The sequence below is a fragment of the Pseudomonas sp. NPDC089401 genome (assembly GCF_044749485.1).
Lineage (GTDB): Bacteria > Pseudomonadota > Gammaproteobacteria > Pseudomonadales > Pseudomonadaceae > Aquipseudomonas.
The window spans coordinates 1-111,164 of record NZ_JBIVIA010000016.1 but is presented as its reverse complement, the minus strand read 5'-3'; the positions used below and the strand labels follow the sequence as shown (position 1 = coordinate 111,164).

The 111,164-nt window shown below is 65.3% G+C and carries 106 protein-coding genes; 49 read left to right on the top strand and 57 right to left on the bottom strand.

Going from position 1 to position 111,164, the window contains the following annotated elements:
- Nucleotides 1-46 precede the first annotated feature (46 nt).
- On the top strand, nt 47-454 hold the full coding sequence (locus ACIP21_RS26575; protein ID WP_400694284.1) for a type II toxin-antitoxin system HicB family antitoxin: 408 nt from the start codon (nt 47-49) through the stop codon (nt 452-454).
- An 11-nt stretch (nt 455-465) separates the two neighbouring features.
- Here ACIP21_RS26575 and ACIP21_RS26570 read toward each other — a convergent pair whose 3' ends face one another.
- The 6 genes from ACIP21_RS26570 to ACIP21_RS26545 are packed head-to-tail and all read right to left on the bottom strand — an operon-like array spanning nt 466 to nt 6,162.
- Nucleotides 466-1,398, bottom strand: coding sequence for a phosphatidate cytidylyltransferase (locus ACIP21_RS26570; RefSeq protein WP_400694281.1), 933 nt, complete (start codon nt 1,396-1,398; stop codon nt 466-468).
- Nucleotide 1,399: 1 nt separating this feature from the next.
- Nucleotides 1,400-2,023: a lysophospholipid acyltransferase family protein gene (locus ACIP21_RS26565; protein WP_400694278.1), complete on the bottom strand. Its 624-nt coding sequence runs from the start codon at nt 2,021-2,023 to the stop codon at nt 1,400-1,402.
- A 10-nt stretch (nt 2,024-2,033) separates the two neighbouring features.
- The gene (locus tag ACIP21_RS26560; RefSeq protein WP_400694275.1) at nt 2,034-2,465 is read right to left on the bottom strand and encodes a hypothetical protein; all 432 of its coding nucleotides are present in this window, start codon (nt 2,463-2,465) and stop codon (nt 2,034-2,036) included.
- Nucleotides 2,462-3,775 (bottom strand): phosphatase PAP2/dual specificity phosphatase family protein, encoded by a 1,314-nt coding sequence (locus tag ACIP21_RS26555; RefSeq protein WP_400694273.1) that lies wholly within the window; start codon nt 3,773-3,775, stop codon nt 2,462-2,464. Before ACIP21_RS26555 ends, ACIP21_RS26560 begins: the two co-directional genes overlap by 4 nt.
- The gene (locus tag ACIP21_RS26550) at nt 3,772-5,529 is read right to left on the bottom strand and encodes a bifunctional alpha/beta hydrolase/class I SAM-dependent methyltransferase (protein WP_400694270.1); all 1,758 of its coding nucleotides are present in this window, start codon (nt 5,527-5,529) and stop codon (nt 3,772-3,774) included. The genes ACIP21_RS26555 and ACIP21_RS26550 overlap by 4 nt, the downstream gene beginning before the upstream one ends.
- Before the next feature lie 27 nt (nt 5,530-5,556).
- The gene (locus ACIP21_RS26545) at nt 5,557-6,162 is read right to left on the bottom strand and encodes a CDP-alcohol phosphatidyltransferase family protein (protein ID WP_400694267.1); all 606 of its coding nucleotides are present in this window, start codon (nt 6,160-6,162) and stop codon (nt 5,557-5,559) included.
- A 118-nt stretch (nt 6,163-6,280) separates the two neighbouring features.
- On the opposite strand from ACIP21_RS26545, the gene ACIP21_RS26540 reads away from it, so the two are divergent.
- Nucleotides 6,281-7,045 carry a sulfite exporter TauE/SafE family protein gene (locus ACIP21_RS26540; RefSeq protein WP_400694264.1) on the top strand — a complete coding sequence of 255 codons (765 nt, stop codon included), beginning with the start codon at nt 6,281-6,283 and terminating at the stop codon, nt 7,043-7,045.
- Here the strand turns inward: ACIP21_RS26540 and ACIP21_RS26535 are convergent.
- Complete coding sequence (locus ACIP21_RS26535) at nt 7,035-7,349, bottom strand: putative quinol monooxygenase (RefSeq protein ID WP_400694261.1); 315 nt, start codon at nt 7,347-7,349, stop codon at nt 7,035-7,037. The genes ACIP21_RS26540 and ACIP21_RS26535 overlap by 11 nt on opposite strands.
- A gap of 157 nt (nt 7,350-7,506) precedes the next feature.
- Here ACIP21_RS26535 and ACIP21_RS26530 point away from each other — a divergent pair, with 157 nt between their 5' ends.
- From ACIP21_RS26530 to ggt, 3 genes are all read left to right on the top strand, one after another.
- On the top strand, nt 7,507-8,097 hold the full coding sequence (locus tag ACIP21_RS26530; RefSeq protein WP_400694258.1) for an NAD(P)H-dependent oxidoreductase: 591 nt from the start codon (nt 7,507-7,509) through the stop codon (nt 8,095-8,097).
- A 164-nt stretch (nt 8,098-8,261) separates the two neighbouring features.
- Nucleotides 8,262-9,158 carry a LysR family transcriptional regulator gene (locus tag ACIP21_RS26525; protein WP_400694255.1) on the top strand — a complete coding sequence of 299 codons (897 nt, stop codon included), beginning with the start codon at nt 8,262-8,264 and terminating at the stop codon, nt 9,156-9,158.
- Between the two features lie 117 nt (nt 9,159-9,275).
- Nucleotides 9,276-10,943, top strand: a complete 1,668-nt coding sequence (gene ggt, locus ACIP21_RS26520; protein ID WP_400694252.1) for a gamma-glutamyltransferase — start codon at nt 9,276-9,278, stop codon at nt 10,941-10,943.
- A gap of 119 nt (nt 10,944-11,062) precedes the next feature.
- On the opposite strand, the gene ACIP21_RS26515 is transcribed toward ggt, so the two are convergent.
- Nucleotides 11,063-12,982, bottom strand: coding sequence for a methyl-accepting chemotaxis protein (locus ACIP21_RS26515; RefSeq protein WP_400694250.1), 1,920 nt, complete (start codon nt 12,980-12,982; stop codon nt 11,063-11,065).
- 298 nt (nt 12,983-13,280) lie between these two features.
- Nucleotides 13,281-14,171, bottom strand: a complete 891-nt coding sequence (locus ACIP21_RS26510) for a neutral zinc metallopeptidase (RefSeq protein ID WP_400694247.1) — start codon at nt 14,169-14,171, stop codon at nt 13,281-13,283.
- A 188-nt stretch (nt 14,172-14,359) separates the two neighbouring features.
- On the opposite strand from ACIP21_RS26510, the gene pcaH reads away from it, so the two are divergent.
- Nucleotides 14,360-15,079, top strand: a complete 720-nt coding sequence (gene pcaH / locus ACIP21_RS26505) for a protocatechuate 3,4-dioxygenase subunit beta (protein ID WP_400694244.1) — start codon at nt 14,360-14,362, stop codon at nt 15,077-15,079.
- A gap of 10 nt (nt 15,080-15,089) precedes the next feature.
- Entirely contained in the window at nt 15,090-15,695 is a 606-nt protein-coding gene (gene pcaG, locus ACIP21_RS26500) for a protocatechuate 3,4-dioxygenase subunit alpha (protein WP_400694241.1), read from the top strand.
- A 62-nt stretch (nt 15,696-15,757) separates the two neighbouring features.
- Here the strand turns inward: pcaG and ACIP21_RS26495 are convergent, their stop codons facing one another.
- The 5 genes from ACIP21_RS26495 to ACIP21_RS26475 form a co-directional block, all read right to left on the bottom strand.
- A complete protein-coding gene (locus ACIP21_RS26495; RefSeq protein ID WP_400694238.1) occupies nt 15,758-16,195 on the bottom strand; it encodes a cupin domain-containing protein in 438 nt (145 codons plus the stop codon).
- Between the two features lie 105 nt (nt 16,196-16,300).
- Complete coding sequence (locus ACIP21_RS26490; RefSeq protein WP_400694236.1) at nt 16,301-17,206, bottom strand: LysR family transcriptional regulator; 906 nt, start codon at nt 17,204-17,206, stop codon at nt 16,301-16,303.
- A gap of 55 nt (nt 17,207-17,261) precedes the next feature.
- Nucleotides 17,262-18,347 (bottom strand): tRNA (uridine(54)-C5)-methyltransferase TrmA, encoded by a 1,086-nt coding sequence (gene trmA / locus ACIP21_RS26485; RefSeq protein ID WP_400694233.1) that lies wholly within the window; start codon nt 18,345-18,347, stop codon nt 17,262-17,264.
- Nucleotides 18,344-19,639 carry an NCS2 family permease gene (locus ACIP21_RS26480; protein ID WP_400694230.1) on the bottom strand — a complete coding sequence of 432 codons (1,296 nt, stop codon included), beginning with the start codon at nt 19,637-19,639 and terminating at the stop codon, nt 18,344-18,346. The genes trmA and ACIP21_RS26480 overlap by 4 nt, the downstream gene beginning before the upstream one ends.
- Nucleotides 19,640-19,908: 269 nt before the next feature.
- Nucleotides 19,909-21,129 (bottom strand): MFS transporter, encoded by a 1,221-nt coding sequence (locus tag ACIP21_RS26475; protein WP_400694227.1) that lies wholly within the window; start codon nt 21,127-21,129, stop codon nt 19,909-19,911.
- 358 nt (nt 21,130-21,487) lie between these two features.
- Between ACIP21_RS26475 and ACIP21_RS26470 the strand changes: the two genes are divergently transcribed.
- Genes ACIP21_RS26470 through ACIP21_RS26460 form a run of 3 tightly spaced genes read left to right on the top strand, consistent with a single transcriptional unit; the run spans nt 21,488 to nt 24,097 of the window.
- The gene (locus ACIP21_RS26470; protein WP_400694225.1) at nt 21,488-22,921 is read left to right on the top strand and encodes a cytochrome ubiquinol oxidase subunit I; all 1,434 of its coding nucleotides are present in this window, start codon (nt 21,488-21,490) and stop codon (nt 22,919-22,921) included.
- A gap of 3 nt (nt 22,922-22,924) precedes the next feature.
- Nucleotides 22,925-23,932: a cytochrome d ubiquinol oxidase subunit II gene (gene cydB, locus ACIP21_RS26465; protein ID WP_400694222.1), complete on the top strand. Its 1,008-nt coding sequence runs from the start codon at nt 22,925-22,927 to the stop codon at nt 23,930-23,932.
- A 12-nt stretch (nt 23,933-23,944) separates the two neighbouring features.
- Entirely contained in the window at nt 23,945-24,097 is a 153-nt protein-coding gene (locus tag ACIP21_RS26460) for a DUF2474 domain-containing protein (protein ID WP_400694219.1), read from the top strand.
- 130 nt (nt 24,098-24,227) lie between these two features.
- Here the strand turns inward: ACIP21_RS26460 and ACIP21_RS26455 are convergent, their stop codons facing one another.
- Together ACIP21_RS26455 and ACIP21_RS26450 are read right to left on the bottom strand one after the other, a co-directional pair.
- Complete coding sequence (locus tag ACIP21_RS26455) at nt 24,228-25,355, bottom strand: methyltransferase (protein WP_400694216.1); 1,128 nt, start codon at nt 25,353-25,355, stop codon at nt 24,228-24,230.
- A 94-nt stretch (nt 25,356-25,449) separates the two neighbouring features.
- The gene (locus ACIP21_RS26450; protein WP_400694214.1) at nt 25,450-26,163 is read right to left on the bottom strand and encodes an autoinducer binding domain-containing protein; all 714 of its coding nucleotides are present in this window, start codon (nt 26,161-26,163) and stop codon (nt 25,450-25,452) included.
- A gap of 212 nt (nt 26,164-26,375) precedes the next feature.
- Here ACIP21_RS26450 and ACIP21_RS26445 point away from each other — a divergent pair, with 212 nt between their 5' ends.
- Nucleotides 26,376-27,152, top strand: coding sequence for a ferredoxin--NADP reductase (locus ACIP21_RS26445; protein ID WP_400694212.1), 777 nt, complete (start codon nt 26,376-26,378; stop codon nt 27,150-27,152).
- A gap of 36 nt (nt 27,153-27,188) precedes the next feature.
- Here ACIP21_RS26445 and mscL read toward each other — a convergent pair whose 3' ends face one another.
- Nucleotides 27,189-27,608: a large-conductance mechanosensitive channel protein MscL gene (gene mscL / locus ACIP21_RS26440; protein WP_400694209.1), complete on the bottom strand. Its 420-nt coding sequence runs from the start codon at nt 27,606-27,608 to the stop codon at nt 27,189-27,191.
- Between the two features lie 176 nt (nt 27,609-27,784).
- On the opposite strand from mscL, the gene radA reads away from it, so the two are divergent.
- Nucleotides 27,785-29,152, top strand: a complete 1,368-nt coding sequence (gene radA / locus ACIP21_RS26435) for a DNA repair protein RadA (RefSeq protein ID WP_400694206.1) — start codon at nt 27,785-27,787, stop codon at nt 29,150-29,152.
- A 181-nt stretch (nt 29,153-29,333) separates the two neighbouring features.
- Here radA and ACIP21_RS26430 read toward each other — a convergent pair whose 3' ends face one another.
- Nucleotides 29,334-30,851 (bottom strand): nucleobase:cation symporter-2 family protein, encoded by a 1,518-nt coding sequence (locus ACIP21_RS26430; protein ID WP_400694204.1) that lies wholly within the window; start codon nt 30,849-30,851, stop codon nt 29,334-29,336.
- 260 nt (nt 30,852-31,111) lie between these two features.
- On the bottom strand, nt 31,112-31,477 hold the full coding sequence (locus ACIP21_RS26425) for a PilZ domain-containing protein (protein WP_400694202.1): 366 nt from the start codon (nt 31,475-31,477) through the stop codon (nt 31,112-31,114).
- Between the two features lie 167 nt (nt 31,478-31,644).
- Between ACIP21_RS26425 and ACIP21_RS26420 the strand changes: the two genes are divergently transcribed.
- The 3 genes from ACIP21_RS26420 (at nt 31,645) to yjiA (ending at nt 35,081) form a co-directional block, all read left to right on the top strand.
- Complete coding sequence (locus ACIP21_RS26420; protein WP_400694199.1) at nt 31,645-33,711, top strand: carbon starvation CstA family protein; 2,067 nt, start codon at nt 31,645-31,647, stop codon at nt 33,709-33,711.
- Between the two features lie 13 nt (nt 33,712-33,724).
- Nucleotides 33,725-33,922, top strand: coding sequence for a YbdD/YjiX family protein (locus ACIP21_RS26415; RefSeq protein WP_400694196.1), 198 nt, complete (start codon nt 33,725-33,727; stop codon nt 33,920-33,922).
- Between the two features lie 181 nt (nt 33,923-34,103).
- The gene (yjiA, locus tag ACIP21_RS26410; protein WP_400694193.1) at nt 34,104-35,081 is read left to right on the top strand and encodes a GTPase; all 978 of its coding nucleotides are present in this window, start codon (nt 34,104-34,106) and stop codon (nt 35,079-35,081) included.
- Here yjiA and ACIP21_RS26405 read toward each other — a convergent pair.
- A complete protein-coding gene (locus ACIP21_RS26405) occupies nt 35,041-36,528 on the bottom strand; it encodes a methylenetetrahydrofolate reductase C-terminal domain-containing protein (RefSeq protein WP_400694190.1) in 1,488 nt (495 codons plus the stop codon). The two genes, yjiA and ACIP21_RS26405, sit on opposite strands and share 41 nt — an antisense overlap.
- Before the next feature lie 277 nt (nt 36,529-36,805).
- Here ACIP21_RS26405 and ACIP21_RS26400 point away from each other — a divergent pair, with 277 nt between their 5' ends.
- Nucleotides 36,806-37,957 (top strand): DDE-type integrase/transposase/recombinase, encoded by a 1,152-nt coding sequence (locus tag ACIP21_RS26400; RefSeq protein ID WP_400694187.1) that lies wholly within the window; start codon nt 36,806-36,808, stop codon nt 37,955-37,957.
- 82 nt (nt 37,958-38,039) lie between these two features.
- Here ACIP21_RS26400 and ACIP21_RS26395 read toward each other — a convergent pair whose 3' ends face one another.
- Nucleotides 38,040-39,218 carry an acetyl-CoA C-acetyltransferase gene (locus tag ACIP21_RS26395; RefSeq protein WP_400694184.1) on the bottom strand — a complete coding sequence of 393 codons (1,179 nt, stop codon included), beginning with the start codon at nt 39,216-39,218 and terminating at the stop codon, nt 38,040-38,042.
- A 189-nt stretch (nt 39,219-39,407) separates the two neighbouring features.
- Here ACIP21_RS26395 and ACIP21_RS26390 point away from each other — a divergent pair, with 189 nt between their 5' ends.
- Both ACIP21_RS26390 and ACIP21_RS26385 read left to right on the top strand, forming a co-directional pair.
- Nucleotides 39,408-39,674, top strand: a complete 267-nt coding sequence (locus tag ACIP21_RS26390) for a PepSY domain-containing protein (protein WP_400694181.1) — start codon at nt 39,408-39,410, stop codon at nt 39,672-39,674.
- Nucleotides 39,674-40,213 carry a cytochrome b/b6 domain-containing protein gene (locus tag ACIP21_RS26385; protein WP_400694179.1) on the top strand — a complete coding sequence of 180 codons (540 nt, stop codon included), beginning with the start codon at nt 39,674-39,676 and terminating at the stop codon, nt 40,211-40,213. The genes ACIP21_RS26390 and ACIP21_RS26385 overlap by 1 nt, the downstream gene beginning before the upstream one ends.
- A 129-nt stretch (nt 40,214-40,342) precedes the next feature.
- Here ACIP21_RS26385 and ACIP21_RS26380 read toward each other — a convergent pair whose 3' ends face one another.
- Genes ACIP21_RS26380 through ACIP21_RS26365 form a run of 4 tightly spaced genes read right to left on the bottom strand, consistent with a single transcriptional unit; the run spans nt 40,343 to nt 44,477 of the window.
- The gene (locus ACIP21_RS26380; RefSeq protein WP_400694176.1) at nt 40,343-41,452 is read right to left on the bottom strand and encodes an agmatine/peptidylarginine deiminase; all 1,110 of its coding nucleotides are present in this window, start codon (nt 41,450-41,452) and stop codon (nt 40,343-40,345) included.
- Between the two features lie 3 nt (nt 41,453-41,455).
- Nucleotides 41,456-42,541: an extracellular solute-binding protein gene (locus ACIP21_RS26375; protein WP_400694173.1), complete on the bottom strand. Its 1,086-nt coding sequence runs from the start codon at nt 42,539-42,541 to the stop codon at nt 41,456-41,458.
- A 2-nt stretch (nt 42,542-42,543) separates the two neighbouring features.
- Complete coding sequence (gene aguB, locus ACIP21_RS26370; protein ID WP_400694170.1) at nt 42,544-43,440, bottom strand: N-carbamoylputrescine amidase; 897 nt, start codon at nt 43,438-43,440, stop codon at nt 42,544-42,546.
- A complete protein-coding gene (locus tag ACIP21_RS26365; protein ID WP_400694168.1) occupies nt 43,437-44,477 on the bottom strand; it encodes an agmatine/peptidylarginine deiminase in 1,041 nt (346 codons plus the stop codon). The genes aguB and ACIP21_RS26365 overlap by 4 nt, the downstream gene beginning before the upstream one ends.
- A 135-nt stretch (nt 44,478-44,612) precedes the next feature.
- Between ACIP21_RS26365 and ACIP21_RS26360 the strand changes: the two genes are divergently transcribed.
- The 3 genes from ACIP21_RS26360 to ACIP21_RS26350 all read left to right on the top strand — a co-directional run bounded on the left by ACIP21_RS26360 (nt 44,613) and on the right by ACIP21_RS26350 (nt 47,974).
- The gene (locus ACIP21_RS26360; protein ID WP_400694166.1) at nt 44,613-45,473 is read left to right on the top strand and encodes a LysR substrate-binding domain-containing protein; all 861 of its coding nucleotides are present in this window, start codon (nt 44,613-44,615) and stop codon (nt 45,471-45,473) included.
- Between the two features lie 251 nt (nt 45,474-45,724).
- Nucleotides 45,725-46,924 carry an enoyl-ACP reductase FabV gene (gene fabV / locus ACIP21_RS26355; protein WP_400694163.1) on the top strand — a complete coding sequence of 400 codons (1,200 nt, stop codon included), beginning with the start codon at nt 45,725-45,727 and terminating at the stop codon, nt 46,922-46,924.
- 141 nt (nt 46,925-47,065) lie between these two features.
- Entirely contained in the window at nt 47,066-47,974 is a 909-nt protein-coding gene (locus ACIP21_RS26350; protein ID WP_400694160.1) for an alpha/beta fold hydrolase, read from the top strand.
- Nucleotides 47,975-48,056: 82 nt separating this feature from the next.
- Here ACIP21_RS26350 and ACIP21_RS26345 read toward each other — a convergent pair whose 3' ends face one another.
- Genes ACIP21_RS26345 through folM form a run of 3 tightly spaced genes read right to left on the bottom strand, consistent with a single transcriptional unit; the run spans nt 48,057 to nt 49,389 of the window.
- Complete coding sequence (locus ACIP21_RS26345; RefSeq protein WP_400694157.1) at nt 48,057-48,398, bottom strand: HopJ type III effector protein; 342 nt, start codon at nt 48,396-48,398, stop codon at nt 48,057-48,059.
- Nucleotides 48,391-48,687, bottom strand: a complete 297-nt coding sequence (locus ACIP21_RS26340; protein WP_400694154.1) for a DUF1244 domain-containing protein — start codon at nt 48,685-48,687, stop codon at nt 48,391-48,393. The genes ACIP21_RS26345 and ACIP21_RS26340 overlap by 8 nt, the downstream gene beginning before the upstream one ends.
- Nucleotides 48,688-48,696: 9 nt before the next feature.
- Nucleotides 48,697-49,389: a dihydromonapterin reductase gene (folM, locus tag ACIP21_RS26335; RefSeq protein ID WP_400694152.1), complete on the bottom strand. Its 693-nt coding sequence runs from the start codon at nt 49,387-49,389 to the stop codon at nt 48,697-48,699.
- Between the two features lie 197 nt (nt 49,390-49,586).
- On the opposite strand from folM, the gene ACIP21_RS26330 reads away from it, so the two are divergent.
- Nucleotides 49,587-50,519, top strand: coding sequence for a MerR family transcriptional regulator (locus ACIP21_RS26330; protein WP_400694149.1), 933 nt, complete (start codon nt 49,587-49,589; stop codon nt 50,517-50,519).
- On the opposite strand, the gene ACIP21_RS26325 is transcribed toward ACIP21_RS26330, so the two are convergent.
- A complete protein-coding gene (locus ACIP21_RS26325; RefSeq protein WP_400694147.1) occupies nt 50,504-51,121 on the bottom strand; it encodes a hypothetical protein in 618 nt (205 codons plus the stop codon). The two genes, ACIP21_RS26330 and ACIP21_RS26325, sit on opposite strands and share 16 nt — an antisense overlap.
- A gap of 60 nt (nt 51,122-51,181) precedes the next feature.
- Nucleotides 51,182-51,610: a PAS domain S-box protein gene (locus ACIP21_RS26320; protein WP_400694146.1), complete on the bottom strand. Its 429-nt coding sequence runs from the start codon at nt 51,608-51,610 to the stop codon at nt 51,182-51,184.
- Between the two features lie 102 nt (nt 51,611-51,712).
- On the opposite strand from ACIP21_RS26320, the gene ACIP21_RS26315 reads away from it, so the two are divergent.
- Nucleotides 51,713-52,168 (top strand): flavodoxin, encoded by a 456-nt coding sequence (locus tag ACIP21_RS26315; RefSeq protein WP_400694144.1) that lies wholly within the window; start codon nt 51,713-51,715, stop codon nt 52,166-52,168.
- A gap of 25 nt (nt 52,169-52,193) precedes the next feature.
- Here ACIP21_RS26315 and ACIP21_RS26310 read toward each other — a convergent pair whose 3' ends face one another.
- Nucleotides 52,194-53,072: a LysR family transcriptional regulator gene (locus ACIP21_RS26310; RefSeq protein ID WP_400694141.1), complete on the bottom strand. Its 879-nt coding sequence runs from the start codon at nt 53,070-53,072 to the stop codon at nt 52,194-52,196.
- A gap of 99 nt (nt 53,073-53,171) precedes the next feature.
- On the opposite strand from ACIP21_RS26310, the gene ACIP21_RS26305 reads away from it, so the two are divergent.
- The 4 genes from ACIP21_RS26305 (at nt 53,172) to ACIP21_RS26290 (ending at nt 56,348) form a co-directional block, all read left to right on the top strand.
- Entirely contained in the window at nt 53,172-53,558 is a 387-nt protein-coding gene (locus ACIP21_RS26305) for a CidA/LrgA family protein (RefSeq protein WP_400694138.1), read from the top strand.
- Nucleotides 53,548-54,234 (top strand): LrgB family protein, encoded by a 687-nt coding sequence (locus tag ACIP21_RS26300; RefSeq protein WP_400694136.1) that lies wholly within the window; start codon nt 53,548-53,550, stop codon nt 54,232-54,234. The genes ACIP21_RS26305 and ACIP21_RS26300 overlap by 11 nt, the downstream gene beginning before the upstream one ends.
- A 179-nt stretch (nt 54,235-54,413) precedes the next feature.
- Nucleotides 54,414-55,319 (top strand): alpha/beta fold hydrolase, encoded by a 906-nt coding sequence (locus ACIP21_RS26295; protein ID WP_400694133.1) that lies wholly within the window; start codon nt 54,414-54,416, stop codon nt 55,317-55,319.
- A 114-nt stretch (nt 55,320-55,433) separates the two neighbouring features.
- Nucleotides 55,434-56,348 (top strand): SDR family oxidoreductase, encoded by a 915-nt coding sequence (locus ACIP21_RS26290; protein ID WP_400694130.1) that lies wholly within the window; start codon nt 55,434-55,436, stop codon nt 56,346-56,348.
- A gap of 318 nt (nt 56,349-56,666) precedes the next feature.
- Here ACIP21_RS26290 and ACIP21_RS26285 read toward each other — a convergent pair whose 3' ends face one another.
- Nucleotides 56,667-57,449, bottom strand: coding sequence for an IclR family transcriptional regulator (locus ACIP21_RS26285; protein ID WP_400694127.1), 783 nt, complete (start codon nt 57,447-57,449; stop codon nt 56,667-56,669).
- Nucleotides 57,450-57,563: 114 nt separating this feature from the next.
- On the opposite strand from ACIP21_RS26285, the gene hmgA reads away from it, so the two are divergent.
- From hmgA to maiA, 3 genes are read left to right on the top strand one after another with little or no spacing between them, the layout of a single operon-like run.
- Nucleotides 57,564-58,865 (top strand): homogentisate 1,2-dioxygenase, encoded by a 1,302-nt coding sequence (gene hmgA, locus ACIP21_RS26280; RefSeq protein ID WP_400694125.1) that lies wholly within the window; start codon nt 57,564-57,566, stop codon nt 58,863-58,865.
- Nucleotides 58,866-58,868: 3 nt separating this feature from the next.
- Nucleotides 58,869-60,161 (top strand): fumarylacetoacetase, encoded by a 1,293-nt coding sequence (gene fahA, locus ACIP21_RS26275; protein WP_400694122.1) that lies wholly within the window; start codon nt 58,869-58,871, stop codon nt 60,159-60,161.
- Nucleotides 60,162-60,173: 12 nt separating this feature from the next.
- A complete protein-coding gene (gene maiA, locus ACIP21_RS26270) occupies nt 60,174-60,806 on the top strand; it encodes a maleylacetoacetate isomerase (protein WP_400694119.1) in 633 nt (210 codons plus the stop codon).
- Here the strand turns inward: maiA and ACIP21_RS26265 are convergent.
- Nucleotides 60,800-61,606: a SirB1 family protein gene (locus ACIP21_RS26265; RefSeq protein WP_400694116.1), complete on the bottom strand. Its 807-nt coding sequence runs from the start codon at nt 61,604-61,606 to the stop codon at nt 60,800-60,802. The genes maiA and ACIP21_RS26265 overlap by 7 nt on opposite strands.
- A 124-nt stretch (nt 61,607-61,730) precedes the next feature.
- Here ACIP21_RS26265 and ACIP21_RS26260 point away from each other — a divergent pair, with 124 nt between their 5' ends.
- The gene (locus ACIP21_RS26260; protein WP_400694113.1) at nt 61,731-62,750 is read left to right on the top strand and encodes a Glu/Leu/Phe/Val dehydrogenase dimerization domain-containing protein; all 1,020 of its coding nucleotides are present in this window, start codon (nt 61,731-61,733) and stop codon (nt 62,748-62,750) included.
- Nucleotides 62,751-62,853: 103 nt separating this feature from the next.
- On the opposite strand, the gene ACIP21_RS26255 is transcribed toward ACIP21_RS26260, so the two are convergent.
- Nucleotides 62,854-63,117 (bottom strand): YebG family protein, encoded by a 264-nt coding sequence (locus tag ACIP21_RS26255; RefSeq protein ID WP_400694110.1) that lies wholly within the window; start codon nt 63,115-63,117, stop codon nt 62,854-62,856.
- Nucleotides 63,118-63,340: 223 nt separating this feature from the next.
- On the opposite strand from ACIP21_RS26255, the gene ACIP21_RS26250 reads away from it, so the two are divergent.
- Nucleotides 63,341-63,811, top strand: a complete 471-nt coding sequence (locus ACIP21_RS26250) for a phosphate-starvation-inducible protein PsiE (protein ID WP_400694108.1) — start codon at nt 63,341-63,343, stop codon at nt 63,809-63,811.
- Between the two features lie 47 nt (nt 63,812-63,858).
- Here ACIP21_RS26250 and ACIP21_RS26245 read toward each other — a convergent pair whose 3' ends face one another.
- The 5 genes from ACIP21_RS26245 to ACIP21_RS26225 form a co-directional block, all read right to left on the bottom strand.
- Nucleotides 63,859-64,149, bottom strand: coding sequence for a DUF3509 domain-containing protein (locus ACIP21_RS26245; RefSeq protein ID WP_400694105.1), 291 nt, complete (start codon nt 64,147-64,149; stop codon nt 63,859-63,861).
- Nucleotides 64,150-64,270: 121 nt separating this feature from the next.
- Nucleotides 64,271-64,618, bottom strand: coding sequence for an HPF/RaiA family ribosome-associated protein (locus tag ACIP21_RS26240; RefSeq protein ID WP_400694103.1), 348 nt, complete (start codon nt 64,616-64,618; stop codon nt 64,271-64,273).
- 167 nt (nt 64,619-64,785) lie between these two features.
- Nucleotides 64,786-67,116: a TonB-dependent Fe(3+) dicitrate receptor FecA gene (gene fecA, locus ACIP21_RS26235; protein ID WP_400694100.1), complete on the bottom strand. Its 2,331-nt coding sequence runs from the start codon at nt 67,114-67,116 to the stop codon at nt 64,786-64,788.
- 82 nt (nt 67,117-67,198) lie between these two features.
- Nucleotides 67,199-68,128, bottom strand: coding sequence for a FecR domain-containing protein (locus ACIP21_RS26230; protein WP_400694098.1), 930 nt, complete (start codon nt 68,126-68,128; stop codon nt 67,199-67,201).
- Complete coding sequence (locus ACIP21_RS26225) at nt 68,125-68,670, bottom strand: sigma-70 family RNA polymerase sigma factor (protein ID WP_400694095.1); 546 nt, start codon at nt 68,668-68,670, stop codon at nt 68,125-68,127. Before ACIP21_RS26225 ends, ACIP21_RS26230 begins: the two co-directional genes overlap by 4 nt.
- 108 nt (nt 68,671-68,778) lie before the next feature.
- On the opposite strand from ACIP21_RS26225, the gene ACIP21_RS26220 reads away from it, so the two are divergent.
- The 6 genes from ACIP21_RS26220 to ACIP21_RS26195 all read left to right on the top strand — a co-directional run bounded on the left by ACIP21_RS26220 (nt 68,779) and on the right by ACIP21_RS26195 (nt 75,084).
- Nucleotides 68,779-69,084 carry a DUF3649 domain-containing protein gene (locus ACIP21_RS26220; RefSeq protein ID WP_400694093.1) on the top strand — a complete coding sequence of 102 codons (306 nt, stop codon included), beginning with the start codon at nt 68,779-68,781 and terminating at the stop codon, nt 69,082-69,084.
- The gene (locus tag ACIP21_RS26215; protein ID WP_400694090.1) at nt 69,081-70,655 is read left to right on the top strand and encodes a PepSY-associated TM helix domain-containing protein; all 1,575 of its coding nucleotides are present in this window, start codon (nt 69,081-69,083) and stop codon (nt 70,653-70,655) included. The genes ACIP21_RS26220 and ACIP21_RS26215 overlap by 4 nt, the downstream gene beginning before the upstream one ends.
- On the top strand, nt 70,652-70,975 hold the full coding sequence (locus ACIP21_RS26210; protein WP_400694087.1) for a DUF3325 domain-containing protein: 324 nt from the start codon (nt 70,652-70,654) through the stop codon (nt 70,973-70,975). The genes ACIP21_RS26215 and ACIP21_RS26210 overlap by 4 nt, the downstream gene beginning before the upstream one ends.
- Nucleotides 70,972-71,517 (top strand): RNA polymerase sigma factor, encoded by a 546-nt coding sequence (locus ACIP21_RS26205; RefSeq protein WP_400694084.1) that lies wholly within the window; start codon nt 70,972-70,974, stop codon nt 71,515-71,517. Before ACIP21_RS26210 ends, ACIP21_RS26205 begins: the two co-directional genes overlap by 4 nt.
- Nucleotides 71,514-72,494, top strand: a complete 981-nt coding sequence (locus ACIP21_RS26200; protein ID WP_400694082.1) for a FecR family protein — start codon at nt 71,514-71,516, stop codon at nt 72,492-72,494. Before ACIP21_RS26205 ends, ACIP21_RS26200 begins: the two co-directional genes overlap by 4 nt.
- 199 nt (nt 72,495-72,693) lie before the next feature.
- The gene (locus tag ACIP21_RS26195; protein ID WP_400694079.1) at nt 72,694-75,084 is read left to right on the top strand and encodes a TonB-dependent siderophore receptor; all 2,391 of its coding nucleotides are present in this window, start codon (nt 72,694-72,696) and stop codon (nt 75,082-75,084) included.
- Between the two features lie 78 nt (nt 75,085-75,162).
- Here ACIP21_RS26195 and ACIP21_RS26190 read toward each other — a convergent pair whose 3' ends face one another.
- Nucleotides 75,163-76,038 carry a helix-turn-helix domain-containing protein gene (locus tag ACIP21_RS26190; RefSeq protein WP_400694076.1) on the bottom strand — a complete coding sequence of 292 codons (876 nt, stop codon included), beginning with the start codon at nt 76,036-76,038 and terminating at the stop codon, nt 75,163-75,165.
- Nucleotides 76,039-76,280: 242 nt separating this feature from the next.
- Between ACIP21_RS26190 and ACIP21_RS26185 the strand changes: the two genes are divergently transcribed.
- Entirely contained in the window at nt 76,281-77,177 is an 897-nt protein-coding gene (locus ACIP21_RS26185) for a DMT family transporter (RefSeq protein ID WP_400694073.1), read from the top strand.
- Between the two features lie 81 nt (nt 77,178-77,258).
- Here the strand turns inward: ACIP21_RS26185 and ACIP21_RS26180 are convergent, their stop codons facing one another.
- Both ACIP21_RS26180 and ACIP21_RS26175 read right to left on the bottom strand, forming a co-directional pair.
- The gene (locus tag ACIP21_RS26180; RefSeq protein WP_400694070.1) at nt 77,259-78,233 is read right to left on the bottom strand and encodes a 2-hydroxyacid dehydrogenase; all 975 of its coding nucleotides are present in this window, start codon (nt 78,231-78,233) and stop codon (nt 77,259-77,261) included.
- A gap of 83 nt (nt 78,234-78,316) precedes the next feature.
- A complete protein-coding gene (locus tag ACIP21_RS26175) occupies nt 78,317-79,264 on the bottom strand; it encodes a LysR family transcriptional regulator (RefSeq protein ID WP_400694067.1) in 948 nt (315 codons plus the stop codon).
- A 180-nt stretch (nt 79,265-79,444) separates the two neighbouring features.
- On the opposite strand from ACIP21_RS26175, the gene ACIP21_RS26170 reads away from it, so the two are divergent.
- The 5 genes from ACIP21_RS26170 (at nt 79,445) to ACIP21_RS26150 (ending at nt 85,435) form a co-directional block, all read left to right on the top strand.
- Nucleotides 79,445-80,974, top strand: coding sequence for an efflux transporter outer membrane subunit (locus ACIP21_RS26170; protein ID WP_400694064.1), 1,530 nt, complete (start codon nt 79,445-79,447; stop codon nt 80,972-80,974).
- Entirely contained in the window at nt 80,971-83,148 is a 2,178-nt protein-coding gene (locus ACIP21_RS26165) for an FUSC family protein (RefSeq protein WP_400694061.1), read from the top strand. The genes ACIP21_RS26170 and ACIP21_RS26165 overlap by 4 nt, the downstream gene beginning before the upstream one ends.
- Nucleotides 83,138-83,338 (top strand): DUF1656 domain-containing protein, encoded by a 201-nt coding sequence (locus tag ACIP21_RS26160; RefSeq protein ID WP_008097766.1) that lies wholly within the window; start codon nt 83,138-83,140, stop codon nt 83,336-83,338. The genes ACIP21_RS26165 and ACIP21_RS26160 overlap by 11 nt, the downstream gene beginning before the upstream one ends.
- A gap of 10 nt (nt 83,339-83,348) precedes the next feature.
- Complete coding sequence (locus ACIP21_RS26155; RefSeq protein WP_400694059.1) at nt 83,349-84,209, top strand: efflux RND transporter periplasmic adaptor subunit; 861 nt, start codon at nt 83,349-83,351, stop codon at nt 84,207-84,209.
- A gap of 185 nt (nt 84,210-84,394) precedes the next feature.
- Nucleotides 84,395-85,435 carry a YhcG family protein gene (locus ACIP21_RS26150; RefSeq protein ID WP_400694056.1) on the top strand — a complete coding sequence of 347 codons (1,041 nt, stop codon included), beginning with the start codon at nt 84,395-84,397 and terminating at the stop codon, nt 85,433-85,435.
- A gap of 37 nt (nt 85,436-85,472) precedes the next feature.
- Here the strand turns inward: ACIP21_RS26150 and ACIP21_RS26145 are convergent, their stop codons facing one another.
- Nucleotides 85,473-85,922 (bottom strand): universal stress protein, encoded by a 450-nt coding sequence (locus tag ACIP21_RS26145; RefSeq protein WP_400694053.1) that lies wholly within the window; start codon nt 85,920-85,922, stop codon nt 85,473-85,475.
- Between the two features lie 270 nt (nt 85,923-86,192).
- Here ACIP21_RS26145 and ACIP21_RS26140 point away from each other — a divergent pair, with 270 nt between their 5' ends.
- From ACIP21_RS26140 to ACIP21_RS26120, 5 genes are all read left to right on the top strand, one after another.
- Complete coding sequence (locus tag ACIP21_RS26140; protein WP_400694051.1) at nt 86,193-87,101, top strand: LysR family transcriptional regulator; 909 nt, start codon at nt 86,193-86,195, stop codon at nt 87,099-87,101.
- Nucleotides 87,102-87,327: 226 nt separating this feature from the next.
- Nucleotides 87,328-88,854 carry an MFS transporter gene (locus ACIP21_RS26135; protein WP_400694048.1) on the top strand — a complete coding sequence of 509 codons (1,527 nt, stop codon included), beginning with the start codon at nt 87,328-87,330 and terminating at the stop codon, nt 88,852-88,854.
- Between the two features lie 27 nt (nt 88,855-88,881).
- A complete protein-coding gene (locus ACIP21_RS26130; protein ID WP_400694045.1) occupies nt 88,882-89,943 on the top strand; it encodes an HlyD family secretion protein in 1,062 nt (353 codons plus the stop codon).
- Nucleotides 89,940-91,379 (top strand): efflux transporter outer membrane subunit, encoded by a 1,440-nt coding sequence (locus tag ACIP21_RS26125; protein ID WP_400694042.1) that lies wholly within the window; start codon nt 89,940-89,942, stop codon nt 91,377-91,379. The genes ACIP21_RS26130 and ACIP21_RS26125 overlap by 4 nt, the downstream gene beginning before the upstream one ends.
- A 140-nt stretch (nt 91,380-91,519) precedes the next feature.
- A complete protein-coding gene (locus tag ACIP21_RS26120; RefSeq protein ID WP_400694039.1) occupies nt 91,520-92,314 on the top strand; it encodes an SDR family NAD(P)-dependent oxidoreductase in 795 nt (264 codons plus the stop codon).
- 121 nt (nt 92,315-92,435) lie between these two features.
- Here the strand turns inward: ACIP21_RS26120 and ACIP21_RS26115 are convergent, their stop codons facing one another.
- The 14 genes from ACIP21_RS26115 to ACIP21_RS26050 form a co-directional block, all read right to left on the bottom strand.
- Complete coding sequence (locus ACIP21_RS26115; protein WP_400694036.1) at nt 92,436-93,248, bottom strand: SDR family oxidoreductase; 813 nt, start codon at nt 93,246-93,248, stop codon at nt 92,436-92,438.
- A gap of 133 nt (nt 93,249-93,381) precedes the next feature.
- Entirely contained in the window at nt 93,382-93,846 is a 465-nt protein-coding gene (locus ACIP21_RS26110; RefSeq protein ID WP_400694033.1) for a multidrug transporter, read from the bottom strand.
- Nucleotides 93,847-93,945: 99 nt separating this feature from the next.
- Nucleotides 93,946-95,400 carry a mannose-1-phosphate guanylyltransferase/mannose-6-phosphate isomerase gene (locus ACIP21_RS26105; protein ID WP_400694301.1) on the bottom strand — a complete coding sequence of 485 codons (1,455 nt, stop codon included), beginning with the start codon at nt 95,398-95,400 and terminating at the stop codon, nt 93,946-93,948.
- A 35-nt stretch (nt 95,401-95,435) separates the two neighbouring features.
- Nucleotides 95,436-96,083, bottom strand: a complete 648-nt coding sequence (locus ACIP21_RS26100; protein WP_400694030.1) for an alginate O-acetyltransferase AlgF — start codon at nt 96,081-96,083, stop codon at nt 95,436-95,438.
- 20 nt (nt 96,084-96,103) lie between these two features.
- Nucleotides 96,104-97,261, bottom strand: a complete 1,158-nt coding sequence (locus ACIP21_RS26095; RefSeq protein WP_400694028.1) for an alginate O-acetyltransferase — start codon at nt 97,259-97,261, stop codon at nt 96,104-96,106.
- A 10-nt stretch (nt 97,262-97,271) separates the two neighbouring features.
- Nucleotides 97,272-98,729, bottom strand: coding sequence for an MBOAT family O-acyltransferase (locus ACIP21_RS26090; protein WP_400694025.1), 1,458 nt, complete (start codon nt 98,727-98,729; stop codon nt 97,272-97,274).
- A gap of 181 nt (nt 98,730-98,910) precedes the next feature.
- Nucleotides 98,911-100,014 carry a mannuronate-specific alginate lyase gene (locus ACIP21_RS26085; RefSeq protein ID WP_400694022.1) on the bottom strand — a complete coding sequence of 368 codons (1,104 nt, stop codon included), beginning with the start codon at nt 100,012-100,014 and terminating at the stop codon, nt 98,911-98,913.
- Nucleotides 100,015-100,022: 8 nt separating this feature from the next.
- A complete protein-coding gene (locus ACIP21_RS26080; protein WP_400694019.1) occupies nt 100,023-101,465 on the bottom strand; it encodes an alginate O-acetyltransferase in 1,443 nt (480 codons plus the stop codon).
- Nucleotides 101,466-101,478: 13 nt separating this feature from the next.
- Nucleotides 101,479-103,038, bottom strand: a complete 1,560-nt coding sequence (gene algG, locus ACIP21_RS26075) for a mannuronan 5-epimerase AlgG (RefSeq protein ID WP_400694016.1) — start codon at nt 103,036-103,038, stop codon at nt 101,479-101,481.
- Between the two features lie 16 nt (nt 103,039-103,054).
- Nucleotides 103,055-104,533, bottom strand: a complete 1,479-nt coding sequence (locus ACIP21_RS26070) for an alginate export family protein (protein WP_400694013.1) — start codon at nt 104,531-104,533, stop codon at nt 103,055-103,057.
- The gene (algK, locus tag ACIP21_RS26065; protein WP_400694010.1) at nt 104,530-105,957 is read right to left on the bottom strand and encodes an alginate biosynthesis TPR repeat lipoprotein AlgK; all 1,428 of its coding nucleotides are present in this window, start codon (nt 105,955-105,957) and stop codon (nt 104,530-104,532) included. The genes ACIP21_RS26070 and algK overlap by 4 nt, the downstream gene beginning before the upstream one ends.
- 12 nt (nt 105,958-105,969) lie before the next feature.
- Entirely contained in the window at nt 105,970-107,136 is a 1,167-nt protein-coding gene (locus ACIP21_RS26060; RefSeq protein WP_400694007.1) for an HlyD family efflux transporter periplasmic adaptor subunit, read from the bottom strand.
- A 37-nt stretch (nt 107,137-107,173) separates the two neighbouring features.
- Nucleotides 107,174-108,655, bottom strand: coding sequence for a glycosyltransferase family 2 protein (locus ACIP21_RS26055; RefSeq protein ID WP_400694004.1), 1,482 nt, complete (start codon nt 108,653-108,655; stop codon nt 107,174-107,176).
- A gap of 85 nt (nt 108,656-108,740) precedes the next feature.
- Complete coding sequence (locus ACIP21_RS26050) at nt 108,741-110,057, bottom strand: nucleotide sugar dehydrogenase (RefSeq protein WP_400694001.1); 1,317 nt, start codon at nt 110,055-110,057, stop codon at nt 108,741-108,743.
- Nucleotides 110,058-111,164 lie beyond the last annotated feature (1,107 nt).

Sequence of the window (111,164 nt, the reverse complement as noted above, 5' to 3'; positions counted from 1 at the left end):
ATCGACTGCCGAAGGAAGAGCGAATGCGCAGTCGTGGAGATAGCCAATGAAATTCCCTGTCGTGTTGCACAAGGATGCCGATTCGGATTACGGCGTGACTGTCCCCGATGTGCCCGGCTGCTTCTCTGCCGGCTCGACGGTCGCCCATGCACTGGAGAACGTTCAGGAGGCGCTGGCGCTGCACTTCGAGGGCCTGGTCGCTGATAACGAAGCGCTTCCGCAAGCCCGGGAAGTCGACGTGCATGTGGCGAATCCCGATTATGCCGGTGGCGTCTGGGCTGTCGTCGATTTCGATGTCACGCCGTATCTGGGCAGGGCAGTGAGGTTCAACGCTACGCTGCCGGAAAACCTGCTGCAGCGAATCGACGAGAAAGTGCGGCGTGATCCTCGTTACGCTTCCCGCTCCGGCTTTCTGGCATCTGCGGCATTGCGCGAGTTGGCGCTCGCGCACTGAGTTGCCGCTGGCTATGCCCACCAATACCGGACAAAGTGGAAAAACACCGGAGCCGCAAAGCACACCGAGTCGATCCGGTCGAGCATGCCGCCATGGCCCTCGATCATGTGGCCCCAGTCCTTCACCCCGCGGTCGCGCTTGATCGCCGACATCACCAGCCCGCCGAAGAAGCCCATGGCGTTGACCGCGAGGGCCATCAGCGCGGCCTGCCAGAAGCTGAACGGGGTGATCCAGCACAGCAGGGCGCCGATCAAGGTCGCCAGTGCAACCCCACCCACCAGGCCTTCGAGGGTTTTCGACGGCGACAGGTTGGGGGCTACCTTGCGCTTGCCGAACAGCTTGCCGCACACGTACTGCAGCACGTCGCTCAACTGCACCACCAGGATCAGCCAGGCGATCAGCAGCAGGTTGCGGCCCTCGAAACCGGGGATGTCCAGGGTCATCAGCGCCGGCACCGACGACACGCAGTACACCGCGATCATCAGCCCCCACTGGACCTTCGAGGCACGTTCGAGAAAGCGTGTGGTGTCGCCGCCCAGGCTCGCCAGGATCGGCAGCAGCAGGAACAGGTACACCGGGATGAAGATGCTGAACAGGCCATACCAGTCCATGGCGATCAGCACGTACTGCACCGGCAGCGCCGCGTAGAACGCTGCGACCAGCGCCGGGTAGTCGCTGCGTCGGGTCGGGGTGAGGGTCATGAATTCGCGCAGGGCGTAGAACGACACGCCGTAGAACAGCACGATCACCCCATACTTGCCGAACACGAATGCCAGGCCGATCACCAGCACCATGACCCACCAGGCATTGATGCGCGCGTTGAGGTTGTCGATCACCGCATGCGGGGCGGGGCCTGCGCGCCACTTGAGCAGGCGGCCGATCGCACTGGCCAGCAGCAGCAGGGCGCCGATGCCGGCGAACAGGGAAAGGGTGTTGTCGTCCATGTCAGGCATCCTTCGGGGCCAGGTTCAGCAGGGCCCGGCTGGCCCGCTCGAGAAATGCCTGCTTGCCTTCATCGGCGAGCAGGTGCAGGGGGTCGCCGAAGCTCAGGGTGCACAGCAACGGAAGGGGCAGGGCGCGGCCCTTGGGCATGACCCGGTTGAGGTTGGCGATCCACACGGGCACCAGTTCGATCCCGGGGTGGGCCGCCGCCAGATGGAACAGGCCGCTTCTGAAGGGCATCAACGGTTCTTCACCCAGGTTGCGGGTACCTTCCGGGAAAAAGATCAACGAGTCGCCCTGGGCCAGGGCATCGAGCACCGGTTGCAGAGGGTTGCCCTGGCCTTCGCCGCGCTGGCGGTCGATCAGCACGCCGTTGAACACCTGGCGGATGAGGAAGTCGCGCAGCCCGGGCCTGGCCCAGTAGTCGGCACCGGCCACCGGCCGGGTGCGCTGGCGCAGGGGCGCTGGCAGCGAAGCCCAGAGCAGCACGAAATCGCCGTGGCTGCTGTGGTTGGCGAAGTAGAGGCGCTGCACGGGTTGCGGCGTACAGCCCAGCCACAGGGCGCGGGCACCGGTGATCAGGCGGGCGGCGGAGGTGATGGCGAAAGCGGTCAGGGTGGCGAGCATGGATCGGTTCTTATCCGGTGAAGGGCAATGTCAGCAGGGTAGCCAAGGCCAGCAGCACTTGCAGGCCCAGGCATGACGCCTGGCGACGCAGCAGCGCCAGCGCGGCCTGGCTGCGGGTAGGCCAGTCGCGCGTGTCGCTGGCCTGAGGTTTGAGCTTCAGCCCATGCAGGCTGCGGTCCAGCGCCTGGGTATCGGCCACCAGGTCGGTGCTGCTGGCGAGGCCGGCAAACAGTTCGGCGTCCAGCGCCACACGCATCGCCCAGTACTTGTGCAGCCCGCCGAGCATCAGCAAGGCCACGCACAACAGCGTGCCCAGCGGCCGCACGGGCGTGCCGAGCAGCGGCGCCAGGCCATAGGCCAGGGCCACCAGGGTGATACCGTCCGACCAGCGTTCCAGTTGCGTACCGCGTCGCAGCAGGCAGGCGATCACCAGCAGGTTCATCGGTGGGCTCCGAGGCGTTGCAACACTTGGCGGTGGGCGGGGTGCAGGACGATCCTCGGGCGAACCTGGCGGAGCAGCCGCTCGGCCTGGTCGGCATCGGCGCAGCGGCCGCTGACGATCAACCAGGCCGCCACGGCACTGGCGCTGCGCGAGTAGCCCAGGGCGCAGCAGACCAGCACCGGGCCTTGCTGGCGCAGGTGCTCGATGGACGTGGCCGCCTCCAGTAGCAGGCCATTGTCGGGGGCTATCAGGTCCAGCGCCGGAAATACCCGGTAGGCCTGCTGGCCAGCCACGACACAGGGCAGTTCCGCGCACAGGTCGACGATGGCGGCTTGCCCGAGGCGTTCGCCAACCCCAGGAATCCGCCCCAGGAACACGCCCTCACAGACTTCATCCGGGTGTGGCTGGCGCCAGGTCCACAGCCGCGAGTTGACCCACGCTCCCAGCAGGTAAGGCGCGAACAAAGCCACCGCGGCGCACGACAAGCGGCCATCGCTGCCTTTTTGAAACCCACCGGCACCGAGCACCGCGTAGTTCAGTGCAACCAGCGCCAGCGACAGCGAGGGCCAGGCCAGCCACAACCAGGCGCCACCCAAGGTGAACGCCACCCCTGCACACGCCGCTGCACCCAGCGCATAGGCCAGCGCCAGCCACCAACACTTGTGCGCCCGGGCCAGGCGAATGTTCTGCCAGGGCAGTCGACCCTGTGACGGCCACAGCCACAGGCACAAACAGCCCGCCAGCGCGCCAGTGGGCAGGTCGATGAAGTGATGCTGCCAGGTCGTCAGCACCGACAGGCCGATGAGTGCCATCCAGCCGTGCATCAGCCAGCGCCAAGGTTGGCGGTGCAGGTGGCGGGCGAACATCGTCCACAGGATCACCAGCAAGGTGATGTGCAGCGACGGCGCCTGGTTGAACGGTTTGTCGAAGCCCATCAGCACATCGAACAGCCAGCCGAACAGCCCGTCCAGCGCTGGTCGCTCGAAGGTGAAACGCAATGGCCAGAGCAGGAAGCAGGCCACGCACAGCACTTGTGCAGTCAGCAACGCCAGGGCATGCCGGTCCATTTCCCGGCGCGTGCGCGGCAGCAGGAACGACAAGCCGTACAACAGGTCGATCGACCAGTAGGGAATGATCGTCCATGGCCACAGCGGCATGTGCTGTTCCCAGGCGAACACCAGGCTGCCCACATCGCTGCGCCCGGCCGTGAGCTGGTTCGCCAGGCCGTAGCTGATGAAGAACAGCGGCCCCAGCAGCACGAGCCAGAGTACGCCCCGCAGGACAAGCCCAGGCTCGCGCGCCTGGCTCATTCGTCGACCTTTTGTGCCAGGCTGACGCTGAAGATGCCCCATTCGTCGATGCGTTGGGCGAGCTTGCGAAACCCCGCGGCCTCCACCAGCTGGTCCATTTCCGCCTGGCTGCGCCGGCGCATGATCCAGGCCTCGCCCCCCCGGTGGCTGGTCAGGGCGCGGGCGATCATCTCCAGCTGCGGGTGCCAAGGTTGCCCGGTATAGACCAGGTAACCCCCGGCGGGCACGGCCTCGGCCAGGCCGCCCAGCGAATTGCCCACCAGTTGGTTGCTGGCGAACAGCTCGTACAGGCCCGACACCACGGCCAGGGTCGGGCGCGGTTCCAGGCTGGCCAGGCTGGTGCGATCGAAGGCATCGCCCTGGACGAAGCGGGCGATGTCCGCCAGGCCTTTCTCGGCGATCAACGCGCGGCCTTGCTGCACGTTCAGTTCACTGTAGTCACGCAGCAGGATCGAGTCCGGCCGCTGTTCCAGCCCTTCCAGGGCTTCGAGGATATAGCGGCCATGGCCGGCGGCGATGTCGACGATATCCACAGGCCGCTGCTGCTCGCGCAAGTGGGCAATGGCCAGGCGCAGCAGCGCTTCGACATGCAGCTTGCGCTGGCGAATGCCACGCCAGCCGATGGCGTCCAGGTAGTTCCGGTCGATCAGGCGGCCCAGTTTGCCCTTGCCCGTGGGTTGGTTGCGGTACACGTAGTCGAGCGTACTGCCGGAGTCGAAGCCGGTGTCGAACCCCAGCTTCACCCCGGCCGACAAGCCCTTGCCCAGGCGCAGGCCGGCGCGGGTGGCGCGCCAGTACAGCGCCCGCGGCGAATGGCGCGGCAACGGCGCGGCGAGGCTTTCGGCCTCGGCGCAGGTGGCGCCGAGCTTGTCGGCATCGAGCAGGCAAGGGACCGCCGCCGGGGAGTCGAAGCAGTGCGCGACGAAGCGTTCGATGCGCCGCAGGGCGTGTGCCCGGTCGCGTTCGCCGAGGGTATCGTGGAAGAAACCGGGGAGGATGTGCATCTCCTTGCGCGCGCTGCCCAGGCGTTCGAAGAAGCGCTCCTGCGGTTTGCGCTGGACCACGAAGTCGGCGCCGGACACCAGCAGCTGAGTGGGCAGCTGGATCGCCTGGGCATCGGCAACCACACGGTCGGCAGCCTCATACAGGCCCAGCAGCATGGTCACCGAAATGGGCCGGCTGATCAGCGGGTCGGCGACATACGACATGACCCGTTCGGGGTCATGGGTCAGCAGGCCAGGCCTGACGTAGCTGTTGACGAAGAAGTTGCCGTGCAAGGCCTTGAGCAGTTTCAGCCCGGGCCGGGCGAACGGCACGTACAGCTTGATCTCGAATGCCGGCGAGGCCAGCACCAGGCAGCGCACCTTGGGGGCGTAGTCGTGGGCCCAGGTGGCGATCAGTACCGCCCCCACGCTCTGCGCCAGCACCACCAGGTCCTGCTCGGCGATGCCGTGTTGCGCCTGGATATGCTCGATGAAGGTCTGCACATCGCGCACGCTGGTGGCGAACCCCGGGCTGTCGCCCCGTGCGCCTGGCGACTGGCCATGGCCACGGGCATCCCAGGCGAAGAAGTCGTAGCCCGGCATGTTCAGCTCATCGGCCAGGTGGGCCATGCGCCCGCCGTGCTCGTGGCCGCGGTGGAACATCACCACGGCCCTGCGTGGCTGGTATTCATTGCGGGCGGCGGGCCAGTGACGGTAGTGCAGCTCGACACCGTCATGGGTGGAGAAATGCAGTGCTTGCGCTTGGCGCATGGTCAGCGTCCTTTTCCGGCGGGGGGCTCAGCGGCGTTCGGCCAAGCCCTGGCGAACCCGGTTGTAAAGGGTATAGAGCGAGAGCAGCAGGATGACCAGCAGCAGGCCGTTGGCCCAGCTCGCGTTCAGCAGCCCAAGGCCCACGCCGGCACCCAGCACGCCGAAGGCGAAGGCCCGGTCGCTCTTGCCCATCGGCCCGTCGTAGCGCCGCGAAGCACCGGCCAGCGGGCCCATGACGCCGGCGTATTCGCTGATGAGCGCGGCGATGACCACCAGCACCAGCAACGGCGGCGAGATGCCGGGCAGCAGGGCGAAGGGCAGGTACAGCGCGGCGTCGGCCACCAGGTCGCAGAGCTCGTTGAGGTAGGCGCCGAGCCGGGTCTGCTGGCCGAATTCACGGGCGAGCATGCCGTCGACGGCGTTGAAGGCCATGCGCAGCAGCATCCACAGCGGCACCAGCAGGAACAGCCAGGTGCTCTGGTTGAAGGCGGCGAGCAGCAGGCCCAGCAGCACCGAGACCAAGGCGGCGCCGAGTGTGACCTGGTTGGCGGTGACGCCTTTGCCGTGCAGGCGCTGCACCGATGGGCGCAGCAGGGCCTGGAAGCGGGGCTTGAGCTGGTAGATCGAGGGCACGGGGAACATTCCTTTTCGAGTGCGTCGAGCCGATTGTGGACAATCCGTCGCGCGCGCTGCAAGCGGCCATGCTCGTATGTCTTGTCCTACCCGCCCGGTACACGCCATGATGGCGGCCATGGATACCTTGATCGCCTTCTACCAGAACATCGGCCTGGCACTGACGCTGCTGGTGCTCGTCACTTTCCTGCTGGCGGGCGCCGTCAAGGGTGTGATCGGCCTCGGCCTGCCGACCATCGCCATGGGCCTGCTCGGGTTGGCGATGCCACCGGCGCAGGCGGCGGCGCTGCTGATCGTGCCCTCGACACTCACCAACCTCTGGCAACTGGCGGCCGGTGGCCATTTGCGGGCGCTGTTGCGCCGGCTTGGGCCGATGCTGGCGATGATCTTCCTCGGCACGCTGCTGGGCAGTGCCTGGCTGGGTATCAATAGCGGGCCGTGGGCGGTGCATGCGCTGGGGGCGGCGCTGCTGGTCTACGCGCTGTACGGGCTGGTTGGCCCGGCCTTGCGCGTGGCGCCGCAGCGGGAAGGGTGGCTGGGGCCGGTGTGCGGCCTGGTGACAGGCGTGGTCACCGCCGCCACGGGCGTGTTCGTGATGCCGGCGGTGCCTTACCTGCAGAGCCTGGGCCTGAGCCGCGACGAGATGATCCAGGCCCTGGGCCTGTCGTTCACCGTCTCGACCCTGGCCCTGGCCGTCGGCCTGGCAGGCCAGGATGCCCTGGGCGGCGAGGCGTTGGGCGCCTCGTTGCTGATGCTGGCGCCAGCCCTGCTGGGCATGCTCGCCGGCCAGTGGCTGCGCCAGCGCATCAGCGCAGCGCTGTTCAGGCGCTGCTTCTTCATCGGCCTGGCCGCGCTGGGCGGCCACCTGCTGATCAACGGCTAGCGGACGAGGCGCTGAGCATCACGATTGGCTGGATGTCGAAATCGCGCTCCAGGTAGTCCATGCGCTTGTCGAAGAACTCGACCATGTGTGGCAGTGCCGAGTGCGCGTCCAGCGCCGCCTGGTCGGCCCATACCTCGTAGAACACGAACAGGCTCGGGTCCTGCTGGTCACGCAGCATATGGTATTCGATGCAGCCTGGCTCCTGGCGGCTCGGCTCGACGTAGGCGCGGAACAGGGCTTCGAAGGCTTCGGCCATTTCCGGGCGGGTCTTGGCCTTGAGGATGAATGCTTGCTGCTGAGTCATGGAACATCACTCCAGATAAAGGGTGGAACGATTCTACGGCAATAATTCAGTGCGGATTCGTGACTCCAGGTCAATTGTATTTTGCCCCGTCCCTGCTGTTTCACCTGCCCGCGAGCCATTAATGTGCCGGTCATTCCTTCATGACCCGAGGCACCCCATGAAAAACATCCTTCTGCTCAACGGCGGCAAACAGTTCGCCCATTCCGATGGCCGTCTCAACCAGACCCTGCACGATGCCGCCCTGGCCCACCTGGACCGTGCCGGCTACGACGTGCAGCAGACCTTCATTGACGCGGGCTACGATGCCCAGGCCGAAGTGGAGAAGTTCCTCTGGGCCGACGTGATCATCTATCAGATGCCGGGCTGGTGGATGGGGGCGCCATGGACCGTGAAGAAGTACATCGACGAGGTCTTCACCGCCGGTCACGGCAGCCTCTACGCCAACGACGGCCGCACCCGCTCGGACCACTCGCAGAAGTACGGCAGCGGCGGCCTGGTGCAGGGCAAGCAGTACATGCTGTCGCTGACCTGGAACGCGCCGCAGCAGGCCTTCGACGACCCTAGCGATTTCTTCGAGGGCAAGGGCGTGGATGCGGTGTATTTCCCATTCCACAAGGCCAACCAGTTCCTCGGCATGAGCGGGCTGCCGACCTTCCTGGCGGTGGATGTGATGAAGCGCCCGGACGTGCCAGCGGCGCTGGCGGCCTATGAAGCTCACCTGGACAAGGTGTTCGGCAAGGCCGAGTAATGCATTGGCTGTACCGGCCTCTTCGCGGGCAAGCCCGCTCCCACAGGAGATCACCCATCCTGTGGGAGCGGGCTTGCCCGCGAAGAGGCCGGTACAGCTGAAGCTGGACTTGCAGTCGACAAGCAGCTATCTAATCCTTGCGCAGACCACCCACAGGCCCCGCCGTGAAAACCCGCTCCGAAGAACTCCAGGTATTCGTCGCCGTCATCGACTGCGGTTCGATTTCCGCCGCCGCCGAGCAGATGGGCCAGACCCCGTCGGCGGTCAGCCGCACGTTGTCACGCCTGGAGGCCAAGCTCGGCACCACCCTGGTCAACCGCACCACGCGGCGCATGGACCTCACCGAAGAGGGCCGCTTCTTCCTCGAACGCTCCCGCCGGGTACTGGAGCAGATGGACGAAATGGAAGAGCGCCTGTCGATGAACCGCCAGACCCCGTCCGGGCGGCTGCGCATCAACGCTGCGGCGCCGTTCATGCTGCACGCCATCCTGCCGTGGATCGGCGAGTTCCGCCGCCAGTACCCAGGCATCGAGCTGGAGCTCAACACCGACGACCTGATCATCGACCTGCTGGAGCAGAGCACCGATGTGGCCATCCGCATTGGTGAGCTGGCCGACTCCAGTCTGCATGCCCGCGCGCTCGGCTGCAGCCCGGTACAGGTCCTGGCCAGCCCGGCCTACCTGGAGCAGCATGGCACCCCGGCCACGGTCGAAGCACTCGACCAGCACTGCCTGCTCGGCTTCAGCCAGCCCGAGTCGCTGAACCACTGGCCGCTGCGCCATGCCCACGGCGACCGCTGGGCGATCCGCCCGGCGCTGCTGGCCTCCAGCGGCGAAACCCTGCGCCAGCTGGCCCTGGCCGGGGAGGGGATCGTTTCCCTGTCGCACTTCATGACCCACGAAGACATCCGCAGCGGCCGCCTCAAGGTGTTGCTGGCCGAGGCCAACAACGGCTATCGCCAGCCGATCCACGCGGTCTACTACCGCAACACGCAGCTGGCCCTGCGCATCCAGTGCTTTCTCGATTTCATCCAGCGCAAGCTGGTGATGTACGCCTGCTGAGTTGCCTGTATGCGACAGATACTGTCCGAAGACGGCGAAACTTCCTGGGGTTGATTGCACAGTCGCAGCGCTTCGGCCTTACTGACTGCTCAACAAAAACAACACCAAGGAAGTGTCATGCGTATTGTCCCGTTCCAGTACCTGGCCCTGGCAGCCGCGCTTTTGAGCTGTTCCTCTACCTACGCAGCTACCCTGGAAGGCGGTGCGGTGGCCGCGCCCGATCAATATGGTGCACAGGTGGCCGCCGACATCCTGAAAAAGGGCGGCAACGCGGTGGACGCTGCGGTGGCCACCGCCTTCACCCTGGCGGTGACCTACCCGGAGGCGGGTAACATCGGCGGTGGTGGTTTCATGACCCTGTTCGTCAACGGTAAACCCTACTTCCTCGATTACCGCGAAGTGGCGCCCAAGGCCGCCACGCGCAACATGTACCTGGACGACAAGGGCGAGGTGATCGAGAACCTCAGCCTGGTCGGCGTGCGCGCCGCCGGCGTGCCGGGGACGGTGATGGGCCTGTGGGAAGCCCACCGCAAGTTCGGCAAGCTGCCCTGGAGCGAGCTGCTGACCCCGGCCATCGGCTATGCGAAGAACGGCTTCAAGGTTGCTGAAAAGCAGTACCAGTACCGCAACGATGCCCAGGGCATGTTCAAGACCGCGACCAACTTCAACGACTACTTCGGCAACATGAAGGTCGGCGAGCTGTTCAAGCAGCCGGAGCTGGCCCAGACCCTGGAGCGCATCGCCGACAAGGGCGTCAGCGAGTTCTACCAGGGCAAGACCGCCGACCTGCTGGTGGCGCAGATGCAGGCCGACAAAGGCCTGATCAGCAAGCAGGATCTCAAGGACTACAAGGCTGTGTGGCGCGAGCCGATCGCCATCAGCTGGCGCGGCAACGTGGTCTACACCGCGCCGCCGCCAAGCTCCGGCGGCGTGGCCCTGGCCCAGCTGCTGGGCATCAAGGAAGACCGCGCCGCAGACTTCAAGGGGGTGGCGCACAACTCGGCGCAGTACATCCACCTGTTGGCCGAGATCGAGAAGCGCGTGTTCGCCGACCGTGCCGACTACCTCGGTGACCCGGCCTTCACCAAGGTGCCGGTGGATCAGCTGGTGGCCAAGGAATACCTGGCCAAGCGCGCCGCCCAGGTCAACCCCAAGGCGATCTCCGCCACCGACCAGGTCAAGCCGGGCCTGGAGCCGCACCAGACCACGCACTTCTCGATCGTCGACAAGCAGGGCAACGCGGTCAGCAACACCTACACCCTCAACCTCGACTACGGCAGCGGCGTGGTGGTGAAGGGCGCGGGCTTCCTGCTCAACGACGAGATGGACGACTTCAGCGCCAAGCCGGGTGCGGCCAACGCCTTTGGCGTGGTCGGCGGTGATGCCAACGCCATCGCCCCGGGCAAGCGCATGCTGTCGTCGATGAGCCCGAGCCTGATGACCCGCGATGGCAAGGTCGAGCTGGTGATCGGCACGCCAGGTGGTTCGCGGATCTTCACCTCGATCTTCCAGGTGATGAACAACCTGTACGACTACGGCATGCCGCTGGAAAAGGCGGTGGCGGCGCAGCGCGTGCACCATCAGTTGCTGCCCAAGGACACGATCTACTTCGACAGCTATGCGCCGTTGACCGGGGCGGTGGCCGACGAGCTAAAGAAGATGGGCTATGTGCTGGAGGATCAGGGCTGGGAGATGGGCGATATCCAGGCGATCCGGGTGGACGGGGACAAGGTCGAGACCGCTTCCGATCCGCGTGGGCGTGGGGTAGGGATGATCGTCAAATAGTTATGTATAGGCAGTACTGACGCTTTCGCGGGTAAACCCGCTCCCACAGGTACGGCGCAAGTTTCGAATCTTGCGCTTTACCTGTGGGAGCGGGCTTGCCCGCGAATGCCATCTGAAGGTCAGACGCGGAACTGGCTGACCAGCATCTGCAGGTGACCACCCAGGCGCGCCAGCTCGACGCTGGACGCCGCCGTCTCATCACTGGCCGCGGCGGTCTGTTCCGACACATCGCGCACGTTGAGGATGCTGCGGCTGATCTCTTCGGCCACCGCGCTCTGCTGCTCGGCCGCCGCGGCAATCTGCTGGTTCATCGACTGGATGCTCGACACCGTGCTGGTGATGTTCTCCAGCGAGGCGCCGGCCTTGCGCGCCAGCTCCACACTGCTGTCGGTCAGGGTACGGCTGCCCTGCATGGCATTGGCCACCTGCTGGGTACCGTGCTGCAGGCTGGCCACCAGCTCTTCGATCTCCTCGGTGGACTTCTGCGTGCGCTGGGCCAGGCCACGCACTTCGTCGGCGACCACGGCGAAACCACGGCCGGCCTCACCGGCACGCGCCGCTTCGATCGCCGCATTGAGCGCCAGCAGGTTGGTCTGCTCGGCGACCGACTTGATCACGTCCATCACGCTGCCGATCTTCTGGCTTTCCTGCTGCAGCAGGTTCATCGCCTCGGTGGAACGGTGCACTTCCTCGGCCAGGCGTTCGATCTGGCTGATCGCCTCGCCCACCACACGGTCGCCGGCGCGGGCTTCGTCGTCGGCGCCGGTGGCGGCGTGCGAGGCTTGCTCGGCATTGCGTGCCACTTCCTGCACGGTGGCGGCCATTTCGTGCATGGCGGTGGCCACCTGGTCGGTCTCGACCTTCTGGCTGTTGGCGCCGGCGCTGGTCTGCTCGGTCACCGCCGACAGCTCCTCGGCGGCGCTGGCGATCTGGGTGACGCCGTCACGGATGCCGCTGATCAGCTCGCGCAGGGTGGTGCCCATGCGTGCGATGCCTTGTTGCAACACGCCGATCTCGTCGCGGCGGGTGACACGCAGGTCGTGGCTGAGGTCGCCGCCGGCGATACGCTCCACGGCTTGCAGGGTGTCGCGCAGCGGGCGGGTGATCTGGCGGGTGATGACCACGGCGGCGATCACACCGGCCAGCAGCGCCAGCAGCGTGGCGATGGTCTGCAGGCTGCGGGCGCGGGCGCTTTCGACGTCGCGGCGGTCGATCTGGATCTTGTACAGCGCGTCGCTGCGCTTGACGATGTCGGCGCCCTGCACGGTCATTTCCGCACGGGACACGCTGATGTCGGCGATCGCATCGCGGAACTGGCGCACGGCATCGCGGTAGGCCAGTACCGACTGCTCGAACTGCTGCACGCGGGTGGCTTCGGCCGGCAGCTGGCGCTTGAGCGCGTCGATGTCGGCCAGGGCGCTTTCCAGCTGGCGCAGGGCGGCCTGTTCGTTGGCGGCGGTGTTGTCGGCGATATAGCCGCGCACGTCGACGCGTACCTGCAGCAGCTGCTGGCGGGCCTTGCTGATCAACTGATACTGGGCCAGGCGCACGCTGTCGGCCTCGGGGCGGGACATGACCTCCTGGCTGAGGGTCTCCATGGCCTGGTCGGCCTTGGCGGCGGACAGGTTCATGGCATCACGGGCGGCCTGCGAGCTTTTGTAGCCGGCGCGCATCTTGTTCAGCGAGACCTTGTACTCGCTGATGGTCTGGCCCAGCTCCTTGAGCAGCGCGACGTTCTCCGGGCTCTTGAAGGTGCTGACCAGGAATTCCTGCTGCTTGCCGAACGCGTCCAGCTTGGCCTGGGTGTTGGCGGCGGCGTTGTCGTCGCCGTTGGCGATCATGTACTGCAGGCGCGCCACGCGCAGTTCGGTCAGGTCCTTGTTGAGCTGGCCGATGTCGCCCATCCAGTTGCTGCGGTCGATGAGGCTGCCCAGGCTGGTCCAGCCGGTCAGGGCCAGCAGGCCGGTGAGGACCAGCACCAGGCCGAAGCCCAGGCCGAGTTTGAGGTTGACGCTGATGTTGCCGAACCAGCTGTTCATGCACGCTCTCCAGAAAATTCGTTCGCTCACTTGATCGTCGATCGCAGGGCGTTGTTGTTCTGGGGCCTGCTGATTCGTGCAGGGGTTATCGGCACGCCGAAGGGAAAGCTGAATCGCTTTTGCTGAAGTTTTGTAACTATATGAAAACGTTTGCTTTTCGCGGATCGAAGGGGGCTGCGTTGCAGCCCATTCGCGGGCAAACCCGCTCCCACATGATCACCGCAGCCTTCAAGGCTTGTGCCGTACCTGTGGGAGCGGGTTTACCCGCGAATGGGCCGCAAAGCGGCCCCTTACAACCTCAAAGGCTGCGCACGGCGAAGGTATCGCAGCTGTTCACATTGCCGTTGGCAAACCCGGCCTTGAACCAGCGCACCCGCTGCGCCGAGGTGCCATGGGTGAACGAATCGGGCACCACGCGCCCCTGGCCCTGCTGCTGCAGCCGGTCATCGCCAATCGCATTGGCGGCATTCAGCGCCTCTTCCACATCACCCGGCTCCAGCCAGTTCAGCCGCTTCTGCGCCTGGTAGGCCCACACCCCGGCCAGGCAGTCGGCCTGCAGTTCCTGGCGCACCAGCAGGCCATTGTCGCCTTCCATGCGCTGGCCGCCGCGCCGCGCGGCATCGACCTTGGCCGACACCCCCAGTAGGGTCTGCACGTGGTGGCCGATCTCGTGGGCGATCACGTAGGCCTGGGCGAAGTCGCCGGCCGCGGCGAAGCGGGTTTCCATCTCGCGGAAGAACGACATGTCCAGGTACACCCGTTGGTCAGCCGGGCAATAGAACGGCCCGACCGCCGCCGAGGCAAAGCCGCAGGCGGAGTTGACCTGGCCGCTGAACAGCACCAGCTTGGGGTCGCGGTACTGCTTGCCGGCCTGGGCGAACAGCGCCTTCCAGGTGTCCTCGGTGTCTCCGAGGATCGAGGCGACGAACTGCGCCTGCTCGTCATTGGCCGGCGGCGCCTTGGCGCCGCTGCCGCTGGGGGCGGTCTGGCGCTGTTGCTGCTCCATCTGCCCGGTGAGCTGGCCGAGGATCTGCAGGGGGTCCTGCCCGGTCAGCCAGCCGATACCGACGATCAACAGGATCGCCCCCAACCCCAGCCCTTTGCCGCCGCCGAAGCGCATGCCGCCGCCGCCACCTTCGCCGCGGGCATCGACCACGTTGTCGCTGCGTCGGCCTTTTCGCCATTCCATGAGTGCTCTCCCGAGCGTGAAACATGAGGTTAAAGATTAGATCACAGCCGCCAAAGGCACTAATACATAACCATTTGGTTATGTCTGGAGTGGGTGATTTCAATATTAATCCCGCGCGACCTATCCGAAACTGCAAGTCCGCCTGCATTGCACAGGCCTATTTCATAATTCCAAAAGAGGTAACCGGCATGCCTGCCCAGGACAACAGCCGCTTTGTGATCCGTGATCGCAACTGGCACCCCAAGGCCCTGACGCCCGACTACAAGACCTCGATCGCGCGCTCGCCGCGCCAGGCCCTGGTCAGCATCCCGCAGTCGATCAGCGAAACCACCGGCCCGGACTTTTCCCACCTGGGCTTCGGTGCCCACGACCATGACCTGCTGCTGAACTTCAACAATGGTGGGCTGCCGATCGGCGAGCGCATCATCCTCGCCGGCCGCGTCGTCGACCAGTACGGCAAGCCGGTGCCGAACACCCTGGTGGAAATCTGGCAAGCCAACGCCGGTGGCCGCTATCGCCACAAGAACGACCGCTACCTGGCGCCGCTGGACCCGAACTTCGGCGGTGTCGGCCGCTGCCTGACCGACCGTGACGGCTACTACAGCTTCCGCACCATCAAGCCGGGCCCCTACCCATGGCGCAACGGCCCGAACGACTGGCGCCCGGCGCACATCCACGTCGCCGTCAGCGGCCCGTCGATCGCCACCAAGCTGATCACCCAGCTGTACTTCGAAGGCGACCCGCTGATCCCGCTGTGCCCGATCGTCAAGTCGATCGCCAACCCTGAAGCCGTGCAGCAGTTGATCGCCAAGCTCGACATGGGCAACGCCAACCCGATGGACAGCCTGGCGTACCGCTTCGACATCGTGCTGCGCGGCCAGCGCAAAACCCACTTCGAAAACTGCTGAGGACCCCGCCATGCCAATCGAACTGCTGCCGGAAACCCCCTCGCAGACCGCCGGCCCCTACGTGCACATCGGCCTGGCCCTGGAAGCGGCCGGCAACCCGACCCGCGACCAGGAAATCTGGAACCGCATGGCCAAGCCGGATGCGCCGGGCGAGCAGATCCTGCTGATCGGCCAGGTGTATGACGGCAACGGCCACCTGGTGCGTGATTCGTTCCTGGAGCTGTGGCAAGCCGACGGCAATGGCGATTACCAGGAGGACTACAACCTGGAAAACGCCTTCAACAGCTTCGGCCGCACCGCCACCACCTTCGATGCCGGCGAGTGGACCGTGCACACCGTCAAGCCGGGCGTGGTCAACAACGCCGCGGGCGTGCCGATGGCGCCGCACATCAACATCAGCCTGTTTGCCCGGGGCATCAACATCCACCTGCACACGCGCCTGTACTTCGATGACGAGGCCGAGGCCAATGCCAAGTGCCCGGTGCTCAACCTGATCGAGCAGCCGCAGCGACGCGAGACCTTGATCGCCAAGCGTTGCGAGGTGGACGGGAAGACCGCCTATCGTTTCGATATCCGTATCCAGGGGGAAGGGGAGACGGTGTTCTTCGACTTCTGAGTGCGAGGCAAGAAAAGCGGCCCGCTCCGAAAGGAGCGGGCCGCTTTTGCGTTGAGGCCGGGTCAGCCTTTGACCGGCACCAGGTCGAAGGCGCCGGGCTGGTACTGGAACAGCAGGCAATCTTCGGCGGCGGTGCAGCCACTTTCGTGGACCAGGTTGGCTGGCAACCGGTAGAAGGCGCCCGCCGGGTACTCGGTACGCTTGCCATCGATGACCGCGTAGAAGGTCCCCTCGAGCACCACCGTCGGCAGGCTTTCGCTGTGTTTGTGCAGGCCGTTGTCGGTGCCCTTGTTGAACTTCACGAAGGCCGAGTAAGGGCCTTTGCCGAAAATGTCACCGTCGACGTTGGCGTAGCTGACCGCACCTTTGCTGCCTTGTACTTCATGCCATTTCAGCGCGGCGCTGTCGGGTACCGAGATCAGGCTGTCGCCTGCGGCCTGGGCGGTGAGGGCAAGGCTGCCCAGGGTGATGCCAGCAATCAGGGTGTGCAGTGCTTTCATGGGACGGCTCCTTCGCCAGTCGATTCGAGTGAGCAGAGGTTAAGGCAATCCATTGAGCACAAATACGTCAGCTGCCGGCCATGACTTGTGCACTAAATGCACATATCAGGCCGGCCAGCGCGGCGTCGCATAGTAGCTTTGCACATAGTCGAGGAGGGCTCGCACCTTGGGCGCCAGGTACCGGCTTTGTGGATAAACGGCATACAAGTGGCGCGAAGGCAGCTGCCACTCGGCCAGCAGCCTGACCACCCTGCCGTCGCTGAGGGCGTCGTGGACGATGAACCGATCGAAGCTGGCGATGCCCAGCCCGCCGATGGCAGCCGCGCGCAAGGCCAGCGGCGAGTTGGCGCTGAGGCGCCGGGGCATCCGGATGTCCTGCTGCAGGCCGCCGGGGCCGCTGAGCTGCAGGCGTTGCGGTTGCTGCAAGCGGTCGTAGCCGAGCAGCGGGTGGTCGGCCAGGGTGGCGGGGGAGGTTGGCACGCCATGGCGTTCGAGATAGGCCGGTGCGGCGACCAGGATCACTTCGCTCTGTGCCAGGTGGCGGGCCACCAGGCTGGAGTCGGGCAAGTGGTCGGTGACGCGCAGGCAGACATCGACTTCTTCTTCGAGCAGGTCGACGAAGCGGTCGGTGCAGTTGAGTTCGATCTGCAGGCGTTCGTGGCGTTCGACGAAGCCTGGCAGCCAGCGGCCCAGTTCCAGTTCGCCAAAGGCCGTGCCGACGCTCAGGCGCAGGGTGCCGCTGGGTTGTTGCTGGTGTTCCGACAGTTCCAGGGTCATCGCCTGCATCTGTTCCAGGATCTGCACGCAGTGGCGATAGAACAGGGCGCCGGCCTCGGTCAGGTGCAGGCGGCGGGTGGTGCGGTTGAGCAACTGTGCGCCGAGCTGCCGCTCGAGGTTCTTCACCTGGCGCGACAAGACGGTGTGGGAAACGCCGGCATGCTGGGCGGCGGCGCTGAAACTGCCGAGGTCGACGACCCGGCGGAAGGTTTGCATGGCACTGAGCTGGTCCATCGGTACGGTACCCCCTGCGGCGTGCCATGGGGCCCAGGCCCCATGGCGTCACATGTCAACGCCGGACCAGCAGCACCCCACTTTCCATGTGATGGGTATAGGGGAACTGGTCGAACAATGCACAGCGTTCGATACGGTGGGTATCTTGCAGCTGCGCGATGTTCTGCGCCAGGGTCTCGGGGTTGCACGAGATGTACAGGATCCGCTCGAAGCGCCGGGTCAGCTCGCAGGTGTCCGGGTCCATGCCTGCGCGTGGCGGGTCGACGAACACGGTGCCGAAGTCATAGCTTTTCAGGTCGATGCCTTCGAGCCGGCGGAACGGCCGCACCTCGTTCAGCGCCTGGGTCAGCTCTTCTGCCGACAGGCGCACCAGGCGCACGTTATCCACAGCGTTCTCGTCGAGGTTGCTCAGCGCGGCATTGACCGACGTCTTGCTGATCTCGGTGGCCAGCACCTGGCGCACGCGGGTGGCCAGCGGCAGGGTGAAGTTGCCGTTGCCGCAGTACAGCTCCAGCAGGTCGTCCTCACGCTCGCCGATGGCGTCGAAGGCCCAGCTCAGCATCTTCTGGTTCACCGCGCCGTTGGGCTGGGTGAACGCGCCTTCCGGCTGGCGATAGCTGAACACGCGGCCGGCGACGTCGAGCTTTTCCACCGCGTAGTCGCGGCCGATCACCAGGCGCTTGCCCTTGGAGCGGCCGATCACGCTCACGCCCAGGTCGGCGGCGAGCTGGCCCGCGGCTTCTTCCCAGGCCTCGTCCAGCGGGCGGTGGTAGCACATCGTGACCATCGCATCGCCGGTCAGGGTGGTGAGGAACTCCACCTGGAACAGGCGGTTGCCCAGTGCCTCGCTGGCCTGCCAGGCGGCCTTCAGGCGCGGCATCAGCTCATTGATGCGCTGGCTGGCGATGGGGAAGTCGTCGATCAGGATCGCCTTGTGCTTGTCGCCCGGGGCGAACATCGCGTAGTGGCGCTGGCCGTCCTCGCGCCACAGGCGGAATTCGGCACGCAGGCGGTAGTGCTCGCGCGGCGAGTCGAAAACGGCCGGCTCCGGCGCGCCGAAGGGCGCCAGCAGCTCGCGCAGCCGGGCGACTTTGCCCTCCAGCTGCGTGTCGTAGGTGGAAGGATCGAAGGCAGCACTCATGCGTTGAACCAGCCCAGCTTGATGACGAACAGGATGGAAAGGATCACCAGGGCCGGGTTCAGGTCGCGGTGGCGGCCGGAGATCAGCTTGACGGCGGTCCAGGAAATGAAGCCGAAGGCGATGCCGTTGGCGATCGAATAGGTCAGCGGCATGGCCAGGGTGGTGACCACCACCGGCGCGGCTTCGGTCACGTCGTCCCAGTTGATTTCGGCCAGGCCCGAGGCCATCAGCACGGCCACGAACAGCAGCGCCGGGGCGGTGGCGAAGGCCGGCACGCTGCCGGCCAGCGGGGCGAAGAACAGCGCCAGCAGGAACAGTACGGCGACCACGATGGCGGTCAGGCCGGTGCGGCCCCCGGCGCTCACGCCGGCGGCGGACTCGATGTAGCTGGTGGTGGTCGAGGTGCCCAGCAGGGAACCGGCCATGGCCGCGGTGCTGTCGGCGATCAGGGCACGGCCCATCTTCGGCATGTGGCCGTCCTTGCCCATCAGGCCGGCGCGCTTGGCCACGCCGATCAGGGTGCCGGAGTTGTCGAACAGGTCGACGAACAGGAAGGCGAAGATCACGCTGACCAGGCCGACGTCGAGGGCGCCCTTGATGTCCAGCTGCAGGAAGGTCGGCGCCAGCGAAGGCGGCATCGACACCACGCCGCCGAACGGCGTCACGCCCATCACGATCGAGGCGATGGTCACGGCGAGGATGCCGATCAGCACCGCGCCGCGGACCTTCAGCGACTCCAGGCCGACGATCAGGAAGAAGCCCAGGGTGGCGAGGATCGGCGCCGGCTGCTTGAGGTCGCCCAGGCCCACCAGGGTGGCCGGGTTATCGACGACGATGCCCGCGTTATGCAGGGCGATGAACGCCAGGAACAGGCCGATACCGGCCGCGATCGCCGAGCGCAGCGGCAGCGGGATGCTGTTCACGATCCATTCGCGGATGCGGAAGATCGACAGCAGGAAGAACATCACCGCCGACAGGAACACCGCGCCCAGCGCCACTTGCCAGGTGTGGCCCATGTGCAGGACCACGGTGTAGGTGAAGAAGGCATTCAGGCCCATGCCCGGCGCCAGGGCGATCGGGTAGTTGGCGATCAGGCCCATGGTGGTCGAGCCGATGGCCGCGGCCAGGCAGGTGGCGACGAAGATCGCGCCCTTGTCCATGCCGGTCTCGCCGAGGATGCTCGGGTTGACGAACAGGATGTAGGCCATGGCCAGGAAGGTGGTGACGCCCGCGAGAATCTCGGTGCGCACATTGGTGTCGTGTGCTTTTAGTTGAAACAGCCTTTCCAGCATGCCCGCTCCCCAAGGCGCTTGCGCGCCGTGAATGTATCGACCCCATCAGCAAAGCACAGACCGTATCGGCTGCCGTGGTTTTGTGTGGGGTGGAAAAAAGCCGCGCATCATACCAGCATGCTGGGCGGGGGCCTATGGCCGTTGGGGAATGGGTTTTTCTTGGCCTGTACCGGCCTCTTCGCGGGTAAACCCGCTCCCACAGGATTTGGACCTGAGGCTATCCCTGTGGGAGCGGGCTTGCCCGCGAAGAGGCCCGTACAGGCAACCGTTCAACCGTTGTGCAACCGGTCCCGCCTGGCCAATGTCGGGAACAGTCTTATCCACACCCCGGTCACCACCAGCGTGCCCACCCCACCCAGCACCACCGCCGGCACCGTGCCGAACCAGTGCGCCGTCACCCCGGACTCGAACTCGCCCAGCTGGTTCGAAGCCCCGATGAACAACCCGTTCACCGCACTCACCCGCCCGCGCATCTCGTCCGGTGTCTCCAGCTGCACGAAGGCGCCGCGGATCACCATGCTGATCATGTCCGCCGCCCCCAGCACCACCAGTACCGCCAGGGAGAACCAGAACGAGGTCGACAGGCCGAAGGCGATGGTCGCCACGCCGAACAGCCCGACTGCCGTGAACATGGTGCGCCCGACCTTGCGCTCGACCGGGAAGCGCGCCAGCCAGAACGACATCAGCAGCGCCCCCACCGCCGGCGCCGAGCGCAGCAGGCCGAGGCCCCACGGGCCGGTGAGCAGGATGTCCTTGGCGAACACCGGCAGCAGCGCGGTGGCGCCACCGAGCAGCACGGCGAACAGGTCCAGGGAGATGGCGCCGAGGATGTCCGGCCGGCTGCGGATGAAGTGGATGCCGGCCAGCAGCGAGGCAATGCTCGCGCGCCCGCGCTGGGGCACCTGCTGGCGCGAATCGAGGCTGAGCATCAACAGGCAGGCGATGGCGTACAGCAGCACCGTCGGGCCGTAGACCCAGATGCTGCCGAAGGCATAGAGGAAGCCGCCCACGGCCGGGGCGACGATGGTCGCGGCCTGGGTCGCCGAGGCCGATGCCGCCACCGCCCGCGGGAACAGCCCGGTCGGCACCACGTTGGGCAGCAGTGCCTGGGTTGCCGGCATCTCGAACGAGCGGGTGGCGCCGAGCAGGAAGGCGAGGGCGAAGATCAGTTCGCGGCTGACGTTGTCGGTGGCGCTGCCCATGGCCAGCGCCAGGGCGATCAGCCCCTGCAAGGTCTGACACAGGGCGGCGACCTTGCGCCGGTCGTAGCGGTCGGCGACGTGCCCGGTGTGCAGCATGAACAGCACCCGCGGAGCGAACTCGACCAGGCCGACCAGGCCAAGGTCGAGCACGTTGCCGGTCAGCTGGTAGAGGTGCCAGCCAATGGCCACGGTGAGCATCTGGAAGCCGCTGGCGGTGAATACCCGTGCCAGCCAGAAGGCAACGAACGGGCGGTGGTGGCGCAACAACTGCGGTGCGGAATCGGACATCGGAAACCTGCTGGCCTCGGCGCAGTAGAGGGGCCCGCAGCGTATCATCTGTTTGTAACAAACAGTTACTGTTTGCCGGAATCGGCACTTTTCCACATTCCATGAAAGGGGGTGAGGCAACCAGTCACGCGGCATTCAACCACACAGCCCGGCGGGCTTTTCGGGACTATGCTTCCTAGCAGTCGTTGATCTGGATCAATCGTTGCTTTTGCAACGGCCGGGTGACGACCAGGCCTTCGGGCCGGAATCCCTGCGATCGAACAGAACAATTCCAACGCGCCGCACTCGACTCAAACGTAGGGGCAGTGGGCAACGGGGCCACAAGCCCGGAAGCCGGATTATCTGAAGAGGAAGCACCATGTTCGGAATAGAGGCCCTAGAGCTCGCCCGAATGCAGTTTGCCTTTACCGTGTCGTTCCACATCCTGTTCCCGGCCATCACCATTGGCCTGGCCAGCTACCTGGCCGTTCTCGAAGGCCTGTGGCTGCGCACCCACAATCAGGTCTACCGTGACCTCTACCACTTCTGGTCGAAGATCTTCGCCGTCAACTTCGGCATGGGCGTGGTCTCCGGCCTGGTCATGGCCTACCAGTTCGGCACCAACTGGAGCCGCTTCTCCGATTTCGCCGGCGCCGTCACCGGCCCGCTGCTGACCTATGAAGTGCTCACCGCGTTCTTCCTCGAGGCAGGCTTCCTCGGCGTCATGCTGTTCGGCTGGAACCGCGTAGGCCGTGGCCTGCACTTCTTCTCCACGGTGATGGTGGCGCTCGGCACGCTGGTCTCGACCTTCTGGATCCTCGCCTCCAACAGCTGGATGCAGACTCCCCAGGGCCACGAGATCGTCGATGGCCGGGTGATCCCGGTGGACTGGCTGGCGGTGGTGTTCAACCCGTCGTTCCCCTACCGGCTGATGCACATGGCCACCGCGGCCTTCGTCTCCACTGCGTTCTTCGTCGGCGCCTCGGCGGCCTGGCACCTGTTGCGCGGGCGTGACAACCCGGCGGTGCGCAAGATGCTGTCGATGGCCATGTGGATGGCCCTGATCGTCGCCCCGATCCAGGCGGTGATCGGTGACTTCCATGGGCTCAACACCCTCAAGCACCAGCCGGTGAAGATCGCCGCCATCGAAGGCCACTGGGAAAACAAGCCCGGCGAGCCGACCCCGCTGATCCTGTTCGGCATCCCCGACATGCAGGCCGAGACCACCCGCTTCAAGATCGAGATCCCGGCGCTCGGCAGCCTGATCCTGACCCACAGCCTGGACAAGCAGGTGCCGGCGATGAAGGAGTTCCCGCCCGAGGACCGGCCCAACTCGACCATCGTCTTCTGGTCGTTCCGGGTCATGGTCGGGCTCGGTTTCCTGATGATCTTCGTCGGCCTGTGGAGCCTGTGGCTGCGCAAGCGCGGCACGCTCTACACCTCGCGGCCGTTCCTGCACCTGGCGCTGTGGATGGGCCCGTCCGGCCTGGTGGCGCTGCTGGCCGGCTGGTTCACCACCGAGATCGGCCGCCAGCCGTGGGTGGTGTATGGCCTGCTGCGCACGGCCGACGGCGTGTCCAACCACAGTTATGCACAGCTCGGCTTCACCCTGGTCGCCTTCGTGGTGGTGTACTTCGCCCTGTTCGGCACCGGCCTTGGCTACATGATGCGCCTGGTGCGCAAAGGCCCGCAGACCGGCGAGGGCGAAGAGACCAACCCTGGAGGGCCTGGCACCAAGCGCACGCCGGCGCGGCCGCTGTCTGCCGCCGATGACGGCGAAACCAAGTCCGCCAGCCTGAGCAAGGGGAACTGAGCCATGGGTATCGACCTTCCGCTGATCTGGGCCGTGATCATCATCTTCGGTGTGATGATGTACGTGGTGATGGACGGCTTCGACCTCGGCATCGGCATGCTCTTCCCCTTCGTCAAGGGCGAGCAGGATCGTGATGTGATGATGAACACCGTCGCCCCGGTGTGGGACGGCAACGAAACCTGGCTGGTGCTGGGCGGCGCCGGGCTGTTCGGGGCCTTCCCGATGGCCTACGCAGTAGTGCTCGAGGCGTTGTACCTGCCACTGATCCTGATGCTGATCGGCCTGATCTTCCGCGGCGTGGCCTTCGAGTTCCGCTTCAAGGCCCGGGCCGACAAGCGCCATGTGTGGGACAAGGCATTCATCGGCGGCTCGCTGATGGCCACCTTCTTCCAGGGCGTGGCGCTGGGCGCCTTCCTCGAAGGCTTCAAGGTGGTCGATCGGCATTTTGCCGGCGGCACCCTCGACTGGCTGACCCCGTTCAGCCTGTTCTGCGGCCTCGGGCTTATCGTTGCCTACACCCTGCTGGGCTGCACCTGGCTGATCATGAAGACCGAAGGGGACCTGCAGGTCAGGATGCATGACCTCGCCCGGCCGTTGGCGCTGGTGCTGCTGGCGGTGATCGGCATCGTCAGCCTGTGGACACCGATCGCCTACCCGCAGATCGGCGCCCGCTGGTTCAGCATGCCCAACCTGTTCTGGTTCATGCCGGTGCCGCTGCTGGTGCTGGTGACCTTCTACGGCTTGCTCAAGGCGGTGGCGCGCAACGCCCACTACACGCCGTTCCTGCTGACCCTGGTGCTGATCTTCCTCGGCTACAGCGGGCTGGGCATCAGCCTGTGGCCGAACATCATCCCGCCGTCGATCTCCATCTGGGATGCCGCGTCGCCGCCGCAGAGCCAGGGCTTCATGCTGGTCGGCACGCTGTTCATCCTGCCGTTCATCCTCATGTACACCTTCTGGAGCTACTACGTGTTCCGCGGCAAAGTCACCCACGAAGACGGCTACCACTAGGAGGGCCTGACGATGACCGGCAAGCATGGCCTGGAAGAAAAGAAACCGCTGTGGCAGCGGCTGGGTTGGCTGGTGCTGATCTGGGCGATGAGCGTTGCGGCACTGGGCGTGGCGGCCTGGGTGATGCGCCTGTTCATGGGGGCCGCAGGCCTGACCACCCATTGAGCTGACGACTGACCTTGTGGGAGCGGGTTCACCCGCGAAGCCGGCGACTCGGTGCATGGCACCGGCTTTGCCGGTGTTCGCGGCGGTTCGACGCCTCGATGAACCCGCTCCCACAGGATAGGCGGTGCTCTTATTTGCGCGCCTTGAGGATCACGAACTTCGGCGTCGCCGCCACCTGTTCAACCCCGCGGAACAGCCGCGCCAGCTTGCTGTGATAACCCAGGTGGCGGTTGCCGACGATGTACAGCGCCCCGCCCACCACCAGCGCCTCGCGCGCCTGCTGGAACATGCGCCAGGCGAGGAAGTCGCCGACCACCTGCTGCTGGTGGAACGGCGGGTTGCACAGCACCACGTCCAGCGATTGCTTCTCGACACCCGCCAGGCCATCCCCGGCCAGCACCGTCACCGCCCGCTCGCCCAGGGCGGCCTGCCAGTTTTCCTGCGCCGATTGCACCGCCATGTACGACTCGTCGACCAGCGTGTAGTGCGCGTCCGGGTTGGCCAGGGCGCTGGCGATGGCCAGCACGCCATTGCCGCAACCCAGGTCGGCGACACGGGCGCTGCCCAGGTTGCCTGGCAGGTGCGGGAGGAAGGCGCGGGTGCCGATGTCCAGGCCATCGCGGCAGAACACGTTGGCGTGGTTGACCAGCTCCAGTGCCGGCATGTCGAGCTGATAGCGGGTCGGGTAGGGCGATTGCGCGGTGCGGCGCTCGGCGACGCTGGCGGTCAGCAGGCGCGCCTTCTTCTGCGCCAGCGAAGCCTGCACCGGGCCGATGTACTTTTCCAGCAGGTCGCCTGCCGCACGCGGCAGGTGCTTGATCATCGCCCCGGCAATGACCAGGGCGCCCGGCGCCAGGTGGCCCTGCAGGCGGATCAGTTGCTCTTCGAGCAGCGCCAGGGTCTTGGGTACGCGCACCAGCACACGGTCGAACGTGCCCTGCCAGTGCTCGCTGGCCGGTACGAACGGCACGCTGTCGAAGGCCAGGCCATTGCGTGCGAGGTTCTTTTCCAGGGCCATGCGCGCCAGGTGCGAGTCACCGCTGCTGACCACCTGGCAGTGGCCGCTCGCCAGGCTGACGGCGAGTGCGCCAAAGCTGTCGTTGAGCACCAGCACACGGCTGCCGGCCACCAGCGCCTGCCCGTGCAACTGCTCGAGCAGGTACTCATCGGCGGCGTCGAAGGCCTGCAGCGGGTCGTTGGCCTGGTCCGGCTGGCGGATCAGGTCGAGTTCGGCGTAGGGGGTGGTCAACAGGGGCATGGCGTCTGGCTCGGGTACGGATCTGCCCGCCGCGGTTCGCCACGGGCTTGAAGTACGCGATTCTACAGGGCTTTGCCGAAGGTCGCAGGCCTGGCTACTGTTCGATCAGGCCGCGCATCATGGCAATGGCGATGGCGCCGGCCTTGTTGGCGGCATTGGTCTTGCTGATCACGCTGCGGATGTGGAAGTTCACCGTGCTCTGCGACAGTGACAGGATGCAGGCCACGTCGGCTGCAGTCTTGCCGGCGGCCGACCACTTCAACACCTCGATTTCGCGCTCGCTCATCTTCGGCTGCGGCGGGCAGAGCCGGGCCAGGTGATGTTCACAGATGATCGAATGCAAGGTATGGCATAACCACTGCACTTTGCCGGCCTTTTCATACAATTCGGCGAGACCTACCTCACCGAACGGCCTGCCGATACTGACCTGGCTCTCATTGTGCTTGAGGTCATGCAACGATTGCGTCCAGCCATGGCGCAAGCCGTGCAGGCAGGCTTGCTCGCGAAAATGCGGGACATCGTGGTACAGCTCGTCGCTCCACACCACCGGCATGGTCGAACTGTGGCTTCGGTTGGCAGCCGCATCCTGTTTGTAGAAGTCATCGCGCTGGTAACGCTCGACCCAGGCCACGGGATAGTTGCTGTACAGGTAGAGCTTCGGTGTCTGAGCAGCGAGCTGAATGCGGATCTTCAGCCCTAGGAAAACCATTTCCATGTCCTGCGCAAGATGCACCGCAAGGTCGAAGACCTTTTGCGGTGTGCTCTCGCTGATCAGCCGATGGAGATGCTCATGGTTCCACTGAAGCATCCGTCACACTCCTTTGAAGTTCAGGATCCAATCCGTTTGCATACGGAAGAGATTGTAGGAAAAGACTGAGTGCCATGTTGGGTTTTTTTTGTTATAGCGATCAGGATTTTCTGCTCGATCAGCACCATCGTCCAGGGTGCCCCTACACTCCAGCGGTTTTTATTCAGGCCACTTTGCGCGACACTGGGCGCACGCTATTCACGGAGCCCCCCATGACCGCCAGTGCCGACAAATTCACCCGCCAGACCCTGCTCGACGTTCAGCCGTTGACGCCGAACCTGTTCAGCCTGCGGGTCACGCGCGACCCTGGTTTTCGGTTCCGTGCCGGCCAGTTCGCCCGGCTGGGCGTGAGCAAAGCCGATGGCAGCGTGGTCTGGCGCGCCTATTCCATGGTCAGTGCGCCCCATGACGAGTACCTGGATTTCTTTTCCATCGTGGTGCCGGGCGGTGAGTTCACCAGCGAACTGAGCCGGCTGGGCGAGGGCGACACGTTGCTGATCGACCGCCAGGCATTCGGCTACCTGAGCCTTGACCGCTTCGTCGGTGGCCGTGACTTGTGGCTGCTGGCCACCGGAACCGGCATTGCGCCGTTCATGTCGATCCTGCAGGACTTCGAGGCCTGGGAGCGGTTCGACAGCATCAAGCTGGTGTATTCGGTGCGCGAGGCGAAAGAGCTGGCCTATGTCGAGGAAATCGCCGGCCTGGAGCAGCGCGAATACCTGGCCGAGTTCGCCGGCAAGTTGCAGTTCATCCCGGTGGTGACCCGCGAGCAGCATCCGGGGGCATTGAATGCGCGCATCACCACGCTGATCGAGAGCGGCGAACTGGAACAGGCGGCGGGGCTGCAACTGTCCACCGAGCATTCACGGATCATGCTGTGCGGCAACCCGGACATGATCGACGACACGCGCAAGGTGCTCAAGGCGCGCGACCTGCAGTTGAGCCTGAGCAAGCGGCCGGGGCAGGTGGCGGTGGAAAACTACTGGTGATGAAAAAGGGCCGCAGTTGATGCGGCCCTTTTTCGTTCAAGGCAGGCGGTTCTGGTTCTGCGTCTTGAGCAGGTCGCGAATCTCGGTCAGCAGGGTTTCCTGCGGGGTCGGCACGGGCGGGGCGGACGGTGCCACGGCCTCTTCGCGCTTGAGACGGTTGATGGCCTTCACGCCCATGAAGATGGCGAAGGCGACGATGAGGAAGTCGATGACGGTCTGGATGAACTTGCCATAGGCCAGCACCACGGCAGGCACGTCGCCTTCCGCGGCCTTCAAGGTGATCGCCAGGTCGCTGAAGTCGACACCGCCGATCAGCAGCCCCAGGGGCGGCATGACCACGTCACCGACAAAGGACGAGACGATCTTGCCGAAGGCCGCGCCGATGATGATACCCACCGCCATGTCGACGACATTGCCTTTGACCGCGAAGGCCTTGAATTCACTGATCATGCCCATGTCTGGTTCCTTGTAACAAAAGGTAAGGTGTACCCAGTGTAAGCCACTGGAATGCTTCATGCGTTGGCTTCAGGGGTAGTGACTGCGGTTAGATCGAATAGTTTTGTCGCATCCCGAGGCGATCGGGACACCTTGGTGTCGGCTATCATGGCGGTTTTTTCCAGGAGACCCTGCCCATGGCCAAGGCCAAGCGCTTGTATGGCTGCACCGAGTGTGGCGCGACGTTCCCCAAATGGGCCGGCCAGTGCGCCGACTGCGGGGCCTGGAACACCCTCACCGAAACCATGATCGAAAGCGGCGGCGCGGCGGCCCCCAGCGGGCGCAGCGGCTGGACCGGGCAGCAGGCGCAGATCAAGACCCTGGCCGAGGTCAGCGTCGAGGAAATCCCGCGTTTCACCACCAGCAGCACCGAACTCGACCGGGTGCTCGGCGGCGGCCTGGTCGACGGCTCGGTGGTGCTGATCGGTGGCGACCCGGGCATCGGCAAGTCGACCATCCTCCTGCAGACCCTGTGCAACATCGCCGTAGGCATGCCGGCCTTGTACGTCACCGGCGAGGAGTCGCAGCAGCAGGTGGCCATGCGCTCGCGACGCCTGGGCCTGCCCCAGGACCAGCTCAAGGTGATGACCGAGACCTGCATCGAAACCATCATCGCCACCGCTCGGGTGGAAAAGCCGCGGGTCATGGTCATCGACTCGATCCAGACCATCTTCACCGAGCAACTGCAGTCGGCGCCCGGTGGCGTCGCCCAGGTGCGCGAGAGCACGGCCCTGCTGGTGCGTTACGCCAAGCAGAGCGGCACGGCGATCTTCCTGGTCGGCCACGTCACCAAGGAAGGTTCGCTGGCCGGGCCACGGGTGCTGGAGCACATGGTCGACACCGTGCTGTATTTCGAAGGTGAGTCCGATGGCCGCCTGCGCCTGCTGCGGGCGGTGAAGAACCGCTTTGGCGCGGTCAACGAGCTGGGTGTGTTCGGCATGACCGACCGCGGCCTGAAAGAGGTGTCCAACCCTTCGGCGATCTTCCTCAACCGTACCCAGGAGGAGGTGCCGGGCAGCGTGGTCATGGCCACCTGGGAAGGTACCCGGCCAATGTTGGTGGAGGTGCAGGCGCTGGTTGACGACAGCCACCTGGCCAACCCGCGGCGGGTGACCCTGGGGCTGGACCAGAACCGCCTGGCCATGTTGCTGGCGGTCCTGCACCGCCATGGTGGCATTCCCACCCATGACCAGGACGTGTTCCTCAACGTCGTGGGCGGGGTGAAGGTGCTGGAGACGGCGTCGGACCTGGCGTTGCTGGCGGCGGTGATGTCCAGCCTGCGCAACCGGCCGTTGGCCCATGGGCTGCTGGTGTTTGGCGAGATCGGTTTGTCGGGTGAGGTGAGGCCGGTGCCGAGCGGGCAGGAGCGGCTGAAAGAGGCGGCCAAGCATGGTTTCAAGCGGGCGATCGTGCCCAAGGGCAATGCGCCCAAGGAATCGCCGGCAGGGTTGCAGGTGATTGCCGTGACCCGGCTGGAGCAGGCGCTGGATGCCTTGTTCGAGTAGTTTTCAACCTGTACTGGCCTCTTCGCGGGTAAACCCGCTCCCACAGGGATCTCGCAGCTTCTGAACGCTGTGCAGTACCTGTGGGAGCGGGTTTACCCGCGAAGAGGCCGGAACAGGAGAATGAAAAAGGGGGGCCGACGATGCGCATCGGCCCCCCTTCACCCCACTGCTCAGTCAGCCGTCAATGCTCGGCCACCGCACTGCGCCGTGGCGCCTGGTTGCCGTGCTCGTCCAGTTCCATCACCGGCACTTCGCTGCCCTCGGCATCGAACAGCTTGCCATCCTTGAAATAGTCCCCATCACGCAGGCACGAGATGTCCGAATACTGGATGGTGCGTTCGTAGGCTGCGGCGAACACCGACTGGTTCTCCGAGTTGCCCGTCTTGAAGTGGTTGAACAGCAGGTTCAGCAGGATCGCCATGATCGCCGCCGAGCTGATGCCCGAGTGGAAGATGGTTTCGACCCAGTTCGGGAAGTGGTGGTAGAAAGTCGGCGCGGCGATCGGGATCATGCCGAAGCCCAGCGAGGCGGCGACGATGATCAGGTTGACGTTGTTCTTGTAGTTGACCTTCGACAGGGTGCGGATGCCGCTGGCGGCCACGGTGCCGAACAGCACGATGCCCGCGCCGCCCAGTACCGGAGTGGGCACTGCGGCGATCACCCGGCCCATCACCGGCAGCAGGCCGAGCACCACCAGGATGACGCCACCGGTGGCCACCACGTAGCGGCTGCGGACCCCGGTCACGGCCACCAGGCCGACGTTCTGGGCGAAGGCGCTCTGGGTGAACGAGCCGAAGATCGGTGCCAGGATGCTCGACGCCATGTCGGCCCGCAGGCCGTTGCCCAGGCGCTTGGAGTCGACCTTGGTGTCGATGATCTCACCCACGGCGAGGATGTCGGCCGAGGTTTCCACCAGGGTCACCATGATCACGATGCACATCGACAGGATCGCGGCGATGTGGAACTCCGGCATGCCGAAGTGGAATGGGGTAGGGAAGGCGAACATCGGGCCTTCGCTGACCTTGCCGAAGTCGGTCATGCCCAGCGCCCAGGCGATCAGGGTGCCGACCACCATGGCCAGGAGGATCGACAGGCGCGAGATTGTGGCGCTGCCCAGTTTGCTCAGCAGCAGCACGATGGCGAAGGTCAGCGCCGCCAGGCCGATGTTGGCCACGCTGCCGAATTCCGGCGAGGCGCTGTTGCCGCCCATCACCCAGCGGGCTGCCACAGGCATCAGGGTCAGGCCGATGGTGGTGATGACGATGCCGGTCACCAGCGGCGGGAAGAACTTGGTGATGCGCGAGAACACCGGGGTGATCAGGAAACCGATCACCGAAGCCGCCATGACCGCGCCGAGCACCCCTGGCAGGCCGCCACCCCCTTCGCTGCTGAGGATCGCTCCCATGGTCGCCACGCCGGCGAACGACACGCCCTGCACCAGCGGCAGCTGGCAACCGAAGAACGGGATGCCCAGTGTCTGCAGCAAGGTCGCCAGGCCTCCGGCAAACAGCGAGGCGGCGATCAGCATGCCGATCTCGGCGCCGTTCAGGCCGGCGGCCTGGCCCAGGATCAGGGGCACCGCGACGATCCCGCCATACATGGTCAGCACATGCTGCAGACCATAGGCCAGGTTGGCACCCAGCCCGAGGTTTTCGTCCTCGGGGCGCTGGGCGGGAGACGTGCTAGGGGACGTAGTCATGGAGCAGGCTCTCTGTTTATTGTTGTGCCGCTACTGTAGACATTTCCTACAAATCATTGCTAGATAAATTGTATACAATTTTTTGATCGGAGCGCGAACAGTGGGCCTTGCAGTGTGTGCAAAACTGCAATGCAGAAGCCGTACCAACTTGATTAATGGGGTGCTAGAGGGGTGTGTACAAAGCACTGCTACCCAGGCAGAAAGCTGTCTGGGTAGACAAGAAACACGGGAAGGGGAGGCTGTTAGTCAGCTAACACATTCTATTCTTCGATGAGTTCGCGCAGCTCGCGCATCATTTCGGTGCTGTCGGCCAGGTTTAATTCCACAAGACGGTGCAAATGGGTCATCGAGTCGACGTCGATATACAGGCAGACGAAGCCCAGGCGCGCGGCTTCTTCATGGCGCAGTTCCACCTGCATCTGCACGCGCACCTCGGGGTTGAGGTGGATGACCGCATCGAAGTCCTGGCTCAGGTCGGCGTCCCAGGGTTCGGGGCGCTTTATCAGCATGCCTTTGAGCGATAGATCCAGCAGTTTTACCGGCCAGCGGCAATCGCCCTGGCGCAATTCGGTAGGGGCGTCGAAATCGATGCGCTGGAAGCGGCGGCGTTCGTCGTGATCGCTCATGGGGACGGCTCCTCGGGTGACATCCTGACTATAGTTAGTTTGGTATGTGCATCAGGTACCGCAATCTGGCCGCAGAGGCTCTAGACCAAAGCAAGTGTGGCAATGCGCGATGACACGCCCTAGACTCGATGGGCGGTCTTTTCCAATCCACCAGCTGGAAGTAAACCATGAACAACAATAATAGCCTGCTACGCCACATACCGTGGCTGGCGCTGGCAGTCATAGGGGCCTGCGCGCTGGGTGTGGTAGCCCTGCGCCGCGGCGAAGCCATCAATGCCTTGTGGATCGTGGTCGCGGCGGTGGCCATCTACCTGGTCGCCTACCGTTACTACAGCCTGTTCATCGCCACCAAGGTGATGCAGCTCGATCCCCGCCGAGCCACCCCTGCGGTGCTCAACAACGACGGTCTGGACTACGTCCCGACCAACAAGCACATCCTCTTCGGTCATCACTTCGCCGCCATCGCCGGCGCCGGCCCACTGGTCGGCCCGGTGCTCGCCGCACAGATGGGCTACCTGCCCGGCACGCTCTGGCTGATCGCCGGCGTGGTGCTGGCCGGCGCGGTGCAGGACTTCATGGTGCTGTTCCTGTCCACCCGCCGCAACGGCCGCTCCCTGGGCGACATGGTGCGCGAGGAGATGGGCCGCATCCCGGGGACCATCGCCCTGTTCGGCTGCTTCCTGATCATGATCATCATCCTCGCGGTGCTGGCGCTGATCGTGGTCAAGGCCCTGGCCGAAAGCCCGTGGGGCATGTTCACGGTGATGGCGACCATCCCGATCGCCATGTTCATGGGCATCTACATGCGCTACATCCGCCCGGGCCGCATTGGCGAGATCTCGGTGGTCGGCGTGGTGCTGCTGCTGGCGTCGATCTGGCTGGGGGGCCAGATCGCCGCGGATCCGGTCTGGGGCCCGGCATTCACCTTCACCGGCGTGCAGATCACCTGGATGCTGGTCGGTTACGGTTTCGTCGCCGCCGTGCTGCCGGTGTGGCTGGTGCTGGCGCCGCGTGACTACCTGTCGACCTTCCTCAAGATCGGCACCATCATCGCCCTGGCCATCGGCATCCTGGTGACCATGCCCGAGCTGAAAATGCCGGCATTGACCCAGTTCACCGACGGCACCGGCCCGGTGTGGAAAGGTACGCTGTTCCCGTTCCTGTTCATCACCATCGCCTGCGGCGCGGTGTCGGGCTTCCACGCGCTGATCTCCTCGGGGACCACGCCGAAGCTGCTGGACAACGAAGCCAACGCCCGCTACATCGGCTACGGCGGCATGCTGATGGAATCGTTCGTGGCCATCATGGCCATGGTCGCCGCCTCGGTGATCGAGCCGGGCGTGTACTTCGCCATGAACAGCCCGGCCGCGGTGGTTGGCGCCGACGTGGCGTCGGTGGCGCAGACGGTCAGCAGCTGGGGCTTCCTGATCACCCCTGAGCAGCTCGAGGCCGTGGCCCGCGACATCGGCGAGCACACCGTGCTGGCCCGTGCCGGTGGTGCCCCGACCCTGGCCGTGGGCATCGCGCAGATCCTCCACCAGGTGCTGCCGGGTGAAAACACCATGGCCTTCTGGTACCACTTCGCGATCCTGTTCGAGGCGCTGTTCATCCTCACCGCGGTGGACGCCGGTACCCGTGCCGGGCGCTTCATGCTGCAGGACCTGCTGGGCAGCTTCGTGCCGGCCCTCAAGCGCACCGAGTCGTGGACCGCCAACCTGATCGGCACCGCCGGCTGTGTGGCGCTGTGGGGCTACCTGCTGTACCAGGGCGTGATCGACCCACTGGGTGGCATCAATACCCTGTGGCCGCTGTTCGGCATCTCCAACCAGATGCTGGCCGGTATCGCCTTGATGCTCGGCACCGTGGTGCTGATCAAGATGAAGCGCGAGCGCTACATCTGGGTCACCCTGCTGCCGGCCGCCTGGTTGCTGATCTGCACCACCGCCGCAGGCCTGATCAAGCTGTTCGACCCGAACCCGGCGGTCGGCTTCCTGGCCCTGGCCAAGAAGTACAGCACCGCGCTGGACGCTGGCCAGGTGCTGGCCCCGGCCAAGGACATCGGCCAGATGCAGCACGTGATCTTCAACGCCTACACCAACGCCGGCCTGACCATCCTGTTCCTGCTGGTGGTGTTCAGCGTGCTGTTCTTTGCCCTGAAGGTCGGTTATGCCGCCCTCGGCCGCAAGGAGCGCAGCGACAAGGAAACCCCGTTCCAGGCCCTGCCTGACGCTTGAGAGGACCGCAGTGATGTTCAACGACCTGGGTCGACTGGGTAAGTACCTGGGGCAGGCAGCCCGCCTGATGGTCGGCATGCCCGACTACGACAACTATGTCGAGCACATGCAGGCCAAGCACCCGGACAAGCCGGTGATGACGTACGAGGCGTTCTTCCGCGAACGTCAGGAAGCGCGTTACGGTGGCAAGTCCGGGCCCAAGTGCTGTTGAACCCGGCGCAGGCGCGCTCGTTGTAGGAGCGGCCTTGTGTCGCGAAAGGGGCGCATAGCGCCCCCAGGTTTTCAGCTTCGCAACAGATAATGCCGGGGCCGCTTTGCGCCCCTTTCGCAACGCAAGGCCGCTCCTACAGGGCGCGGCCTTTCTTTTTTCTACCGCACAGGAGATTTTCCGCGTGCAGACGCCCATTCCCGTCACCGTGCTCACCGGCTTCCTCGGCGCCGGCAAGACCACGCTGCTCAAACACATGCTCAAGGCCGAGCACGGCCTGAAGCTTGCCGTGATCGAAAACGAATTCAGCGACGCCGGCATCGACAGCCAGTTGCTCGGCGACGAGCCGGTGCAGGTCATGACCCTGGCCAACGGCTGCGTGTGCTGCAGCATCCACGGTGACCTGACCCGCGCCCTCTACCTGCTGCTGGAGCGCCTGGACGCCGGCGAGATCGCCTTCGACCGCCTGGTGATCGAATGTACCGGCCTCGCCGACCCGGCGCCGGTGGCGCAGACCTTCTTCGTCGACGAGGAACTGCGCGAGCGCTACATCCTCGACGGCATCATCACCCTGGTCGACGTCGCCCATGCCGAGCTGCACCTGGCGCAGACCATCGCCCAGGCCCAGGTCGGCTTTGCCGACCGCCTGCTGCTGAGCAAGACCGACCTGGTCGAGCCGGCCGCGGTGGACGCCCTGCGCGAACGCCTGGCGCGGATCAACGGCCGGGCGGCGATCCGCGTGGTCGAACATGGCCGCATCGACCTGGCCGAGCTGCTCGATGTGCGCGGCTTCAACCTCAACCCGGACCTGGGCGCCAACCTCAAGCCCAGCCTGCGCCCGCTGCTCAAGCCGGCCAAGCCGGACCGCATCGCGACGCTGGTGCTGCGCAGCGAAACCGCGCTGGACATCGACCGTCTCAGCGATTTCATGAATGGCCTGCTGGAGGAGCACGGCAAGCAGTTGCTGCGCTACAAGGGCGTGCTGAACATTGCCGGCGACGACCGCCGCCTGGTGTTCCAGGGCGTGCTCAAGCTCTATGGCTTCGACTGGGATGCCGAGTGGGCTGAAGGCGAAGTACGCGAGAGCGTGATGGTGTTCATCGCCGACGACCTGCCCGAGGCTACGATTCGGGCTGGGTTCGAGGCGCTGGCTGCGGGTTGAGAGGGCGGGTCGAAGGCACTTCGAACCACTGCGGCCAGGAGCTGCGGTGGCGTGTCTCGACCTCGACGCAGGGGATCAATCGCTCGCTCAGCAGAGCCGTTTGCCCCACGGCCTTGGCAATCCGGTACTTCACGCTGTGGATGCATTCGCGGTCGCCGAATTCGCAGCGGTTCAGCGCCGTGCCGCCACAGGGGCCGTTGGCCAGGCCCTTGGGGCAGGTTTCCGGGCAGGTGTAGAGGGTATCCTCCAGGCGGCAGCGGCCGCAGGTGTCACAGCCCAGCAGCGGGCGTTTCACCGCACGCTCCAGGCCATGCAGCAGGCGGGCGCCACGGCGAGTCGCCCAGAGCGGCTGACGCACGGCCCAGCCGAAGGTCTTGCTCAACCAGTTCTGGCGGCTGAACAGCAGCGAGTGAGCCGTGTGCAGCAGGTGGTAGCGGGCTTTCTCCTGGCCCGAGGCGCTGACCGCGGACTGCCCCTTGCGCCAGTCGGCCTGCGGCGGATGGAACGTCACGGCAGGCAGCCCGGGCATCTGCCAGCTGTCGGCCCAGGCGGGCGCCCACTGCTGCAGTGAATGGACCTGCGCCTGCCAGTGTTCCAGGCGCTCCTCCAGGGCGAGGAGTTGCTTGGGTTCGTGAATCCCCGACAAGTGCACGCCGGCATACCCCATCAGCTTCACACCGATGATCTGCAGGGCCAGGCGGTCGACGCTGCGGGCCTGGGCAAAGGCCTTGGACACGTTGCTTTCGGCTTCCAGCATGTCGCGCATCGACGGCGAAACGGTCACGCCTGCCACGTGTTCGAGCATCGCAGCGCGGCCATGGGTCAGGCTCATCAGGCAGGCGAGCATGGGCTTGGGTGCGGCCTGGCGCTGCATCCAGTGCATGGCTTCCTGGTGCTTGGCGGCGTCGAAGCCCAGCTGCAAGGTCAGGAAGTCGGCGCCGGCGGCGAGCTTCTTCTCGGCCTTGAAATACTGCGCGGCGCCTTCCTCCTCGCGGTATTTGAACGGGTTGAGCGCGGCGCCAAGCAGCCAGTGCGGGCATGCCTGGCGGGCGATCTGCAGGGCGGCGACCGATTCCAGGTAACGTACCGGGCGCTCACCGGGCTGGTGGCCGGGCAGGCGATCGCCGGTGAGCAGCAGCAACTGCTCGAGGCCTGCGGCATCCATGCGCTGCAGCTGTGCCAGCAAGTGCTGGCGTTCGCGGTCCTTGCCGGAAAAGTGCGGCAGGGCGGGTAGCGGGTTGGCGAAAGAGGCGAGGGCGTCCAGCGGCGACAGGTCCAACGGGCTGCCGACCCGGTCGCCGATGGCCACGGTCATCGGCCAGCCACACAGTTGCCCACGGGCCATGATCGCCTCCATCGCGGCGAAGCGTTCCGCCGAGGGCTTGGGGACGAATTCCATGACGCAGACGAAGGTGTTTTCGCGCAGCGCGGCTTTCAGCGGGCTCATGGTGAGGGGACCTGGATTGTTCAGGTTGGCATTGTGCAGGAGGCGCAGGGTGGGGTCATGTCCGAGGGCGCAGGGGGCTGCTCTGAATGAGACATGGTTCAGGCAGGTCCGGCCTCTTCGCGGGTAAACCCGCTCCCACAGGTGTCTCACATCTTCAAGTGTTGTGAGGTCCCTGTGGGAGCGGGCTTGCCCGCGGTACAAACCGGAGACATCGTTTACATTCCAAACCGGGGACATGGTTTACAGGCTAATACGCATGATCAGGAGGTATCTGATCATGCCCTGGAACCAAGAGTTCCCCATGGATCAACGAATCAGACTGGTCAGTGAATGGCTTGCCGGTAATTACACCAAGAGCCAACTGGCGTGCCGGTACAACGTCAGCCGCCCCACGATCGACAAGTGGATAGCCCGATATGATGCGGGTGGGTTTGCGGCGCTGTCTGACGCCTCGCGGCGCCCTAACAACAGCCCTAACAAGACCGGCGATGAGCTACTGGCCCGTATTGTTGCGATGAAAGAAGCGCACGACAAATGGGGCCCCAAGAAGCTTATCGAGCTGCTGCGCCTTGAAGATCCCTCCATTGATTGGCCCTCTCCAAGCACCGCAGGCCAATGGCTGGATCGGATGGGCATGGTTCACAAGCGTGGCCCTAGACGGCGATACGGGAAGAGCTCCACAAAGATGCGGGAGGCCAATGAGCCGAACAAAACCTGGTGCATCGACTACAAGGGGCAGTTCAAAATGCTCGATGGCCAATGGTGCTATCCCTTGACGGTCACTGACCACGCCTCGCGCCTTATCCTGGCCTGCAAAGCCCACAAGAACATCATGACGCAGCCGGTCATCCAGACACTTGAGTGGCTCTTCCAGGAGCATGGCATGCCAGAGGTCATCCGCTCCGATAACGGCAGCCCATTTGCCTCGGTTGGTTTGGCAAGGATGTCTACAATCGCGGTTTGGTTGATTCGCCTAGGCATCATTCCTGAGCGGACTGCACCCGCGCGACCTGATCAGAATGGTCGTCATGAACGAATGCATCGAAGCATGAAGCTGGAACTGCCCATAGGGCAAAACCTGATCGACCAGCAACTACTGCTTGAGCATTTCCGGCACGAGTTCAACTATGTTCGGCCCCACGAAGCGCTGGGGATGAAGCGGCCATTCGAGCTGTACGTACCCTCTGATCGCATTTACCCAGGATGCCTGCCTGTCGTGGAGTATCCCGCCGAAATGGAGGTCCGCAGCGTCAGGCAGAATGGGTCGATCAAATGGAAGGGCAAGCTGTTGTTCATCAGCGAAGCCCTCTCTGGTGAGAGGATCGGCCTGAAAGAGGTGGAAGATGATGTTTGGGACGTGTTCCTGTGTGACCATCTCCTGGGGAGGCTTGGACGGGGTGAAAACCGCGTCCAAGCCTCAAATGTGTAAACCATGTCCCCGGTTTACGATGTAAACGATGTCTCCGGTCGTACACCGCGAAGAGGCCGGACTTGGTTTTATCAATTCAGAATCAACGCTCGATCGCCAGGGCAACCCCTTGCCCACCACCGATGCACAAGGTCGCCAGCCCTTTCTTGGCATCGCGCTTGATCATTTCATGCAGCAAGGTCACCAGCACCCGGCACCCGGAGGCCCCGATCGGGTGCCCCAGGGCGATTGCCCCACCATTGACGTTGACCTTCGCCGCATCCCACTCCAGCGCCTTGCCCACCGCCAGGGCCTGTGCGGCAAACGCTTCGTTGGCCTCGATCAGGTCCAGCTCGGCCAACTGCCAGCCGGCCTTGGCCAGGCAGCGTTCGGTCGCCGACACCGGGCCGATGCCCATGATCGCCGGGTCCACCCCCGCGCTGGCGTAAGCGGCGATCTTCGCCAGCACCGGCAAGCCCAGGGCCTCGGCCTTGGCGGCGCTCATCAGCAGCACCGCCGCGGCACCGTCGTTGAGGCTCGAAGCGTTGCCCGCGGTGACGCTGCCGTCCTTCCTGAATGCCGGGCGCAGCTTGGCCAGCGACTCGGCGCTGGTGTCCGGGCGCGGCTGCTCGTCGCGATCGAAGACCTTGGGCTCGCCCTTCTTCTGCGGCATCACGATCGGGGTGATCTCATCCTTGAAGCGGCCCGCCTCGATGGCGGCCACGGCCTTGCGCTGGGACTCGGCGGCGAAGGCGTCCTGCTGTTCGCGGCTGAGGCCGAACTTGTCCACCAGATTCTCGGCGGTGATGCCCATGTGGTAGTCGTTGAAGGCGTCCCACAGGCCATCAGTGATCATGCTGTCGATCAGTTGGCCGTGGCCCATGCGCTGGCCGGTGCGGGCCGACGGCATCACGTACGGGGCCAGGCTCATGTTCTCCTGGCCACCGGCGATCACCACCTCGGCATCGCCGCAGCGAATGGCCTGGGCCGCCAGGTGCAAGGCCTTGAGGCCCGAGCCGCAGACCTTGTTCAGGGTCAGTGCCGGCACGCCATAGGGCAGGCCGGCCTTGATCGCGGCCTGGCGCGCCGGGTTCTGCCCGGCACCGGCGGTGAGCACCTGGCCGAGGATCACCTCGTCGACCTGGCCGGGGTCCAGGCGGGTCTGCTCCAGCAACTGCCGGATCACCGCCGCGCCGAGCTCTACGGCAGGCACGTTGGCCAGGGCACCCTGGAAGCTGCCGATGGCGGTACGGGTTGCGGCGACGATGACCACGTCGTTCATGTTGTTGTTCTCCGGGCAATGGGCGTAGTGCCGCCAGCATCGACGGGTTGGGCTGATTTGTTAAGTTTGTTTTTCTTCTTGATTGATGTGGAAAGCAAATCAATCGGCCTCCTGCCACGCCTCAGCTAAGCTGAACGAGGTTGGGCTTCGCACCGTTTTGTTCCTTTCAACTGACTGGAGCTTATCGTCATGCGTTTTCTCTTCGCCGTCGTTTTAATGGTTGCCAGTGGATCCTCATTCGCTGCCACCCAATGCACCACCGCCGACAAAAACACTTGGCAAGACCCGGACAAGTTCCAGGCCCGGCTCAAGGAGCAGGGCTACAAGATCAACAAGTTCAAGGTCACCAAGGGCAACTGCTACGAGATCTACGGCTTCGACAAGGACGGCAAGAAGGTCGAGATCTACCATGACCCGGTCACCGGCAAGGTAATCAAGAGCGAGATCGAGGACTGATGCCGGCCGCCACGCTGCGGCTCTGGGACCCTCTGTTGCGGCTGTGCCATCTGTCGTTCGCCACGGTGTTCTTCGCCGATTACTTCTTCAACGAGGAGGGGGACGACTGGCACCGCTGGCTGGGCTATTACGCCGTTGGCTGTGTGTTGCTGCGCCTGGTGTGGGGCTTCGTCGGCCCGCAGAGTGCGCGTTGGGCCGACTTCTGGCCGACCCCGGCACGCCTGGCGGCCCATGGGCGGGCGCTGCTGCAAGGCCGACCGTTCCACCGCCTGGGGCATTCGCCCATTGGCGCGCTAGTGATGGTGTTGATGCTCACCTGCCTGGCCGCCCTGGGCCTGACCGGTTTCCTGATGGAAGAAGTGGACGCGCTGTGGGGCGCCGACTGGCCGCTGGAGCTGCACAGCTGGATTGCCGATGGCTTGCTGGCGCTGGTCTGCGTGCACTTGCTGGCGGCGCTGGTCGAGAGCGTTCGCCTGCGCGAGAACCTGCCGCTGTCGATGCTGACCGGGCGCCGGCGGCGCATTCCTGACGAGCGCTGACCACGCGCAAGCTGTACCGGCCTCTTCGCGGGCAAACCCGCTCCCACAGGAAAGGCGCAATCCTTCAACCCTGCGCGGTTCCTGTGGGAGCGGGTTCACCCGCGAAGAGGCCCGGTCAGGCAACATCACTCAAACAGCCGGGCACTGATGGGTGACACAGTGAATTCCCCCTCCGCCAGCCGCAATCGCATCGATGTCCAGCTGCACGATCTCCCGCCCCGGATACAGCACTGCCAGCAGCGCACGGGCCTTTTCATCCGCCAGTGCATCGCCGAACTGCGGCGCAATGATCGCCCCGTTGATCACGAAGTAATTGATGTAGCCCGCCGCAAAGTCCTCGTTGCCCTGGCTGAACCTGTTGTGCCGCCCGCGCGTAGGCGGCGACACCACATGCACCTTCAATGGTCGGCCCTCGGCATCGGTAGCCTTCTTCAGGATTTCCAGGTGGCTGCGGGTCACCGCGTGGTCATACGACTGCGGATCGGTGTCCAGATTGGCAATCACCACCCCCGGCCGCACGAAGCGCGCATAGAAATCCACATGCCCGTCGGTGATGTCTTCCCCGGCGATTCCCGGCAGCCAGATGATCTTGCTCAGCCCCAGGCGTTCCTTGAGCTCGGCCTCCACCTCGGCCTTGCTCCAACCCGGGTTACGGTTGCTGTTGATCCAACTGCTCTCGGTCATGATGCCGGTGCCATGCCCGTCCACTTCGATGGCGCCGCCTTCGCCCACCAGTTCGCTGCGCTGGTAGCTGGCACTGGCCAGGCTGGCGACGCGCCTGGCCAGTTGTGCGTCGTTGCGATGACGCTGCTTGTTGCCCCAGCCGTTGAAGTTGAAGTCCACCGCCGCCAGGGCGCCATCGTCGTCGACGACGAAGTTGGCGCCGATGTCGCGCATCCAGATGTCGTCCAGGTTGCACTCGACAAACTGGGTGTTGCGGCTGCCACAGTGCTTCTCGGCCAGCGCCCGCTCGCTGGCGCGGCAGAACACCGTCAGCGGCTGAAAGCGGGCGATGGCCTGGGCGATGCGGCCGAGGGCGGCCTGCACGTCGGCAGTGAAATCCTCCCAGATCGCGTCCTGGGCGCCGAAGGCAATGAACGCCCGTTGCTGCTCTTCGCCCTCGTCGGGCATGAACCAGCGCCCAGGCTCGGCGGCGCGGGCCAGGCCAAGGGGCAGGCCGAGGCCGGCGCCCAGGCCCGCAGCGAGTGACAGTTGCAGGAAGGTTCTACGGCTGGGCATGGGTCAGTCCTGTGCGGTCTTGAAGCGGGTCCACACGCGCATGCGCGCACGCATGTCGGCCTGCGGGATGTCGCGGCCCGGGATCAGCCGGGCGTAGGTCGCTTCGTCGAGGTAGATGTCGGGGTTGTCGCGCATGCGCGGGTCCACCGCCTGGCGCGCCTTGGCGCTGGCTGTGGGGTAACCGGTGAAGTTGCTGATGGCAGCCATGTTCGCCGGGCGCATGACGAAGTTGATGAAACGATAGGCATATTCGGGGTGTTTGGCGTCGGCGGGGATGGCCATGGTGTCCATCCACACCGTGGTGCCCTGGCGTGGCACACGGTACTGGAAATCGATGTGCTTGCCGGCTGACTCGGCGGTGCGCTGGGCCTGGATCACGTCGCCGCTGTAGCCCAGCGACAGGCACAGGTTCTCGTTCACCAGTTCGGTCACCGGTTGCGACTGGAACTTGCGGATATAGGGGCGTACAGCCTTGAGCAGTTCGCTGGCCGCGGCGAGGTCTTCACGCTTGGCGCTGCGCGGCTCGCGGCCCAGGTAGTTGAGGACCACTGCCAGCACCTCGTCGGGCGAGTCGATCACCGAAATGCCGCAGTCGGCGAACTTGGCCGCCAGCTCCGGTTTGAACAGCAGGTCGAGGTTGTCCAGCGGCGCATCTGGCAGGCGCTGGCGGATCTTTTCGGCATTGGCGGTCAGGCCGATGGTGCCCCAGGTGTAGGGCACCGTCGCCAGGCTGGCCCTGGGGTATTGCGCGTGCAGCTTGCGCAGGCCGGGCTCGATATCGTCCAGCACCTCCAGCTGGCGCTGGTCGAGGGGCTGCAGGCTGCCGGCGCGCATCAGCCGTTCGGCCACGGTGTCGCCAGGGAACACCAGGTCGTAGCCGCTGCGGCCGGACATCAGCTTGGCTTCGAGCACCTCGCTGCCGTCCATCACGTCGTAGATCACCTGAATGCCGGTTTCGGCGGTGAACTGCTTTAGGGTGTCCTCGGCAAAGTAGTCGGCCCAGTTATACAGGCGCAGCACCGGCTGCTCGGCCTGGGCCTGGCTGGCACAGACGGCCAGCGCCAGGGCGGCGATCACGTGGCGTTTCATGCTCAGGCCCTCAGGGTGTGCGGGTGGCTGCCGTCCAGGGTCAGCAGTGGGGCGTACATTTCTGGCCGGCGGTCGCGGTAGATGCCCCAGCTCAGGCGGTCTTCACGCATGCGCGCGAGGTCCAGGTCGTGCAGCCAGATACCGCTGCTGTTGCGGTCGGCCTCGGCCAGCAGCGCACCTTTGTGGTCGCAGATGAACGACGAGCCGTAGAAACGCATCACCAGGCGGTTGTCGCTGGGCGCCACCTCGACACCGACGCGGTTGGCAGCCACTACCGGCAACAAGTTGGCGGCGGCGTGGCCGCGCATGGCGACCTGCCAGTGGTCGCGCGAGTCCAGTTCGGCGCAGCCGGGCTCGGAGCCGATGGCAGTGGGGAACAGCAGCACTTCGGCGCCCATCAGGGCCAGGCAGCGGGCGGTTTCAGGGAACCACTGGTCCCAGCAGATACCGATGCCGAGGCGGCCGAAGGCGGTGTCCCAGACCCTGAAACCGGTGTCGCCGGGGCTGAAGTATTCCTTCTCCTGGTAGCCGATGGCGTTGGGGATGTGGGTCTTGCGGTACACGCCGAGCAGGCGGCCGTCGGCGTCGGCCACGGTCAGCGAGTTGAAGAAGGCGTTGCCGGCGCGCTCGTACCAACTCAGTGGCAGCACCACGCCCAGTTCTTTTGCCAGGGCGGCGAAGCGCTGCAGGATCGGGCTGTCGGGGTAGGGCTGGGCGAGCGTCTGGTGCTGGTGGTCCTGTTCGATGCAGAAGTACGGCGTGGCGAACAGTTCCTGCAGCAGGATCACCTGGGCGCCGTCGGCGGCGGCCTGGCGCACCAGTTGTTCGGCGCGGTCGAGGTTTGCCGGCAGGTCCCAACTGCACGGCATCTGGGTGGTGGCGATGCGCAGCAAGCTCATGGCTGCACCTCGGGCTGCTGCTGGGTGATGCAATGGATGCCGCCGCCGCCATGGGCGATGGCGTCGATGCGCACCGGCACAATCTCACGGCCAGGGAAGGCGTGAGCCAGTTGCGCGGCGGCGTCCTGGTCGGCAGCAATGCCGTAGGCCGGCATGATGATCGCGCCGTTGGCGATGTAGAAGTTGGTGTAGGACGCGCAGAACACCTCGGCCTCGGGGTCGACGGCGGCGCTGGCCTCGTACAGGTCGAGCAGTTCGAAATGCCGGCCGTGGGCGTCGGTGGCCAGCTCCAGGGCGCGGCGATTTTCCCGCACCACTTCAGCGTAGACAGACCCCTTGTCATGGGTGGCATCGACCAGCAGCAGGCCGGGGCGGGCAAAGGCGCACACCCCATCGACATGGCCGTCGGTCATGTCGCCGGTGACGTACTGCGGGTCGCCCGGCAGCCAGATGGTCTTGCGGATGCCCAGGTAGCGGGCGAAGCAGGTTTCGAAGTCCGTCTTGCTGACACCGGGGTTGCGGTTGGCGTTGAGCAGCACCGATTCGGTGGTGATCAGCGTGCCATCTCCGTCCACATGAATGGCGCCGCCCTCGTTGCACAGCGCGGTGCTGAAACCGTCCAGGCCCAGCTGGTCGAGTATGCGCCGCCCCAGGCTGCGGTCGTGGCCGTGCTGCGACTTGCCACCCCAGGCATTGAAGCGCCAGCTCAGGCCGGCCAGGCCGTGCTGAGGGTGGCAGACGAAGCTTGGCCCGCTGTCGCGGCACCAGCTGTCGTCCACGGCCAGTTCGACCAGCTCGATATTGGCGCCACACAGGACGCGGGCGTGGGCCATGGCGGACGGGTCGACCACCATTTTCACCGGCTCGAAGCGGGCGATGGCGGCGGCCACGCGGGCAAAGTCGCGCTGCACATCGGCCAGGCTGACGTGCCAAGCGCTTTCCCACAGTGCCTGGTTGTGCGGCCAGACCATCCAGGTTGCCGCGTGGCGGGCCCATTCGGCAGGCATGCGCCAACCGCTGTCGAGGGACAGGTCCATAGTGAACTCCGATCTATTAAGAATTTTTATCAACGAAGCCCGCCGTCGCGGGTGTTGGTGACCATGCTATGGCTATGAAGGTGAGGCGACAAACGATAGATTTAGCGCATACCTGATCAGCAGGGCTTATCAATCATGCTCAAACACTGGCCACCCCTGAATGCCCTGCGTGGCTTCGAAGCCGCTGCGCGGCTCGGCAGTTTCCACAAGGCCGCCGAAGCCCTGAACCTGACCCAGTCGGCGATCAGCCAGCAGATCCGCAGCCTGGAAACCTACCTCGAGCAGCCGCTGTTCCACCGCAGCGGGCGCAGCGTCAGCCTGACCGACGCCGGGCATGACCTGCTCAGCACCACCCAGGCGATGTTGCAGCACCTGGCCGTGGGCATTCGCCGCCTGGACCAGTACCGCAAGCCCAACCAGTTGGTGGTCAACACCAGCCCTGCCTTTGCCCGGCACTGGCTGCTGCCGCGCCTGGCGGATTTTCACCAGCGTTGCCCAGAGGTCGACCTGTGGCTGTTCACCAGTTTCGAGGTACCGGACATGGCCAACGAGACCATCGACCTGGCCATTCGCGATGACCTCAGTGCCCAGGCCGAGTGCAGCTTCATGATCTTGCATCAGGACCAGTTGTATCCCGCCTGCCACCCTTCCTTGTTGCACACGCCCGTAGAGCAACGCACCACCTTGCACGGCGAGCGCGAGATGGACTGGAGCCACTGGCAGCTGGAAGGCGGCGAGGCGGTGGGGCAGCGCGGCAAGGGGCTGAATTTTTCCGACCCGGGGTTGCTGCTGGATGCGGCGAGCGAGGGGCTGGGGGTGGCGCTGGTCAGCCAGTTGCTGGCGCAGCGGGCGGTGGACGAGGGGCGCTTGCAGGCGTTGTCGGCGCAGCGGGTGCGGGGGCCGGCCTGGGCTTGCCTGGTGCATCGTGACAGCCAGGATGACCCGTTGGCCCGGCAATTCCTGGAGTGGTTGAAGGGGGTTCTGGCTGCAGAGTGATGTTGTCTGTGCCGGCCCTTTCGCGGGTAAACCCGCTCCCACAGGGGCCGCGCAAATCTTGAGCGCTGCGCTGTACCTGTGGGAGCGGGTTTACCCGCGAAAGGGCCGGTACAGGCGAACCCAGGTTTTGAATCCCCCGACGCACCCCGTAATATGTGTCGGATAACCTGCGGGTGTAGTCTCACCCTCTGATCAATCGGAATCGCCCCACGCGGCGCTTCCCCCGGCATAAACCTGACGAGGTACAGACATTGGCCATCATTCATCCTAAGGTTCGCGGTTTCATCTGCACCACGACTCACCCGAAGGGCTGCGAGCTCAACGTCCGTGACCAGATCGAAGCCACCCGCAAGCTGGGCGTGCGCGAGGATGGCCCGAAGAAGGTCCTGGTCATCGGCGCTTCCAGCGGCTACGGCCTGGCAGCCCGCATCACCGCCGCCTTCGGCTTCAAGGCCGACACCCTGGGCGTGTTCTTCGAAAAGCCTGGCACCGAGACCAAGGCCGGTACCGCCGGCTGGTACAACGCTGCCGCTTTCGACAAGTTCGCCAAGGCCGAGGGCCTGTACAGCAAGTCGATCAACGGTGACGCCTTCTCCGACGAAGCCCGCGCCAAGGTCATCGAGCTGATCAAGAACGAAATGGGCGGCCAGGTCGACCTGGTCATCTACTCGCTGGCATCGCCGGTGCGCAAGCTGCCGCAGACCGGTGAAGTGATCCGTTCCGCGCTCAAGCCGATCGGCCAGCCGTACAAGTCGACCGCCATCGACACCAACAAGGACACCATCATCGAGGCCAGCATCGAGCCGGCCACCGAGCAGGAAATCGCCGACACCGTCACCGTCATGGGCGGCCAGGACTGGGAACTGTGGATCGATGCCCTGAACGCCGCTGGCGTGCTGGCGCCGCAGGCCCGCACCGTGGCCTTCAGCTACATCGGTACCGAGATCACCTGGCCGATCTACTGGCACGGCGCCCTCGGCAAGGCCAAGCAGGACCTGGACGAGACTGCCGTGCGCCTGGGCAAGAAGGTCGGTGGCAGCGCCAACGTGGCGGTGCTGAAGTCGGTGGTCACCCAGGCCAGCTCGGCCATTCCGGTGATGCCGCTGTACCTGTCGATGGTGTTCAAGATCATGCAGGAGAAGGGTGTTCACGAAGGCACCCAGGACCAACTCGACCGCATGTTCCGCGACCGCATGTACCGTGCCGACGGCGCCCCTGCCGCACTGGACGAGAAGGGCCGCCTGCGCCTGGACGACTGGGAGCTGCGCGACGACGTACAGGACGCGTGCAAGGCCATGTGGCCGCAGGTCACCACCGAGAACCTGTTCGAGCTGACCGACTATGCCGGTTACAAGAAGCAGTTCCTCAACCTGTTCGGCTTCGAGCGTGCTGACGTCAACTATGACGAAGACGTGGCCACCGATGTGAAGTTCGACTGCGTCGAGCTGTAATCGCCTCAAGCCTGCACTGGCCTCTTCGCGGGTAAACCCGCTCCCACAGGGATATCCGTAGGAGCGGGTTTACCCGCGAAAGGGCCAGTACAGGTAACCCATTTTTTGCTAGCGTTGGCGCACAACAACTGGGAATGCGCCATGAGCAGCCTCACCCAACCCGCCACTGCCTTTCGTCAGGCCGCCGCCGACGGCTACAGCCTGGGTGGCTTCTGCTGGCGCCACGCCCAGCCCGATCCCCAGCGCTCGCTGGTGATCATCAACGCCGCCACCTCGGTGCGCTGCCGCTACTACTCGCGCTTTGCCGACTACCTGTTCGCCCAGGGCTGCGACGTGCTCACGTTCGACTACCGCGGTATCGGTGAATCCCGCCCTGCGTCCCTGCGTGGCTTCCAGGCCTCGTGGAGCGACTGGGGCCGGCTGGACTTCGAAGCCATGCTGGCGCACGCCGCCACACATTTCCCCGGCCAGCCCGTGGACGTGGTCGGCCACAGTTTCGGCGGCTGCGCGGTGGGTTTGGCGCCGTCGGCCGGGCAGGTGCGGCGGGTGGTGATGGTGGGCGCCCAGTTCGCCTACTGGCGTGACTATGCCGCAGACCAGCGCTGGCGGCTGTTCGGCAAGTGGCATGTGCTGATGCCGCTGCTGACCCACGCCTTCGGCTACTTTCCCGGCAAGCGCCTGGGCTGGCTGGAGGACACGCCGGCCGGCGTGGTGCATGACTGGACCACCCGCACTTCACGCTACGAGCAGCGCCCGAGCGGGCGAGCCCTGACGGCGCTGCCGTTCGCCCAGGTGCAGGCTGCGACCCTGGCCATCAGCCTGACGGATGATCCGTTCGGCACGGTGGCGGCGACCGAGCGCTTGCTGGGGTATCTGCCGGCGGCGCAGCGGCGGCATTTGCGGATTGCGCCTGTGGATATCTCGGCAAGCGAGATTGGCCACTTCGCGTTCTTTCATGATCGGTTTCGCGAAAGCCTGTGGCCGGTGGCGTTGCAGTGGTTGCAGGAGGGCAGGTTGGCGGGAAGGGTGCCGGGAGTGATTGTCAGCTGAGGTTTTGGGGCCGCGTTGCGGCCCGTTCGCCTGTAGGAGCGGCCTTGTGTCGCGAAAGGGCCGCAACGCGGCCCCGGCAATCTCAAGCGTTGCGCGTCAGAGGCTGCGCAGCGAACTGCACACCCGCCAGGCCGTGCTTGATCAGCGCGCGAATATTGCCATGGTCGCTGCCTTCGGGGGTGGCCAGCACATCACGGTAATGCTCGCCGAAGGCCAGCAGCGCCTCCTGGTCGCTCAGGCCTTCCAGCAGGGCCAGGCCCAGGGTCTTGCACGAGCCTTCGTTCTGCCCGGCGGCGTTTTCCACGCCACCGTTGTTGAAGGCCTGGGGCTGGTAGGTGTAGTGGCCGGCAATGAACGCCAGGGTATCGGCGAAGAGGTGTTGGCCGCTGGCCAGGCTGGCGCGCAGGGTGTTCAGATCAGTCACGAGGTTTTCCTTGTTCGAACGCCGCTTGCTGTTCGGCGCTGGCTTCTTTCTGGTGTTGGGCTTTCCACTCGGCGTAGGGCATGCCGTACACCGCTTCGCGGGCGTCGTCCAGGCTGAGGTCGAGCTGGCGCTCGTCGGCCGCTGCCTTGTACCACTTGGACAGGCAGTTGCGGCAGAACCCGGACAGGTTCATCAGGTCGATGTTCTGCACGTCGGTGCGCTTCTGCAGGTGTTCGACCAGGCGGCGGAAGGCAGCGGCCTCGAGTTCGAGTTGCTGTTGAGGAGTCATGGGCGTCTCTCAGGTGATGCGGTTTTTCAGATGGCGGCCACCGTTGATGACCACCTGGCTGCCGGTACTGTACTGGCTGGCGAGCAGGTACTTGACCGTCTCGATCAGCGGTGCGGCGCCGGGTTCGAATTCCAGCAGGGCCTTTTTCAGGGCCTGCTGGCGGTAGGCCTCGTCGCCACCTTCCTTGAGGATCAGCAGCCCGGGCAGGATACCGTTGACGTGCACCGTGGGCGCGTACTTTTCAGCGAACGACAGCACCATGTTCTGCAACGCCGCCTTGGTCGCGGCATAGCCGATGTGGCCCTTGCTGCCGCGCGAGGAGGTTTCGTCGCAGATGTGGATGATGTCGGCCTTGTCGACCTTGGCCAGCAGATCGCCGAGCGCCAGGTTAAGGTGGTACGGCGCTTCGACGTGCAGGCGGAACATGGTCTCGAGGTTGTCGAGGCCGTCGTCGAGCCACAGCGAGGCGTTGTGGATGATCGCGCGCAGGCCGTCGTAGTTGCGTTGCAGGTGCTCGATCAGGGCCTCGCGGTCAGCCTTGACGCAGAGATCGGCCTGGAACTGCACGATGTTCGGGTGGGCGGACTGCGGCTGGAGGCTGCGGCTGGCACTGATCACCGTATGGCCGGCCTGTGCCAGTTCGAGCGCCAGGGCCAGCCCGACGCGCTGGCTGGCGCCGGTAACGAGAATGGGGCTGTTCATGTGCGGGCGGTCAACTTGTCTGCTCTGTCGTTGCCCCCCAGCATACCCGAACTGCCAGGGTGCCGAGCACCACCCGCAGATTATTCCCTGGCCTGAATCCAGGGCAAATGGTCGAGAGCAAACGGTTGCTCGCCCGTGGCGCATCATGTGGTAGTAGAATGCCTGTTCAACTTCCGCACACAGGTCACCCCGTGCAGATGAACAGACAGGGACGTAGCTCGGGAATCGAAGCCGGCCTGGAGCATCAGGAACTCTTTCCTATTCGTGAGGTTTCGCGCCTCACCGGTGTCAACGCCGTGACCCTGCGCGCGTGGGAGCGGCGCTACGGGCTGATCCAGCCAACCCGCACCGACAGTGGTCACCGGCTCTACGCCCAGGCGGATATCGACACCATCCGGCGCATTCTCGGTTGGCTGGAGCGCGGCGTGGCGGTGAGCAAGGTCGCCAGCATCCTGGCCCGTGGCCAGGCCTCGGCGCAGGACGTGGTGGCGGCCGAGTCCATGTCGCGATGGCAAGCCCTGGTGCGCGAGGCGGTGCGACGGTTCGACATCGCCGCCCTGGACCGTTTGTTCGACCAGGTGTTCGCGGCCACGACCCAGGATCAACTGTTCGCCGATGTCTTCATGCCCGTCTGGCATGACCTGGCGGCAGGGCAGGGGGCTTTCGGCCAGGCCAGCGAATGGTTGTTTCTCGATCAGTTCCTGCGTGGCCGGGTATTTTCGCGTTTGCTGCTGTCGCGCCTGCCACGCGCTCGCAGCCTGCTGCTGGCACCGCTGCCAGGGCAGTGCCATGAACTCGAGCTGCTGGTGACCGGCTTGCTGCTGAGTGCCGACGACGTGGGCGTGACCCCGTTGATGTCCGGGCAGCCGCTGGATGAACTGGCGTTGGTGTGCGAGCGGCTCAGGCCGGATGCATTGGTGTTGTTTGCCAATCACGCGCTCACCGCCGACATGGCCAGGCGCCTGGTGCGCATGGCGGCAGGGCTGGAGTGCCCGTTGCTGTTGGCCGGCGAGGCGGCAGAAGTGGCGCTGGAGGGCCTGGCTGGCAGCCCGGTGGCCTGCCTGGGCGCCGAAGGCGAGTTGATGCGGCGGCGCTTGCGCCAGTTCCTGGCGGGTCAGCTCGACACTTGAGCGTGCAGTTCCGGGTGGGCCTGGCGATGGGCCTGGAGGATGTATTCGCGCAGGCGCTCGACCTCTTCGGCCGGGCTGCGGCTGAGGTCATAGGCGGCCAGGTCCGGGCCGATGCGCCGGCGCAGGCGGCCGTGCAGGCCGATCGGCGGGATGCCGCCGGGGGCGAAGTGCAGGTCGAAGCGTGAGGGGGCCTGTGCCAGGCCGCGAAGCTCCAGCAGCGCGCCCTTGAACGAGATATCCCGCACCAGCAGGCCACTGGCCTTGCCCTGGGCATCCAGCAGTGCGCTGGGCTGCTCCATCGACAGGCGCCAGGGGCGCAGCTGCGGGCCGTCTTCGTAGATTTCCGGCGAGCCCAGCTGCAGGTGCACGGCATGGAATTCGTCTTCCACCAGTTGCAGCGGGAAGCTGATCTGCTGGTTGTTGAACTGCGCCTGCAGGGTGACCTGCTCGTTGGCGACCAGGCGAGCCAGCAGGGACTGGATACGACGATCGCCGTTGACCAGCAGGCTCGACATGGGGTCGGCCAGGTTCAACTGCGGGGAGTGCTGCATGTCCTGGATGAAATCCAGCTCATCCTGGGTCAGGAGGGCATCGGCTTGCATGATCGAACTCGGTGATGGCGATTTCTTCAACGTCAATGGACCGTGCCTTGGGCGCTTGGTTCAGCCGCGCTCGTCAGAATCGCGACGAGCGTGCAGTTCGGCCAGTTCGCGTTCCAGCTCGACCTGGCGGCTGACATCCTTCTGGATGCCGATGAAATAGGTTCGCTGCTCGCTTTCATGACGAACCGGAGTGATCGACAGCTCGTTCCAGAAGGCGCTGCCGTCCTTGCGGTAGTTACGCAGCACTTCACGGCACGGCCGGCCTTCGGCCAGGGCCTTGCGAATGCGCGCGCGGCCCAGCTGGTCGCGGTCGTCGGCCTGGAGGAAGCGGCAATCCTGGTAGAGGATTTCGTCGCGGTTGTAGCCGGTCAGGCGCTCGAAGGCGGCGTTGACGTAGATGAGGATGGTGTCATCGCCTTCCTGTTCGGCAACCACGATACCGTCGTTGGAGGCATCGACCATCGCTTGCAGCAGTTGTGCATGAATCATGTGCGGACCGTTGGAGAGTAGGACTTTGGACGGAGGCGGCCTTTTGCCAGCGTCGGATGCTAGTATCCTACGTTTCCACTCAGTTTCGGAATCCTCTTCCCGATGAAAGTCGCCATTATTTCCGGCTCGGTGTATGGCACCGCCGAAGAAGTCGCCCGTCATGCCGAGTCGCTGCTCAAGGCTGCCGGGTTCGAAGCCTGGCACGCCGGTCGTGCCACCCTGCAGGACATCGAGGGTTTTGGCCCGCAAGCGTTGCTGGCGGTGACCTCGACCACGGGCATGGGCGAGCTGCCGGACAACCTGATGCCGCTGTACAGCACCATTCGCGACACGTTGCCGGCGGCCTGGCGCGGGCTGCCGGGCGGCGTGATCGCCCTGGGCGATTCGAGCTATGGCGATACCTATTGTGGCGGTGGCGAGCAGTTGCGCGAACTGTTCGCCGAACTGGGCGTGCGTGAAGTGCTGCCGATGTTGCAGCTCGATGCCAGCGAGACCGTTACTCCCGAGGCCGATGCCGAGCCTTGGCTGGCGGAGTTCGCCCGGGCCCTGAAGGCCTGAGGCCTCTCTTTGGCCTGCACCGGCCTCAAGTGCCCTCCCTGAGCAACGCCAGCCATGCCTGCGCCGCTCGCGAAAGATAGGCGCCGCGCCGCCAGATGAACGCAATATCCCACCGCAGGTATTCCGGCGCCTTCAGCGGCAGACGCACCACACCGGGGCGTTCCAGCGCTTTCGCAACCACCCGGGGTAGCAACACCACCCCCTGGCCCGCCGCCACCAGCGCCACCAGGAAGTCCGCCTGGCCACTGCGGCCGCCTTCCTTCGGCGTGAAGCCCTGCTGCTGGCAGGCCTTGAGCAACCGGTCATTGAGCACGAAGCTGCGCTGGTACAGCAGGAACGGCGTATCGGCCAATTGCTTCAGGCGCACCTGCTCCAGCCCGGCCAGCCGGTGCCCGGCCGCAAGCAACGCATCCAGTGGCTCATTGCAGAACGGCTGGTAGTCGAACGCCGGATCACTCGGCGTCAGGCTGCCGCCAAGCTCCAGCTCCCCACTTCGTACCGCCTGTTCGACACTGCGGCTGCCGCCTTCGAGCAACTGGATGGCGATGTTCGGGTGGCGCCGCCGGTACTCGGCGAACAACCCGGCGAACAGCACATCGTTGCCCAGCATCGGCAAGCCCAGGCGCAGTTCGCCGCGGGCCATCTGGCTGAGATCGTCGAGTTCGTCGAGCAAAGCCTGGCGCTCGCGCAGCAGTGCCTCGCCACGCTCCAGCACGATGCGCCCGGCGGCGGTCAGGTGCAGATGCGAGGCCTGGCGCTCGAGTAACGGCTGGCCCACATCCTGCTCCAGTTGGGCCACCTGCTTGCTCACGGCCGACTGACTGATGTGCAGGGTCTGCGCGGCCTGGGTGAAGCCGCCGCGGTGGACCACTTCGACGAAGCTGCGCAGTTGTTTGAATTCCATGTTCAGGATTCCATTATGGAATGGGGACAAGTCTAACAATTCGCTTCTGGCCTAGGCAGTCGAATCTTAAAATGAGGGCCTGTCGAGGAACCCACACCCATGAAACCTGCGTTAGTGAAAAAGTCCCTGCGCCTGCTCGCCGAGCTGGCGGTGCTGCTTGCCTTGTTCCTGTTCGGTGGCCAACTGGCCGCGTGGCTGGGCTGGCCGATACCCGCTGGAGTGATGGGCCTGGCCCTGCTGTTGTTGCTGTTCGCTTCTGGCGTGCTCAAGCCTGCGACCTTGCAGATGGGCGCCGGCTGGCTGATGGCCGAGATGCTGCTGTTCTTCATCCCGGCGCTGATGAGCCTGCTCGACTACGGCAGCCTGGTGCGCGCTGAAGGCTGGCGCATCCTGCTGGTGATTGCCGTGAGTACCCTGATGGTCATGGTCGTGACTGCCGTGAGCGTCGAGCTGGTGTGCCGCTGGAGGCTGCGTCATGAGCCTTGAACCCATGCCGCTGTTCTGGCTCGCCTTGACCCTCGTGGCCTACCTGGCCAGCCGCTGGTTGTACCGGCGCAGCGGCCGCTACCTGATGTCGCCGCTGATCCTGGTGCCGGCCTTGCTGCTGGCGGTGGCCGTGCCGCTGCACACCGCCTACGCCGAATATTCGCGCAATACCCACTGGCTGATGAGCGTGCTGGGCCCGGTGACCGTGGCCTTCGCCGTGCCGATCTGGCAGCAGCGGGCGATGCTGGCGCGGCACTGGCCGGCCTTGCTGGTGGGCATGGTCGCCGGCAGCACGGCGTCGATCGCCAGCTCCTGGAGCCTGGCGCACCTGCTGGCATTGGACGACGCCATCAGCCTGTCGCTGGTGCCGCGCTCGATCACCACGCCGTTCGCCATGCCACTGGCCCACGACCTGGGCGGCGTGCCGGAGCTGACAGCGGTGTTCGTGATGTTCACCGGCGTGCTCGGCGCCCTGTTCGGCGGCGTGCTGCTGCGCTGGTTGCCCTTGCGCACGCCGTTGGCCCGTGGCGCGCTGTTCGGCGTGGGCGCGCATGGTGCAGGTGTCAGTCGGGCCCAGGAAGTGGGCCGCGAGGAGGGCTCGGTGGCCGGCCTGGTGATGGTCCTCACCGGGCTGCTCAACCTGTTTGCCGCGCCGCTGCTAAGCCGGCTGTTGTGACCGTTCGTGCCACTGACCCGTTCGGTCATCAAGCTGGCTGGCAACGCAAGTTTCACCTCGTGGGCAGCTGACTAGACTCACTCTCGACATAGAGAGCACATGAAAGTGCCGAGGTGACTTGCAATGACCGCAGCCTTCTTGCCCGATCCTGTTTCCTCCACCACCCCGAGACAATCCTGATGCCAATCGCCGAGATTCCGTTGCGCGTCTGGCGTACCCGGGGACAAGGTTTTTCATTCCGGGGCCAGAGCATCCGCTACTGGACCGCAGGGCAAGGAGAGCCTCTGCTGTTGTTGCATGGTTTTCCCACCGCGAGCTGGGACTGGCATTACCTGTGGGCGCCACTGGCCCAGCGCTTCCGGGTGATCGCCTGTGACATGCTCGGCTTCGGCGACTCCGCCAAGCCGCTCGACCACCGCTACAGCCTGATGGAACAGGCCGACCTGCAGCAGGCGCTGCTGCGCCACCTGGAGGTCGAGCAGCCGGTGCACCTGCTGGCCCATGACTACGGCGGCAGCGTCGCCCAGGAGCTGCTGTCGCGGCACCATGAACAGCGCGCCGACGTTGCCAGTTGTGTGTTTCTCAACAGCGGGCTGTTTCCCGAAAGCTGCCAGGTACCGCTGGTCCAGAAGCTGTTGCTCAGCCGCCTGGGCTGGCTGGTGGGGCGCTCGTTCGGGCGCGATGACCTGGTACGCAGCGTCACCCAGATCTACGGCCCGTGCACCCACCCCAGCGAAAGCGCGCTGGACGATTGCTGGAGCCTGATCGCTGCCAATTACGGCACGCGCATCCTCCACAAGCTGGTGGGTTACCAGCCGGAGCGCAAGGAATACCGCGAGCGTTGGGTCGGGGCATTGCAGCGCGACGGCGTAGCCTTGCGCTTCATCAACGGGATCGCCGACCCGCTGTCCGGCGCGCCCATGGTCGAGCGATACCGACAGCTGGTGCCGAACCCCGACATCGTGCAGTTGCAAGGTATTGGTCATTACCCGCACACCGAAGCACCGGTGCAGGTGCTGCGCCACTACCTGGCCTTTCGTGACCAGCCAGTGAGCTACCTGCCGCGCAAAGTCGCCTGGTCCTGAGCAGGCGACCATCGCCTAGCGTTATCGCCTGGCATTCAGCCCGGGTCAGCTTGATTGTCCGCCAGCCGATGCTGGCGGACACTCGTTCCAGTCAACCTGATCTGGAGCCCCGCCATGAGCGAGCCGGTACGTCTGCAAGACCGTGTAGTGATCGTCACCGGAGCCGGCGGCGGCCTGGGCCGTGCCCATGCGCTGCTGTTCGCCGCGCGGGGGGCCAAGGTGGTGGTCAACGATCTGGGCGGCTGCGCCCAGGGCGAGGGTGCCAATGCCTCGGCGGCTGATCGGGTGGTGGACGAGATACGGGCGGCAGGTGGCATTGCCGTGGCCAACCATGATTCGGTCAGCGATGGCGCCCGCATCGTCGAGCAGGCCCTGGACAGTTTCGGCCGGGTCGACGTGCTGGTGAACAACGCCGGCATCCTGCGCGACAAGGCCTTCCACAAGATGGGCGACAGTGACTGGGAGATGGTTTACCGGGTTCACGTCGAGGGTGCCTACAAGGTCACCCGCGCCGCCTGGCCTCATCTGCGCGCGCAGAACTGGGGGCGGGTGATCTTCACCGCTTCCACCTCCGGCATCTACGGTAATTTCGGCCAGGCCAACTACGGCATGGCCAAGCTGGGGCTGTATGGCCTGACCCGGACCCTGGCCATCGAGGGGCGCAAGCATGGGGTGCTGGTCAACGCCATCGCCCCCACCGGCGGTACCCGCATGACCGAGGGGCTGATGCCACCGCAGGTGTTCGAGTTGCTCAAGCCGGAACTGATCAGCCCGCTGGTGGTGTACCTGGGCAGCGAACATTGCCAGGACAGCGGCGAACTGTTCGAAGTGGGCGGAGGCTGGGTGGGCAAGGTGCGCTGGGAGCGGAGCCTGGGGGTCGGGTTCGACCCGCGTGAAGGGTTCACGCCCGAGCAGGTGGCGCAGCACTGGGAGCGGATCGGTGATTTCGAAGGGGCGGTGCACCCGCGGGACAACCTGGCGTCACTGCAGCAGATGATGGCCAACTTGCAGAAGTGCTCACAGCCCTGAGATTTTTACTGCCTGTACTGGCTCCCACAAGGGGCCACGGATCTCAAGACATATTGTGTTCCTGTGGGAGCGGGTTTACCCGCGAAGAGGCCGGCACAGCTAATGATTCTTTCCGCACAAAAAAAAGGCCGCTGCAATCGCAGCGGCCAATCGAGACGTTAGATCAAGGAGCTTCAAAATCAACGTCGGTGAACCTCGCAAGCCTGAAGAGCGGGGGGTAGAGCTCTTCATGCCGGCCAGTGAGGTAAGAATAAGCGCTTGATCCTGAGGGAAAAATAGCCGCTTTCGACATTCACCTTTACGTTTCGGGCAACAGTCTCAAGCCTTTGCCGAATACCCCATTCGCCAGCTGGTTTCACGCGCCGCTGCCAGCAGTCGCTGCGCTGCCGGGCCATGTTCATCGGCATGGAAGATCGACGTCGGCCCCACCACCGTCATCACCGCCACCACCTGCCCCAGGGCGTTGAACACCGGTGCCGACAGGGCATCCACCCCCGGCATCAGCAGGCCATGCACATGGTGCAGGCCCTGCGCGCGGATACCGGCCAGCAAGCTGTCATAGTCGCTCGCCGGCTGGCGCAATACCGCCAGCTCGCGGTCCCGCAGTTCCACGGTTTCGCGCTCGGGCAGGTGGGCGGCGAACACCAGCCCGGTGGACGAACTGAGCAGCGGCAGCACCGAGCCGATCTGGGTAACCACCGTCACTGCCCGCACCGCCGGTTCGATGCTCACCACCGTCGCCCCCTGGTTGCCCCACACGGCGATGAAGCAGCTTTCGTTGAGCGCATCACGCAGTTGCGACAGCGGCATTGCCGCCACCTTCAGCACATCGATGCTGCCCAGCGCCGCAAGGCCCACGCGCAAGGCTTCGCGCCCCAAACCATAGTGATTGGTCGCGGTGTCCTGTTCGGCGAAGCCGCTGGCGATCAGTGCCTGCAGGTAGCGGTGCACCTTGCTCGCCGGCATCTGCACGTGCTCGGCCAGGCGCGACAGCGAGGTGGAGGGTGACAACTCGGCAAGGGCCTTGAGGATGTCGGTGCCGACTTCCGCCGAACGGACTTTCTGCTTGCCGTTGTCGGCAGGGGAGCTGGCTTTGGCCATGGGTAGGAAATTTCCGGATTCTTCGCGTCGCGCCTTTATAGCTTGACGCCTGGCAGGGAGCAAATTACGTTATTCGTAATCTGATTACGATAAAAATAAAATCCGGAGGCATCGATGAACCGCGACACGTCCGCCGATCTTCAGTACCTGAGCGGCTTCGGCAACGAATTCGCCAGCGAGGCGCTGCCCGGTGCCTTGCCGGTCGGGCAGAACTCGCCGCAGAAAGCGCCCTACGGGCTGTACGCCGAACTGCTGTCGGGCACTGCGTTCACCATGGCCCGCAGCGAACTGCGCCGCACCTGGCTGTACCGCATCCGCCCGTCGGCCCTGCACCCGCGTTTCGAGCGCCTGCAGCGCCAGCCGTTGGGCGGCCCGCTGGGCGCAATCACACCCAACCGCCTGCGCTGGAGCCCGCAGCCGATGCCTGCGCAGCCCACCGACTTCATCGAGGGCTGGTTGCCGATGGTCGCCAACGCGGCGGCTGAAAAGCCGGCCGGGGTGAGCATCTACATCTACCGCGCCAACCGCAGCATGGACCGGGTGTTCTTCAACGCCGACGGCGAGCTGTTGCTGGTGCCTGAGCAAGGCCGCCTGCGCATTGCCACCGAACTGGGCGTGATGGACGTCGAGCCGCAGGAAATCGCGGTGATCCCCCGTGGCATGAAGTTTCGCGTCGAACTGCCCGATGGCCAGGCCCGTGGCTACATCGCCGAAAACCACGGCGCGCCGCTGCGCCTGCCGGACCTGGGGCCGATCGGCAGCAACGGCCTGGCCAACCCGCGCGACTTCCTCAGCCCGGTGGCGTACTTCGAGGAGGCCGAGGCCCCGGTGCAGCTGGTGCAGAAGTTCCTCGGCGAGCACTGGGCGTGCCAGCTGCAGCATTCGCCACTGGACGTGGTGGCCTGGCATGGCAGCAACGTGCCGTACAAATACGACCTGCGCCGTTTCAACACCCTCGGCACCGTCAGTTTCGACCACCCGGACCCGTCGATCTTCACCGTACTGACCTCACCGACCAGCGTGCACGGCCTGGCCAACATGGACTTCGTGATCTTCCCGCCGCGCTGGATGGTCGCCGAGAACACTTTCCGCCCGCCATGGTTCCACCGCAACCTGATGAACGAGTTCATGGGCCTGATCAGCGGCGCCTACGATGCCAAGGCCGAAGGCTTCCTGCCCGGCGGCGCCTCGTTGCACGGCGTGATGAGTGCCCACGGGCCGGATGCGCAAACCTGTGAAAAGGCCATTGCCGCGGACCTGGCGCCGCACAAGATCGACGACACCATGGCCTTCATGTTCGAGACCAGCCAGGTGCTGCGCCCGAGCCAGCAGGCCCTCGACAGCCCGCAATTGCAGGCCGACTACGATAGTTGCTGGGCCACCTTGCCGAGCACCTTCAACCCGAACCGGAGATAACCCATGAACCAGACCGCCATTGCCCGTAGCTGGGTCGAGCACGCCAACGGGCATAGCGACTTCCCGCTGCAGAACCTGCCACTGGGCATCTTCAGCCGCCCGGGTGAAGCGCAGCGCTGTGGCGTGGCCATTGGCGACGCCATCCTCGACCTGGAGGCGGTGCAGGCCGCCGGCCTGTTCGAGGGCGAGGCCGCGGCTGCCGTGGACGCCACCCGCGGCGGTGCGTTGAACGGCTTCTTCGCCCTTGGTCGCGGCGCCCGTGTCGCCCTGCGCGAGCGCCTGCAGGCGCTGCTCGGCGAGCACAGCGAGCACCAGGCCGTGCTGGCCAGCGCCCTGTACCCGGCCGGCGAGTGCCAGCTGCATCTGCCGGCCAAGGTAGGCGACTACACCGACTTCTACGTCGGCATCCAGCACGCCACCAACGTCGGCAAGCTGTTCCGCCCCGACAACCCGCTGCTGCCCAACTACAAGTACGTGCCGATCGGCTACCACGGCCGTGCCTCGACCCTGCGCCCATCGGGTACCGACGTGCGCCGCCCGAAAGGCCAGACCCTGCCGGCCGGCCACAGCGAGCCGACCTTCGGCCCCTGCGCCCGCCTGGACTACGAACTGGAACTGGGCATCTGGATCGGCCAGGGCAACGACATGGGCCAGGCCATCCCGATCGCCGAGGCCGACCAGCACCTGGCCGGCCTGTGCCTGCTCAACGACTGGTCGGCGCGTGACATCCAGGCCTGGGAGTACCAGCCGCTGGGGCCGTTCCTGTCGAAGAGCTTCATCACCACCCTGTCGCCCTGGGTAGTCACCGCCGAGGCCCTGGAGCCGTTCCGCAGTGCACAGCCGGCGCGCCCGCAAGGTGACCCGCAGCCGCTGCCGTACCTGCTGGACCAACGCGACCAGGCCCACGGCGCATTCGACATCGAGCTGGAAGTGCTGCTGCTGACCCAGCGCATGCGCGAGCAGGGCCTGCCGGCCCACCGCCTGGCACTGAGCAACACCCTGAACATGTACTGGACCGTGGCCCAGCTGATCGCCCACCACAGCGTCAATGGCTGCCAGCTGCAACCTGGCGACCTGTTCGGTTCCGGCACGCTGTCCGGCGTGACCGCGGATTCGTATGGCAGCCTGCTGGAGATCACCACGGGCGGCAAGCAGCCGGTGGAGCTGGCCAGCGGCGAGCTGCGCAGGTTCCTCGAGGACGGCGACGAGATCATCCTGCGTGCCCGCTGCCAGCGCGAAGGCGTGGCCAGCATCGGTTTCGGCGAATGCCGCGGCACCATCATCGCGGCCAATTGAGGGAGCGGGGCCATGGAGCTGTACACCTACTACCGTTCCACCTCTTCCTATCGGGTGCGCATTGCCTTGGCACTCAAGGGCCTGGACTACCAGGCCGTGCCGGTCAACTTGCTCAAGGGCGAGCAGCGCGGTGTCGACTATGTGGCGCTGAACCCGCACGGCCGGGTACCGGCCTTGCGCACCGATGCCGGCCAACTGCTGCTGCAGTCACCGGCGATCATCGAGTACCTGGAGGAGGTCTATCCACAGCCGGCGCTGTTGCCCGTCGACGCCACGGCCCGGGCCAAGGTGCGCGGCGTGGCGGCGATCATCGGTTGCGACGTGCACCCGCTGCACAACGTCAGCGTGCTCAACCAGCTGCGCCAGCTGGGCCATGACGAGGCCCAGGTCAACCAGTGGATTGCGCACTGGATCGGCCAGGGCCTGGCGGCGGTGGAGCAGTTGATCGGCGATCATGACTTCTGCTTCGGCACCGAGCCTGGCCTGGCGGATGTCTACCTGGTCCCGCAGCTGTATGCGGCCGAGCGTTTCAACATCGACCTGGGCGGCTACCCGCGCATCCGCCGGGTGGCGGCGCTGGCGGCCGGGCACCCGGCCTTTGCCAGGGCGCACCCGTCCTGCCAGGTGGACACGCCTGCTCAGTGAATCGAGCGGGTTACCGTCGGTAGCTTGCCGATCTGTTCGGAGAGTTTCAGGCGCTGCACCGGGTCGTCGGTCAGCAGCAGGGCATGCTCCAGGTCGAAGCGTTCGGCCTGGGGGCAGTCCAGGTGCTGGTACAGCGAGGCGCGGGTCACGTAGTCGCTGACCTGCACCGGGCCTAGCTGCATGACCCGCTCGGCGTCGATCAGCGCGGCCAGGTGGTCGTCGTTGCTGATGTGCAACTGGCGCAGGTTGCGCGACAGGCGCTGGAGCATCTGCGTGGCGCTGGCGGTGCGCAGGTGGTCGGCGCTGAGCGTGATGTGCGGGCCGAACTGGCGGGCGAGCAGTTCACGGCAATCGTTGGGGTACAGGCGGCGCCCGCCACAGGGATCGAGCAGGTGATCGGCGCCGGGTACGCGCAGCAGGAAGTGGCCCGGGAAGGCGACGCCTTCCAGGGGTATCGACAGGCGCCTGGCCAGTTCCAGGGTGAGGATGGCCAGCGCCAGGGGTTGGCCACGGCGACGCTGCAGCACCTTGTCGAGCAATGCCGCCTGCGGGCGCAGCGGGTGGTATTCGTCCTGCTGGAAACCCAGCGCATTCAACTGGCGCAGCAGCGGCTGGGCCAGTTCGGTCAATGGCAACATGGGCAGGCTGGTGCTGACCTGGCCTTGCAGGTGATGCAATGCGGCCAGGCTGGCGGCGGGCTCGACCTTGCGGTCATGCTCGACGGCGATCCACAAGGCAGCTTCCAGCAGGGCCACCGGCTCGCGTTCAAGGCAGGCCAGGCAGGCTTGACGTGGGTTCATGGGCAATCTCCGCACACGCTAGAGTAATAGCTGTGGCACGCGGATTCGTCCAGTGGTCCGCCAGCCGTGCCAGCCCCAGGCACATGCCTATACTGGTAGGAGCACCTCGCAGGGGAGCCCGCCGATGTTCGCGCTGATGCAAAGCACCCGCACCCAGTCGCTGCACCTGTTCATCGACCCGCCCACCGGCCTCAAGGCCGTTGTGGCGATTCACAGCGAGACCCTCGGCCCGGCCTTGGGCGGTTGTCGCTACCTGCCCTATGCCGACGATGAAAGCGCCATGTCCGATGCCATCCGCCTGGCCCAGGGCATGAGCTACAAGGCGGCGCTGGCCGGCCTGGCGCTCGGTGGCGGCAAGGCGGTGGTCATGCGCAATCCCCATGTGGAGAACCGCGCCGCCCTGTTCGAAGCGTTCGGCCGTTTTATCGACACCTTGCAGGGGCGCTTCATCATCGCCGTGGACAGCGGCACCTCGACCCTGGACATGGACTGCATCGCCCAGAGCACCCCCCACGTGACAAGCACCACTGCCTCCGGTGACCCTTCACCGCATGCGGCCATGGGCGTGTTCGCCGGCATCCGCGCCACCTCCAAGGCGCGGCTGGGCAGCAGCAACCTCGAAGGCTTGCGCGTGGCGGTGCAGGGGTTGGGCAATGTCGGTTATGCCCTGGCCGAGCAACTGCACGCGGCGGGGGCGGAGTTGCTGGTGAGCGATCTGGACCCGGGGCGGGTGCGCCTGGCAGTGGAGCAGTTCGGTGCTCACCCGGTGACCAACGATGCCTTGATCAGTACACCTTGCGACATCTTCGCGCCCTGCGGCGTGGGGCCGGTGCTCAACGGGCAGACGGTGATGCAGTTGCGTTGCGCGGCGGTGGCGGGGGCGGCCAACAACCAGCTGACCACGTTGCAGGTGGCCGACCAGCTGGAAACCCGCGGGATCCTGTATGCGCCGGACTACGTCATCAATGCCGGTGGCTTGATCTACGTGGCCCTGAAGCACCGGGGAGGGGACCTGGGGACCATTACCGAACACCTGGCACGGATACCGACGCGGCTGACCGAAGTCTACGGGCATGCCCAGGCCGAGAAACGGTCACCGGCGCGGGTGGCGCAGATGTTGGCGGAGCGGTTGCTCTATGGCTGAAGAGCGATACAGGCTTTGCTGGCCTCTTCGCGGCTAAAGCCGCTCCCACAGGATTGAATACTTCCCTGAGGTCAGTAGGAGCGGGTTTATCGAGGCGCCGATTTCACTCGGCAGCCTCACCCTCGAGCAACTCGGCCAACGCATCCGGCTGGCTCTTGAACGCGCGGGCGAACACGTCGCGGTTCTTGGCCATGTAGATACCGGCCTCTTCGACCTGCTGCTCGGTCAGCGACGGCACCGCCTTGTGCAGCACCTCGGCCAGGCGTTCGGCCAGTTCGAGCATCTTGTCGTGACGATCTGCTTCGGCCTTATCCATGAACAAGCGCTCCGGGTCGCGGCTGCTGCGGTACACCACTTCGACGGCCATTCATCACCTCTGTGCCTTTTAGCTGGTTGGATTACTGTATGTGCATACAGTAATGGCATCGGCCATCACCGTGCAACCAAAAATTCAGGCTAAAGCCTAGTTCACAGGTGCCTTGCGGCAATCGGTCGCCTTCCAACGCAGGGGCCTGGCCCTTTAACTGCATGGCACAAGCGTCACGGGCGTGACGCATCATCCTTCATGTCGTATCGGGGAATCGCACATCGTGAACATCAAATGGGCAGAAAAGCTGCGCAAGGGCCTGCACGGCTCGGCCGACTCGCTGGGCAACCTGTGCGTGGAGGCGTTCCACTACCTGGCGCTGTTCGGCATCGGTGCCATCACTGCCTATGCGGCGGTGGTGACGTTCCTGGACATGCTGGGCAAGGGAGGGATCAGCGTCGATGACATCCTCCTGCTGTTCATCTACCTGGAATTGGGCGCGATGGTGGGGATCTACTTCAAGACCAACCACATGCCGATCCGCTTCCTGCTGTACGTGGCGATCACCGCGCTGACCCGCCTGCTGATCGGCGACGTGTCGCACCACAAGGCGCCGGATGCCGGGCTGCTGTACGTGTGCGGTGGCATCCTGCTGCTGGCGTTTGCGATCCTGGTGGTGCGCTACGCCTCGTACCGCTACCCTTCGACCAAGGCGCTGGACGCCAATGGCAAGGAAGTGGACGAGGGCAAGTGAGGGGCATGGAGAAGGAGATCGGCAAGCTGCTGAAACTGGCCTGATCGTCAGTTGGCCAAGCCGACCGCTGCAAAAGGGCGGGCCTCGCCGGTCAGGGCGGCCAGCACCTGCAGCGGGTTCTGCCCCAGCTCGATGGCAAGGCCCAGGCGGATGCTGTCGATGACCCGCTGCAGGCGCACCGGGTCGTTGCGCTGGGCCTGGCTGATCAGGCGCTTGGCGACCACGCCGGCGTCGTCGGACAGGGTCAGCATGATGCTGCCGTCCAGGCGCTCGATGCTCAGGTTGACCCGGTATTCGGGGGCGAAGGCGGCGCTGATCAGTTCGAAAGGGTTGTTCATGCTCGGGGCCTGCAATGAAAGACTGCAGGAATTGACCGGGTGCTCCGCCGTTTGGTTCAGGGCCATTGGTCGATGGCAACGAAAACGCCCGGCATTGGCCGGGCGTTTTTGTGTGTGGCGATCAGGCGTCGGGATCGTTCAGTTCCAGTACTCCACGCTTGCTGCGCAGCTTGCCGTAGAAATGCTCCAAAGCGTTGTTCAGCTTGCTGGCGGCGCCGTCCACGGCCTGGTCCAGGGAAGTGGCGGTGTGGGTCACGGAAATCGGTTGATGGCCTTTCGGCCGAGCCTCCAGCTGGCAGCGTTTGTCATGCGGGCCGGGCTTGGCGCCATTGTCGTCGCGCAGATGGACCTCGATGCGGGTGAGGTCGTCGTCGTAGCGTTCGAGGGTGGCTTCCAGCGTACTGCGGACCCACTCGTTCAGACGGATGTTGCCTTCGATATGGTTGCTGCTGTTGACCTGGATTTGCATGATTCCGATCCTTATTCAGCTTGCTCGCATGGAGGCGTGCCCAGGCCCTTGAGGACCTTGGTAATACTGCGCCTCTTGACTCTAAGGTCAGGCAACCGCGAAGCGAATTCAACCCCTGGTTGAAAATAAATTTCCTGTAGCAATTGCGCCGCCAAGAGCCCCTGAACTCAGAATTCCACCGACGTCTGCACATACAAGGTGCGCGGCTCGCCCACGTACTTGCCCTTGTTGTTGTCGTCGAACGAACGCGTGTAGTACTCACGGTTGAACAGGTTCTTCACCCCCACCGCGACCTTCAGGTTCGACAATTGCGGCCCGAAGTCATACCCCGCACGGGTGCTCACCAGCATGTAGCCAGGGATGCGCCCGGTGCTGCCGTCGGCGCTTTCGGTACCGGTGTTGGCATTGTCGGCGTACTGCCCGCTCTGGAAGCTGCCATCGAGGTTCAACTGCCACGGACCCTCGCTGTAGCCGACGCCCAGGTTGCCCTTGTGCTTCGAGGAGAACGGCACCTGATTGCCCTTGTTCGGCCCATCTTCACGGATGGTCGCGTCAACGAAGGCATAGCTGGCATGCACGTCGAAGCCGGCCAGCGCCGGGCTCAGGCCATCGAGGGCGTAGCGCACGCTGGTCTCGATGCCCTGGTGGCGGGTTTCGCCACGGGCGATCACCGAGTCGTTGGTCTGGTTGCTCTCGTACTGGTTGTCGAAGTTGATCAGGAACACCCCGAGCTCGGCCTGCAGGTCGCCGCTGTCGTAGCGGGTGCCGACTTCCCAGGTCCGCGCCTTCTCCGGCTTGACCTCGCCGCTGCTGACGCGGTTGGGCATCTGGCTGTACTGCACGCTGCCGAACGAGCCTTCGGTGTTGGCGTAGAGGTTCCAGCGGTCGGTCAGGTGGTACATCACGTTCAGCGCCGGCAAGGCGGTGTTGTAGCTGCCCTGGTAGCGCTGGCCGCTGAGTTTGTTGCTCTGTTCGGAGTCGATCATCTCGTAGCGGATGCCCGGGGTGATGGTCCAGCGGCCGATGTCGATGCGGTCGTCCAGGTAGAGCGCGTGGGCCTCGGTGCTGCCCCGGGTATCACGGTCGTTGCGGCTGGCGGTGCTCGGCAGGCGATCGGCGCTGGTGGCTTCGCGGTAGCGCAGTTCGTGGCCGGCTTCGTTGACGTAGCGGTAGCCGATGCCCAGCTCGTGCCAGCTGTCGCCCAGTGCCAGGCCTTGCGAGAAGCGGGTCTCGATGCCGCGTACCCAGTACTCACGGGGCGACAGCGAGAGGAAGCTGCCCTGGTCCAGGTAGCCGCTGCGCAGGGTCTTGGTGAAGAAGCTGTTGACGCTGAACTGGCGGTCGTCCTGCTTGTAGTCGTAGCCGAAGTTGAACAGCGTGCGGCGGCCCCAGAACTTGTCCTTCAGGCGCGTGGACTGGTACGGGTCGGCGTCGAAATCGGCGCTGCTCAGGCCGCCGGGCATGTCGGCCTCGCCTTCATAGTACTGGGCCATGGCATGCAGGCTGTTGGCCTCGTCCAGCTGCAGCTTGCCCTTGAGGATCAGGTCGTCGATCTGCGTGTCGCTGTGCTCGCGCCAGTCGCCGCCGCGCACGCCGGAATACAGCAAGGCACCGCCCAGGCCATTGGCGTTGGTGCCACCCACCAGCAGATTGGCGCTGTTCTTGAACCCGTCGTGGCTCGACGACGGGCTGATCTGGTTCTGCATGGCGGCCTTGAAGGTCGCCTGCTCCGGAATGGCGCGGGTGACGAAGTTGACGATGCCGCCGACGTTCTGCGGGCCATAGCGCACCGCACCGCCGCCGCGCACCACGTCCACCGCGTCCATGTTGCCCATGCTGATCGGCGCCAGCGACAGCTGCGGCTGGCCATAGGGGGCGAAGGGCACCGGGATGCCGTCCATCAGCACGGTCGAGCGCGAGGCCAGGCGCGGGTTGAGGCCGCGGATGCCGAAGTTGAGTGCCAGGTCGTGGCTGCCGGTGCCGTTGTTGTCGGGGGCATTGACCCCCGGGATGCGGTTGAGCACTTCGCGCGCGGTGCCGGCGCCGCTGCGTTCGAATGCCTCGCGGCGCACCACGTCGCGGGCGCCGGGGTGCTCGAAGACGTTGTCCTGCTGCGCTTCGCCCAGCCAGTCGCCGACCACGGTCGAGGCGCCGAGCTCCACCGCCGCGCCCGGCGCGGCAGGGCCGACCGGTTGCAGGCTGAATGCGTTGTCGGTTTCCTGGCGGGCTTGCAGGCCACTGCCGCGCAGCAGCGCGTCGAGGCCCTGGGCGACCTCGTACTGGCCATCCAGGCCTTGGCTGTTCAGGCCCTGGGTCAGTTGCGAAGCGAAGGAGATCAGCGCACCGCTTTCCCGGCCGAACTGGTTCAAGGCCTCTTCCAGCGAGCCGGCGGCGATGTGATAGCTGCGCGCTTCGGCGGCGTGCAGGGCAGGGGCGGCAAGGCCGAGGCTGGTGGCGAGCAGCAGGGCGTGGACGAGCGGGCTGGGGCGCAGGGGCATGGGGATGGATCCTGTGAGAAGGGGTTCTGCCTTCTCTGTCACGCGAAGTTGGCCAATCGGCTCAGGTCATCGAAAACTTTTTTCAGCTGAGCTTCGGCTCGAGCGATACCCAGTAGCGGGTGAAGCGCCGTACCTTGACCGGCAGCGTCACCTCCAGCATCTGCAGGATGCGCTCGCTGTCATCCAGCGGGTACGAGCCGGACACCTTCAGGTCGGCGATCCGCTCGTTGCAGCCCAGCTGCCCCTGGCGGTAGCGCCCCAGTTCGGCGAGGAAGTCGGCCAGGCGCATCTGCGACGCCACCAGCATGCCGTCGACCCAGGCGCCGCTGTTGCGGTCCAGTGGCGTGATGGCTTGCCAGCCGTGGCCGGTGAAGCGGGCGCGCTGGCCGGCCAGCAGTGCCTGGCCGGCAAACCGGGCCTGGCCGCTGAACACCGAAACCAGGCTGAATCCGTCGAACTCACGCACGTTGAAACGCCCGTTGCCCAGTTGCAGGTCGCCTTCGCCCGTGCGCAACACCAGCGGCCGAGTATCGCTGGCCACCTCCAGTGCCAGTTCACCCTCGCGCAGCCGTACCAGGCGCTGTTGGCCATCGAAGCGCACATCGGCGGCGCTGCGGGTATTGAGTTGCAGCAGGCTGCCATCGTCCAGGCGCATCCGCCGGCGTTCGCCCAGCGGGCTGCGGTAGTCGGCGAGCATGCCGGGCAGTGGATTGTGCCCTTGCAGGCCCAGGCCGGTGGCGCTGGCCACACCGAACAGCAGCAGCGCCTTGAGCGCCCGGCGCCGGGCCGGGGAGGGCGGAGCCTGGAGGGTGGCATGCACCACCGGCGAAGCGACGCCACGCAGACGCTGGTTGACCTGCTGGATATGCGCCCACGCCCGCTGATGCTCGTTGTCGGCCTGCAGCCAGCGTTGCAGGGCCTGCTGCTGGGCCTGGTCGAAATCGTCGCCCTGGGATTCGATCAGCCAGTGCACGGCCTGCTCGGCCACCTGTGCGCGGAACGACGTGTTCACAGGGCGAAGTAGCAGCGCAGGGCTGCCTTGTTCAGGTAACGCTTGACCGTGGCCAGCGACAGGCCCAGCTCGCGGGCGATCGCGGTCTGCCCCAGGCCATCGACCTGGGCCAGCAGGAACACGCGCTTGACCATCGGCGCCAGGCCGTCGAGCAGGCGGTCGAGTTCCAGCAGGGTCTCGAAGATGATCGCCTTCTGCTCTTCGCTCGGCGCTACCTGCTCGGGCAACTGGGCCAGGGCGTCGAGATAGGCGCGCTCGAGTTCCTGGCGGCGGAAGTGGTTGCACAGCACGCGCTTGGCCACCGTGGCGAGAAAGGCGCGGGGCTCGATCAGGTGCGGTGCCTCGCGGGCCTGGAGCAGGCGCACATAGGTGTCCTGGGCCAGGTCGGCGGCACTCTGCGGGCAGCCCAGGCGCCGCCGCAGCCAGCCGGTGAGCCAGTTGTGATGGGCGTGGTAGAGGCCTTCGACAGTGGAAGAAAGGGCGCTGGACACCGTGATACTCCGGCGCTGGGCAGCGCAACTGGTAGTAAGAATTGTTCGCATTGTAGTGCTGCGCAAGCCTCGCGGCAATCCTTTGGCTGAAGCCCAGGCTTTGCTTGTGAGAATTGAAATCATTACTATTGCAGCCCCAGCCCACCCCGGACTCCAGCCATGAAGCGCACCGCCGCCGGACTTCCTCTCAGCTACCGCCTGGCCGTGGCCTCACGCAGCCTCGCCGCGCTGCTGGGCGGTTACCTGCTGGCGTCCCTGGGCAGTGTCTGTGTCGCGCTGCTGCTGCCGATGCCCAAGGTCGATGCCACGATCATCGGCCTGTTGCTATCGTTCGTTTTCTACCTGTTGGCCTTCCTCTGGTGCTTCGCCTGCCGCAGCGCCTGGCGCGCCTGGCTCGGCGTGTTGCTGCCGAGCCTGGCGCTGGCGTTGGTCGACGGGCTTGCCTACTGGATGAAGAACCCATGAAGGAAGGTTTCCGCCAGGCCATGGCCTGGCTGCACACCTGGACCGGCCTGATCTTCGGCTGGCTGCTGTTCGCCATCTTCCTCACCGGCACGCTGACCTACTTCAAGGAAGAAGTGAGCCACTGGGCCCAGCCGGAAGTGCGCCGCCACGCGCTCGATCCCGTGGCCAGCCTGGGCCTGGCCCAGCGCTACCTGGAGGCCAACGCCGCACATTCGGCCAGCTGGATGATCCGCCTGCCCAGCGAGCGCGAGGCTGCCCTGAGCGTCGGCTGGCGCGACCCCGAAGGCGGGCGCCGAGGCTTCGTCAGGAAGAGCCTCGACGCCGTCAGCGGGCAGCCGGTCGAGGCGCGTGACAGCCGTGGCGGCGAGTTTTTCTACCGGTTCCATTTCGAACTGCAGATGCCCTATCCCTGGGGCCGCTGGCTGTCGACCTTGTGCGCCTTCATCATGCTGCTGGGGCTGGTCACCGGGATCATCACCCACAAGAAGATCTTCAAGGAATTCTTCACCTTCCGGCCGGGCAAGGGCCAGCGCTCGTGGCTCGATGGCCACAACGCCATCGGTGTGCTGGTGCTGCCGTTCCACCTGATGATCAGCTACAGCAGCCTGGTGCTGTTCATGTACATGGTCATGCCGGCCAGCATCCTGGCCAGTTACGGCGGCAATACCAATGGCTACTTCAATGACCTGTTCGGGCGCGACGAGGCGCCCAAGGTGGCCAATGTCGCGACGCCACTGGTGCCGCTGGCGAGCCTCTACGCCAAGGTGCAGGCGCAGGTGCCGGGCGCGCGCATGGGCTTCATCCAGGTGCAGAACGCTGGCGACCAGAATGCGCGCGTCACCTTCAGCCAGTCGGCGGCGGACAATGTCCCGTACCGGCGCAGCGCCAACTGGACATTCGATGGCAGTACCGGCGAACTGCTCAGGCAGGGCGCCCCGGAAAGCGCCACGATGCTCACCGCCTTCAGTTTCGCTGGCCTGCACATGGGCAACTTCGCCGGCCCCTGGCTGCGCTGGCTGTACTTCCTGTTCGGCGTGGCCGGCACCGCGGTGATCGGCACGGGCCTGGTGATGTGGCTGGGCAAGCGCCAGCTCAAGCATGCCAAGAGCGCGCGCCTGCCGGGTGAACTGCGCCTGGTCGAGGTGCTCAACATCGCCGGCATGAGCGGCCTGCTGCTGGCGGTGGCCGGGTTCTTCTGGGCCAACCGGTTGCTGCCGGTGGGGCTGCAAGGGCGTGCGGACTGGGAGGTCAACAGCTTCTTCCTGGCCTGGTTGCTGGCGCTGGTGCACGCGGTGCTGCGCCCGGGGCGCAGGGCCTGGGGCGAACAGCTGGCACTGGGCGCGCTGGCCTTCGCCTTGCTGCCGCTGCTCAATGCACTGACCACCGGGCAGGGGCTGAACCATTCGCTGGCGGTCGGTGACTGGGCCATGGCCGGGTTTGACCTCACCGCGCTGGCGACCGGGCTGTTCCTGGCCTGGGCGGCCAGGAAGATGCTGCGCGCGCCAACCCCGGCGGCCAGGCGCGCGCCGCGCGCGGCGAAGGCAGCCGAAGCGGTCGAGGTGAAGGGATGATCAGTGTCGCCCTGATCGGCTTTGCCGGTTTCGTCGCCCTCTGCCTGGCGATGGACAAACACTTCAGCGACCTGCTCGGGCGCAAGCCCCGCCCTGGCCAGCTGCGTGGCCTGCGCATCGGCGGCTGGTCGCTGCTGCTGGTGTCGCTGGTACTCGCCGTGCATCTGCGTGGCTGGGCCCATGGCCTGGTGGAGTGGATCGCCGTGCTGATGGCCGGGGTCACCCTGTGGGTGTTCGGCCTGCCTTACCAGCCACGCCTGCTGCTGGGCCTGGCCGTACTCAGTGTATTGTTGGGCCCGCTGCTGGCCGTGCTGCCTTGAGCGAGCCTGACAGCGACGGCCCCCGCGCGCGTTTCGTGCAGGTGTTCCTCGCCCAGCGTGCGCGCATGGAGGCCCTGGTCAGCCGCCGCGTGGGTTGCCGCGCCACCGCCTCGGACCTGGTGCAGGAGCTGTTCCTGCGCTTCTGGCGCCGCCCCGAGGTCAAGGTCGAGGCGCTCGACACCTACCTGCTGCGCTGTGCCGGCAACCTGGCCATCGACCACCTGCGCAGCGAGGGCAGCCGCGAGCGCATGGCCGAAGCGGCATCGTTGCCGGATGACGATGCCCCGGCGCCGGAGCAGGCGCTGCAGGCCGACCATGACTTGCAGCGCATCGAGGTTGCCCTGCGTGCGCTGCCCGAACGCACCCGGCAGATCTTCCTGCTCAACCGCATCCACGGCTGCAAGTACGGCGAGATCGCCCAGGCCATGCAACTGTCCCAGAGCAGCGTGGAAAAGCATATGATGCGCGCCCTCGAAGCGTGCAAGGCTAGTGTTGCCGAGCCCGCGTCCTCCTTACGCAGGCCTGGGAGCGCCCGCCGATGAGCCATCCAGACCCGATCACCGCCGTGCAGGCCGACGCTGCCTTGCACTGGCTGCTGCGCATCAACGAACAGCCCGAAACCGCCCGCAGCGGCGAATTCAAGCGCTGGTTGTTGGCCGACCCCAGTCACCGCGAGGCCTTCGCCGAGGCCCAGTTGCTGTGGCAGATCAGCGAAGCGCCGGCGGCGCGGCTGGCCGACGAAGAACAGGCCGACCTGCAACGTTACCTGCAGGCCATGGCCAGGCCGAATTCCAGCAGGAGCTGGCGCGCGCTGCGCGGTATGGCGGTGGCGGCTTGCCTGATGCTGGCCGTGAGCGTGGCGGGGGGGTGGCGCCCGGCAGACTGGCTGTTGGACCTGCAGGCCGATTTCAGCAGCGGCGAGGCGATTCGCCAGGTGACCCTGGCGGACCAGTCCCAGGTGACCCTGGATGCCGGCAGCGCGATCGCGGTGGATTTCCAGCAGGGTGAGCGGCGCGTGCGGCTGTTGCACGGAGCGGCGTTCTTCCAGGTCACCCACACGGGCGAGCCGTTCGTGGTCGAAGCGGGAGAGGGCGAGGTGCGGGTGCTCGGTACCCAGTTCGAGGTGCGTGACCAGGGAGATGGCGCCCAGGTGACCGTGCGCAGCGGGCGGGTCGCCGTGACCCCGGCCCAGGGGCAGGTTGCCCATGAACTGACCGCCAATCAGCAATTGGCCTTTGCCGATGGCCAGGCAGGGGAGACCCTGAGCGTGGACAGCGATAGCCGCCTGGCCTGGCGTCAGGGCTGGTTGAATTATTACCAGGTGCCGTTGGCGCAGGTGGTCGAGGACCTGGGGCGGTATTACCCGGGGCGGATCCTGTTGCTCGATGGTGAGCTGGGGCGGCGCAAGGTCAGTGGCAGCTTCCCGGTGCAAGAGCCGCTGGCGGCGCTGGATTCGCTGGGCAAGGTGCTTGGTTTCTCGCGGCAGACCTTGCTCGGGCGTTTGACCGTCATTCGGTAAGCTGCCTGCGCCGGCCCTTTCGCGGGTAAACCCGCTCCCACAGGTATCACACCGGTCTGTAGGAGCGGGTTTACCCGCGAATGGGCCGGAGCAGGAAAAATAAAGTTCAAAAAGAGATGAGGTAACTGGATGTGACATCCGTGTAATGAGTGGAAGTGCGATTCATTCGCAGTCACAACCCTCTCACAGGTCAGCGTCCATGAAGTTCACCCCGCGTTGCGTTCCCCTCTGGTTCGGCCTCACCGCCTGCTCGGCCTTCGCCGCGGCCCCCTTCGCCATGGCTGCCGAGCAGCTGCAGCTGCACAGCTTCGCCCAGCCCAGCCAGCCTCTGGCTCAGGCGCTCAACGCCTTCAGCCGCGCTAGCGGCCAGAGCGTGGTCTACACCCTGGAACTGCCGGCCGTGCAGGCCCCGGCACTGAACGGTTCGTTCAGCGCCGAGCATGCCCTGCAGCAGTTGCTGGGCAACAGCGGCCTGACCTGGCGCCGTCTCGACGCCCGCACCCTGACCCTGGAACCCGTGGACACGTCCGGCGCCCTCAACCTCCAGGCCACCACCGTCTCTTCGCAGATGGACAGCTACAGCTACCAGCCCCCGGCCAGCGCCTCGATCATGCGCGGCCAGGGCCCGTCCCAGGACATTCCCCAGGCGATCAACGTGGTGCCGGGCCAGGTGCTGCGCGACCAGGCACCGCGCAACCTCGACGATGCCCTGGCCAACGTCAGCGGCATCACCCAGGGCAACAACTTCGGCGGCACTTCCGACACGGTGATGAAGCGCGGTTTCGGCGACAACCGCGACGGTTCGATCATGCGCGACGGCATGCCGCTGGTGCAGGGCCGCAGCCTCAATGCCAGCACCGAGCGGGTCGAAGTGCTCAAGGGCCCGGCTTCGCTGCTGTATGGCATCCAGGACCCGGGCGGGGTGATCAACGTGGTCAGCAAGCGCCCACAACTGGCGCAGTACAACGCCCTGACCCTGCGCGGCTCCAGTTACGGCAGCGGCAAGAACGGCAGTGGCGGTGGCTTCGACAGCACCGGCGCGCTGGGCGACAGCAACCTGGCCTACCGGTTGATCGTCGACCATGAGGACGAGGACTACTGGCGCAACTTCGGCACGCACCGCGAGTCGCTGGTGGCGCCATCGCTGGCCTGGCTGGGCGAGGATACCCAGGTGGTGCTGGCCTACGAGCACCGCGAATTCCTTTACCCGTTCGACCGCGGCACGGCGTTCGGCAGCAACGGCCACCCGCTGGACATCCCGGCCACCCGCCGCCTGGACGAGCCGTTCAACGACATGGAAGGGCGCTCCGACCTGTACCGCCTGGAGGTCGACCACCAGCTGGACGACGCCTGGAAGCTGCACTTGGGCTACAGCTTCAACCGCGAAACCTACGACGCCAGCCAGGTCCGCGTCACGGGTGTGAACGAAGCCAGGGGTACCCTGACCCGCAGCATCGACGGCACCCACAACGCCATGAGCCGCGACCAGTTCGTCACCTTGAGCCTGAACGGCAATGTCGAGCTGGCTGGCATGCAGCATGACCTGCTGTTCGGTGTCGATCACGAGGACCGCAAGATCTTTCGCGGCGACCTGATCCGCCAGACCGCGAAGTCCACCTTCAGCTACCTGAACCCGGTCTACGGCCAGGAAGTGGAAGGCAGCACGGTGCGTGCCAGCGACAGCGACCAGACCGACAAGCTGCGCACCGACGCGCTGTTCGTGCAGGACGCGCTGCACCTCGACGAGCACTGGATCCTGGTGGCCGGCGCGCGCTTCCAGCAGTACGACCAATACGCTGGCCGCGGCCGCCCGTTCACCGCCAACACCGACAGCAACGGCCAGGCCTGGGTGCCCCACGCCGGCATCGTCTACAAGGTCGATGACCAGCTGTCGTTCTATGGCAGCTACAGCGAGTCGTTCAAGCCCAACTCCAGCATCGCCCCGTTGACCGGCGGCGTGGTGCTGGATGGCTCGGTGGCGCCGGAACAGGGCAAGTCCTGGGAGCTGGGCGCCAAGCTGGACATGCCGGGTCGCCTGACCGGCACCCTGGCGCTGTTCGACATCACCAAGCAGAACGTGCTGGTGGCCAACTTCGACAGCGGCACCGGCGAGACGCTGTACAGCAACGCGGGAGAGGTCAATTCGCGCGGTGTCGAGCTGGACCTGACCGGGCAGCTCAGCGAGCGCTGGAGCCTGATCGGCAGCTATGCCTTCACCGACGCCAGGGTGACCAAGGACCCGGACCTGCAAGGCAATCGCCTGCAGAACGTCGCCAGGCACAGCGGCTCGCTGTCGGCCGTGTACGACTTCGGCAGCCTGTTCGGCGGCGACCGCCTGCGCTTGGGCGCCGGGGCGCGGTACGTGGGCGAGCGGTCGGGCAATTCGACCAATACCTTCAACTTGCCGAGCTACACCGTGGCGGATGCTTTCGCCAGCTACGAGACCCGGCTGGACGAGCACAATGTGCGCCTGCAGCTGAACGTGAAGAACCTGTTCGACAAGGTGTACTACAGCTCGGCGGTGAACCAGTACTTCGTCGCCATCGGCGATGCGCGGCAGGTGAGCCTGTCGAGCACCTTCGAGTTCTGACGCTGGTGTTGCCTGGGCTGGCCTCTTCGCGGCTGAAGCCGCTCCCACAGGGATTGCGCGGTACCTGTGGGAGCGGCTTCAGCCGCGAATGGCTAAGCGGTACTCGCCGGGGCTGGCGCCGAACGCCTGGCGGAAGCGGTTGCTGAAATGGCTGGCACTGGCGAACCCGCACAACAGCGCCACCTGCCCCAACGGCAGCTCGCCCAGGCGCAACAGCTGGCAGGCCCGCTGCAGCCGGCACGCCAACAGGTATTGATGGGGCGGCAGGCCGAAGCTGGTGCGGAACATCCGCGCGAAGTGGTATTCGGACAGGTTGCAGCGCAGCGCCAGTTCGCCGAGGGTTATCGGCTGGTCCAGGTTCGCCTCGATGTAGTCCAGCAACTGGCGGCGCAGGCTCGGTGCCAGCCCTCCCTTCAGACGCAACCCCTGACGCAGACCTACCTGGCTGAGTACGGCATGATCGACGATCTCGTGGGCCAGGCTGCTGGCCAGCAGGCGCTCGCCAGGCTCGCTCCAGTCCATGCCGATCAGTTGGCGAAAGCGCACGGACTGCTGCGGGTCGTCGAGAAAGGTCGCCTCCTGCAATTGCAGCTCCCGCGGCTCGCGGTCGAGCAGGCGCACGCAGCCCAGGGCGAATTGCGCCTCGCTGATGTACAGGTGCGCCAGGCGGATGGCGCCGTTCACCACCCAGTTCGATTCCTGGCCGGCCGGCATGATGCACAGCTTGTCCGGCGCGCCCTTGTCGGCCGGGCGCTGGCGACGGAAGGTGCCGGTGCCGTCGGCGATGTAGCACGACAGCGTGTGATGGCTCGGCGCCTGGTAGTCGCGGGCGTCGTCGCGGTTGCTCCACAACGCCGCCGCCAGGCCGTCACCCAGGTGCGCGCTCAGCTCCAGCCGGGCATTGGGCGAAGCGTGCATGGCGTTGAACACTTGCAGCTGGCTGAGTGGGGTCATGGGTGGCTCCTCTGCAGGCCATCGTACTGCGGCTGGAGAGCGGTGACAGCTACCGGGGCGAGAAAAGCGCAAGTTTGTGCAAGCGCCTGGCGGTGATCAGGGGAACACTGGTGGCCCTGGCGAGGGCTGCGCCCTCGATTCGCGGGTAAACCCGCTCCCACAGGGACCTCACCGACCTGTGGGAGCGGGTTTACCCGCGAAAAGCCGGGCGCCGATCTTGAATGGCCCAAGGAACCACCGCCATGAACCTGTCCCTGTACCTGCTCACCGTCCTGATCTGGGGCACCACCTGGATCGCCCTGAAACTGCAACTGGGCGTGGTCGCCATCCCGGTGTCGATCGTCTACCGCTTCGCCCTGGCCGGTTTGATCCTGTTCGCCATCCTCCTGTTCACCCGACGCCTGCAACCGATGGACCGGCGCGGCCACCTGATCTGCCTGGCCCAGGGTTTCTGCCTGTTCTGCGTCAACTTCATGTGCTTTCTCACCGCCAGCCAGTGGATCGCCAGCGGCCTGATCGCCGTGGTGTTCTCCACCGCCACCCTGTGGAACGCCTTGAATGCGCGGGTCTTCTTCGGCCAGAAAATCGCCGGTAATGTCCTGGCTGGCGGTGCACTGGGCCTGCTGGGCCTGGGCTTGCTGTTCTGGCCCGAGCTGTCGCACCACGCCGCCAGCCCTGAGACCCTCTACGGGCTAGGCCTGGCCCTGCTGGGCACGCTGTGCTTCTCGGCCGGCAACATGCTGTCGAGCATGCAGCAGAAAGCCGGCCTCAAACCCATGAGCACCAATGCCTGGGGCATGCTCTACGGCGCGGGGATGCTGGCCGGCTATTGCCTGCTCAGCGGCATTCCATTCGCCATGGAATGGAACACCCGCTACATCGGCTCGCTGCTGTACCTGGTCATCCCCGGCTCGGTGATCGGCTTCACCGCCTACCTGACCCTGGTCGGGCGCATGGGGCCGGAACGTGCGGCCTATTGCACCGTGCTGTTTCCGCTGGTGGCGCTGAACGTGTCGGCATTTGCCGAGGGCTACCAGTGGACGGCCCCGGCGCTGCTGGGGCTGGTGGCGGTGATGGCCGGCAACGTGCTGGTGTTTCGCAAGCCCAGGCTCCCCCACAAGGTTGCCTTGGCCCGCTGATCACGGGTTTGCAACTGCAAGCGGGGTCTGTGTGGGAGCGGCTTCAGCCGCGAAGAGGCCGGTCCAGGCGCTAACGAACCTTCAGCCTTTCCACACCTGCGGGTTCACCAGATCCCGCGGCCGCTCACCCAGCAGCGCCGAACGCAGGTTGTCCATCGCCCGGTTGGCCATCGCCTCGCGAGTCTCGGCAGTGGCCGAACCGATGTGTGGCAAGGTCAGCGCATTGGGCAAGCGGAACAACGGTGACTCGCTCAGTGGTTCCTTCTCGTACACATCCAGGCCGGCACCGCGAATGGTGCCGTTCTTCAGCGCCTCGACCAGCGCCGCTTCGTCGACCACCGGGCCGCGGGCGATGTTGATCAGGAACGCGCTCGGCTTCATCAGCTTCAGCTCGCGGGCGCCGATCAGCTTGCGCGTGGCGTCGGACAGCGGCACCACCAGGCAGACGAAATCGGACTCGGCCAGCAATTGCTCGAGGCTGCGCAACTGGGCGCCCAGTTCCTGTTCCAGCGCCTGCTTGCGGCTGTTGCCGGCATACAGGATCGACATGCCGAAACCGAAGCGGCCACGGCGGGCAACGGCGGTACCGATGTTGCCCAGGCCGACGATGCCCAGGGTCTTGCCGTGCACGTCGCTGCCGAACTGCGACGGTGCGACGGTGGCCTGCCAGTTGCCTGCCTTGGTCCAGGCATCGAGTTCGGCGGTGCGGCGGGCGCAGCCCATGATCAGCGAGAAGCCCAGGTCGGCGGTGCTTTCGGTGAGCACGTCGGGGGTGTTGGTCAGGGCGATGCCGCGCTCGTTGAAGTAATCGACGTCGTAGTTGTCGTAGCCGACCGACACGCTCGACACCACCTCCAGCTTGCCTGCGCCTTCAAGCTGCGCGCGGCCGAGCTTGCGGCCGGCGCCGATCAGGCCGTGGGCCTCGGGCAGGGCTTCGTTGAACTGGGCACTGATGTCACCGAGTTTCGGGTTCGGCACGATCACGTTGAAGTCTTGCTGCAGGCGCTCGGCCATGGCCGGGGTGATACGGCTGAAGGCCAGGACGGTCTTTTTCATCGGGCAACTTCTCTGCAGGGCGGTGGGTCGGGTTGATTGCTTAGCAACCTACCATTGTCCACCGCCGCCGTGCAGCAGGTTTTTCAGTTGGCGATCAGCAATTCATGGGTTTTCAGGTCGGCCTCATGGGCCGCCAGGATCTCCGGCAACGAGTTGCGCAGGTACTCGACCCAGGTCTTGATCTTGGCATCCAGGTACTGGCGCGACGGGTAGATGGCGTACAGGTTCAGTTCCTGCAGGCGGTAGTCCGGCAGCGCCCGCACCAGGCTGCCGTCGCGCAGGCCGTCGATCGCCGAGTAGATCGGCAGCACGCCCATGCCCATGCCGCTGCGGATCGCGGTCTTCATCGCGTCCGCCGAGTTGACCTGGAACGGCGAGGTGGTGATGTTGACCAGCTCCTGGCCTTCGGGGCCGTCGAACAGCCATTTCTCCAGCGGGATCACCGGGCTGACCATGCGCAGGCAGGCATGCTGCAGCAGGTCGAGCGGCTTGTGCGCGAAGCCGTTGCGCGCCACGTAGTCGGGCGAGGCGCAGACAATGCTGTAGGTGATGCCCAGGCGCTGGGAAACGAAACCGGAGTCGGGCAGCTCGGTGGCGAGCACGATGGACACGTCGTAACCCTCTTCGAGCAGGTCCGGCACGCGGTTGGCCATGGTCAGGTCGAAGGTCACGTCCGGGTGCGATTCGCGGTAGCGGGTGATGGCATCGACCACGAAGTGCTGGCCGACCCCGGTCATCGAATGCACCTTCAGCTGCCCGGCGGGCCGCGCATGGGCGTCGCTGGCCTCGGCCTCGGCCTCTTCGACGTAGGTCAGGATCTGCTCGCAGCGCATCAGGTAACGCTTGCCCGCCTCGGTCAGGGCGATGCGCCGGGTGGTGCGGTTGAGCAGCCGGGTTTGCAGATGGGCTTCCAGGTTGGAGACCGCCCGCGACACGTTAGCGGTGGTCGTATCCAGCTGCGCCGCGGCAGCCGTGAAGCTGCCTAGCTGGGCTACGCAACTGAAAGCACGCATGTTTTGCAGGGTGTCCATGGGTCACTCTCGATCTAGAGGACAAAATTGTGTCACGAAGCAACAAAAAAAGGCGTTCGACCAAAGCCGGATTATCGCCGTTTTGGTAACAAAGATTCGCAGGAATATACGCTTATCGCCAGTGCTGGCGCCCCCTAGAATTGCTCGGCCCCTCCACCTCTTCCTCGGGAAATCGCAGCTGTGCCGCGTCGCATCATCAGAACGCTTCAAGCGTTCAGTGCCTGTGCCCTTAGTCTCACCCTGAGCGGCTGTATCGGAACCTGGGGCATAGCCCCGCAAGGCAAGACGCTCCAAGCCGCTGCATTGACCCCTGATGCCGCCATTCGCGAAGCCGCCAGCGACGCCCACTGGCCCGACCAGCAGTGGTGGCACGCCTATGGCGACCCCCAGCTCGACCGCTGGATCGACCTGGCCGTGGCCGGCAGCCCGAGCCTGGCCATGGCCGCGGCGCGGGTGCGTGAGGCGAAAGCCATGGCGGGTGTGGTCGAATCGGCGGAAAAACTGCAGGCCAACGGCCAGGCCACGCTCAAGCGGCACAACTGGCCCGAGGACCAGTTCTACGGCCCCGGCGCACTGTCCGGTTCCAACACCTGGGACAACAATGCCGCCATCGGCTTCAGCTACGCGCTGGACCTGTGGGGCCGCGAGCGCAATGCCAGCGAGCAGGCCGTGGACCAGGCGCACATGAGCGTGGCCGAAGCCCGCCAGGCGCAGCTGGAATTGCAGAACAACGTGGTGCACGCCTACATCCAGCTGAGCCTGCACTTCGCCCAGCGCGACATCGTCAAGGCCGAGCTCGAGCAGCAGGAGCAGATCCTGACCCTGGCCAAGCGGCGCCTGGAGGGCGGCATCGGCACTCACTTCGAAGTCAGCCAGGCCGAGGCGCCGCTGCCCGAGACCCATCGCCAGCTCGACAGCCTCGATGAAGAGATCGCCCTGACCCGCAACCAGCTGGCGGCCCTGGCCGGCAAGGGCCCGGGGGAGGGCGCGCAGTTGCAGCGCCCGACCCTGACCCTGGCCGCAGCGCTGAAACTGCCGTCGAACCTGCCTGCCGAACTGGTCGGCCAGCGCCCCGACGTGGTCGCCAGCCGCTGGCAGGTGGCGGCCCAGGCCCGTGGCATCGATGTCGCCCATGCCGGCTTCTTCCCCAACGTCGACCTGGTCGGCAGCCTCGGCTTCATGGCCACCGGCGGCGGCGCGCTGGAATTCCTCACCGGGCGCAAGTTCAACTACAACGTCGGCCCGGCGATCAGCTTGCCGATCTTCGACGGCGGCCGCCTGCGCTCGCAGCTGGGCGTCGCCTCGGCGGGTTATGACGTGGCCGTGGCGCGCTACAACCAGACCGTGGTCGGCGCGCTGAAGAACATTTCCGACCAGCTGATCCGCCGCGAATCGATGAAGGAACAGTCGCACTTCGCCGCCGAATCGGTGGCCGCCGCGCAGAAGACCTACGACATCGCCACGGTCGCCTTCCAGCGCGGCCTGACCGACTACCTCAATGTGCTCAATGCGCAGACCTTGCTGTTCCGCCAGCAACAGGTGCAGCAGCAGGTGCAGGCCGCGCGCCTGATCGCCCATGCCGAGCTGGTCACCGCGTTGGGCGGCGGCCTGCAGGCCGGCAAGGACGTGCCGGACGAAGCGCGCCAGGCGGCACCGAAAACCCCGGCCACCCTGGCCATTTTCGACAAGCAGCCGGATAACGCCGAATGAGCACTTCGAGTTTGCCCGTGCGCTGGCTGCAGAGCCTCGAGTGGCGCCGGGGCTTCTTCGCCTGGGCGCGCACCGACGGGGTGACCTGGGTGTACATCTTCAAGGTGCTGGCCGCCGCGTTCATCACCTTGTGGCTGGCCATGCGCCTGGAATTGCCGCAGCCGCGCACGGCGATGATCACCGTGTTCATCGTCATGCAGCCGCAGAGCGGCCATGTGTTCGCCAAGAGTTTCTACCGGGTGCTCGGCACCCTGGCGGGTTCGGCGATGATGGTGGCGCTGATCGCCATCTTCCCGCAGAACAGCGAACTGTTCCTGCCCAGCCTGGCGCTGTGGGTCGGCCTGTGCTCGGCCGGCGCCATGCGCTACCGCACCTTCCGCGCCTACGGCTTCGTGCTGGCCGGCTACACCGCAGCGATGATCGGCCTGCCCGTGCTGCAGCACCCGGACCAGGCGTTCATGGCGGCCGTCTGGCGGGTGCTGGAGATCGCCCTGGGCATCCTTGTGTCGACCTTCGTCAGCGCCGCGGTGCTGCCGCAGTCGGCCAGTGCCGCCATGCGCAACGCCCTGTACCAGCGCTTTGGCGTGTTCGCCGGGGTGGTGGTCGAGGCCTTGCGCGGCGACAGCCAGCGTGAACGCTTCGAGAGCAGCAACGTACGTTTCATCGCCGAGGCTGTGGGCCTGGAGAGCCTGCGCAACGTCACCGCCTTCGAAGACCCGCACATGCGTCGCCGTTCCGGGCGCCTGGTGCGCATGAACAGCGAGTTCATGGCCATCACCACGCGCTTCAACGCCCTGCACCGCCTGCTGGAGCGCCTGCGCGCACGCGGCCCGTTGCAGATCGTCGGCGCCATCGAGCCGGGCCTGAACACCCTGGTGGAGCTGTTGCAGCCTTACGTGGGCCGCGCGTTGACCGACGCCGATGCACTGCGCCTGACCCTGGAACTGGCCGCCTACAAGGACGGCCTGCAAGCCCAGGTGCGCGGCCTGCGTGCCGACTACCTGGCCACCGAACCCAGCGAGTCCGACCTGCTCGACTTCCACACCGCCTTCGAGCTGCTCTACCGCTTCGTCGACGAGATGTACAGCTACGCCGAGACCCACGCCTCGCTGGCCGCGCACAACCACCAGCGCGAGCAGTGGGACGAGCCCTACGTGGCCCAGACCAGCTGGCTGGTGTCGCTGGCCGCCGGTGTGCGTGCCTCGGCGGTGCTGTTGCTGCTGGGCAGCTACTGGCTGATGAGCGACTGGCCCAGCGGCGCCATGATGACCCTGATCGCCACCGTCACCGTGGGCCTCTCGGCGGCCTCGCCGAACCCCAAGCGCATGTCGTTCCAGATGGCCTGCGGCACGGCGTTCGGCGCCTTCATCGGCTTCTTCGAAACCTTCTTCGTGTTCCCCTGGATCGACGGTTTCGCGCTGCTGTGCATGGTCCTGGCGCCGGTGTTCGTGCTGGGTGCGTTCCTCTCGTCGCGCCCGGCCTACGCCGGCTACGGCATCGGCCTGCTGGTGTTCTTCGCCATCGGCTCGGTGCCGAACAACCTGACCGTCTATGACCCGTACAGCTTCATCAACGACTACATCGGCATGGTCCTCGGCATGTTCGTCTGCGCCGCCGCCGGCGCGATCATCCTGCCGCCCAACAGCCGCTGGTTGTGGAGCCGCCTGGAGCAGGAGCTGCGCGGGCAGGTGCTGTTCGCCATCAGCGGGCGCCTGCGCGGCCTGGGCACCGCCTTCGAAAGCCGTACCCGCGACCTGCTGCACCAGGCCTATGGCCTGGCCGCCGGCAAGCCCCAGGTGCAGAGCCAGCTGATGGGCTGGATGTTCACGGTGCTGGAGATCGGCCACGCGATCATCGAGCTGCGCAAGGAGCAGGCCCGCGCCCCGGTACACCCGGCCTACGCCGAGTCGCAGCCCTGGCGCCAGGCGATCCGGGTCATGGGCCGCGCCCTGGCGCGGCTGTTCCTGCAGCCCAGCGCCAGCAACCACGAGCGCGCCCTGGTGGCGGTGGACCACGCCATCGCCCGCGTGCAGGCCACCGACGAACCCTTTGCCCGGCACTTCGACACCTCGGTGCTGCGCCGGGCGCAGAGCTACCTGCACTTCATCCGATCTTCCCTGCTCGACCCTCAGTCGCCGTTGGCCCCGGCGAAAGGACTGAATCATGCCCCGTGAAATCGCCTTCCATGGCGTGTACATGCCCACCATGACCCTGATGTTCCTGTTCGCCCTGGGCCTGGCCTGGGGCCTGGACCGGTTCATCGCCAGCCATGATGGCTACCGCTTCTTCTGGCACCCGGCGCTGCTGCGCCTGAGCCTGTTCGTCTGCCTGTTCGGCGCCCTGGCGCTGTCGCTCTACTGGTGAGAATCCTTCGATGAAAAAGTTCTTCAGCCTGATCGCCACCCTGCTGGTGCTGGCCGCTGCCGTGGTGATCGGTCGCCAGTTGTGGCTGCACTACATGACCACCCCGTGGACCCGCGACGGGCGCGTGCGCGCCGACATCATCAACGTCGCCGCCGACGTGCCCGGCTATGTGGTGGATGTGCCGGTCAAGGACAACCAGCAGGTGAAGAAGGGCGACCTGCTGATCCAGATCGACCCCGAGCACTACCAGCTGGCGGTCGATCAGGCCAAGGCCCTGGTCGCCTCGCGCAAGGCCACCTGGGACATGCGCAAGGTCAACGCCAAGCGCCGCGCCGACCTGGACAACCTGGTGATCTCCAGGGAAAACCGCGACGATGCCAGCAACATCGCCAACTCCGCCCAGGCCGACTACCAGCAGGCCCTGGCCGAACTGGCCGCCGCCGAGCTGAACCTCAAGCGCACCCACATCGTCGCCACGGTGGACGGTTACGTGACCAACCTGAACATCCACAAGGGCGACTATGCGCGCACCGGCGAGGCGGTGATGGCGGTGGTCGATGAAAACTCGTTCTGGGTCTACGGCTTCTTCGAAGAGACCAAGCTGCCCCACGTCAAGGTCGGCGACCCTGCCGAACTGCAGATGATGAGCGGCGAGCGCATCAAGGGCCATGTGGAGAGCATCGCCCGCGGCATCTATGACCGCGACAACCCGCAGAGCCGCGAGCTGATTGCCGATGTGAACCCGACGTTCAACTGGGTGCGCCTGGCGCAGCGGGTGCCGGTGCGGATTCATATCGACGAGGTGCCGGAGGGTTTTTTGCTGGCAGCGGGGACGACCTGCACGGTGGTGGTGAAGCCGGGCGAGAACTGATACAGCCGATTCGGGGGGCCGCAGATACAGCATTGATTGTTGGGACGTGCTCGAACAGGTTTCGGAAAAAACCTACTTCGTTTAGCGAAATGTCGCTGGTTGCCGCTATTGGCGGCGCATTTCCAGGAGAGCAGTCTGGGACGCCATGAATGTACCCAGTCATCTGCTCGAGGAAAACCCGCCCAATGCCCGAAAGACCGCCATCCCTGATCGACACGCCTCAGGGTTACAGCGCGTGGCTAGCTGATCTGAAAGTCCGCATTCATAGAGCCCAGCAGAAGGCCAGTCTTGCCGTGAATCGGGAGTTGGTTGAGCTCTATTGGCGTCTTGGTCGAGATATCGTCGAACGCCAGGCCGCTCAAGGATGGGGAGCCAAGGTCATAGAACGGCTGGCCCATGACTTGAAGATTGCCTTCCCGACGATGAAGGGATTCTCGCGAGCGAACCTGATGTACATGCGAGCGTTTGCAGAGGCTTGGCCAGAGGAAGCAATTGTCCAACAGGCTGTTGGACAATTGCCCTGGGGCCACAATCTGGTGTTGCTGGCAAAGTTGAAAAAACCGGAAGAGAGGCTGGCATACGCTGCGCGGGCATCGGAGTGTGGATGGTCACGAGCCACTTTGCAGATGCATATCGAGTCCAGATTGCTGAAGCGCGAAGGCAGTGCCGTCTCAAATTTCTCAACGCATTTGCAGTCGCCTGGCACTGATCTGGCTCGTCAGTTCCTCAAAGACCCTTACCTGTTCGATTTTCTTGATGTCGGTCAGGAAGCGAGTGAGCGAGAGATTGAAACCGCGCTTGTAGAGCACATCACACATTTTCTGCTTGAACTGGGAGCCGGTTTTGCCTTCGTCGGACGTCAGGTTCATGTAGAAGTTGGTGGTGATGATTTCTACATCGATCTTCTGTTTTATCATCTGAAACTGCGGTGCTATGTGGTCATAGAATTGAAGGCTGAGAAGTTCAAACCGGAACATCTGGGGCAATTGAGCTTTTATCTCACGGCAGTCGACCTGCAGTTGAAGCTGGAGCAGGATAATCCCACGATCGGTTTGCTGCTCTGTAAAGGCAAGAACAAGGTGGTTGCTGAATACGCGTTACGTGGCAAGGCTCAGCCTATTGGTGTTGCAGAGTTCAAGTTGGTCGATGCCTTGCCGGAAGAGTTGCAGGCAAGCTTGCCCAGCATTGAGCAGATCGAGCGAGAGCTGGCAGGTCGTCAAGCGTAAGGCGCTTCCTGGTGCTTTGGCGCAGTGAGTGCCGGTGCTAGCAAGCAGCCCCCACCAACACCGGCACCTCCACCCGGTCGATCACCTTGGCGCTGATCGACGGATCCAGCAACCGCCCCAGCCGCGACAGGTGGCGGTGGCCCATGATGATCAGCTCGCAGTTCAGGGCCTGCGCCTTGGCCACGATCGCCTCGACCGGCTGCCCGGCGACCATGCAGCCCTGGCTGCTAAAGCCGGCCTGCTGCAACTGCTGCACGGCATCGGCCACGGCGCGGTCGCCCAGGCGTTGTTCCTCGCAGGCGGCGGGGTATTCCTCCAGCTCCTCGGCGGTGTAGGGCGCTGGTTTGTCGTGCACGGCGAAGGTGGCGTCGATGGCCAGCAGGACGTGCAGTTCGTGTTCGCCGGGGCGGCAGTAGCGGCGGGCGAGGGTGAGCAGGGCCGAGGAAGCGGGGGAGGCGTCGATGGCGATCAGGACAGGGCGGGGCATTGGGATCCTTTTTTGAAGCTGGCTGGGTGTTTGCCTGTCCGGGCCTCTTCGCGGGCAAGCCCGCTCCCACAGGTAATGCACTGTACTCAGGTATTGCACAGTTTCTGTGGGAGCGGGCTTGCCCGCGAAGAGGCCGGACCTGCCAATGCCTCTTTTATGGCCGAACATGGCCCTTGAATAAATGCCCCACCACGCACGAACGCATTGCGTCTGGTGCAATCGTCCAACCTGCTACCATCGCCGTTCCCCCAGCCGCCACGGAACCCGGCCATGCAACTCCCGGACATGAACCTGCTCGTCGCCCTCGATGCCCTGCTCGACGAAGGCAGCGTGGTCGGCGCGGCGCAGCGCATGAACCTGAGCCCGGCGGCCATGAGCCGGACCCTGGGGCGCATCCGCGATGCTCTGGGCGACCCGATCCTGGTGCGCGCCGGCCGTGGCCTGGTGCCGACGCCGCGGGCGCTGGCCCTGCGCGAACAAGTGGCGGCGCTGGTGGAGCAGGCCGGCGAGGTGTTTCGCAGCGCCGATGAAGTCGACCTGGCCAAGCTCGACCGCGCCTTCAATATCCGCACCAACGACCTGTTCATCGCCCTGTATGGCGCCCAGCTGCTGCGCCGCATGCACGAGCAGGCGCCACGCACGGTGCTGCGCTTCGTGCCCGAGAGCCCGGGCGGTGATGACGACAGCGTGCTGCGCGACGGGCGCACCGACCTGATCATCAGCTCGACCGTCGACCTGGGCCCGGAGATCAAGGTGCAGAGCCTGTTCCAGACCTACTACGTGGGCCTGGCGCGGCGTGACCACCCGATCTTCGACCAGCCGATCACGGCGCAGACCTTTGCCAGTTATCCACAGATCAGCGTGTCCCGCCGTGGCCGGGCCAACGGGCCGATCGATGTCGAGCTGGCCAACTTCAAGGTGCAGCGGCGGGTGGCGCTGATTACCCCGAGCTTCCACTCGGCGCTGTTCTCGCTGCCGGACTCGGACCTGATCCTGCCCATGCCGGCCAACATCCTCAACAGTGTGCACAAGCTCGGGCTGCCGTTGCGCTCGTTCGAGATCCCGGTGCCGCTGGAACGGGTGATGGTGCTGCAGGCGTGGCACCCGCGCTTTCACAACGACCCGGCGCACCGCTGGTTGCGGCAGACCATGAAGGCCTGTTGCAGTGTCGACCCTTGAGACCGCGTCGCCTGCTTCGCGGGTGAACCCGCTCCCACAGGTACAACGCTGCCCTCGGGCCTGGCGCAATCCCTGTAGGAACGGGTTTACCCGCGAAGCAGGCGGCGCGGTCTAGAGCCGGATTGCGCCTGACGCAACATAAACCTGCCAATAAGTCAGTTTTCGTAAGCATTCGACCTTCTTAGACTTACTCCCGTCGCAAATTTGTTGCTGGAGTTGTCTGCCCATGAGTTCCCTGTCCGCCCCCCCTGCCGTAATCGCCGCCGCGCCGGTGCAGACGGCGTTCGGCCTGCGGGTGGTGGTCGGGCTGTTCGGCGTGCTGCTGGCGGTGCTCTGCGCCGGCCTCAACGAGTCGGTAACCAAGATTTCCCTGGCCGACATCCGCGGCGCCATGGGCATCGGCGCCGACGAGGGCGCCTGGCTGCTGGCGGTGTACAGCGCCGCCTCGGTTTCAGCCATGGCGTTCGCGCCGTGGCTGGCCACCACCTTCTCCTTGCGCCGCTTCACCATGACCGCCGTTGGCCTGTTCGCCGTGCTCGGCCTGCTGCAGCCGTTTGCCCCCAACCTGCACAGCCTGATGCTGTTGCGCGTGCTCCAGGGCTTCGCCTCGGGCGCCTTGCCGCCGATGCTGATGAGCGTGGCGCTGCGCTTCCTGCCGCCGGGCATCAAGGTCTACGGCCTGGCCTGCTATGCCCTGACCGCCACCTTCGGGCCCAACCTCGGCACGCCGCTGGCAGGGCTGTGGACCGAATACGTCGGCTGGCAATGGGCGTTCTGGCAGATCATCCTGCCCTCGGCGCTGGCCATGTTCTGCGTCGGCTGGGGCCTGCCACAGGACCCGCTGCGCCTGGAGCGTTTCAAGCAGTTCGACTGGCGCGGCGTGCTGCTCGGCCTGCCGGCCATCAGCTGCATCGTCCTCGGTTTGTCGCTGGGTGACCGCTGGGGCTGGTTCGACTCGCCGCTGATCTGCTGGCTGCTGGGCGGTGGTGTGCTGTTGCTGGTGCTGTTCATGTACAACGAATGGTCCGAGCCGCTGCCGTTCTTCCAGCTGCGCATGCTCGAACGGCGCAACCTGAGCTTCGCCCTGGTGACCCTGGCCGGCGTGCTCATCGTGCTCTCGGGCGTGGCCAGCATCCCCTCGGCGTACCTGGCGCAGATCCAGGGCTACCGCCCGGCGCAGACCAGCCCGCTGATGATGCTGGTGGCCATGCCACAGTTGATTGCGCTGCCGCTGACCGCCGCGCTGTGCAACATCCGCGCGGTGGATTGCCGCTGGGTATTGGCCATCGGCCTGGCAATGCTGGCGGCGTCGTGCGCGGGCAGCAGCTTGCTGACCAGCGAGTGGATCCGCGGCGACTTCTACCCGTTCTACCTGCTGCAGGTGTTCGGCCAGCCGATGGCGGTACTGCCGCTGCTGATGCTTTCCACCAACGGCATGACCCCGCAGGAAGGCCCGTTCGCCTCCAGTTGGTTCAATACCGTCAAGGGCCTGGCCGCGGTGATCGCCGGCGGCCTGCTGGACGCCCTCGGCACCCTGCGCCGGCACTTCCATTCCAACCACCTGGTGGACAGCCTGGGCAACGCCCCGCTGATCGATGACAACGCCGCAGGCCTGGCCAAGCGTTTGCACGACCAGGCGCTGGTGCTCACCTCGGCCGACCTGTACCTGGTCATGGCCTGCATCGCCGTGGCCCTGATCTGCCTGATTCCTTTCGTGCCTACCCGGGTCTATCCGCCGCGCGCGGTGGCCTGACCCCTGGATGAACTCGAGACACTGAACATGACCAACAAACGCAAAACCCTTCTCATCGGCTCGGTGCTCGCGGTGGCCGTGCTGGCCGCCATCGCCGGCCCCTGGCTGTTTGGCAGCGATCAGCGCCAGAGCACCAACGACGCCTACGTGATCGCCGACTACACCGTGGTCGCGCCGAAGGTCGCCGGCTTCATCAAGGAAGTACTGGTCGAAGACAACCAGCAGGTCCAGGCCGGCCAGTTGCTGGCGACCATCGATGCCCGCGACTACCAGGCCGCGCTGGATGCCGCCCAGGCCCAGCTGCTGGTGGCCAAGGCGCAGAGCGCCGATGCCCGGGCCACCCTCGAACGCCAGGCGGCGCTGATCGCCCAGGCCGAGGCGGCGGTCAAGGCGGCCCAGGCCGAAGCCTCGTTCGCCGACCATGAGGTCAACCGCTACAGCCGCCTGGCCGAGCAGGGTGCCGGCACCGTGCAGAACGCCCAGCAGGCGCGCAGCCGTGTCGACCAGGCCCGGGCGCGCCTGGCCAACGCCCAGGCGGCGCTGGTGGCGACGCGCAAGCAGGTGGACATCCTCACGGCCCAGGTGGCGAGCGCCGACGGCCAGTTGAAACGTGCCGAAGCCGGCTTGGAAAAGGCCGAGCTGGACCTGTCCTACACCCGTATCACCGCGCCGGTCGACGGCATGGTCGGCGAGCGCGCCCTGCGCGTCGGCGCCTTCGTCAACCCGGGCGCGCGCCTGCTGTCGGTGGTGCCCTTGCAGCATGCCTACGTGGTCGGCAACTTCCAGGAAACCCAGCTGACCCACGTGCAGCCGGGCCAGCCGGTGCGCATCAGCGTCGACACCTTCGCCGGTGAACCCCTCAAGGGCCATGTCGAGAGCATCGCCCCGGCCACCGGCGTGACCTTCGCCGCGGTGAAACCGGACAACGCCACCGGCAACTTCACCAAGGTGGTGCAGCGCATTCCGGTGAAGATCGTCTTCGATGATGGCCAGCCGCTGCTCGAACGCCTGCGCGTGGGCATGTCGGTGGAAGCGACCATCGACACCCACGGCGACGGGCTGGCTGGCAAAGAGGTGAGTGCTCGATGAACGCTGCCGTACGCTTGAGCCCGCTGCTGCTGGCCGTGCTGCTGGCCGGCTGCACGATGGGGCCGGACTTCCTGCGCCCGGACAGCCAGGCCCCCGCCCAGTGGGCGCCGCTGCAAGGCGAGGCCGCCGCCAGTCAGCCCCAGGCCGAGCCACTGGAACTGCGTTGGTGGGAGTCGTTTCACGATGCCCGCCTGAGCGCGCTGATCCAGCGCGTGGCCGACAACAACCTCGACCTGCAGATGGCCAGCGCGCGCCTGCTGCAGAGCCGCGCCCTGCGCAGCACGGTGGCGGCCGAGCAATCGCCGTCGGTGGATGCCAACGTCGGCTACAGCCGCGCGCGCAACAGTGCCGAAGGCCTCAGTGACCCGTCCGGCAAGGCGGGTAAAGAGGCGTTCAACCTCTGGCAGGGAGACCTGGTGGCCGGTTGGGAACTGGACCTCTGGGGCCGGGTGAGGCGCCAGGTCGAGGCCGCCGATGCCAGCGTGGAAGTGGCCGAGAACGACCGCCGCGGCGTGCTGCTGGCGCTGCTCTCGGAAACCGCCGGCAACTACATCCAGCTGCGTGCCGTGCAGCACACCCTGGATGTCACCCGCGACAACCTCAAGGTCGCCCAGCACAGCCTGAAGCTGTCCGAAGACCGCCAGGCCGAAGGCGTCGCCACCCGTCTCGACGTGGCCCAGGCCAGCGCGCAGGTCGCCTCCATCGAAGCGCGCCTGCCGAGCCTGGAAGCCAGGCGCGACGACCTGATCAATGCCCTCAGCCTGCTGGCCGCCGAGCCACCGCGCAGCCTCCAGGCCGAGCTGTTGCAAGGCGGCGACCTGCCCGCGCCGCAGCAGACGTTCGCCATCGGCGTGCCGTCGGAGCTGGCCGAACGCCGCCCGGACATCCGCCAGGCCGAGGCCCGGCTGCATGCCGCCACCGCCAGCATCGGCGTGGCCAAGGCCGATTTCTACCCGAGCATCCGCCTGTCCGGCAATTTCGGTTTCCAGGCCATGCAACTGGCCGATTTCGGTGCCTGGGATTCGCGCCGTTTCGCCTTCGGCCCGCAGCTGTCGCTGCCGATCTTCGAGGGCGGCCGGCTCAAGGGCAACCTGCAACTGCGCGAGGCGCAGCAGCAGGAAGCCGCGCTCAACTACCGAAAGGTAGTGCTCGGCGCCTGGCACGAAATCGACGATGTGCTACGCCTTTACAACGCCAGTCAATTGCGCCGCGACCACCTGGCCGAGGCGGTGCGGCAGAACCGCATCGCCCTGGAGACTGCCCAGCGCCAGTATGTGGAAGGTGCGGTGGACTTTCTCAATGTGTTGACCGTGCAGAGCGCCTTGCTGGCCAGCGAAGAACAGTGGATCGACAGCTCGGCGGCGGTGTCCCAGGCCCTGGTCGGCCTGTACAAGGCCTTGGGCGGTGGTTGGCAGGCATTCGACCTGAAAGCATGAATGGCCGGGGCCGCTTTGCGGCCCTTTCGCGACACAAGGCCGCTCCTACAGGCGATCGCGGTCCCTGTAGGAGCGGCCTTGTGTCGCGAAAGGGCTGCAAAGCAGCCCCAGCAATTCCCCAGACAGATGAGGAGGCACAGATGCAAATTTCCTTGAACGGCAAGCGCGCCATCGTCAGCGGTTCCACCGCGGGCATCGGCCTGGCTATCGCTATCGGCCTGGCCGAGGCGGGCGCCGAAGTGGTACTCAACGGCCGCACCCAGGCTCGTGTCGACGAGGCCCTCAAGGCCGTGCGCGAGCGTCTGCCGCAAGCGCGCATCATCGGCATCGCCGCCGACCTGGGCACCCAGGAGGGCGCGCAGAAACTGTTCGAACAAGTGCCGCACACCGACATCCTGGTCAACAACCTGGGCATCTTCGAGCCCAAGCCGTTCTTCGAGATCGATGACGCCGACTGGCAGCGCTTCTTCGATGTCAACGTGCTCAGTGCCGTGCGCCTGTCACGCCATTACGCCCAGGGCATGGCCGAACGCAAGTGGGGGCGGGTGATCTTCCTGTCCAGCGAATCGGCACTGCAGATCCCGACCGAGATGATCCACTACGGCATGACCAAGACCGCGTTGCTGGCGGTGTCGCGGGGGTTGGCCGAGACCTTGGCCGGGACCGGGGTGACGGTGAATTCGGTGCTGCCAGGGCCGACCCGTTCCGAAGGGGTGGGCGACTTCTTTGCCAAGCTGGCGCAGGAGCAGGGGGTGTCCACCGATGAGTTGGAGGCCAACTTCCTCGCCGAGCACCGGCCGACGTCGCTGATCAAGCGGCTGGCGACGGTGGAGGAGGTGGCCAACATGGTGGTTTACCTGGCTTCTGTGCAGGCCAGTGCGACTACCGGGGCGGCGTTGCGGGTGGATGGCGGAGTGCTGCGCTCCATCGCCTGATTCGTTGTTGCCTGTGCCGGCCCTTTCGCGGGTGAACCCGCTCCCACAGGAAATTCCCACGGCCCGGGCTGGCACTGTCCCTGTGGGAGCGGGTTTACCCGCGAAGAGGCAGACACCGATATCAGAGGGGACGGAGTAACCCGAAGCGCTTGCGCAACGCCCAGTCCAGCAACCGCGTAGGCAGCAGCCGGGCCATCAACGGTAACGCCGTGCTGCCATTGCCCAACCTGACCACTGCTGGCACCGGCGTCTTGCCAACCGCCGCCAGCACGCCCTGGGCAAACGCCGCCGCCGACGTCGGCTTGTCCTGCGAGGCCCGCGCCCGCGCCTGCACATGCTCGCGCAACGGCCACCATGGCGAGTCCGCCGCCAGCACCTGATCGGCCTGGCGCTGGGCATTGCTGGCGAACTGCGAGGCGATCGCGCCCGGCTGCACCTCCATCACCTGCACCCCGAACGGCGCCAGCTCCAGGCGCAGGGCATCGCTCAGGGCATGCACGGCGGCCTTGGAGGCGCAGTAGGCACCGGCGAACGGGGTCACCAGCACACCCGAGACACTGCCGATGTTCACCACCAGGCCACGTGAGCGGCGCAGCAGCGGGAACAGCGCGCGGGTCACGCCGACCATGGCGAACACGTTGGTTTCGAATTGCTGGCGCAGGGCGTCGACGCCCCCGTCGAGCAGTGGGCCCATGGCGCCGTAGCCGGCGTTGTTGATCAGGATGTCGAGGGTCCCGAGCTCCTCGGCCAGGCGGGCCAGGGCTTCGCTGTCGTTTACATCCAGCTGTCGGGCGCTGAAGCCGGCGGCCTTCAGCCGCTCGACATCCTCGGGTTTGCGGGCGGTGGCCCAGACAGGGTGGCCGGCATCGCGGAAGGCGTCGGCCAGGGCGCGGCCGATGCCGCTGGAACAACCGGTGATCAGGACGGTGGGCATGCTTGGGGCCTGTTGGCAGGTGGAATGTGTTTAACCTGTGCCGGCCTCTTCGCGGGTAAACCCGCTCCAACAGGTGCGGCGCGGTCCCTGTGGGAGCGGGTTTACCCGCGAAGAGGCCGGCACAGGCGACGAATTAGTTGGCAAATGTACCTTGCAGGTGCTCCGCACGGAACTCGAGTGTTTGCGGGCGATACCCCGAGCGCAACGGCGGCAACGGCACGCAGTCCTTCCACTCCACCCCCGGCTGCAATTCACCCGGCCCGCGATAGCGCGGTGCATTGTAGGTGTTCTCCGCCAGGTTCACGGTATCGCCCGGCGCATATGCCGCCACCCGCCAGCGCAGTTCGCTCAGCGGTGCCTTGTTGCCATTCTTCATGCGCACCTGCAGGGCGCGGTCGGCGGGGCATTGGTCGGGGGCGTAGCTCAGGCGCAGGTCCAGGCGGGCCAGCTGCGAGGCTTCGCGGCTGTCCTGCCACAAGACCATCAGGGCCACCAGGCCCAGGCCGCAGATGGCGGCCAGGGAAATCGGCAGGGCCTTGGCCGGGTAGCGCAACAGCAGCACCAGCCAGGTGAGGATGAGGAAGGCACCGATGATCATGGCAAGTTCAGACCTCTGTTGCGCAGGTCTGTCCATCGTAGCGCCAAATCCTGGGGGCCTCAAAACAGAAGGGGCCGCGTCGCGGCCCCTGGGTGTTGCTTATTGCGCGATGGTCTTCACCGACACGCCGCGCTCGACCGGCGTGGAGCTTCGCCCGTAGACATCCTCGAAGCGCTCGATGTCATCCTCGCCCAGGTAGCTGCCGGACTGCACCTCGATGATCTCCAGCGGGATCTTGCCCGGGTTGCGCAGGCGGTGGATCGAGGCGATCGGGATGTAGGTCGACTGGTTTTCGGTAAGCAGGAACACGTTCTCGTCACAGGTCACCTCGGCGGTGCCGGACACCACGATCCAGTGCTCGGCGCGGTGGTGGTGCATCTGCAGCGACAGGCTGGCGCCCGGCTTGACGGTGATGTGCTTGACCTGGAAGCGGCCGCCCATGTCCACCGAGTCGTACGAGCCCCACGGGCGATAGACTTCCAGGTGGTTCTGGGTTTCGCTGCGGCCCTGCTCGTCGAGGGTCTTGACCATCTGCTTGACGCCCTGGACCTTGTCCTTGTGGGCAATCATCATCGCGTCCTTGGTCTCGACCACGACGATGTTCTCCAGGCCGATCACCGACACCAGCTTGCCGTTGCCGTGGATCATGCAGTTGCGGCTGTCCTGCACCACCACGTCGCCCTTGGTGACGTTGCCGTCGGCGTCCTTGTCGTGCACTTCCCACAGCGACGACCAGCAACCCACGTCGCTCCAGCCGGCCGACATCGGCACCACGCAGGCACGCTGGGTCTTTTCCATCACCGCGTAGTCGATGGAGTTGTCCGGGCAGCAGGCGAAGGTGGCTTCGTCGATGCTCAGCACATCGCCGTCCTGCGCGCTGCGCTCCAGCGCCAGCAGGCAGGTGTCGTAGATGTCGGAGTCGTGTTTTTTCAGTTCTTCGAGGAAGCGGCTGGCGCGGAACAGGAACATGCCGCTGTTCCAGAAGTAGCCGCCGGCGGCGACGAACTCGGCGGCGCGCTGCTCGTCGGGCTTCTCGACGAACTGCGCGACCCGCGCCACGCCTTCGGGCAGCAGGGCGTCCTGGCTGGAGCGGATGTAGCCGTAGCCGGTTTCCGGCTTGGTCGCCGGCACGCCGAACAGCACCATCTCGCCACGCTCGGCGGCCACGGTGGCCAGGGCCAGGGCCCGTTGCAGGGCCTTCTGGTCATCGATCACGTGGTCGGCCGGCAGCACCAGCATCAGCTCGTCACGGCCTTCGTTGACCAGCTTCATGGCAGTGATGGCGACGGCGGGCGCGGTGTTGCGGCCAAACGGCTCCATCAGGATGCCCTGGGTTTCCAGGTTCAGGGCGCCGAGCTGCTCCTGGACGATGAACTTGTGGTCCTTGTTGCAGACCACGATCGGCGTGTCCATGCCGTCGAAGCGCAGGCGCGAGAGGGTTTGCTGGAACAGCGTGTGTTCACCGGTCAGGGCCAGGAACTGCTTGGGGAACTGCTTGCGCGACAGAGGCCACAGACGCGAACCGCTACCACCAGAAAGAATTACCGGGATCATCATGTTTCTCCAATAGTCGTTATGAGGCAGGGGGATCAGTTGCTAGCCACGGGGCGAGTTACCCACACCGGCGACACGTTGCCGCCGGAACCCGTTACGTACAGCACGGCGGCTTCGCCACGCTCCAGGGCGACCGGTTTCAGGTCGCTGACTTTCTTGTTGCCTTCGAACAGGGCCAGGTTGACCTTGACCGGGTTGATCTCGCGCTCGCCACGGCCCTGGGTGGCCACCGACGGCACCACTTCGGTCTTGCCGTCGGCGGTCTTCAGGGTCACGGCCTGGTCGCTGAGGTTCTGCACCCGCACCAGGGCCTTCTGCTTGTTCTTGAACGGCGGTTCCTCGATCAGCTGCGGGCTGCCACCGGCGTTGTTGACCAGGGTGTAGTACTTGTCCGCGGCCAGCTTGACCGGCACGCTCTTGCCGCCGACCTGGGCGGTGTAGTCACCGCCGGGCAGGAAGCTGAAGTCGCTGCTGGCCTGGGCGCCGACCTGCTTGATCTGGGTGTTGCCGACGCTGGCGGCGGCCGGGGCGCCGGCGGCGTTGTACAGGCGCACGAAGCTCGAGCCCTTCGGCGCGCTCGGGCCGTACAGCGCGGCGTCGGCACCGGCGAAGGCCTGCAGGGAGGCAAGGGAAAGGCCGGCCGCGAGGGTGAGGGCTTTGGCAATGGAAGTCTTGGTAGTCATGTGCGTTTCCTCTCTTTCTATCAGTGGTTCGTCCGGGTGGACGACAAGGCCAGGTTTTCTTCGGATTTGCGGGAGTTCTTCAGCTGCGCGATCCACTGCGGGTCGAAGCTGCTGAGGTCGTTCTTCATTGGCAGATAACGTTCGGGGAATTCCCACACCACCACTTGTGGCGCGGCGTTCTTGAAGGCATCGCTTTGCAGGTACTTGAGCATCGGCAGCAGCGGGCCGTGGCCGTCTTCGGCGTAGTTGGCGACGTCGCTGTGCAGCGCCTGCTGCAGCGCGCCGAGGAAGTTCCAGTGCGGGTTGGCGCTGTAGCTGGTGCCCACCAGGGCGACCGGGATCTGGCTGTCGGCGAACAGGGCGTCGCCGCCATCGCCTTGGGCGTCGGCCGGATGGGTGGTGCGTTGCTGCAGGTTGTCCGGGCTCGGCAGCAGGTTGCTGAACAGCGGGTCCAGGGGCAGGAAGTTGGTCAGGTCGCCTTTGTACGGCGCGGTGTTGCCGGCCTCGGTGACGAAGGCCTGCGGGTCGCCGTTGAGCAGGCTCTGGCGGCTGACCGCTTCGGCCAGCGCCTGCGCCGCCACTTCAGCGCCCATGGGCGTCCAGTGGGTGTCGGTGCGCAGGAATACCTGGCCGCGGGCCTTGGCCTGCTCCAGCGGCGCCATCAGGTCGGGGGCGAACACGTTGGCCTGGCGCGCCTGGGCGTGGAACTGGTTGTACAGGTCATCGTGCAGGCTGGCCGGTTGCTCCTTGCCGACGTATTCGGCATACACCCGCGCCTTGGCCGGGATGATCGCCAGCACCAGCTGGCTGCCGTGCTTGTGCAGGGCATCGCGCACGCCGCGGATCAGCGCCAGGTTGTCCTGCATCAGCTGGTCGGCGCCGGCGGTAGGCTTGAACTCCTCGTCGCTGAACAGCCACTGGTCGCGGCCCAGCACCACGCCCGGGCGGCCTTCGTTGAACAGCTTGAAGTCCAGCGCGGCCCAGAGGTTGGTGCCCAGGCGCTTGATCGGGAACTGGTCGTCGTAGTGGGTCTCGGCGGCCTTGGCCAGCTTGCCGTCGAGAAGGGTCATCTGCTCGGTGCGGTGGAAGCTTTCGAAGCCGCCGGTGGACCAGGCGCCCATGCCCACCAGCAGGCCGAGGAACGACAGCGAATAGGTGACGCGTAATGTGCGGGTCATGTCATCCACCTCAGAACTGGAAGTACAGGAACGGCGAGTAGCTCTGCGCCGAAAGCTTGAGGATCGAGGCCGCGAACAGCAGCAGGATCAGGGCGCGGGTCATCACCCGGGTCCAGTCCAGGCCGAGCGAGCCGTCGGCATTGACCTGCACCGGGGTGGCGTTCGCCGCTGGCCGGGCGTTGCGGTAGAAATCGCGCAGGCCGAAGAACGCCAGGGTCAGGTAGGCGATCACCAGGGTCGCCACCTGCAGGCCGGTGAGCTGCGAACGGTTGAGTTCCGACAGCTGCCATTCGCCGAAGCTGAACATGGCGCCGTACATGCGGGCCGCCACGTGCAGGTTCTCGGCGCGGAAGATCACCCAGCCGACCACCACCAGCAGGAAGGTGAAGGCCCACTTGACCGGGTTGAAGCGCTGCGGGTTGGTGTCGATGCCCAGCGCCCGCTCGATCGCCAGCCACATGCCGTGCCAGGCGCCCCAGAGGATGTAGGTGAAGTTGGCGCCGTGCCACAGGCCGCCCAGCAGCATGGTCAGGAACAGGTTGCGGTAGGTGTTGAAGGTGCCTTTGCGGTTGCCGCCCAGGGTGATGTACAGGTAGTCGCGCAGCCAGGTCGACAGGCTGATGTGCCAGCGCCGCCAGAACTCGGTGATCGACTGGCTGATATACGGCTGCTTGAAGTTCTCCATGAAGCGGAAGCCCATCATCAGGCCCAGGCCGATGGCCATGTCGCTGTAGCCGCTGAAGTCGAAGTACAGCTGCGCGGTGTAGGCCAGGGCGCCGAGCCAGGCGTCGCCGGTGGTCGGGTGCTGCAGGGCGAAGCAATGGTCGGCGACCACCGCCAGGGTGTCGGCGATGAACACTTTCTTGATGAAGCCCTGCATGAAGCGGGTGCAGCCTTCGGAGAACTTGTCCAGGGTGTGGGTGCGGTTGTTGAACTGGTCGACCAGGTCCTTGAAGCGCAGCACGGGGCCGGCGATCAGGTGCGGGAAGATCGCCACGAACGCCGCGAAGTCGATCAGGTTGCGGGTGGCAGGGGTGTCGCCGCGGTAGACGTCGATGATGTAGCTGATCGACTCGAAGATGTAGAACGAGATACCGATCGGCAGCAGCACGTGGGTGAGGATGAACGGTTCCAGGCCGAACGAGGCGATGATCGCGTTGAGGCTGTCGACACCGAAGTTGGCGTACTTGAAGTAGCCGAGGATCGCCAGGTCAACGCCCACACCGAGCAGCAACCAGCGCTGGGCCGGCTTGGTGCGCACGCCGGCGGCGCCGACTTTCAGGCCGATCCAGTAGTTCCACAGGGTCACGCCGGCGAACAGGGCGAGGAAGTCGACCCGCCACCAGGCGTAGAAGATGTAGCTGGCGACCAGCAGCAGCAGGTTGCGATAGCGTTGCCCGCTCAAGTAGTACAGGCCGAGGAAGACCGGCAAGAACAGGAACAGGAACACGTTGGACGAGAAGACCATCCCGGTTCTCCTTTTTGTTCACAGCATCCGGGGCACAGCGCCCCCCAAACCCCCCGGTGCAAAACCGGAAGGCAACCTAGTACCCCTGTGGGAGCGGGTTTACCCGCGAAGAGGCCGGCACAGGCACCGCACATGGCAGGTCTGGCCTATTCGCGGGTAAACCCGCTCCCACAGGGTTTTTCTATTTCTTTGCAGCCGCGCTCGGGTCGTAGACCCGGGTCACATTGCCGCCGAGCCTGAAACTGTCGAACGGCTGCATATGCTGCTTGCGTTCCAGGGTGTCGCCGACGCAGTGGTACAGCGCGCACCAGGGTTCGAGCCAGGCGTACTTGCTGTCGACCTTGAGGTCCTTCAGGTCCTGCTTCTCACCGGCACGCTCGGCGAAGTGACGGGGGTCGCGGGCGCCGTACAGTACGCCTTCGCCCAGGCGTTGCAGGGCGAAGTTGTTCTCGCTGCGCAAATCGACGTTGTTGGCCTGGGCGAAGCTGGCGATCATCGCCAGCGGTGGCAGGGCGTAGTTGTGGTAGGCCAGGGCGCGCTGCTTGCGCTTGATCTCGTTGGGCAAGAAGCCCTGCTCGTCGACCTGGTTGGCGCCGACCTTGTATTCCTTCACCGCCCAGTCGAACAGGTCGCGGCGGTCGGTGGCCACGGCGGTGGCCATCACCGACCAGGCGGCCCAGTAGCTGTGGTTGTTGATCTTCGCCAGCGGCAGGTCGCTCCAGTCGCGCACGGTCTGTTCGGCGAGGCGGGCGAACCACTTCTCGATCACCTCGGCCTCGGCCTGGTGCGCGGCCAGCGGCTGCGAGTTGGAGAACTTCAGGCGCAGCCACGAACCGCTCATGCTGCCCAGCGCCCATTTGCGCATGGACTTGCCGGTGTGGTTGTAGTCGGTGGACAGCAACGCACCGGCGCGTGCCCAGCTGCCGAGCCAGGTCAGCGTGCAGTCGAGCTGCGCCGGGCGGCCGTCGCGCATGTACTGGCCGACCATCTTGCTGACGCCTTTCTCGAGGTCGGTGATGTCCTCGGTGGACTTGCGGAAGGCCTTTTCCGAGGCGACGTTGAGGGTCGCCCGGGCCTTGTCCGAGCCTTCGTACTTGCTGCGGAACTGCAACGCGCCGGTGTAGGGCTTGGGCGCTGCTTCGCAGCGGAAGTTGCCGTCGCCGGTCTTGAGCTTTTCGATGCCCTCGTAGTAACCCTGCGGGGGGACCAGCGCGGCCTGCGCGGCGCCGCCCAACAGGGCCAGGCCGAGCAGGGCGGGGCGGAAGATGTGCTTGAGTGCCGTCATGGTTCGCCTCACTGGCCGGCCTGCGCGGTTTGCGCGGGCACGGCGAAGTTGTTGCGTTTGCAGAGTTTGGCCTCGACCTTCTGGGTGCCGCTTTCCGGCCCCTGGACCTCGAAGGCCAGCAGGCTCTGGCTGGCCCAGTCCTCGTCCTCGCGCATCTGGAAGACGAAGCGGCCGTCGGTGTCGGAGGTCTCGGGTTTTTCCAGCTTGATGTCTTCGTGGCGGCCGTTGAGGTACCACAGGGTGGCCTGCAGCACTTTCACCGACGGGTCCTCGAACTTCACGTCCATCTGCAGGTTGCGGTTGACCAGGTCCTTGATCACGCCGCCCTTGCCGTTGACCATCAGCTCGTTCTTGCCGGGCTTGAGCGTGGTGCTGGCGCTCATCAGTGCCGGGCGCGCATCGCAGCCGTCGTCGAGCAGGGCGAGGATCTGCCGCCAGATGGTTTCCTGGTCCAGGCGGTACAGCGGCGAGAATTCCCAGACGAGGATCTTCGGCGGGTGGTTCTGGAATTCCTCGCTGCCCAGGTACTGGATCATCGAGCCTTCCAGGCCGCCACCGGGGAAGGCGACGTTGAGCACGTCGGCGCCGATGTACTGTTCGAGGAAGCCGGAGAAGTTGTAGTTCTTGCCGCTGTGGCTGGTGCCGACCAGGGTGATCTGGGCGTTGCCTTCATCACCGAACAGGTCGTCGCCGCCGCCGCTGGAGCCTTTTGGCTCGGTGGCGAACTGGTCCATGTACTGCACCGCGTAGCTGGTGTTGCAGAGCTGGCCGGCGACGTTGTGCAGGGTGCCGGTCTTGCCCATGCGCCCGGACTTGTGGGTTTCGAATTCCTTGCGCGGGATGCCTTCGAAGGCCGGCATCTTGTGCACGGTATCGGCCACGATCTTCGCCGCACGCTCGGCGCCGTAAGGCGTCCAGTGCTGGTCACCGCGGAAGTAGAAGTCCTTGCCCTGGTCGGCGGCGGCCAGCTGTTCGTTGGTCAGCGGCGACAGGTCGGGCACGTTGTAGCCCATGCTGGCGAAGCGCTTGAGCATGGCCTGGTAGTTGCCCAGGGCCTTCTGGTAGTCGAAGGCGGCTTTTTCTTCGGGCTTGAGCATGTTGCGGTTCACCAGGCCGCGGGTTGGCTGGTACACCACCACCAGCTCGACACCACGCTTCTTGAACGCGTCATGCACCTGCTGCAGGCGCTTGTAGCCGGCCGGGGTGGTGTTGAACTCGGTGCGCAGGTCTTCGCGGGTACGGAACAGCCAGTCGCCCTGGGCCTGCACCAGCGTGGTGAAGTTCTGCTGGTAGCGGGTGGTGTAGCGGCTGGCGTCATGGGCCTCGGGGCACAGCTGGCAGCAAGGCTCGGCGGTGAAGGTCGGCGCCTTCACTTCGTCGGCGCGCACGCCCTGGCTGATGGCCAGGAGGGCGGCGGACAGGCCCAGCAGTTTCATCAGGTGTGGAGTCATGGTCTGGGCTTCCTTAATCGATCATTTCGGTCTGGCGTTCGACCGGGTCGATCAGCACGGCCTTCTGCTGGCGCACCAGCAGGTCGAGGATTTCGTCCTGGCGCTCGCCAAGCACACCGTTGAGGCTGATGCCGCTGGCCTTGCGCGGGGCGAGCATGGACACCTTGTACAGCTCGACCGACAGCGGCGAGTCGATCGACAGCGGGCCGGAGCCGTTGGCCGCCAGCTCGCCGCCGACCACGATCAGCGACACCTTGGTGTCGAACGGGTCGAGGGCGATGTCGCGGTCGGTGTCGGACAGGTCCTTGATGTGCCCGTACACGCCGACCAGGCCGTTGGCCATGGCGATGTTTTCGTACAGGCGGATGTTCACGCTGTTGCGCACGCGGATGCCGTGGCGGCGGTTGTTGATCAGCTTGTTGCCCCAGATCAGGTTGTCGCCGCTTTCGTACAGGGTGATGCCGTCGGTGTGGTTGCGGTAGATCTCGTTGTAGGCCACCAGGTTGTTGACGCTGTTACGGTCGATCACCACGCCGGAGAGCTTGTTGTCGTAGCTCTTGTTGTTGATGATCCAGCTGTCGTTGACCTCGCGCGAGACGATGATCCCGTGCTTCTTCTTGGTGCCGTACACGGTGTTGCCGGCGATGATCAGGCGGTGCGAGCGGTCGTGCGGGTCGATGCCGTAGACGATGTTGTCGCGGTAGGTGCTGTCCTTGACCACGAAGTCCTGCGTCTCGTAGCAGTAGAAGCCGTACCACATGTCGCTGAACTCCGAGCCGATGATCCAGCCGGTGGGTTCGGCGCGGCCCTTCTGCCTGGACATGTTCGGCGTGTACTGGGAGATGCTGACGCCGTAGGACTTGGACTTGGCATAGCCGAAGCTGGCCATCTTGCTGTTGACGATGTAGGTCTCGGTGCCGCCCCACGACAGCAGGAACGGGCGGAATTCCTTCGGCGAGCGGAAGGTCGCCGGGCCGTTGTCCTTTTCGCGCCAGCCGGTCACCTGGGTGTCGCTGACGAACAGCTTGCCGTCGTTGACCAGGAACGCACCGCCTTCCTGGGACAGGCGCAGCTGCTTGACCTTGCCGTCGATCTCGAGGATGCCCTTGTGCCCGACCACGATCGGCAGGCGCGCCAGGTACACGCCCGGCTCGACTTCGCTGAGGTACTGCCTGGGCACCTGCTTGCTCAGCTCGACCAGGTCGACATGGCCGTCATCGATGAAGATCGCCTGGGGAATGCCATGCTGGCGTTGCACCCACTCGGCGGCCTTGTTGTCGCCGCCGACGAATTCCTTGAGGGTGTCCTCCTGGAACATGCGGCGCAGGCTGACCTTGCCCTTGTGGCTGCGGTCGATCTTCTTCTGCACGGCGGCAGCGGTATAGCCGCTCAGGTCGGGCAGCTTGGGCGGGTCCATCTGCAGCGGCTCGATCGGCGCGCTGGCCACGGTGTAGGTCCTGGCCTGCTGCAGCTCCTTGGCGATCACCTGGGGCTGTGCGGCGGCGGCCAGCTGGCTAGCCAGCAGCAGGGCGCTGGCCAGCAGGCTGTGACGGATGTGCGGGTGAAGGTTCATCAGGGTTCTCCCGGCCTCAGAAGCGCCAGATCACGTCGACGAAGGCGCGGTGCATGTACGAGTCCGCTTCCTTGCCGTAGGCGTCGCCCGGCTTGAACACACCGGCGCGCAGGCGCACCAGGGCGGACGGCTCGTCGATCGCCTGGCTCATGGAGGCCGGCAGCAGGCCTTGCTTGAAGTACTTGGTGACGACCACGTCCATTTCCTGGCCGAGGTCTTTCTCGCCATCGACCAGCTGGCGGTTCACGCCGTTGTCGTCGACCGCCGCGTTGATGCCGCTGGAGCCGATGTTCTGGTGGCCGTCGACACGCCAGAACTTGTGGTAGATCAGGCTGGCGTCGTAGTCGTCGCGCAGTTGCCAGGAGGCGAACAGGGTGGCCGCCTGCAGGTTGCCCAGCTCGCCGCGGAAGGCTTCGCCGAAGCGGTGCACGCGCGAGCGGGTGCCGGTGTAGTTGGAGCGGTTGCTCTCCAGGCCGGTCTGCTCGAAGTTGTTCGAACCGTCGTCGCCACCGCCGCCGCTGCCACGGGCGTAGGCCGCGCCGACCTGCCATTGCGGGTCGAGGCGCAGGCGGATGCCGAGGTCGGTGGCCCAGGCGTTGACGTCGCCGCTCTGCTTGCCGGTGGCGACCTGGTCGTCACCCACCAGTTGGCTGCTCAGCTTGTCGCGATCACCGGTCAGCCAGGTGACGCTGCCCCAGTAGTTGACGGTGTGGTCGTTGCGCCAGTTGTAGGCGTCGCTGTTGGCTTCCAGGCCCAGCCAGGTGAGGTCGCCGGTGCGGGTCTTGTCCAGCGCGTCGATGGTTTCGCCGGGGTTTTTCAGGCTGCCGCTGTCATGGGTGTGGTGGGCGCGCAGGCCGACCCAGTGGCCGGGAGTCCACTGCGCGGCGACGTTGCCGTAGACATGCGTGCGGTCCTTGTCTTCCGGGGCCAGTTCGGTGAGGTCGGTGCGGTATTCGCTGAAGCGCTGGGCCACGCCCAGGTCGGCCCTGAGCAGGGTGGTGTCGAAGGTCCAGTTCAGCGCTTCGATGTTGGTGTCGCGCCACATGCCGTCGTCACTGCGCAGGCGCTGGCGGCCGAAGCGCAGCTGCTCGCCGGGGTAGGCGGTGAGGCCGCTGTAGCCGACCCAGAACTCGCGCATGGCCAGGTAGCTCTTGTCCGGCTGGCGGCTGTCGTCGCCGGTGTCGGTGGTGGTGCCATCGTCGTTCTGGCGCAGGGTGTCGGTTTCTATGGTGTCGGTGGCGGCGACCGCCTGGCCCATGGCGTAGGCGCTCCAGTTGCCGCGCTCGCCGTATACCCAGGGGCGCAGGTCGAGGCCCAGGCCGTTGACGTCGCCACCAGGGCGGGTGCCGAGGTCACGGTCGTCTTCGGACTGGCCGGTGATCTTCACTTCCAGGCCGAAGTTCTTCTGGGCGGTCATCTCGGCCAGGGTCGGGCACGACCACAGCAGGGCGAAGCTCAGGCCGATGCCGGCTTTCACGAAGGGATTGAGCGTCATAGCGAGTCCTCACCGTCTACAGCAGCATCCTGGTCTTGCAGGGCATCGAGTGTCAGGCTGCGGCGGCCAACCTGGGCCATGTTGCCGCGGGCCTGCTTTTCCTGCGCCAGCAGGCCCTGGGCCTGGCTGCGCTGTTCGGGCGTGAGTTGTTGATCGAGTTGCTGCACCAGTTCGGTCGATTGCGGCGTCGGGTTGACCTGCGACAGTTGGGCGAACACCCAGGCGTTGGTGGGCTCGGGGCGAACGCCGTGGCCTTCGCTGAACAGCTGGGCGAGGGCGTAGTCGGCGCTGTTCTGGCCGCCACGGGCGGCGGTGAGCAGGTGGTCGACGGCCTTTTGCGGTTCGACGTCGCCCAGGTAGCCACGGCGGTACAGCTGGCCGAGGTAGTAGTCGGCGCTGATCTCGCCGGCAGCGGCGGCGGCCAGCAGGTGCTGTTCGGCCTTCTGGGCATCGGCCGGCACGCCGTTGCCTTCGTAGTAGAGGCGGCCCAGCAGCAGCTCGGCGCGTGGCTGTTCGGCTTCGCGGCCCTTGTCGATGTAGGCCATCAGCTGGTCGCTGTCGCCCAGCTCGGGGAAGTCGTAGAGCAGTTGCGCCAGGCTGACCCAGGAAGCCGGGTTGGACGGGGCGATGCGCTCGAGCAGGGCCTTGGCGGTTTTTTCGTCGGTCTGGCCAAGGTTGCGGTCGGCCAGTACGCGGGCGACGTTGTCGACCCGGCTGGCCGGTACCGTGCCGCGGGCATAGGCGGCTTCGAGCTGCTGCAACAAGGCTGCCTGCTGGTCTGCCTGGCCGCGCTTCTGGTACACCGTGGCCAGTTCCGCGTAGCACACGTCCATGCTGTCGAGGGCCTGCTTGCACAGCTTCTCGACGTCGTCGAGGTGCTGGTCGTAGGTGCCCTGGGTGCGATAGAGCAGGATCTGCGCCAGGCCCGCTTCCGGGTAACCGGCGGCCTGCCACTGGTCGATCTGCTGCTGGGCGTTGACCTTGGGGAAACTCTGCGGGTACAGCAGGTAGAGCATTGCCAGGGGAATCAGGGTTTTCTGTTCACCCTGCTGGGCGGCGAGCTTGAGCAAGGTCTCGGCCTCTTCGCGCTCGGCCTGGGTGCTGTCGGGCTTGGCCACCAGCAGGCGGCCGAGGCGCACCTGGGCACGCGGCGACGTGGCAGCGGCGGCGCGGTAGGTGGCTTCGGCCTGCTTGAACTGATCCGGGTCACCGCTGGAAACCTTGATATCGGCCAGGCCCACCTGGGCATCGCTGTAGCCGAGATCCGCCAGGGCCTTGTAGTTGCGCTCGGCCAGGGCGGTGTCGCCGCGCTTGAGGGCTTCGTTGGCCAGGCGCTGGTCGGGCAGGCCGGCGCAGCCGGCCAGGGCGATCGCCGTGGCCAGGGCGCAGAGGCCCAGGCTCGCGCTTTTCTTGTAGGGAATCATCGCGGTGTCCTCTTACAGGCCACGGGCCACGGCTTTGTCGATCAGCCAGTTGAGCGAAGGGCCACGGTCGCTGTTGACCGCTGCCGGGCGCCCGGCCAGCTCGGCCGGCAGGCCGTCGTCAGGCTTGATCTGCACGCGGATGTCGGAGGCCAGGTCTTCGCTGTTGAGGCTGGCGCTGCTGACGATCTTGCCGGTGCGCACCTGGTCTTCGCCGGCGACCTGGAAGTTGACCCGGGTGCCTGGCTTGACCTCGTCGAACTGGCGGTAGCTGAAGCGCGCCTCGACCATCGGGTTGCTGGTGCGCGGCACCAGCTGGAAGATCGGCTGGCCCTTCGAGGCGTACTGGCCGTCGTCCACCAGCTGGCGGGCGACCACGCAATCGCAGGGGCTGGTGAGGGTGCCGGAGAGCTGCTTGCCGAACAGTTCCTCGATCTTCGCCGGCTCCAGCTGCGAGTCGTCCAGGCTGCCCTTGAGCATGTCCAGCATGCTGGTGGTGAAGGTCGCCAGCGGTGCGCCCTTGGCGATCTGTCCGCCGCTTTCGACCAGGCTGCTGACCGTGCCGTCGCGCGGCATGGTCACGCTGCTGGTTGGCACCGCGACCACGCCGGCCTCGGCGTGGCTGACGAAGTACATGCCGTACAGCGACTTGGCGACGAAGCCGAACGCCGCCACGCCGACCACGAACACGCCGAGGGTCACGGTCACTGCCTTGAGGCGGCCGAACGCCGACAGGCCGCTGCCGCCGTCTTTCTGCTTGCGCGCCTTGGTGAAGTTGTCCCGTTGCAGGGTGCTGAGCACGTCACCGGCGCTGATCAGCTCACCCGACAGGTGGCTGGTGATGATGTGGCGCAGGGTGGCGATGTCGCGCGGTTCGAGGTTCTGGAACTGCGCACCGGTGCGGCCACTGGTGGGGTTGTAGGCGCGCACCTGGAATTCGATGTCCATCGACAGGCCGAGGTTGTCGACCGTGAACTGCAGGCGGCCGCGCATCACTTCGCCCACCGTCAGCGGTTGCTTGGTATGGAAGCTCAGGCCACCGGCGGAGAGGTCGTCGACCTTCACATCGTGGGGCTGGCGCTCGCTGTCGAGGAAACGCAGCTTGGCCGGGATGCGCACCCGGGCGTGTTGGCGCTGGGCTTCGGACTCATGCACGACGTTGACGTTCACGGCGGTATTCATCTGGATTTGTTCCTGTTAGTTCCGATCCGGGTTGGGCTCACACGACCATGAACAGCACAGCGACGAAGATGCTGGCAGCCGAGAAGGTCATGGTCCGCGAGGACCAGGTGTTGAACCATTGTTGAAAACTGGCGAGGTCACGCTTCAGGGCAGTCGGCTGGCGGGTCCAGGACTGCTTGTCGAGGCGGAAGAACACGTAGATCTTCATCAGCGCGCCGACGATCTGGTTGTAATAGAGGATCAGCGGGTAGGCGGGGCCTACGTTGTGGCCGGAGCACAGCAGCATGACGGTGAGGATCAGGCGGGTGATGCCGATCCACAGCAGGTACACCAGCAGGTAGGCCATGCCGAACTTGAGGCTGGCGATCACCGCTACGGTCAGGCCCAGCAGGCTGGTCCACATCGACACGCGCTGGTCGAACAGCACGACGCTGGTGAACGGGCCCAGGCGGCGCAGGCCAAGGCCCAGGGCGCGGGAGTTCTGCCGCAGGTTGTTGCCGTACCAGCGGTACATCAGCTTGCGGCTGGCCTTGAGGAAGCTCTTCTCCGGCGGGTGCTCGACCGTGTTGATGGCGGCGTCCGGCACGTAGAAGGTGTCGTAGCCCAGGCGCATCAGGCTGAACCAGCTGGACTTGTCGTCGCCGGTGAGGAACTTGAAGCGGCCCAGGCGCCAGTGCATCAGCGAGTCGCTTTCGACGTCGGCGATGAACTCGGGGTTGGTCACCACGCTGGCGCGGAACATCGACATGCGCCCGGTCATGGTCAGCACGCGCTTGGACAGGGCCATCGAGCACATGTTGATGTGGCGCTGGGCGAAGCGCAGCTTGTGCCACTCGCTCATGATGTAGCCGCCGCGCACTTCGCAGAATTCGTTGGTGGTCAGGCCACCGACGTTGGGGTAGAGCTTGAACCAGGGCACGGTCTTGTTCACCACGCCATCGGCCAGCACGGTGTCGCCGTCGATCACCGCGACCACCGCGTTCTCGTCCGGCAGCATCCGCGAGATGGCACGGAAGCCATAGGCCAGGCCGTCGCGCTTGCCGGTGCCGGCGATGCGCACGATGTCCAGGGTGACGTGTGCGGGCGGGTTGTACTTGGCCCACAGGCTTTTCACCAGCAGCTCATCGGACATCTCCACCAGCGAGCAGACCACGGTGGTGGGGTAGCCGCAGTTGATCGCCTCGCGGATCACCGAGCTGTACACCTGGGCGGTGGTCAGCGCTTCGATGCGAAAGCTGGTGACCATCAGGTAGACGTGCGACGGGTCGGCCGCCTTGCCCATCTTCTGCACCTTGCGGCGCAGGTACGGGTAGACGCCGTAGAGGAAGATCATGCCGCGGATGAAATGGGTGGCGCCCATGGAATAGCGCCAGATGCCGACTGCGCCGACCAGGAAGATGAAGTGCTTCGACTGCGAGTCGAAGATATCGGCTGGCAGGGCCAGGGCGATCAGCATGAGCAGGCTCATGTAGAGCAGCCACCCGGCGCACTGCAACAGCACGGTCTGGAGCCTTTGCATGTTCAGCATCCGTCGAGAATTCGGGAAAGGGGGGCAGCGCAGGTGCCGCTCTCGTCGAGCGCCCTTGCGCTGCCCGGCCGGGCACTTACCAGCAGATACCTTCGGTACCGCGGGTGGTGCAGCTCGGCTTGCTCATGAAGCCCACCAGGTCGATCACCTGCTTGCCGGCCGGCGCTTGCTGGGCAAGGGCACGGAACTGCTCGTCACGGTTGCCCAGGACGATGATCTCGGCGTCGTCGATGACCTTCTGGAAGTCGGCGTTGAGCAGCGAGGAGACATGCGGAATCTTCGATTCGATGTATTCCTTGTTGGCGCCGTGGACGCGGGCGTACTCGACGTTCTCGTCGTAGATGTCCAGCTGGTAGCCTTTGCCGATCAGGCGCTCGGCCAGTTCCACCAGCGGGCTTTCGCGCAGGTCGTCGGTGCCGGCCTTGAAGCTCAGGCCGAGCAGGGCGACCTTGCGCTTGTCGTGGGCTTCGATCAGCTCGAAGGCGTTCTGCACCTGGGATTCGTTGCTGCGCATCAGCGAGTCGAGCAGTGGTGCACGCACGTCCAGGGAGGCGGCGCGGTAGGTGAGGGCGCGCACGTCCTTGGGCAGGCACGAGCCACCGAAGGCGAAGCCCGGGCGCATGTAGTACTGCGACAGGTTCAGCACCTTGTCCTGGCAGACCACGTCCATCACGTCACGGCCATCCACGCCCACGGCCTTGGCGATGTTGCCGATCTCGTTGGCGAAGGTGACCTTGGTGGCGTGCCACACGTTGCAGGTGTACTTGATCATCTCGGCCACTTCGATCGGCTTGCGGATGACCGGCGCGTCGAGCTCTTCGTACAGGGCTTGCAGCACGTCGCCGCTGGCGCTGTCCAGTTCGCCGATGACGGTCATCGGCGGATGGTCGTAGTCCTTGATCGCGGTGCTTTCACGCAGGAACTCGGGGTTCACGGCAACGCCGAAGTCGACCCCGGCTTTCTTGCCCGAGCAGTCTTCGAGGATCGGGATCACCACGTTCTTCACGGTGCCTGGCAGCACGGTGCTGCGCACCACGATGGTGTGGCGGCGGTCGGTGTCACGCAGGACGTAGCCGATTTCGCGGCAGACCGACTCGATGTATTCCAGGCCCAGGTCGCCGTTCTTCTTGCTCGGGGTGCCGACGCAGATCATCGACACGTCGCTGGCACGGATGGCCTCGGCGAAGTCGGTGGTGCCACGCAGGCGGCCGTTGGCGATGCCTTGCTGCAGCAGTTCTTCCAGGCCAGGCTCGACAATGGGCGACTTGCCCTGATTGATCAGGTCGATCTTGGTCTTGGACACGTCCACACCAATCACGTCATGGCCTCGTGCCGTCAGGCAGCCTGCACATACCGCACCCACATAACCCAAACCAAAGATGCTGATACGCATCGCTATCACCTCATGTGTTTATCACGCCAGCTCCTCCGGGAAGAGCCGGACTGGGTTGATTAACAACAGTTTTCAGGCGCACGGGTCCATGGCGAAATGCTCACTTCGCCGAGCGCAGGCATGAATGATTCCGTCGCGCACAAAGTTGTGCACTAAAAGTTGGCAGTTGCTTGCCGGTATTTAAAAGGCGTGCCCTGAAATGCAGCCGTCTTTATTGCAATGCGCTACTTGGCGCGTTGCTGTGCTTGTTCTTTCAAGTGGATAAATCCTTTGAAATCAACCACTAGGACGAATAGTAAGGGCGGCGATTCTCCTGTTGTGACAGGGCTTTCCGGGACACCGGCAATACCTGTCTTAGTTCTCCATGGCGGGTAACGGATACCTGCCTTTGTCATCTGTAAGTCATCTCTCACACGGATGGGGCGTGAAATTCGTTACGGCACTATGAGCTATTGGTCGTAGGAGAAGTTCCTGGGAGGGTTCCGCCTCGATGAAAGATTTCTAAATAATTCTTCAGTGAAAAATACTTTCAATTTGATAGCACGCGGCAGTTTTACCCCCGTGTATCAAGGACGAGACAGTTGCGGGGTGTTGTTATGCCATCACGTGAAAATATTTTTCAAAATTCGTCAAAAAAGTACGAACGGTCTTATGGCGTTTGGCGATAAAGGTAGAGATGTTGGTTTTTTGGCGTCGGAATAATGACCTGATGGCATTTTGAAGCGTGCCCCGTTGCAGGGCAGGAGGGATGTATCAAGGCAACTGGCCTCTTCGCGGGTAAACCCGCTCCCACAGGTACTGTGCAAGCTTCAAGGCTTGTGAAACACCTGTGGGAGCCACAGGTACTGTGCAAGCTTCAAGGCTTGTGAAACACCTGTGGGAGCCACAGGTACTGTGCAAGCTTCAAGGCTTGTGAAGCACCTGTGGGAGCCACAGGTGCTGTGCAAGCTTCAAGGCTTGTGAAGCACCTGTGGGAGCCACAGGTACTGTGCAGGCTTCAAGGCTTGTGAAGCACCTGTGGGAGCCACAGGTACTGTGCAAGCTTCAAGGCTTGTGAAGCACCTGTGGGAGCCACAGGTGCTGTGCAAGCTTCAAGGCTTGTGAAGC

Coding starts and splice junctions, on each gene's coding strand:
- ACIP21_RS26575 (WP_400694284.1), top strand. CDS start 47: ATGAAATTCCCTGTCGTGTTGCACAAGGATGCCGATTCGGATTACGGC.
- ACIP21_RS26570 (WP_400694281.1), bottom strand. CDS start 1,398: ATGGACGACAACACCCTTTCCCTGTTCGCCGGCATCGGCGCCCTGCTG.
- ACIP21_RS26565 (WP_400694278.1), bottom strand. CDS start 2,023: ATGCTCGCCACCCTGACCGCTTTCGCCATCACCTCCGCCGCCCGCCTG.
- ACIP21_RS26560 (WP_400694275.1), bottom strand. CDS start 2,465: ATGAACCTGCTGGTGATCGCCTGCCTGCTGCGACGCGGTACGCAACTG.
- ACIP21_RS26555 (WP_400694273.1), bottom strand. CDS start 3,775: ATGAGCCAGGCGCGCGAGCCTGGGCTTGTCCTGCGGGGCGTACTCTGG.
- ACIP21_RS26550 (WP_400694270.1), bottom strand. CDS start 5,529: ATGCGCCAAGCGCAAGCACTGCATTTCTCCACCCATGACGGTGTCGAG.
- ACIP21_RS26540 (WP_400694264.1), top strand. CDS start 6,281: ATGGATACCTTGATCGCCTTCTACCAGAACATCGGCCTGGCACTGACG.
- ACIP21_RS26535 (WP_400694261.1), bottom strand. CDS start 7,349: ATGACTCAGCAGCAAGCATTCATCCTCAAGGCCAAGACCCGCCCGGAA.
- ACIP21_RS26530 (WP_400694258.1), top strand. CDS start 7,507: ATGAAAAACATCCTTCTGCTCAACGGCGGCAAACAGTTCGCCCATTCC.
- ggt (WP_400694252.1), top strand. CDS start 9,276: ATGCGTATTGTCCCGTTCCAGTACCTGGCCCTGGCAGCCGCGCTTTTG.
- ACIP21_RS26515 (WP_400694250.1), bottom strand. CDS start 12,982: ATGAACAGCTGGTTCGGCAACATCAGCGTCAACCTCAAACTCGGCCTG.
- ACIP21_RS26510 (WP_400694247.1), bottom strand. CDS start 14,171: ATGGAATGGCGAAAAGGCCGACGCAGCGACAACGTGGTCGATGCCCGC.
- pcaH (WP_400694244.1), top strand. CDS start 14,360: ATGCCTGCCCAGGACAACAGCCGCTTTGTGATCCGTGATCGCAACTGG.
- pcaG (WP_400694241.1), top strand. CDS start 15,090: ATGCCAATCGAACTGCTGCCGGAAACCCCCTCGCAGACCGCCGGCCCC.
- ACIP21_RS26495 (WP_400694238.1), bottom strand. CDS start 16,195: ATGAAAGCACTGCACACCCTGATTGCTGGCATCACCCTGGGCAGCCTT.
- ACIP21_RS26490 (WP_400694236.1), bottom strand. CDS start 17,206: ATGGACCAGCTCAGTGCCATGCAAACCTTCCGCCGGGTCGTCGACCTC.
- trmA (WP_400694233.1), bottom strand. CDS start 18,347: ATGAGTGCTGCCTTCGATCCTTCCACCTACGACACGCAGCTGGAGGGC.
- ACIP21_RS26480 (WP_400694230.1), bottom strand. CDS start 19,639: ATGCTGGAAAGGCTGTTTCAACTAAAAGCACACGACACCAATGTGCGC.
- ACIP21_RS26475 (WP_400694227.1), bottom strand. CDS start 21,129: ATGTCCGATTCCGCACCGCAGTTGTTGCGCCACCACCGCCCGTTCGTT.
- ACIP21_RS26470 (WP_400694225.1), top strand. CDS start 21,488: ATGTTCGGAATAGAGGCCCTAGAGCTCGCCCGAATGCAGTTTGCCTTT.
- cydB (WP_400694222.1), top strand. CDS start 22,925: ATGGGTATCGACCTTCCGCTGATCTGGGCCGTGATCATCATCTTCGGT.
- ACIP21_RS26460 (WP_400694219.1), top strand. CDS start 23,945: ATGACCGGCAAGCATGGCCTGGAAGAAAAGAAACCGCTGTGGCAGCGG.
- ACIP21_RS26455 (WP_400694216.1), bottom strand. CDS start 25,355: ATGCCCCTGTTGACCACCCCCTACGCCGAACTCGACCTGATCCGCCAG.
- ACIP21_RS26450 (WP_400694214.1), bottom strand. CDS start 26,163: ATGCTTCAGTGGAACCATGAGCATCTCCATCGGCTGATCAGCGAGAGC.
- ACIP21_RS26445 (WP_400694212.1), top strand. CDS start 26,376: ATGACCGCCAGTGCCGACAAATTCACCCGCCAGACCCTGCTCGACGTT.
- mscL (WP_400694209.1), bottom strand. CDS start 27,608: ATGGGCATGATCAGTGAATTCAAGGCCTTCGCGGTCAAAGGCAATGTC.
- radA (WP_400694206.1), top strand. CDS start 27,785: ATGGCCAAGGCCAAGCGCTTGTATGGCTGCACCGAGTGTGGCGCGACG.
- ACIP21_RS26430 (WP_400694204.1), bottom strand. CDS start 30,851: ATGACTACGTCCCCTAGCACGTCTCCCGCCCAGCGCCCCGAGGACGAA.
- ACIP21_RS26425 (WP_400694202.1), bottom strand. CDS start 31,477: ATGAGCGATCACGACGAACGCCGCCGCTTCCAGCGCATCGATTTCGAC.
- ACIP21_RS26420 (WP_400694199.1), top strand. CDS start 31,645: ATGAACAACAATAATAGCCTGCTACGCCACATACCGTGGCTGGCGCTG.
- ACIP21_RS26415 (WP_400694196.1), top strand. CDS start 33,725: ATGTTCAACGACCTGGGTCGACTGGGTAAGTACCTGGGGCAGGCAGCC.
- ACIP21_RS26405 (WP_400694190.1), bottom strand. CDS start 36,528: ATGAGCCCGCTGAAAGCCGCGCTGCGCGAAAACACCTTCGTCTGCGTC.
- ACIP21_RS26400 (WP_400694187.1), top strand. CDS start 36,806: ATGCCCTGGAACCAAGAGTTCCCCATGGATCAACGAATCAGACTGGTC.
- ACIP21_RS26395 (WP_400694184.1), bottom strand. CDS start 39,218: ATGAACGACGTGGTCATCGTCGCCGCAACCCGTACCGCCATCGGCAGC.
- ACIP21_RS26390 (WP_400694181.1), top strand. CDS start 39,408: ATGCGTTTTCTCTTCGCCGTCGTTTTAATGGTTGCCAGTGGATCCTCA.
- ACIP21_RS26385 (WP_400694179.1), top strand. CDS start 39,674: ATGCCGGCCGCCACGCTGCGGCTCTGGGACCCTCTGTTGCGGCTGTGC.
- ACIP21_RS26380 (WP_400694176.1), bottom strand. CDS start 41,452: ATGCCCAGCCGTAGAACCTTCCTGCAACTGTCACTCGCTGCGGGCCTG.
- ACIP21_RS26375 (WP_400694173.1), bottom strand. CDS start 42,541: ATGAAACGCCACGTGATCGCCGCCCTGGCGCTGGCCGTCTGTGCCAGC.
- aguB (WP_400694170.1), bottom strand. CDS start 43,440: ATGAGCTTGCTGCGCATCGCCACCACCCAGATGCCGTGCAGTTGGGAC.
- ACIP21_RS26365 (WP_400694168.1), bottom strand. CDS start 44,477: ATGGACCTGTCCCTCGACAGCGGTTGGCGCATGCCTGCCGAATGGGCC.
- ACIP21_RS26360 (WP_400694166.1), top strand. CDS start 44,613: ATGCTCAAACACTGGCCACCCCTGAATGCCCTGCGTGGCTTCGAAGCC.
- ACIP21_RS26350 (WP_400694160.1), top strand. CDS start 47,066: ATGAGCAGCCTCACCCAACCCGCCACTGCCTTTCGTCAGGCCGCCGCC.
- ACIP21_RS26340 (WP_400694154.1), bottom strand. CDS start 48,687: ATGACTCCTCAACAGCAACTCGAACTCGAGGCCGCTGCCTTCCGCCGC.
- folM (WP_400694152.1), bottom strand. CDS start 49,389: ATGAACAGCCCCATTCTCGTTACCGGCGCCAGCCAGCGCGTCGGGCTG.
- ACIP21_RS26330 (WP_400694149.1), top strand. CDS start 49,587: ATGAACAGACAGGGACGTAGCTCGGGAATCGAAGCCGGCCTGGAGCAT.
- ACIP21_RS26325 (WP_400694147.1), bottom strand. CDS start 51,121: ATGCAAGCCGATGCCCTCCTGACCCAGGATGAGCTGGATTTCATCCAG.
- ACIP21_RS26320 (WP_400694146.1), bottom strand. CDS start 51,610: ATGATTCATGCACAACTGCTGCAAGCGATGGTCGATGCCTCCAACGAC.
- ACIP21_RS26315 (WP_400694144.1), top strand. CDS start 51,713: ATGAAAGTCGCCATTATTTCCGGCTCGGTGTATGGCACCGCCGAAGAA.
- ACIP21_RS26310 (WP_400694141.1), bottom strand. CDS start 53,072: ATGGAATTCAAACAACTGCGCAGCTTCGTCGAAGTGGTCCACCGCGGC.
- ACIP21_RS26305 (WP_400694138.1), top strand. CDS start 53,172: ATGAAACCTGCGTTAGTGAAAAAGTCCCTGCGCCTGCTCGCCGAGCTG.
- ACIP21_RS26300 (WP_400694136.1), top strand. CDS start 53,548: ATGAGCCTTGAACCCATGCCGCTGTTCTGGCTCGCCTTGACCCTCGTG.
- ACIP21_RS26295 (WP_400694133.1), top strand. CDS start 54,414: ATGCCAATCGCCGAGATTCCGTTGCGCGTCTGGCGTACCCGGGGACAA.
- ACIP21_RS26290 (WP_400694130.1), top strand. CDS start 55,434: ATGAGCGAGCCGGTACGTCTGCAAGACCGTGTAGTGATCGTCACCGGA.
- ACIP21_RS26285 (WP_400694127.1), bottom strand. CDS start 57,449: ATGGCCAAAGCCAGCTCCCCTGCCGACAACGGCAAGCAGAAAGTCCGT.
- hmgA (WP_400694125.1), top strand. CDS start 57,564: ATGAACCGCGACACGTCCGCCGATCTTCAGTACCTGAGCGGCTTCGGC.
- fahA (WP_400694122.1), top strand. CDS start 58,869: ATGAACCAGACCGCCATTGCCCGTAGCTGGGTCGAGCACGCCAACGGG.
- maiA (WP_400694119.1), top strand. CDS start 60,174: ATGGAGCTGTACACCTACTACCGTTCCACCTCTTCCTATCGGGTGCGC.
- ACIP21_RS26265 (WP_400694116.1), bottom strand. CDS start 61,606: ATGAACCCACGTCAAGCCTGCCTGGCCTGCCTTGAACGCGAGCCGGTG.
- ACIP21_RS26260 (WP_400694113.1), top strand. CDS start 61,731: ATGTTCGCGCTGATGCAAAGCACCCGCACCCAGTCGCTGCACCTGTTC.
- ACIP21_RS26255 (WP_400694110.1), bottom strand. CDS start 63,117: ATGGCCGTCGAAGTGGTGTACCGCAGCAGCCGCGACCCGGAGCGCTTG.
- ACIP21_RS26245 (WP_400694105.1), bottom strand. CDS start 64,149: ATGAACAACCCTTTCGAACTGATCAGCGCCGCCTTCGCCCCCGAATAC.
- ACIP21_RS26240 (WP_400694103.1), bottom strand. CDS start 64,618: ATGCAAATCCAGGTCAACAGCAGCAACCATATCGAAGGCAACATCCGT.
- fecA (WP_400694100.1), bottom strand. CDS start 67,116: ATGCCCCTGCGCCCCAGCCCGCTCGTCCACGCCCTGCTGCTCGCCACC.
- ACIP21_RS26225 (WP_400694095.1), bottom strand. CDS start 68,670: ATGCGAACAATTCTTACTACCAGTTGCGCTGCCCAGCGCCGGAGTATC.
- ACIP21_RS26220 (WP_400694093.1), top strand. CDS start 68,779: ATGAAGCGCACCGCCGCCGGACTTCCTCTCAGCTACCGCCTGGCCGTG.
- ACIP21_RS26215 (WP_400694090.1), top strand. CDS start 69,081: ATGAAGGAAGGTTTCCGCCAGGCCATGGCCTGGCTGCACACCTGGACC.
- ACIP21_RS26210 (WP_400694087.1), top strand. CDS start 70,652: ATGATCAGTGTCGCCCTGATCGGCTTTGCCGGTTTCGTCGCCCTCTGC.
- ACIP21_RS26200 (WP_400694082.1), top strand. CDS start 71,514: ATGAGCCATCCAGACCCGATCACCGCCGTGCAGGCCGACGCTGCCTTG.
- ACIP21_RS26195 (WP_400694079.1), top strand. CDS start 72,694: ATGAAGTTCACCCCGCGTTGCGTTCCCCTCTGGTTCGGCCTCACCGCC.
- ACIP21_RS26190 (WP_400694076.1), bottom strand. CDS start 76,038: ATGACCCCACTCAGCCAGCTGCAAGTGTTCAACGCCATGCACGCTTCG.
- ACIP21_RS26185 (WP_400694073.1), top strand. CDS start 76,281: ATGAACCTGTCCCTGTACCTGCTCACCGTCCTGATCTGGGGCACCACC.
- ACIP21_RS26180 (WP_400694070.1), bottom strand. CDS start 78,233: ATGAAAAAGACCGTCCTGGCCTTCAGCCGTATCACCCCGGCCATGGCC.
- ACIP21_RS26175 (WP_400694067.1), bottom strand. CDS start 79,264: ATGGACACCCTGCAAAACATGCGTGCTTTCAGTTGCGTAGCCCAGCTA.
- ACIP21_RS26165 (WP_400694061.1), top strand. CDS start 80,971: ATGAGCACTTCGAGTTTGCCCGTGCGCTGGCTGCAGAGCCTCGAGTGG.
- ACIP21_RS26160 (WP_008097766.1), top strand. CDS start 83,138: ATGCCCCGTGAAATCGCCTTCCATGGCGTGTACATGCCCACCATGACC.
- ACIP21_RS26155 (WP_400694059.1), top strand. CDS start 83,349: ATGAAAAAGTTCTTCAGCCTGATCGCCACCCTGCTGGTGCTGGCCGCT.
- ACIP21_RS26150 (WP_400694056.1), top strand. CDS start 84,395: ATGCCCGAAAGACCGCCATCCCTGATCGACACGCCTCAGGGTTACAGC.
- ACIP21_RS26145 (WP_400694053.1), bottom strand. CDS start 85,922: ATGCCCCGCCCTGTCCTGATCGCCATCGACGCCTCCCCCGCTTCCTCG.
- ACIP21_RS26140 (WP_400694051.1), top strand. CDS start 86,193: ATGCAACTCCCGGACATGAACCTGCTCGTCGCCCTCGATGCCCTGCTC.
- ACIP21_RS26135 (WP_400694048.1), top strand. CDS start 87,328: ATGAGTTCCCTGTCCGCCCCCCCTGCCGTAATCGCCGCCGCGCCGGTG.
- ACIP21_RS26130 (WP_400694045.1), top strand. CDS start 88,882: ATGACCAACAAACGCAAAACCCTTCTCATCGGCTCGGTGCTCGCGGTG.
- ACIP21_RS26125 (WP_400694042.1), top strand. CDS start 89,940: ATGAACGCTGCCGTACGCTTGAGCCCGCTGCTGCTGGCCGTGCTGCTG.
- ACIP21_RS26120 (WP_400694039.1), top strand. CDS start 91,520: ATGCAAATTTCCTTGAACGGCAAGCGCGCCATCGTCAGCGGTTCCACC.
- ACIP21_RS26115 (WP_400694036.1), bottom strand. CDS start 93,248: ATGCCCACCGTCCTGATCACCGGTTGTTCCAGCGGCATCGGCCGCGCC.
- ACIP21_RS26110 (WP_400694033.1), bottom strand. CDS start 93,846: ATGATCATCGGTGCCTTCCTCATCCTCACCTGGCTGGTGCTGCTGTTG.
- ACIP21_RS26105 (WP_400694301.1), bottom strand. CDS start 95,400: ATGATCCCGGTAATTCTTTCTGGTGGTAGCGGTTCGCGTCTGTGGCCT.
- ACIP21_RS26100 (WP_400694030.1), bottom strand. CDS start 96,083: ATGACTACCAAGACTTCCATTGCCAAAGCCCTCACCCTCGCGGCCGGC.
- ACIP21_RS26095 (WP_400694028.1), bottom strand. CDS start 97,261: ATGACCCGCACATTACGCGTCACCTATTCGCTGTCGTTCCTCGGCCTG.
- ACIP21_RS26090 (WP_400694025.1), bottom strand. CDS start 98,729: ATGGTCTTCTCGTCCAACGTGTTCCTGTTCCTGTTCTTGCCGGTCTTC.
- ACIP21_RS26085 (WP_400694022.1), bottom strand. CDS start 100,014: ATGACGGCACTCAAGCACATCTTCCGCCCCGCCCTGCTCGGCCTGGCC.
- ACIP21_RS26080 (WP_400694019.1), bottom strand. CDS start 101,465: ATGACTCCACACCTGATGAAACTGCTGGGCCTGTCCGCCGCCCTCCTG.
- algG (WP_400694016.1), bottom strand. CDS start 103,038: ATGAACCTTCACCCGCACATCCGTCACAGCCTGCTGGCCAGCGCCCTG.
- ACIP21_RS26070 (WP_400694013.1), bottom strand. CDS start 104,533: ATGACGCTCAATCCCTTCGTGAAAGCCGGCATCGGCCTGAGCTTCGCC.
- algK (WP_400694010.1), bottom strand. CDS start 105,957: ATGATTCCCTACAAGAAAAGCGCGAGCCTGGGCCTCTGCGCCCTGGCC.
- ACIP21_RS26060 (WP_400694007.1), bottom strand. CDS start 107,136: ATGAATACCGCCGTGAACGTCAACGTCGTGCATGAGTCCGAAGCCCAG.
- ACIP21_RS26055 (WP_400694004.1), bottom strand. CDS start 108,655: ATGCAAAGGCTCCAGACCGTGCTGTTGCAGTGCGCCGGGTGGCTGCTC.
- ACIP21_RS26050 (WP_400694001.1), bottom strand. CDS start 110,057: ATGCGTATCAGCATCTTTGGTTTGGGTTATGTGGGTGCGGTATGTGCA.